The organism is Mycolicibacterium arenosum (genome assembly GCF_024320865.1).
GTDB classification, from domain to species: Bacteria; Actinomycetota; Actinomycetes; order Mycobacteriales; family Mycobacteriaceae; genus Mycobacterium; species Mycobacterium arenosum.
In genome coordinates this window covers 2401-115896 of the sequence record NZ_JANDBD010000018.1, presented here as the reverse complement: position 1 = coordinate 115896, position 113496 = coordinate 2401, and the positions used below count along the sequence as shown (strand labels likewise).

112 protein-coding genes, 3 tRNA genes and 1 pseudogene (1 of these 116 only partly in view) are annotated in these 113496 nt (G+C 68.4%); 66 read left to right on the top strand and 50 right to left on the bottom strand.

What is annotated here, in order from left to right:
• The 5 genes from NM203_RS31385 to NM203_RS31365 all read left to right on the top strand — a co-directional run.
• Positions 1-1400 carry the 3' portion of a non-ribosomal peptide synthetase gene (locus tag NM203_RS31385; protein WP_255064828.1) on the top strand. Its footprint begins 4030 nt before the window's first position, so only the last 1400 of its 5430 coding nucleotides appear in the window; its start codon lies off the left edge, out of view; the stop codon is at positions 1398-1400.
• The gene (locus tag NM203_RS31380; protein WP_255064825.1) at positions 1397-5785 is read left to right on the top strand and encodes a non-ribosomal peptide synthetase; all 4389 of its coding nucleotides are present in this window, start codon (positions 1397-1399) and stop codon (positions 5783-5785) included. Before NM203_RS31385 ends, NM203_RS31380 begins: the two co-directional genes overlap by 4 nt.
• Positions 5786-5805: 20 nt before the next feature.
• On the top strand, positions 5806-7140 hold the full coding sequence (gene mbtG, locus NM203_RS31375; protein ID WP_255064851.1) for an NADPH-dependent L-lysine N(6)-monooxygenase MbtG: 1335 nt from the start codon (positions 5806-5808) through the stop codon (positions 7138-7140).
• Positions 7118-7336 carry an MbtH family protein gene (locus NM203_RS31370; protein WP_255064824.1) on the top strand — a complete coding sequence of 73 codons (219 nt, stop codon included), beginning with the start codon at positions 7118-7120 and terminating at the stop codon, positions 7334-7336. The genes mbtG and NM203_RS31370 overlap by 23 nt, the downstream gene beginning before the upstream one ends.
• An 80-nt stretch (positions 7337-7416) precedes the next feature.
• Complete coding sequence (locus NM203_RS31365; RefSeq protein WP_255064823.1) at positions 7417-7971, top strand: DUF998 domain-containing protein; 555 nt, start codon at positions 7417-7419, stop codon at positions 7969-7971.
• Here the strand turns inward: NM203_RS31365 and NM203_RS31360 are convergent.
• Positions 7968-8297: a type II toxin-antitoxin system VapB family antitoxin gene (locus NM203_RS31360; protein ID WP_255064821.1), complete on the bottom strand. Its 330-nt coding sequence runs from the start codon at positions 8295-8297 to the stop codon at positions 7968-7970. The genes NM203_RS31365 and NM203_RS31360 overlap by 4 nt on opposite strands.
• 185 nt (positions 8298-8482) lie before the next feature.
• Between NM203_RS31360 and hrcA the strand changes: the two genes are divergently transcribed.
• The 8 genes from hrcA to era all read left to right on the top strand — a co-directional run bounded on the left by hrcA (position 8483) and on the right by era (position 15731).
• Positions 8483-9514, top strand: a complete 1032-nt coding sequence (gene hrcA, locus NM203_RS31355) for a heat-inducible transcriptional repressor HrcA (RefSeq protein WP_255064819.1) — start codon at positions 8483-8485, stop codon at positions 9512-9514.
• A 45-nt stretch (positions 9515-9559) separates the two neighbouring features.
• On the top strand, positions 9560-10705 hold the full coding sequence (gene dnaJ, locus NM203_RS31350; protein ID WP_255064817.1) for a molecular chaperone DnaJ: 1146 nt from the start codon (positions 9560-9562) through the stop codon (positions 10703-10705).
• Positions 10706-10715: 10 nt separating this feature from the next.
• Positions 10716-11465 carry a 16S rRNA (uracil(1498)-N(3))-methyltransferase gene (locus tag NM203_RS31345; RefSeq protein ID WP_255064816.1) on the top strand — a complete coding sequence of 250 codons (750 nt, stop codon included), beginning with the start codon at positions 10716-10718 and terminating at the stop codon, positions 11463-11465.
• Between the two features lie 125 nt (positions 11466-11590).
• Entirely contained in the window at positions 11591-12646 is a 1056-nt protein-coding gene (locus NM203_RS31340) for a PhoH family protein (protein ID WP_255064814.1), read from the top strand.
• A gap of 7 nt (positions 12647-12653) precedes the next feature.
• Positions 12654-13190 carry an rRNA maturation RNase YbeY gene (gene ybeY, locus NM203_RS31335; RefSeq protein ID WP_255064813.1) on the top strand — a complete coding sequence of 179 codons (537 nt, stop codon included), beginning with the start codon at positions 12654-12656 and terminating at the stop codon, positions 13188-13190.
• Positions 13187-14470, top strand: a complete 1284-nt coding sequence (locus NM203_RS31330) for a hemolysin family protein (RefSeq protein WP_255064808.1) — start codon at positions 13187-13189, stop codon at positions 14468-14470. Before ybeY ends, NM203_RS31330 begins: the two co-directional genes overlap by 4 nt.
• The gene (locus tag NM203_RS31325; RefSeq protein ID WP_255064806.1) at positions 14467-14826 is read left to right on the top strand and encodes a cytidine deaminase-like protein; all 360 of its coding nucleotides are present in this window, start codon (positions 14467-14469) and stop codon (positions 14824-14826) included. Before NM203_RS31330 ends, NM203_RS31325 begins: the two co-directional genes overlap by 4 nt.
• Positions 14823-15731: a GTPase Era gene (gene era / locus NM203_RS31320; RefSeq protein ID WP_255064804.1), complete on the top strand. Its 909-nt coding sequence runs from the start codon at positions 14823-14825 to the stop codon at positions 15729-15731. Before NM203_RS31325 ends, era begins: the two co-directional genes overlap by 4 nt.
• Here era and NM203_RS31315 read toward each other — a convergent pair.
• The 4 genes from NM203_RS31315 to NM203_RS31300 all read right to left on the bottom strand — a co-directional run bounded on the left by NM203_RS31315 (position 15728) and on the right by NM203_RS31300 (position 19056).
• Positions 15728-16285 carry an MmpS family transport accessory protein gene (locus NM203_RS31315; RefSeq protein WP_255064802.1) on the bottom strand — a complete coding sequence of 186 codons (558 nt, stop codon included), beginning with the start codon at positions 16283-16285 and terminating at the stop codon, positions 15728-15730. The two genes, era and NM203_RS31315, sit on opposite strands and share 4 nt — an antisense overlap.
• A 9-nt stretch (positions 16286-16294) precedes the next feature.
• Positions 16295-16960 (bottom strand): hypothetical protein, encoded by a 666-nt coding sequence (locus tag NM203_RS31310; protein ID WP_255064801.1) that lies wholly within the window; start codon positions 16958-16960, stop codon positions 16295-16297.
• A 121-nt stretch (positions 16961-17081) separates the two neighbouring features.
• Positions 17082-17567, bottom strand: coding sequence for a CAP domain-containing protein (locus tag NM203_RS31305; protein ID WP_255064800.1), 486 nt, complete (start codon positions 17565-17567; stop codon positions 17082-17084).
• Positions 17568-17577: 10 nt separating this feature from the next.
• Positions 17578-19056, bottom strand: coding sequence for an amidase (locus NM203_RS31300; protein WP_255064799.1), 1479 nt, complete (start codon positions 19054-19056; stop codon positions 17578-17580).
• 79 nt (positions 19057-19135) lie between these two features.
• Between NM203_RS31300 and recO the strand changes: the two genes are divergently transcribed.
• The 3 genes from recO to NM203_RS31285 are packed head-to-tail and all read left to right on the top strand — an operon-like array spanning position 19136 to position 21288.
• The gene (gene recO / locus NM203_RS31295) at positions 19136-19987 is read left to right on the top strand and encodes a DNA repair protein RecO (RefSeq protein ID WP_255064797.1); all 852 of its coding nucleotides are present in this window, start codon (positions 19136-19138) and stop codon (positions 19985-19987) included.
• On the top strand, positions 19926-20819 hold the full coding sequence (locus NM203_RS31290; protein WP_255064796.1) for a decaprenyl diphosphate synthase: 894 nt from the start codon (positions 19926-19928) through the stop codon (positions 20817-20819). Before recO ends, NM203_RS31290 begins: the two co-directional genes overlap by 62 nt.
• A 22-nt stretch (positions 20820-20841) precedes the next feature.
• Positions 20842-21288 (top strand): hypothetical protein, encoded by a 447-nt coding sequence (locus NM203_RS31285; RefSeq protein ID WP_255064795.1) that lies wholly within the window; start codon positions 20842-20844, stop codon positions 21286-21288.
• On the opposite strand, the gene NM203_RS31280 is transcribed toward NM203_RS31285, so the two are convergent.
• Together NM203_RS31280 and NM203_RS31275 are read right to left on the bottom strand one after the other, a co-directional pair.
• Positions 21285-21674 carry a Fur family transcriptional regulator gene (locus NM203_RS31280; RefSeq protein WP_255064794.1) on the bottom strand — a complete coding sequence of 130 codons (390 nt, stop codon included), beginning with the start codon at positions 21672-21674 and terminating at the stop codon, positions 21285-21287. The genes NM203_RS31285 and NM203_RS31280 overlap by 4 nt on opposite strands.
• A complete protein-coding gene (locus NM203_RS31275; protein WP_255064793.1) occupies positions 21671-22027 on the bottom strand; it encodes an ArsR/SmtB family transcription factor in 357 nt (118 codons plus the stop codon). The genes NM203_RS31280 and NM203_RS31275 overlap by 4 nt, the downstream gene beginning before the upstream one ends.
• An 88-nt stretch (positions 22028-22115) precedes the next feature.
• On the opposite strand from NM203_RS31275, the gene NM203_RS31270 reads away from it, so the two are divergent.
• Positions 22116-23501: a glycine--tRNA ligase gene (locus tag NM203_RS31270; RefSeq protein ID WP_255064792.1), complete on the top strand. Its 1386-nt coding sequence runs from the start codon at positions 22116-22118 to the stop codon at positions 23499-23501.
• 7 nt (positions 23502-23508) lie between these two features.
• Here the strand turns inward: NM203_RS31270 and NM203_RS31265 are convergent, their stop codons facing one another.
• Positions 23509-25503, bottom strand: a complete 1995-nt coding sequence (locus NM203_RS31265; RefSeq protein ID WP_255064790.1) for a TPM domain-containing protein — start codon at positions 25501-25503, stop codon at positions 23509-23511.
• A gap of 72 nt (positions 25504-25575) precedes the next feature.
• Here NM203_RS31265 and NM203_RS31260 point away from each other — a divergent pair, with 72 nt between their 5' ends.
• From NM203_RS31260 to NM203_RS31250, 3 genes are all read left to right on the top strand, one after another.
• Entirely contained in the window at positions 25576-26844 is a 1269-nt protein-coding gene (locus NM203_RS31260) for a deoxyguanosinetriphosphate triphosphohydrolase (protein ID WP_255064787.1), read from the top strand.
• A 4-nt stretch (positions 26845-26848) separates the two neighbouring features.
• The gene (gene dnaG, locus NM203_RS31255; protein ID WP_255064785.1) at positions 26849-28747 is read left to right on the top strand and encodes a DNA primase; all 1899 of its coding nucleotides are present in this window, start codon (positions 26849-26851) and stop codon (positions 28745-28747) included.
• An 84-nt stretch (positions 28748-28831) separates the two neighbouring features.
• Positions 28832-29137, top strand: a complete 306-nt coding sequence (locus tag NM203_RS31250; RefSeq protein WP_255064784.1) for a DUF7155 family protein — start codon at positions 28832-28834, stop codon at positions 29135-29137.
• Between the two features lie 5 nt (positions 29138-29142).
• Here the strand turns inward: NM203_RS31250 and NM203_RS31245 are convergent, their stop codons facing one another.
• Positions 29143-29391 carry a hypothetical protein gene (locus NM203_RS31245; protein WP_255064782.1) on the bottom strand — a complete coding sequence of 83 codons (249 nt, stop codon included), beginning with the start codon at positions 29389-29391 and terminating at the stop codon, positions 29143-29145.
• 160 nt (positions 29392-29551) lie between these two features.
• On the opposite strand from NM203_RS31245, the gene NM203_RS31240 reads away from it, so the two are divergent.
• Together NM203_RS31240 and NM203_RS31235 are read left to right on the top strand one after the other, a co-directional pair.
• Positions 29552-29627: transfer RNA gene (locus NM203_RS31240), tRNA-Asn, on the top strand.
• A gap of 40 nt (positions 29628-29667) precedes the next feature.
• Positions 29668-30159: an LppP/LprE family lipoprotein gene (locus tag NM203_RS31235; RefSeq protein WP_255064780.1), complete on the top strand. Its 492-nt coding sequence runs from the start codon at positions 29668-29670 to the stop codon at positions 30157-30159.
• 25 nt (positions 30160-30184) lie between these two features.
• Here NM203_RS31235 and NM203_RS31230 read toward each other — a convergent pair whose 3' ends face one another.
• On the bottom strand, positions 30185-32131 hold the full coding sequence (locus NM203_RS31230) for an acyl-CoA dehydrogenase family protein (RefSeq protein WP_255064778.1): 1947 nt from the start codon (positions 32129-32131) through the stop codon (positions 30185-30187).
• 102 nt (positions 32132-32233) lie between these two features.
• On the opposite strand from NM203_RS31230, the gene NM203_RS31225 reads away from it, so the two are divergent.
• Positions 32234-32953, top strand: coding sequence for a VIT1/CCC1 transporter family protein (locus NM203_RS31225; protein ID WP_255064777.1), 720 nt, complete (start codon positions 32234-32236; stop codon positions 32951-32953).
• A gap of 12 nt (positions 32954-32965) precedes the next feature.
• Here NM203_RS31225 and NM203_RS31220 read toward each other — a convergent pair whose 3' ends face one another.
• Positions 32966-34171, bottom strand: a complete 1206-nt coding sequence (locus NM203_RS31220; RefSeq protein ID WP_255064775.1) for an MFS transporter — start codon at positions 34169-34171, stop codon at positions 32966-32968.
• Positions 34172-34215: 44 nt separating this feature from the next.
• Positions 34216-34662: a MarR family winged helix-turn-helix transcriptional regulator gene (locus NM203_RS31215; protein WP_255064767.1), complete on the bottom strand. Its 447-nt coding sequence runs from the start codon at positions 34660-34662 to the stop codon at positions 34216-34218.
• Between the two features lie 103 nt (positions 34663-34765).
• Here NM203_RS31215 and NM203_RS31210 point away from each other — a divergent pair, with 103 nt between their 5' ends.
• Positions 34766-36841, top strand: coding sequence for an ABC transporter ATP-binding protein (locus tag NM203_RS31210; RefSeq protein WP_255064766.1), 2076 nt, complete (start codon positions 34766-34768; stop codon positions 36839-36841).
• Entirely contained in the window at positions 36838-37671 is an 834-nt protein-coding gene (locus NM203_RS31205) for a CbiQ family ECF transporter T component (RefSeq protein WP_255064765.1), read from the top strand. Before NM203_RS31210 ends, NM203_RS31205 begins: the two co-directional genes overlap by 4 nt.
• 18 nt (positions 37672-37689) lie before the next feature.
• Here NM203_RS31205 and NM203_RS31200 read toward each other — a convergent pair whose 3' ends face one another.
• The 4 genes from NM203_RS31200 to NM203_RS31185 are packed head-to-tail and all read right to left on the bottom strand — an operon-like array spanning position 37690 to position 42018.
• Complete coding sequence (locus NM203_RS31200) at positions 37690-38943, bottom strand: HNH endonuclease signature motif containing protein (RefSeq protein ID WP_255064764.1); 1254 nt, start codon at positions 38941-38943, stop codon at positions 37690-37692.
• A gap of 60 nt (positions 38944-39003) precedes the next feature.
• Positions 39004-40338, bottom strand: coding sequence for an ABC transporter substrate-binding protein (locus NM203_RS31195; protein WP_255064763.1), 1335 nt, complete (start codon positions 40336-40338; stop codon positions 39004-39006).
• Positions 40335-41174 (bottom strand): carbohydrate ABC transporter permease, encoded by an 840-nt coding sequence (locus tag NM203_RS31190; RefSeq protein ID WP_255064762.1) that lies wholly within the window; start codon positions 41172-41174, stop codon positions 40335-40337. The genes NM203_RS31195 and NM203_RS31190 overlap by 4 nt, the downstream gene beginning before the upstream one ends.
• On the bottom strand, positions 41161-42018 hold the full coding sequence (locus NM203_RS31185) for a carbohydrate ABC transporter permease (RefSeq protein ID WP_255064761.1): 858 nt from the start codon (positions 42016-42018) through the stop codon (positions 41161-41163). Before NM203_RS31185 ends, NM203_RS31190 begins: the two co-directional genes overlap by 14 nt.
• A 146-nt stretch (positions 42019-42164) precedes the next feature.
• Between NM203_RS31185 and NM203_RS31180 the strand changes: the two genes are divergently transcribed.
• The 5 genes from NM203_RS31180 (at position 42165) to NM203_RS31160 (ending at position 46608) form a co-directional block, all read left to right on the top strand.
• Positions 42165-43685, top strand: a complete 1521-nt coding sequence (locus NM203_RS31180; RefSeq protein WP_255064759.1) for a TldD/PmbA family protein — start codon at positions 42165-42167, stop codon at positions 43683-43685.
• On the top strand, positions 43682-45052 hold the full coding sequence (locus NM203_RS31175; protein WP_255064757.1) for a metallopeptidase TldD-related protein: 1371 nt from the start codon (positions 43682-43684) through the stop codon (positions 45050-45052). Before NM203_RS31180 ends, NM203_RS31175 begins: the two co-directional genes overlap by 4 nt.
• Before the next feature lie 8 nt (positions 45053-45060).
• The gene (locus NM203_RS31170; protein ID WP_255064756.1) at positions 45061-45882 is read left to right on the top strand and encodes a carboxymuconolactone decarboxylase family protein; all 822 of its coding nucleotides are present in this window, start codon (positions 45061-45063) and stop codon (positions 45880-45882) included.
• A 216-nt stretch (positions 45883-46098) separates the two neighbouring features.
• The gene (locus NM203_RS31165; RefSeq protein ID WP_255064849.1) at positions 46099-46488 is read left to right on the top strand and encodes a hypothetical protein; all 390 of its coding nucleotides are present in this window, start codon (positions 46099-46101) and stop codon (positions 46486-46488) included.
• A gap of 46 nt (positions 46489-46534) precedes the next feature.
• A tRNA-Ile gene (locus NM203_RS31160) sits at positions 46535-46608 on the top strand.
• A gap of 1 nt (position 46609) precedes the next feature.
• On the opposite strand, the gene pknB is transcribed toward NM203_RS31160, so the two are convergent.
• A complete protein-coding gene (gene pknB / locus NM203_RS31155) occupies positions 46610-48448 on the bottom strand; it encodes a Stk1 family PASTA domain-containing Ser/Thr kinase (RefSeq protein WP_255064753.1) in 1839 nt (612 codons plus the stop codon).
• Positions 48449-48584: 136 nt separating this feature from the next.
• Between pknB and NM203_RS31150 the strand changes: the two genes are divergently transcribed.
• Both NM203_RS31150 and mbp1 read left to right on the top strand, forming a co-directional pair.
• Positions 48585-48797 carry a hypothetical protein gene (locus tag NM203_RS31150; protein ID WP_255064751.1) on the top strand — a complete coding sequence of 71 codons (213 nt, stop codon included), beginning with the start codon at positions 48585-48587 and terminating at the stop codon, positions 48795-48797.
• 71 nt (positions 48798-48868) lie between these two features.
• Entirely contained in the window at positions 48869-49099 is a 231-nt protein-coding gene (gene mbp1, locus NM203_RS31145) for a microaggregate-binding protein 1 (protein ID WP_255064749.1), read from the top strand.
• Between the two features lie 60 nt (positions 49100-49159).
• Here the strand turns inward: mbp1 and NM203_RS31140 are convergent, their stop codons facing one another.
• The 3 genes from NM203_RS31140 to NM203_RS31130 form a co-directional block, all read right to left on the bottom strand.
• Positions 49160-50383, bottom strand: coding sequence for a fatty acid desaturase family protein (locus NM203_RS31140; RefSeq protein ID WP_255064747.1), 1224 nt, complete (start codon positions 50381-50383; stop codon positions 49160-49162).
• A 10-nt stretch (positions 50384-50393) separates the two neighbouring features.
• Positions 50394-51527: a ferredoxin reductase gene (locus NM203_RS31135; protein WP_255064746.1), complete on the bottom strand. Its 1134-nt coding sequence runs from the start codon at positions 51525-51527 to the stop codon at positions 50394-50396.
• 174 nt (positions 51528-51701) lie between these two features.
• Complete coding sequence (locus NM203_RS31130) at positions 51702-52670, bottom strand: aldo/keto reductase (protein WP_255064745.1); 969 nt, start codon at positions 52668-52670, stop codon at positions 51702-51704.
• 55 nt (positions 52671-52725) lie between these two features.
• Between NM203_RS31130 and NM203_RS31125 the strand changes: the two genes are divergently transcribed.
• From NM203_RS31125 to NM203_RS31095, 7 genes are all read left to right on the top strand, one after another.
• Positions 52726-53373, top strand: coding sequence for a hypothetical protein (locus tag NM203_RS31125; RefSeq protein ID WP_255064743.1), 648 nt, complete (start codon positions 52726-52728; stop codon positions 53371-53373).
• A gap of 26 nt (positions 53374-53399) precedes the next feature.
• The gene (locus NM203_RS31120) at positions 53400-54200 is read left to right on the top strand and encodes an alpha/beta fold hydrolase (RefSeq protein WP_255064741.1); all 801 of its coding nucleotides are present in this window, start codon (positions 53400-53402) and stop codon (positions 54198-54200) included.
• The gene (locus tag NM203_RS31115; protein WP_255064740.1) at positions 54197-55354 is read left to right on the top strand and encodes a PP2C family protein-serine/threonine phosphatase; all 1158 of its coding nucleotides are present in this window, start codon (positions 54197-54199) and stop codon (positions 55352-55354) included. Before NM203_RS31120 ends, NM203_RS31115 begins: the two co-directional genes overlap by 4 nt.
• A gap of 110 nt (positions 55355-55464) precedes the next feature.
• The gene (locus tag NM203_RS31110) at positions 55465-56985 is read left to right on the top strand and encodes an ABC transporter substrate-binding protein (protein WP_255064739.1); all 1521 of its coding nucleotides are present in this window, start codon (positions 55465-55467) and stop codon (positions 56983-56985) included.
• Positions 56982-57935: an ABC transporter permease gene (locus NM203_RS31105; RefSeq protein WP_255064737.1), complete on the top strand. Its 954-nt coding sequence runs from the start codon at positions 56982-56984 to the stop codon at positions 57933-57935. Before NM203_RS31110 ends, NM203_RS31105 begins: the two co-directional genes overlap by 4 nt.
• Positions 57932-58825, top strand: a complete 894-nt coding sequence (locus tag NM203_RS31100; RefSeq protein ID WP_255064735.1) for an ABC transporter permease — start codon at positions 57932-57934, stop codon at positions 58823-58825. The genes NM203_RS31105 and NM203_RS31100 overlap by 4 nt, the downstream gene beginning before the upstream one ends.
• Complete coding sequence (locus NM203_RS31095) at positions 58818-60446, top strand: dipeptide ABC transporter ATP-binding protein (protein WP_255064733.1); 1629 nt, start codon at positions 58818-58820, stop codon at positions 60444-60446. The genes NM203_RS31100 and NM203_RS31095 overlap by 8 nt, the downstream gene beginning before the upstream one ends.
• On the opposite strand, the gene NM203_RS31090 is transcribed toward NM203_RS31095, so the two are convergent.
• On the bottom strand, positions 60424-60906 hold the full coding sequence (locus NM203_RS31090; RefSeq protein WP_408633442.1) for a hypothetical protein: 483 nt from the start codon (positions 60904-60906) through the stop codon (positions 60424-60426). The two genes, NM203_RS31095 and NM203_RS31090, sit on opposite strands and share 23 nt — an antisense overlap.
• 26 nt (positions 60907-60932) lie before the next feature.
• Entirely contained in the window at positions 60933-61874 is a 942-nt protein-coding gene (locus NM203_RS31085; protein WP_255064845.1) for a DUF1254 domain-containing protein, read from the bottom strand.
• Between the two features lie 320 nt (positions 61875-62194).
• On the opposite strand from NM203_RS31085, the gene NM203_RS31080 reads away from it, so the two are divergent.
• Complete coding sequence (locus NM203_RS31080; RefSeq protein WP_255064731.1) at positions 62195-63916, top strand: hypothetical protein; 1722 nt, start codon at positions 62195-62197, stop codon at positions 63914-63916.
• A 69-nt stretch (positions 63917-63985) separates the two neighbouring features.
• Here the strand turns inward: NM203_RS31080 and NM203_RS31075 are convergent, their stop codons facing one another.
• From NM203_RS31075 to NM203_RS31065, 3 genes are read right to left on the bottom strand one after another with little or no spacing between them, the layout of a single operon-like run.
• Complete coding sequence (locus NM203_RS31075; protein ID WP_255064730.1) at positions 63986-64459, bottom strand: DUF5078 domain-containing protein; 474 nt, start codon at positions 64457-64459, stop codon at positions 63986-63988.
• A gap of 11 nt (positions 64460-64470) precedes the next feature.
• Entirely contained in the window at positions 64471-67380 is a 2910-nt protein-coding gene (locus NM203_RS31070; RefSeq protein ID WP_255064729.1) for an MMPL/RND family transporter, read from the bottom strand.
• Complete coding sequence (locus NM203_RS31065; RefSeq protein WP_255064844.1) at positions 67377-67808, bottom strand: MmpS family transport accessory protein; 432 nt, start codon at positions 67806-67808, stop codon at positions 67377-67379. The genes NM203_RS31070 and NM203_RS31065 overlap by 4 nt, the downstream gene beginning before the upstream one ends.
• A 240-nt stretch (positions 67809-68048) precedes the next feature.
• Between NM203_RS31065 and NM203_RS31060 the strand changes: the two genes are divergently transcribed.
• From NM203_RS31060 to NM203_RS31050, 3 genes are all read left to right on the top strand, one after another.
• Positions 68049-68372, top strand: coding sequence for a DUF732 domain-containing protein (locus NM203_RS31060; RefSeq protein WP_255064726.1), 324 nt, complete (start codon positions 68049-68051; stop codon positions 68370-68372).
• Between the two features lie 80 nt (positions 68373-68452).
• On the top strand, positions 68453-69286 hold the full coding sequence (locus tag NM203_RS31055) for a MaoC/PaaZ C-terminal domain-containing protein (protein WP_255064724.1): 834 nt from the start codon (positions 68453-68455) through the stop codon (positions 69284-69286).
• Entirely contained in the window at positions 69283-70215 is a 933-nt protein-coding gene (locus NM203_RS31050; RefSeq protein ID WP_255064723.1) for an LLM class flavin-dependent oxidoreductase, read from the top strand. The genes NM203_RS31055 and NM203_RS31050 overlap by 4 nt, the downstream gene beginning before the upstream one ends.
• Positions 70216-70388: 173 nt before the next feature.
• Here NM203_RS31050 and NM203_RS31045 read toward each other — a convergent pair whose 3' ends face one another.
• Together NM203_RS31045 and NM203_RS31040 are read right to left on the bottom strand one after the other, a co-directional pair.
• Entirely contained in the window at positions 70389-72893 is a 2505-nt protein-coding gene (locus NM203_RS31045; protein WP_255064721.1) for a glycogen/starch/alpha-glucan phosphorylase, read from the bottom strand.
• An 82-nt stretch (positions 72894-72975) separates the two neighbouring features.
• Positions 72976-73716 (bottom strand): SDR family NAD(P)-dependent oxidoreductase, encoded by a 741-nt coding sequence (locus tag NM203_RS31040; protein ID WP_255064720.1) that lies wholly within the window; start codon positions 73714-73716, stop codon positions 72976-72978.
• 78 nt (positions 73717-73794) lie between these two features.
• Between NM203_RS31040 and NM203_RS31035 the strand changes: the two genes are divergently transcribed.
• From NM203_RS31035 to NM203_RS31010, 6 genes are read left to right on the top strand one after another with little or no spacing between them, the layout of a single operon-like run.
• Positions 73795-74331, top strand: coding sequence for a hypothetical protein (locus NM203_RS31035; RefSeq protein WP_255064718.1), 537 nt, complete (start codon positions 73795-73797; stop codon positions 74329-74331).
• Between the two features lie 7 nt (positions 74332-74338).
• A complete protein-coding gene (locus NM203_RS31030; RefSeq protein ID WP_255064717.1) occupies positions 74339-74542 on the top strand; it encodes a hypothetical protein in 204 nt (67 codons plus the stop codon).
• A gap of 28 nt (positions 74543-74570) precedes the next feature.
• On the top strand, positions 74571-75344 hold the full coding sequence (locus tag NM203_RS31025; protein ID WP_255064716.1) for a potassium channel family protein: 774 nt from the start codon (positions 74571-74573) through the stop codon (positions 75342-75344).
• Positions 75341-76411: an NAD(P)H-dependent amine dehydrogenase family protein gene (locus tag NM203_RS31020; protein ID WP_255064715.1), complete on the top strand. Its 1071-nt coding sequence runs from the start codon at positions 75341-75343 to the stop codon at positions 76409-76411. The genes NM203_RS31025 and NM203_RS31020 overlap by 4 nt, the downstream gene beginning before the upstream one ends.
• Before the next feature lies 1 nt (position 76412).
• Positions 76413-78203 carry an Hsp70 family protein gene (locus NM203_RS31015; protein ID WP_255064713.1) on the top strand — a complete coding sequence of 597 codons (1791 nt, stop codon included), beginning with the start codon at positions 76413-76415 and terminating at the stop codon, positions 78201-78203.
• Between the two features lie 11 nt (positions 78204-78214).
• The gene (locus NM203_RS31010; protein ID WP_255064712.1) at positions 78215-79960 is read left to right on the top strand and encodes an acyl-CoA dehydrogenase family protein; all 1746 of its coding nucleotides are present in this window, start codon (positions 78215-78217) and stop codon (positions 79958-79960) included.
• A gap of 17 nt (positions 79961-79977) precedes the next feature.
• Here NM203_RS31010 and NM203_RS31005 read toward each other — a convergent pair whose 3' ends face one another.
• On the bottom strand, positions 79978-81057 hold the full coding sequence (locus NM203_RS31005) for a class I SAM-dependent methyltransferase (RefSeq protein ID WP_255064711.1): 1080 nt from the start codon (positions 81055-81057) through the stop codon (positions 79978-79980).
• A 68-nt stretch (positions 81058-81125) separates the two neighbouring features.
• Between NM203_RS31005 and NM203_RS31000 the strand changes: the two genes are divergently transcribed.
• Complete coding sequence (locus NM203_RS31000) at positions 81126-81860, top strand: SHOCT domain-containing protein (protein WP_408633443.1); 735 nt, start codon at positions 81126-81128, stop codon at positions 81858-81860.
• Positions 81861-81863: 3 nt separating this feature from the next.
• On the opposite strand, the gene NM203_RS30995 is transcribed toward NM203_RS31000, so the two are convergent.
• The gene (locus tag NM203_RS30995) at positions 81864-82496 is read right to left on the bottom strand and encodes an MBL fold metallo-hydrolase (protein ID WP_255064709.1); all 633 of its coding nucleotides are present in this window, start codon (positions 82494-82496) and stop codon (positions 81864-81866) included.
• Positions 82493-83578: an S-(hydroxymethyl)mycothiol dehydrogenase gene (locus NM203_RS30990; protein WP_255064708.1), complete on the bottom strand. Its 1086-nt coding sequence runs from the start codon at positions 83576-83578 to the stop codon at positions 82493-82495. The genes NM203_RS30995 and NM203_RS30990 overlap by 4 nt, the downstream gene beginning before the upstream one ends.
• A gap of 92 nt (positions 83579-83670) precedes the next feature.
• On the opposite strand from NM203_RS30990, the gene NM203_RS30985 reads away from it, so the two are divergent.
• The 4 genes from NM203_RS30985 (at position 83671) to NM203_RS30970 (ending at position 87921) form a co-directional block, all read left to right on the top strand.
• Positions 83671-85296 carry a helix-turn-helix transcriptional regulator gene (locus tag NM203_RS30985; protein ID WP_255064706.1) on the top strand — a complete coding sequence of 542 codons (1626 nt, stop codon included), beginning with the start codon at positions 83671-83673 and terminating at the stop codon, positions 85294-85296.
• 86 nt (positions 85297-85382) lie between these two features.
• Positions 85383-86462, top strand: a complete 1080-nt coding sequence (locus tag NM203_RS30980; RefSeq protein ID WP_255064705.1) for a class I SAM-dependent methyltransferase — start codon at positions 85383-85385, stop codon at positions 86460-86462.
• An 11-nt stretch (positions 86463-86473) separates the two neighbouring features.
• On the top strand, positions 86474-87298 hold the full coding sequence (locus tag NM203_RS30975) for a serine hydrolase domain-containing protein (RefSeq protein ID WP_255064701.1): 825 nt from the start codon (positions 86474-86476) through the stop codon (positions 87296-87298).
• A 110-nt stretch (positions 87299-87408) separates the two neighbouring features.
• Entirely contained in the window at positions 87409-87921 is a 513-nt protein-coding gene (locus tag NM203_RS30970; RefSeq protein WP_255064697.1) for a DUF3145 domain-containing protein, read from the top strand.
• A gap of 16 nt (positions 87922-87937) precedes the next feature.
• Here the strand turns inward: NM203_RS30970 and NM203_RS30965 are convergent, their stop codons facing one another.
• Genes NM203_RS30965 through NM203_RS30955 form a run of 3 tightly spaced genes read right to left on the bottom strand, consistent with a single transcriptional unit; the run spans position 87938 to position 90709 of the window.
• On the bottom strand, positions 87938-88225 hold the full coding sequence (locus NM203_RS30965) for a DUF1905 domain-containing protein (protein ID WP_255064695.1): 288 nt from the start codon (positions 88223-88225) through the stop codon (positions 87938-87940).
• A 10-nt stretch (positions 88226-88235) separates the two neighbouring features.
• Entirely contained in the window at positions 88236-89132 is an 897-nt protein-coding gene (locus tag NM203_RS30960) for a diacylglycerol kinase (RefSeq protein WP_255064694.1), read from the bottom strand.
• The gene (locus tag NM203_RS30955) at positions 89129-90709 is read right to left on the bottom strand and encodes an FAD-binding oxidoreductase (RefSeq protein ID WP_255064842.1); all 1581 of its coding nucleotides are present in this window, start codon (positions 90707-90709) and stop codon (positions 89129-89131) included. The genes NM203_RS30960 and NM203_RS30955 overlap by 4 nt, the downstream gene beginning before the upstream one ends.
• 50 nt (positions 90710-90759) lie before the next feature.
• On the opposite strand from NM203_RS30955, the gene NM203_RS30950 reads away from it, so the two are divergent.
• Together NM203_RS30950 and NM203_RS30945 are read left to right on the top strand one after the other, a co-directional pair.
• A complete protein-coding gene (locus tag NM203_RS30950) occupies positions 90760-91347 on the top strand; it encodes a TetR/AcrR family transcriptional regulator (RefSeq protein ID WP_255064692.1) in 588 nt (195 codons plus the stop codon).
• A complete protein-coding gene (locus tag NM203_RS30945; protein ID WP_255064690.1) occupies positions 91344-92870 on the top strand; it encodes a glycerol-3-phosphate dehydrogenase/oxidase in 1527 nt (508 codons plus the stop codon). The genes NM203_RS30950 and NM203_RS30945 overlap by 4 nt, the downstream gene beginning before the upstream one ends.
• Before the next feature lie 15 nt (positions 92871-92885).
• On the opposite strand, the gene NM203_RS30940 is transcribed toward NM203_RS30945, so the two are convergent.
• From NM203_RS30940 to aceE, 7 genes are all read right to left on the bottom strand, one after another.
• Entirely contained in the window at positions 92886-94316 is a 1431-nt protein-coding gene (locus NM203_RS30940; RefSeq protein WP_255064688.1) for an acyl-CoA carboxylase subunit beta, read from the bottom strand.
• 39 nt (positions 94317-94355) lie between these two features.
• Positions 94356-95630, bottom strand: coding sequence for a 3-oxoacyl-ACP synthase KasB (gene kasB, locus NM203_RS30935; RefSeq protein WP_255064686.1), 1275 nt, complete (start codon positions 95628-95630; stop codon positions 94356-94358).
• A gap of 24 nt (positions 95631-95654) precedes the next feature.
• Positions 95655-96905, bottom strand: a complete 1251-nt coding sequence (kasA, locus tag NM203_RS30930) for a 3-oxoacyl-ACP synthase KasA (protein ID WP_255064684.1) — start codon at positions 96903-96905, stop codon at positions 95655-95657.
• A complete protein-coding gene (gene acpM / locus NM203_RS30925; protein WP_255064682.1) occupies positions 96902-97195 on the bottom strand; it encodes a meromycolate extension acyl carrier protein AcpM in 294 nt (97 codons plus the stop codon). The genes kasA and acpM overlap by 4 nt, the downstream gene beginning before the upstream one ends.
• 81 nt (positions 97196-97276) lie before the next feature.
• Positions 97277-98185 carry an ACP S-malonyltransferase gene (locus NM203_RS30920; RefSeq protein WP_255064681.1) on the bottom strand — a complete coding sequence of 303 codons (909 nt, stop codon included), beginning with the start codon at positions 98183-98185 and terminating at the stop codon, positions 97277-97279.
• A 134-nt stretch (positions 98186-98319) separates the two neighbouring features.
• On the bottom strand, positions 98320-99570 hold the full coding sequence (locus NM203_RS30915; RefSeq protein WP_255064679.1) for a PucR family transcriptional regulator: 1251 nt from the start codon (positions 99568-99570) through the stop codon (positions 98320-98322).
• Positions 99571-99631: 61 nt separating this feature from the next.
• Positions 99632-102421 carry a pyruvate dehydrogenase (acetyl-transferring), homodimeric type gene (aceE, locus tag NM203_RS30910; RefSeq protein WP_255064677.1) on the bottom strand — a complete coding sequence of 930 codons (2790 nt, stop codon included), beginning with the start codon at positions 102419-102421 and terminating at the stop codon, positions 99632-99634.
• A gap of 82 nt (positions 102422-102503) precedes the next feature.
• Here aceE and NM203_RS30905 point away from each other — a divergent pair, with 82 nt between their 5' ends.
• The 5 genes from NM203_RS30905 to NM203_RS30885 all read left to right on the top strand — a co-directional run bounded on the left by NM203_RS30905 (position 102504) and on the right by NM203_RS30885 (position 105248).
• A complete protein-coding gene (locus NM203_RS30905; RefSeq protein WP_255064676.1) occupies positions 102504-103151 on the top strand; it encodes an Rv2240c family protein in 648 nt (215 codons plus the stop codon).
• A 58-nt stretch (positions 103152-103209) separates the two neighbouring features.
• Entirely contained in the window at positions 103210-103659 is a 450-nt protein-coding gene (locus tag NM203_RS30900) for a DUF3052 domain-containing protein (RefSeq protein ID WP_255064674.1), read from the top strand.
• Positions 103655-104125 (top strand): peroxiredoxin, encoded by a 471-nt coding sequence (locus NM203_RS30895; RefSeq protein WP_255064839.1) that lies wholly within the window; start codon positions 103655-103657, stop codon positions 104123-104125. The genes NM203_RS30900 and NM203_RS30895 overlap by 5 nt, the downstream gene beginning before the upstream one ends.
• 49 nt (positions 104126-104174) lie before the next feature.
• Positions 104175-104249, top strand: a tRNA-Val gene (locus tag NM203_RS30890).
• A gap of 156 nt (positions 104250-104405) precedes the next feature.
• The gene (locus NM203_RS30885; RefSeq protein WP_255064672.1) at positions 104406-105248 is read left to right on the top strand and encodes a hypothetical protein; all 843 of its coding nucleotides are present in this window, start codon (positions 104406-104408) and stop codon (positions 105246-105248) included.
• A 9-nt stretch (positions 105249-105257) separates the two neighbouring features.
• Here the strand turns inward: NM203_RS30885 and NM203_RS30880 are convergent, their stop codons facing one another.
• From NM203_RS30880 to NM203_RS30865, 4 genes are all read right to left on the bottom strand, one after another.
• Complete coding sequence (locus tag NM203_RS30880) at positions 105258-106652, bottom strand: site-specific integrase (RefSeq protein WP_255064671.1); 1395 nt, start codon at positions 106650-106652, stop codon at positions 105258-105260.
• Between the two features lie 102 nt (positions 106653-106754).
• A complete protein-coding gene (locus NM203_RS30875; protein ID WP_073677929.1) occupies positions 106755-106940 on the bottom strand; it encodes a helix-turn-helix domain-containing protein in 186 nt (61 codons plus the stop codon).
• Positions 106941-106945: 5 nt separating this feature from the next.
• Positions 106946-107704, bottom strand: a complete 759-nt coding sequence (locus NM203_RS30870) for a helix-turn-helix domain-containing protein (protein ID WP_255064836.1) — start codon at positions 107702-107704, stop codon at positions 106946-106948.
• 399 nt (positions 107705-108103) lie between these two features.
• Entirely contained in the window at positions 108104-108289 is a 186-nt protein-coding gene (locus NM203_RS30865) for a hypothetical protein (RefSeq protein WP_255064668.1), read from the bottom strand.
• A gap of 92 nt (positions 108290-108381) precedes the next feature.
• On the opposite strand from NM203_RS30865, the gene NM203_RS30860 reads away from it, so the two are divergent.
• The 3 genes from NM203_RS30860 (at position 108382) to NM203_RS30850 (ending at position 109509) form a co-directional block, all read left to right on the top strand.
• Positions 108382-108606, top strand: a complete 225-nt coding sequence (locus NM203_RS30860; RefSeq protein WP_255064667.1) for a hypothetical protein — start codon at positions 108382-108384, stop codon at positions 108604-108606.
• A 98-nt stretch (positions 108607-108704) separates the two neighbouring features.
• On the top strand, positions 108705-109094 hold the full coding sequence (locus NM203_RS30855) for a hypothetical protein (RefSeq protein WP_255064666.1): 390 nt from the start codon (positions 108705-108707) through the stop codon (positions 109092-109094).
• A gap of 55 nt (positions 109095-109149) precedes the next feature.
• Entirely contained in the window at positions 109150-109509 is a 360-nt protein-coding gene (locus NM203_RS30850; protein ID WP_255064665.1) for a helix-turn-helix domain-containing protein, read from the top strand.
• 11 nt (positions 109510-109520) lie between these two features.
• On the opposite strand, the gene NM203_RS30845 is transcribed toward NM203_RS30850, so the two are convergent.
• Together NM203_RS30845 and NM203_RS30840 are read right to left on the bottom strand one after the other, a co-directional pair.
• Complete coding sequence (locus NM203_RS30845; RefSeq protein ID WP_255064663.1) at positions 109521-109901, bottom strand: hypothetical protein; 381 nt, start codon at positions 109899-109901, stop codon at positions 109521-109523.
• Entirely contained in the window at positions 109853-110140 is a 288-nt protein-coding gene (locus NM203_RS30840) for a hypothetical protein (protein ID WP_255064662.1), read from the bottom strand. The genes NM203_RS30845 and NM203_RS30840 overlap by 49 nt, the downstream gene beginning before the upstream one ends.
• Positions 110141-110222: 82 nt before the next feature.
• On the opposite strand from NM203_RS30840, the gene NM203_RS30835 reads away from it, so the two are divergent.
• Positions 110223-110450 carry a hypothetical protein gene (locus NM203_RS30835; protein ID WP_255064660.1) on the top strand — a complete coding sequence of 76 codons (228 nt, stop codon included), beginning with the start codon at positions 110223-110225 and terminating at the stop codon, positions 110448-110450.
• Positions 110451-110588: 138 nt separating this feature from the next.
• Here the strand turns inward: NM203_RS30835 and NM203_RS30830 are convergent, their stop codons facing one another.
• A complete protein-coding gene (locus NM203_RS30830; protein WP_255064657.1) occupies positions 110589-110900 on the bottom strand; it encodes a hypothetical protein in 312 nt (103 codons plus the stop codon).
• A gap of 227 nt (positions 110901-111127) precedes the next feature.
• On the opposite strand from NM203_RS30830, the pseudogene NM203_RS30825 reads away from it, so the two are divergent.
• A pseudogene (locus NM203_RS30825) lies at positions 111128-111205 on the top strand (helix-turn-helix domain-containing protein); the annotation flags it as partial.
• Between the two features lie 42 nt (positions 111206-111247).
• Here NM203_RS30825 and NM203_RS30820 read toward each other — a convergent pair.
• The 3 genes from NM203_RS30820 to NM203_RS30810 all read right to left on the bottom strand — a co-directional run.
• On the bottom strand, positions 111248-112087 hold the full coding sequence (locus tag NM203_RS30820) for a hypothetical protein (protein ID WP_255064656.1): 840 nt from the start codon (positions 112085-112087) through the stop codon (positions 111248-111250).
• Complete coding sequence (locus NM203_RS30815; protein WP_255064654.1) at positions 112087-112587, bottom strand: hypothetical protein; 501 nt, start codon at positions 112585-112587, stop codon at positions 112087-112089. Before NM203_RS30815 ends, NM203_RS30820 begins: the two co-directional genes overlap by 1 nt.
• A gap of 116 nt (positions 112588-112703) precedes the next feature.
• The coding region (locus NM203_RS30810) for a hypothetical protein (protein WP_255064653.1) at positions 112704-113496 on the bottom strand (793 nt) is incomplete at its 5' end.

Genomic DNA, 113496 nt, shown 5'->3' with positions numbered 1-113496 from the left:
TCGACGAGCTCATCGGGTTCCTGATCAACATCGTGGTGCTGCGCAACGACCTGTCCGGCAACCCGACGCTGCGCGAGGTGCTGCGCCGGTCCCGCGAGATGGCGCTGGCGGCCTATGCGCACCAGGACATTCCCTTCGACCGCGTTGTCGACGCGGTCAGCCCGGTCCGCTCGCTGTCGCGCAACCCGCTGTTCGGCGTCGTCGTGCACGTGCGCGAGGAACTTCCCGCCGAGCAGGTCTTCGACTCCGGGCCGGACGGCGACACGCGGTTCTCGGCCCTCGAGCCGACGTTCGACGTCGCGCACGCGGACCTGTCGCTGAACTTCTTCGCGGCGGGTGAGGACGGCGGGTACCACGGCTCCGTCGTCTACCGCACCGAGCTCTACGAGCGGGCCACCGCCGAGCGGCTGGTGTCCTGGTTGCACCGCGTGCTCGACGCGTTCGCCACCGATGCCGACCGGACGCTGCGCGACCTCGCGGTCGTCGACCCGGAGGAGCGCACGCTGCTCGTCGACGACTGGAGCCGCCGGGCCGTGCCGCCCGCCGGGTTGCCGCAGACCGCGGGGGCCGATCGCGTCTACGTGCTGAACGAGTGGCTCGAACCCGTCGCGATCGGCGTCGCCGGCGACGTGTACTACGCGGGCGGATCCGTCGACACCGCGGGTGCGGCGGCGGGGCCCGTCGCCGCGTCGCGCTTCGTGCCGAATCCGTTTGCCGAGGAGGGTGATTCGCGGCTGTACCGCACGGGTGACCGCGCCCGCTGGACCACCGACGGCAGGCTCGAGCCGCTCGACACCGGCGATCACCGGGTGCAGGCGGCGCTCGAGGCGGATGACCGGGTCGCCGCCGCGGCCGCACGGACGTGGTCCGGCCGTGGTGGTGCGTCCGTCGCCGCGTACGTCGTGCCCGCAGCTCCGGTCGAGGACGCGAACGCCTTCCTCGACGAGGTGCGCGCCGCGTTGCCCACCGATGTCGCAGCCGCGGCCCTGGTGCTCGTCGACGACCTCGACAAGCGACGCATCACGCGCCCGAAGGCCACTGCCACCGGGCCGTCCGAACCCGCGCGCACCGACACCGAGCGGGCGCTCGCCGCGCTGCTGACCGATCTGCTCGGGGCACCGGAGGTCGGTCGTCACGACGACTTCTTCACCCTCGGCGGCGACAGCATCCTGGCCGTCCAACTCGCCGCCCGAGCCCGCGACTCCGGCATCGCGCTCACCGCGCGAACGGTGTTCGAGCATCCGGTGCTCGCCGAGCTCGCGGAGGCGATCGATCACGCCGCGGAGACCGTGTCGAGCGCGGCCGATGCCCGCCACGCGCCCATGGCGGCGTCCGGGCTGTCAGCCGACGAGCTGGCATCGCTGACGGCCGGCTGGGGTTCGCAAGACGGCGCACCGTGAGCGCGCCACCCGGCATCGAGGACGTCCTGGCGCTCAGCCCCCTGCAACTGGGGCTGTATTCGCTGGCCGGCTTGACCGACGGTGACGACGGCGCCGATCCCTACGTCATCGCGATGGCCGCCGACATCGAAGGCTCGGTCGACGTCGAACTGCTGCGGTCGTGTGCCGAGCGGATGCTGGTGCGTCATCCGAATCTGCGCGCCAGCTTCTTCCAGGGCAACCTCAGTCGGCCGGTGGCGATCGTGCCCACGGCGGTCGACCTGCCGTGGCGGCACGTCACCGCGACGGCGGCCGAGGCCGTCGACATCGAAGCCGAGGAACGGAGGCGGCGATTCGATCTGGACAAGGGCCCGGCCCTTCGGTTCCTGCTCGTCGAGCAGCCGCACTCGCGGTGGCGGCTGGTGGTGACGGCCCATCACATCGCCATCGACGGCTGGTCGCTTCCGGTGTTCGTCGGGGAGCTCATCGCGCTGTACCGCGCGGGTGGTGACGCCGCGGCGCTGCCCGCCGCGCCGCGTCCGTATCGCGACTACATCGGCTGGCTCGCGGGCCGGGACCCGGAGCTCAGCACGGCGCGCTGGAGGGCCCACCTGACGGGGCTGGCGGGGCCGACGTTGCTGTCGCCGGTGCTGTCGGGGCGCGAGCCGCAGCCGGGGTTGCCCACGCGCACCGAGGTCGCGCTGGACGAGGCGGCCACGTCGGAGTTGCTCGACGCGGCGCGACTGCGCGGTGTCACGGTGAACACCCTGTTCCAGATGGCCTGGGCGGCAATCCTGTCCGCGTTGACCGACCGCACCGACGTGGTGTTCGGGGTGACGGTGTCGGGGCGTCCCGACGAGCTCGCCGGTGTCGAGACGATGGTCGGGCTCTTCATCAACACCGTGCCGCTGCGCGTGACGCTCGATCCGTCCGGCCGGGTGGGTCCGCAGTGCCTGGCGCTGCAGCGCGAGGCCGCTGAGCTGCGTGAGCACAGCTACCTGAGCCACACCGAGCTGCGTGCGGTCGGTGGGATCGGCGAACTCTACGACACGCTGCTGGTGTACGAGAACTTCCCGCCGGGTGGCCTCGTCGGCAGCGACGAGTTCCCGCTCGCCGATGCGGTGCTGACACCGGCTGCGCTGGAGAGTCTTTCGCACTTTCCGGTGACGATCGCGGCGCACCCGACGCACGGCAGGCTGACGGTGCTCGTCGAGACCCTCGAGGGCGCGCTGGGCATGCTGAACCCCGCGGAACTCGGCGAGCGCGTGCTCACCGTGGTGCGACGACTGCTGCACGCGTGGGACCGACCGCTGCGCGAGGTCGCCGTGACGCTCGACGGGGAATCGCGGTCGAGCGCACCCGTGGACACCGCGGTTCCGGCGGGCGGATTCCATACGGTTCTGCGCCGGATCGCCGTGCACCGTCCCGAGACCGTCGCATTGACCTGGGACACAGGGCGACTCACGTACTTCGAGCTGGACGCCGCCGCCGATCGGCTGGCCGCGGTGCTGGTGAGTCGCGGGGTGCGCACCGAGACGCCCGTGCCCATCCGGCTGCCGCGCGGTCCGGGTTACGTCGTCGCGATGCTCGCAGTACTCAAGGCGGGCGGGCTGATCGTCCCGCTCGATCCCGCGATGCCGCAGGAGCGCGTCGACGAGATCGTGCGCCAGACCGGCGCGCCGTTCATCGTCGACGACGATCTGACGGCGCTGGCCGACGTCACACCGCCGCCGGGGTACCGGCCGGCAGAGGTACATGCGGATCAGGCGGCGTACGTGGTGTTCACCTCCGGCACCACCGGGAAACCCAAGGGCGTCATCGGTACTCACCGAGCGCTGCTGTCGTACGGCGCCGACCACGTCCGCCGTGTGCTGCGGCCGGCCGCCGACCGCCTCGGCAGGCCGCTGCGGATCGCCCACGCCTGGTCGTTCACGTTCGACGCCGCGTGGCAACCGCTGGCGGGGCTCCTCGACGGTCACGCCGTGCACATCGTCGGGGACGATGTGCAGCGCGATGCCGAGGCGCTCGTCGAGACCATCGGTGCGCACGGCGTCGATCTCATCGACACGACACCGTCGATGTTCGCCCAACTGCTCGGCGCGGGTCTGCTCTCGGACGTGCCGCTGGCGGTGCTCGCGCTGGGCGGCGAGGCCATCGACACGGCGGCGTGGCGGGGGATCCGCGACACTTGCGAGCGGCTGGGCATGACCGCGCACAACTGTTACGGACCCACCGAGACCACGGTCGAAGCGGTCGTCGCGGCGATCGACGAGCACGCCCAGCCGTGCATCGGCACGCCGACGGACGCGACGGCGGCGTACGTTCTGGACGCCTGGCTGCGGCCGGTGCCAGACGGTGTGCCCGGCGAATTGTTCCTCACCGGAGGCCAACTCACGCGCGGCTACCTGGGTCGGTCGGCCGAGACGTCGGTGCGCTACGTCGCGAACCCGTTCACGCCGGGTGCGCGGATGTACCGCACCGGCGACGTCGTCCGACGCAATCCGGAGTCGGGTGCACTCGAGTTCCTCGGCCGCAGTGACGATCAGGTGAAGATCCGCGGATTCCGAGTCGAACCCGGTGAGGTCGCGGCCGCACTGCGCGACCACCGGGGCGTACGCGGCGCACACGTGGCGGTGCGCAGGCACCGCAGCGGTCCGCGCCTGACCGCCTACGTCGCGACCGACGCGGCGGAGGCCGACCTGCGCCGGATGTTGGTCGCGAAGCTGCCCAGATACCTGGTGCCGCATCACATTGTCGTCGTCGACGGCATCCCGCTGACCGTCAACGGCAAGGTCGACGACGCCGCGCTCGCGCACCTCGACGCCGAGCGGCGGGCGGACCCCGCCGAAGGGCCCGCGACGCCCACCGAAGCCGTACTGGCCGAGGTGGTGGCCGAGGTGCTCGACGCCGCGCACGTGGACGTCACGTCGGACTTCCTCGATCTCGGACTGGACAGCATCGTCGCGCTGTCGGTGGTGCAGGCGGTGCGACGGCGCGGGGTGTCGCTGCGGGCCCGGCTGATGCTGGAGTGCACCACGATTCGCGAGCTGGCGTCGGCCATCGACTCGGATGCCGACGTCGGTGGTGACCACCACGACGAGGACCGCTCGGCGCCGATCCCCGTACCGGCAGGCGTGCACTGGCTGTACCGTTACGGCGATCCGCGCCGGCTCGCCCAGACCGAGGCGGTTCGGCTACCCGTCGGGCTCACCCGCGAGCGGTTGGAGGCGTTGCTGCGCAACGTCATCGACGGACACCAGGTGCTGCGCAGCCGACTGGACCGCGAGGCGATGACGTTCGTTCCCCTCGACGGCGACGTCGTCCCCGACGTGCTAAGCGAGGTGACGGTCACGGGGGACTGGACCGCTGCGGTCGCCGAGCAGACCGAGCGCTCGGTCGGCAGGCTGGATCCCGAGCGCGGTGTCATGGTCGACGCCGTCTGGCTGCGCGACGCCGACGGCGGACCGGGGGTGCTGCTCCTCAGCCCGCACGTGCTGGCGATGGACCCGGCGTCCTGGCGCATCGTCCTTGGTGAACTGGAATCGGGGTGGCACGCCGTCGCGGCGGGCCGCCGTCCGGCGCCCGTGCGCGAGCACACGTCGCTGCGCCGGTGGTCGCACCTGTTGGCCGAACGTGCGTTGAAGCTCGAGACGGCCGACTTCTGGTTGGCGCAGATCTCCGGACCCGAACCCGAGATCGGCTCGCGCGCCGTCGATCCCGACACTGATCGGGTGGGCGACGTGGTCGTCGACATGGCCTTCGTCGACTCGTACCTGACGGCACGTCTGCTCGCGAGCGCCGTGCCCGTCACCCAGACGCTGGCGGCGGCGACGGCGCGGACGCTGACGGCGTGGCGCAGGAGCCGAGGGCAGGACACGCCCGCGCCGCGGCTGGCCATCGAGACGCACGGTCGCGCCGACGCCGTGGTGACGGATGGGGTCGGCGCCGGACAGGTCGACACCGGTGACACCGTCGGACTGCTCAGCGCCATCTACCCGCTGCGAATGACGGCCGATGACGCCGAGGGCGCGGCGCGTCTGTTCGCGGCGATCCCCGGCGACGGAATCGACTACGCGCTGCTGCGCTACCTTCGGGCCGACACCGCCGAGACGCTCGGCGCGCATCGCGATCCGCAGGTGCTGCTCAACTACCTGGGCCGCTTCCACCGCAGCGGTGACGGCGATGCGCTGCAACTCGACCGTTCGTTGCTGGCGCAGGCGTCGAAACTGCCGGAGCCCAACCTGGCCGTCCGTCACGAGCTCACGCTGATGGCGGCGGTCGTCGACCAGGGCGGCGCGCCGATGCTCGGCGTTCAATGGCGCGCCCTTCCCGAGATTCTGTCCGCCGCTGACATCGCCGTGTTGCAGGCGATGTGGCTGGACGCACTGCGAGAGGTGATCGAGTGACTTCCCAACCGACATCCCCAATGCCGACGCTCGCCGTCGTCGGTGCCGGTGCCAAGGCGATCGCGGTGGCGGCCAAGGCCGCCGAGTTGCGCGCGATGGGGGTGCGGGCACCGGATGTGGTCGCCGTCGAGAAGGCAGGTGTGGCCGCCAACTGGCAGGCCGGTGGCGGCTGGACCGACGGGGCGCATCAGCTGGGCACCAGCCCGGAGAAGGACGTCGGGTTCCCGTACCGATCGTCGGTGGTGCCGCGCCGCAACGCCGAACTCGACGAGCGGATGACGCGGCACAGCTGGCAGTCGTTTCTGATCGCGACCGGACAGTTCGCGGAGTGGGTGGACCGCGGCAAGCCCGCTCCGACGCACCGGCGGTGGAGCCAGTATCTGCGATGGGTGGCCGACGGCGTCGGAATGACCGTCGTGCAAGGCGAAGTGGAGCGCATCGGCATCGCGGAGCGCAGCGGAGCGCTCGGCGCAGCGGAGCGCAACGGAGCGCTCGGCGCAGCGGAGCACAGCTGGGCACTCGGCACAGCCGAGACGACGGTGTACGCCGACGCCGTCATGATCACCGGGCCGGGGCAGGCGGAGAGGTCGGTGCTTCCCGGCAACCCGCGGGTGATGTCGATCGCGCAGTTCTGGCACCGCGCCCTGGCGCACGAGCGGATCGCCGCCGAACGGGTCGCGGTGATCGGCGGCGGTGAGACGGCGGCGTCGATGCTCAACGAGCTGTTCCGCCATCGGGTTTCGACGATCACGGTGATCTCGCCGTCGGTCACGCTGTTCACTCGCGGTGAGAGCTTCTTCGAGAACACGCTGTTCTCCGACCCGACCGGGTGGACCGGCCTGACGCACACGGAGCGGCGCGATGCGCTGGCCCGGACCGACCGCGGGGTGTTCTCCGCACGGGTGCAGGACGCACTGCTCGCCGACGACCGAATACGTCACCTGCGCGGCCGCGTTGCGCACGCAGTCGCCCGCGACGACCGGATTCGGTTGACGCTCAGCACGACTCAGGGCGGAGAGTGCTCCGAGACGGTGCACGGATTCGATCTCGTCATCGACGGGTCCGGTGCGGATGCGATGTGGTTCGTGCCGCTGTTCACCCAGGACGCGCTTGATCTGCTCGAACTCGGGCTCGGCGGTCCCTTGACCGCCGAGTCGCTGCAGGACTCCATCGGGCACGACCTCGCGGTCAGCGACGTGTACCCGAAGCTGTTCCTGCCCGGCCTGTCCGGGTTGACCCAGGGTCCCGGCTTCCCCAACCTGAGCTGTCTGGGCCTGCTGTCGGACCGCGTGCTCGGCGCCGACCTGTCCCACGACCTGACGAGGAGATTCGATGAGCACCAATCCGTTCGATGACGACAACGGCACGTTCTACGTGCTGCGCAACGCCGAGGAACAGCACAGCCTGTGGCCGACGTTCGCCGACGTTCCCGAGGGGTGGACGGTGGCGTTCGGGGAGAGCACCCGCGCCGACTGCCTCGCCTTCGTCGAGGAGAACTGGACCGATCTGCGCCCCAAGTCCCTGCGCGACGCGATGGCCGCCGACGGGTAGTCCCGTCCCGTTTCCCCGCGACCGTGCGTGTCCCCGAGCGACACGCCGCGCTTAACCTTGGCAGTCTGCGCACACTCGTCGTGGTCCCCACTCGTGTCGGGGCGGTCATCTGGATCGCGTCGGCGGTTTGCTACGTCGTCATCGAGGCCGTAGCGAGCGCGGCGATGGGCGGCGACTACCACTACGCGCGCGACTACATCAGCGACCTCGGCAGGCCGGACCTGTCGCCGCGGGCCGCGCTGATGAACGCCGCGTTCCTCGTCCAGGCCGTCGCGTTCCCGCTGGGCGCACTGCTCGTCGCGCGGTCGCGAAAGCTGCTGCCCTTCAAGACATTGGCGATCGGCAACGGCGTCGGCAACGTACTCGTCGCGGTCGTGCACAGTGGCGCCGGCGCGCCGGCCCACGCGATCGGTGCGGTGCTGGCCGTGGTGGGCGGCAACCTCGCGATCGTCGCCTACGCGGTCGTGGCGCGGTCACGCACGTCGCTCGTCATCGGGATCGTCGGGCTGGTGACGTTCGTCGCGTTCGCGGTCGGAGTGCCACCCGTCGGCGCGTGGGAGCGGGTGAGCGTCTACGCGATCTACCTCTGGCAGGCCGGCACGGGCGTGCTGCTGCTCGCACGGTCGCCGCGCTAGAGCTGAGTGGCGCCGGTCTGCTCGTCGTACGGGCGGTCCATGTCATAGACCCTGGCGTGCAGCACGGTCCGGTTACGCAACGCCGAACGCACGGCGCGGTGCAGGCCGTCCTCGAGGTAGATGACCCCCTGCCAGCGCACCGCGTGCGGAAAGAGGTCGCCGTAGAACGTCGAGTCCTCCGACAGCAGCCGGTCGAGCGCCAACACCGTCGTCGTCGTCACCAACTCGTCGAGACGGATTTGCCGGGGTGGGATCTGCGCCCACTGGCGGTACGACAGCCCGTGATCGGGATACGGTTTGCCATCGCGGACACCCTTGAAGATCACCGGCGCACCTTCGCTGTCGTGTCCCCCCGCAACGTTGCCGAGCGTCGTCGAACCTGCGGACGCCGGGGCATCTACCGAGGCTAATCGCAGGACCGCGCGTTGTCTCCTCCCGTCAGGGACCGCTCGGTCGGTGTCGGCGCAGATCGTCACCGTAAAATGGACGAAAGGCAACCGGGAGGTGAGCGATGAGTAGTGCCGACGATCGACGGTTCGAAGTCCTACGCGCCATCGTCGCGGACTTCGTCACCACTCAGGAACCGATCGGCAGCAAGACCCTCGTCGAGCGGCACAACCTCGGCGTATCCAGCGCCACCGTTCGCAACGACATGGCGGTCCTCGAGGCCGAGGGCTACATCACCCAGCCCCACACCAGTTCGGGCCGGGTGCCCACCGAGAAGGGCTATCGCGAGTTCGTCGATCGAATCGACAACGTCAAGCCACTGTCGTCCAGCGAACGCCGCGCCATTCTGAGCTTCCTGGAAACCGGGGTCGACCTCGACGACGTCTTGCGCCGGGCCGTCCGGTTGCTGGCACAGCTGACCAGGCAGGTCGCGATCATCCAGTACCCGACGCTGTCGACGGCCTCGGTCCGGCACCTCGAAGTCGTCGCGCTGACCCCCGCACGCCTGCTGCTGGTCGTCATCACCGACACCGGCCGGGTCGATCAGCGCATCGTGGAACTCGGCGACGCCATCGACGAACACCAGCTGGGCCAGCTGCGCGACCGTCTCGGACAGGCGCTCGAGGGCAAGCCGATATCGACCGCGTCCATCGCCGTGTCGGATCTCGCGGTGCAACTCAACGGTCAGGGCGGGCTCGGCGACGCCGTCGGACGCGCGGCCACGGTCCTCGTCGAAACCCTCGTCGAACACACCGAGGAGCGGCTGCTGCTGGGCGGCACCGCCAACCTGACCCGCAACACCGCGGACTTCGGCGGCTCTCTCCGCTCGGTCCTGGAGGCCCTCGAGGAGCAGGTGGTGGTCCTCAAGCTGCTGGCCGCCCAACAGGAGGCCGGTAAAGTCACCGTGCGGATCGGGCACGAGACCGATTCCGAGCAGATGGCGGGCACGTCGGTCATTTCCACCGCGTACGGCACCTCGGGCAAGGTCTACGGCGGCATGGGTGTGTTGGGGCCCACTCGAATGGACTATCCGGGAACGATCGCTAACGTCGCCGCAGTTGCTCTTTACATCGGCGAGGTCTTGGGCACCCGCTAAGGGGTGCGGTACTGCCGCGGAAGCGGCTCGAGAAGAGGTTGAGGCGTGGCACGCGATTACTACGGCATGCTCGGGGTGAGCAAGGGCGCGAGTGATTCGGAGATCAAACGCGCCTACCGCAAGCTCGCGCGCGAGTTGCACCCGGACGTCAACCCCGACGAAGAGGCGCAGACGCGCTTCAAGGAGATCAGCGTCGCCTACGAGGTGCTCAGCGACCCGGAGAAGCGGCGGATCGTCGACGCGGGCGGCGACCCGCTCGCCACCGCGGGCGCCGGGGGCGGCGGCGGGTTCTCCGGCTTCGGCGGGCTCGGCGACGTGTTCGAGGCGTTCTTCGGTGGTGGCGGCGGAGCCCGCGGCCCCGTCGGTCGGGTTCGGCCCGGCGCCGACTCGCTGCTGCGCATGCGCCTCGACCTCTCGGAGTGCGCGACGGGCGTCACCAAGCAGGTCACCGTCGACACCGCGATCCTGTGCGATCTGTGCCAGGGCAAGGGCACCCACGGCGACTCCACGCCGGCCACCTGCGACACCTGCCACGGCCAGGGTGAGGTGCAGACCGTGCAGCGGTCGCTGCTCGGCCAGGTGCTGACGTCGCGGCCGTGCCCGGTGTGCCAGGGTGTCGGCGAGGTCATCCCCGACCCGTGCCACCGCTGCGGCGGCGACGGCCGCGTGCGGGCTCGTCGCGAGGTCAGCGTCAAGATCCCGGCGGGTGTCGGCGAGGGCATGCGCGTGCGTCTGGCGGCGCAGGGTGAGGTCGGCCCCGGCGGCGGTCCCGCGGGCGACCTGCACGTCGAGATTCACGAGCGCCAGCACGAGGTGTTCGTCCGCGACGGCGACGACCTGCACTGCACGATCTCCGTGCCGATGGTCGACGCCGCGCTGGGCACCACGGTCAACGTCGACGTCATCCTCGACGGACCCACCGACCTGACGATCCCCGCGGGCACCCAGCCGGGCGCCGTTATCTCGATGCGCGGCCACGGCATGCCCAACGTGCGCACCGGCGTGCGCGGCAACCTGCACCACCACATCGAGGTCGTCGTGCCGTCCCGGCTGGATCACCAGGACATCGACCTGCTGCACAAGCTCAAGGAGCACCGCGCGCGCGACCAGGCCGAGGTCAAGTCCGCTAACGCCGCGCCGTCCGGCGGGGGACTGTTCAGCCGACTGCGCGAGACGTTCACCGGCCGCTGACCCGCGAGCCATGAGTTCCGCGCTCTTCTACGTCGACGCGCTACCCGCGGTCGGCGAATCGGCCGTCGTCGACGGCGACGAGGGATTCCACGCGTCCAACGTCCGGCGGATTCGGCCGGGGGAGCACATCGACCTGTCCGACGGCGCCGGTCTGCTCGCCAACTGCGTCGTCGAGGAGGCGGCCAAGGGCAGGCTGACCGCGCGAGTCGACGCCGTACGCACCGTCGCCGCGCCGGTGCCGAGGGTGACCGTCGTCCAGGCCCTGCCGAAATCCGATCGCTCGGAACTCGCGATCGAACTGGCGACCGAGGCGGGCGCCGACGAGTTCGTGGCGTGGCAGGCCAGCCGGTGCGTGGCCCGATGGGACGGCGCCGCGAAGGTCGACAAGGGACTGCGCCGGTGGCGTGCCGTGGCCCGCGCGGCCGCCCGGCAGTCGCGTCGGCCCTACGTTCCGGACGTCAGCGCCGTGGTGTCGAGCGCCGAACTGGTGCGGCGGGCGGTCGACGTGACCGCTGCCGGCGGCCTGGTGCTGGCGCTGCACGAGGCCGCCAGTGCCGCACTCGTCGACGTCGGCTTCGGTGACTGCGGTTCGCTCCTGCTGGTCGTCGGTCCGGAGGGCGGGATCAGCGACGACGAGATCGCGGATTTGCGGGCGGCGGGTGCGCTGGCCGTCCGGCTCGGCCCCGCCGTGCTGCGCACCTCGACGGCGGCCGCTGTCGCGCTCGGTGCTCTCGGCGCGCTCACCGCGCGCTGGCGATAGGCCCGACCTGCATAAGCATTGGGCGGCTCACAGCGGCGGCGGTAAACTCGGCGAAGTACCCCGACCCGGCGGGCAGGATCGCAGCGACCGGGGGATCGACCCAGAAAGCAGGCCAAGAAGCCCACGTGACACCCCGCGAGACAAGCGCCGCATCGACCCCGGCATCGCCCGACACGGTCCGCAGCAGCAGCCTGAGAATCGAGGTGCCGCCTCCTTTGGTGGTGGGCCTGCTCGGTTCCGCCGACGAGAATCTGCGCGCGCTCGAGAACCTGCTCACGGCCGACGTGCACGTGCGCGGCAATTCCGTCACCCTGTCCGGTGAGCCCGCCGACGTCGCGCTCGCCGAGCGTGCCGTCTCGGAGCTGGTGGCGATCGTCAACTCCGGTCAGGCGCTCACCCCGGACGCCGTCCGACGCAGCGTGTCGATGCTGACTTCGGCGGACGAGGAGTCGCCCGCCGAGGTGTTGACACTCGACATCCTGTCCCGGCGCGGCAAGACGATTCGCCCCAAGACGCTGAACCAGAAGCGCTACGTCGACGCGATCGATCAGAACACGATCGTCTTCGGGATCGGGCCCGCAGGTACCGGCAAGACCTACCTCGCCATGGCCAAGGCCGTCAGCGCGCTGCAGAGCAAGCAGGTGTCCCGGATCATCCTGACCCGCCCCGCGGTGGAAGCCGGTGAGCGCCTTGGCTTTCTGCCGGGCACGCTCAGCGAGAAGATCGACCCGTACCTGCGGCCGCTGTACGACGCGCTGCACGACATGATGGATCCCGAGCTCATCCCGAAGCTGATGAGCGCCGGGGTCATCGAGGTCGCGCCGCTGGCCTACATGCGCGGCCGGTCGCTCTCCGACGCGTTCATCATTCTCGACGAGGCGCAGAACACCACCGGCGAGCAGATGAAGATGTTCCTCACCCGCCTCGGCTTCGGCTCGAAAATGGTGATCACCGGCGACATCACGCAGGTCGACCTGCCGGGCGCGGCGCCGTCGGGGTTGCGCAGCGCGATGCGCGTGCTCGCGGGCGTCGACGACATCCACTTCGCCGAACTCACCAGTGCCGACGTGGTGCGCCACCGGTTGGTGTCCGAGATCGTGGACGCCTACGCGAGATCCGAGGATCCGAACTCGATGAACCGCGCCCAGCGTCGCGCCACCCACGTCCGGCCGCGACGGTGACCACCAGATGACCATCGAGGTATCCAACGAGTCGGGCATCGACGTCTCCGAAACCGAACTCGTCAGCGTGGCGCGGTTCGTCATCGAGCGGATGGACGTGAACCCGGCGGCCGAACTGTCGATGGTGCTGCTCGACACCGCTGCGATGGCCGACCTGCACATGCGGTGGATGGATCTGCCCGGTCCCACCGATGTCATGAGCTTTCCGATGGACGAACTCGAACCCGGTGGTCGCCCGGACGCGCCGGAGCCGGGGCCGTCGATGCTCGGCGACATCGTGCTGTGCCCCGAGTTCGCCGCCAAACAGGCTGAGAAGGTGGGACATTCGCTCGGCCAGGAGCTAGCGCTGCTCACCGTGCACGGTGTCCTGCACCTGCTGGGCTACGACCACGCGGAGCCCGACGAGGAGAAGGAGATGTTCGCCCTGCAACGCCAACTACTGGAGGAGTGGGTGGCCGATCAGGTCGAGGCCTACCACGTCGACCGGCAGACCGAGAAGGACCGACGGCTGCTTGACGGGTCGCGGTACTTCGACGAACTGTGAGCGGCCTGGCTCCGCTCCTGGGTGCGATCGCCCTGGTTCTGTTCGGCGGACTGTTCGCGGCGATCGACGCCGCCATCAGCACGGTGTCGGTGGCCCGTGTCGAGGAGATGATGCGGGACGAACGGCCGGGCGCCGTGCGACTCGCCGGCGTGATGGCGGAACGGCCGCGCTACATCAACCTCATCGTGCTGCTGCGGATCGTGTGCGAGGTGACCGCGACGGTGCTGCTCGTCGCCTATCTCGACGGCAGGCTCGGCGTGGCGTGGGGGCTGACCGCCGCCGCGGCGATCATGACGGTGGTCAGCTTCGTGGCGATCGGTGTCGGGCCGCGCACCCTGGGGCGCCAGCACGCCTACTCCATCGCCCTGGTGACCGCGCTTCCGTTGCAGGCGATCTCGGTGCTGCTCACCCCGATCAGCCGGCTGCTGGTGTTGATCGGTAACGCCCTGACGCCGGGGCGCGGTTTCCGCAACGGCCCGTTCGCGTCCGAGATCGAACTGCGCGAAGTCGTCGACCTCGCACAGCAGAGCGGAGTCGTCGCCGACGACGAGCGACGGATGATCCAGTCGGTGTTCGAACTCGGTGACACCCCGGCGCGCGAGGTGATGGTGCCGCGCACCGAGATGGTGTGGATCGAGGCGGACAAGACCGCTCGGCAGGCGATGTCGCTTGCGGTGCGCAGCGGGCATTCGCGAATCCCGGCGATCGGCGAGAACGTCGACGACGTCCTCGGCGTGGTGTATCTGAAGGACCTCGTCCAGCAGCGGTATTCGACCACGGGCGATCAGGACACCAGGGTCGGCGAGGTGATGCGTCCCGCGGTGTTCGTGCCCGACTCCAAGCCGCTCGACGAACTGCTGCGGGAGATGCAGCGCGACCGCAACCACATGGCGCTGCTGGTCGACGAATACGGAGCGATCGCCGGATTGGTGACCATCGAGGACGTGCTCGAGGAGATCGTCGGCGAGATCGCCGACGAGTACGACACCGATGAGGTCGCGCCGGTGGAGGAGTTGGGGGACAACAGGTTCCGGGTGTCGGCGCGGGTCCCGCTCGAGGACCTCGCCGAGCTCTACGACCTGGATCTCGACGACGACCTCGACGTCGACACCGTGGGCGGGCTGCTGGCGCACGAACTCGGCAGGGTGCCGCTGCCGGGGTCGGAGGTCACCTGGAACACGCTGCACTTCAGGGCCGAAGGCGGTCCCGACCCGCGCGGTCGGGTGCGCGTCGGCACCGTCCTGGTCACACCCGTCGAGCCCGAGGAGGAGAACGAATGAGCGCAAGCGAGGAGCCGAAGGCGGGATCGCGCACGACCGGGGCCGAGCTCGACGCGGAGGACGCCAAGCTGGTCACGCTGGCCCGCGGCGCGATGGCGAGGGCCGAGGCGGCCACCGGCGCCGCGGTGCGAGACCTCGACGGCCGCACCTACGCGGGCGCCCCGGTGACGCTGCACGCGCTGACGTTGACGGCCCTGCAGGCGGCGGTCGCGGCTGCGGTGTCCAGCGGTGCGGCGGGCCTCGAGGCGGCGGTACTGGTCGGCGGCACCGCCGACGACGCCGGGGTGGCCGCCGTGCGCGAACTGTCGGCGGACACCGCGGTGATCGTCACCGACCGGTCCGGAAACCCGACGTGACCGAGTTCCTTTCGGGCTTCGTCTGTTTCGTCGGCAGACCGAACACCGGCAAGTCGACGCTGACCAACGCGCTCGTCGGCGAGAAGGTCGCGATCACGTCGAACCGGCCGCAGACGACCCGCCACACGATCCGCGGCATCGTGCACCGCGAGGACTTCCAGATCGTGCTGGTCGACACGCCCGGCCTGCACCGGCCCAGAACGCTTCTGGGACAACGGCTCAACGAACTCGTCAAGGACACCTACGCGCAAGTCGACGTCATCGGGCTGTGCATCCCCGCCGACGAGGGCATCGGGCCGGGGGACCGGTGGATCTACGAGCAGATCGCGTTCGTCGCCCCGAAAACCACCCTCGTCGTCATCGTCACCAAGACCGACAAGGTGTCCAGGGAGAGGGTTGCCGCGCAGCTGATGTCGGTGAACGAGCTCACCGGCGGGAAGTGCGAGATCGTGCCCGTCTCCGCGACCGAGGGCGAGCAGCTCGACGTGCTCATCGACGTGCTGGTGGCCAAACTGCCACCGGGGCCCGCGTTCTACCCCGACGGCGAGTTGACGGACGAGCCCGAGGAGGTGCTGATGGCCGAGCTGATCCGCGAAGCCGCCCTCGAAGGTGTGCGCGATGAACTCCCGCACTCGCTGGCGGTCGTCATCGACGAGGTGTCGGAAAGGGAAGGGCGCGACGAGGACAACCCGCTGATCGACGTGCGCGCCATCCTCTACGTCGAGCGCGACAGCCAGAAGGGCATCGTCATCGGCAAGGGCGGCGCCCGTCTGCGTGAGGTGGGCACCGCAGCGCGCATACAGATCGAGAAGCTGCTGGGCACCAAGGTGTACCTGGAGCTCCGGGTCAAGATCGCCAAGAACTGGCAGCGCGATCCCAAGCAGCTCGGCAAGCTCGGCTTCTAGGGCTTCCAGTTGCAGATCGCCACCGTGCCGTTCATCACGTTGACGACCTGTTCGCCGTTGACCGTGATGCGGCAACCGATCTTGTCCTGACCGTCGCCGTAGGCGCGCAGCCGCAGGCTGGTCACCGGGGACGGCAGGGACGCCGTCTGCGCGAAGGGCAGCCGGGTCCTTCCGAACGTGCGTCCGAGGGTGTCGATGGCGATCTCGTCGACCTCGACTCCCGAGCGTCCGGCGTAGATCTCGAACGTCACCGTGCTCGGTTCAGTCGGCCTGGACTGCGTGGTCGTCGGCTGAGTGCTCGTCGTCGTCGTCGGCGCCGCCGTCGTCGTCGGGTCCTGCGCCGGAAGTTGGGTCGGCGCGGTGGTCGGATTCGTCGTCGGGGTGGGGCACAGGCCGGTTCTGGCGTCCGGCGGTAGGAAGTCGTCGATGCACGGCAGCGGTTCGGCGTGTGCGATGGGGCGACCGACGACGATCAGCGTCGCGAGCACGGTGGCGAATCCAGCGAGCCGGGCCAGCCGATCGGTCCGGCCCGGACGGGGTTCGGAGACGGGCATCGCGACTCCCTAGATGTTCACGGAGCAGAACGCGTCACCGACCGGCTGCTCGGCGACGACCTCGCCGTCGAGGGTGATGCGGCACCCCTGCTCACCGGTCTTGGTCACGGCGACCACCGTCAGCAGATCCACGTCGGGTCCGATCTTGATCGTGCGCTTGAAGGGCACGGGGGTGTTCTCTCCGACGCCGCTACCCGTCGGATTGGTGTCGATCGAGTAGACGGTGCCCGATCCGGTGATCTCGAACACCACTGTGCGTTCACCGCCCTGCGCCACCGGCGTGGGCTCGGGTGCGTTGGCGGCCTTGCGCGACGCGTCGGCGGCGTTGTCGGCCTTCGTCGCGGCTCGGACGTCCGGGGTCACGCAGATGGTGTCGCCGTCGAACGCCTCGCGCCAGACGAAACCGGACACGCACGTGTCCGGGCCGAAGGCTCCGCCCTCGGGTTCCTTGTTGGCGGACGGGTCGGCGTTCTGCTGCGCCACCTGCGACCGGGTCGCAGGGGTGACGCAGACGGTGTCGCCGTCGAACGCTTCGCGCCAGACGAACCCGTTGATGCAGGTCTCCGGGCCGTACGGCAGCGGGTCCGCGTGGACCGGCGTAACCCCCGACGCCACCGCGAGCGCGGCCATCGTCAATGCGGGCGCGGCTACCGCCGCGGCGAATGTCGTCTTCATGTGGTCTCCCCTTAGTCGATCGTGTTTCCCGACTCAGCTGACGCTAACGCCGGAGCACGCGCGGACATATAGGGAGTTTCCCTATTCTTCCCTGCTCAGGGGGGGTCGGTGAGGCCGGGCCTCAGCCGGGCTGGCCGTACACCGCCACGACGACGGACCTGTCGAGGCTGTTCTCCGACCACACGCCGATCTGCGTGTTCGCGCAGTTCGACATGATCGCCATGTAGTCGGGGCGGTAGTACCACTGGTTCAGGATCTCGACGCCGCTGATCGCGAGCGCGGGGTTGATGGCCACCGTTTCGGACGCGATGCCACCGAAGCCCGCGGCGTTGGCGCGGCTCTGGGCGGTCGAGCCGTCTGAGCCGATGTCGCCGTCGAGCGCGCGGTTGTTGAGCACGTCGTTGGCGTGCCACTGCGCCGCCAGCCGCAGCTGCGGATTGATCTTGATCTCGGTGTCGCAGCCGTGCTGCTTCTGGATGGTGTAGACGTTGGCGGCGACGCTCTCGTTGAGCCGCGAGTTGTCGGCGTGGGCCGCAGGTGACACGACGAGCGCGCCGCCCGCGACGGCGATGGCGGGCAACACCCGCAGAAACCCGCTGACCTTCACGAACGGGACATTACGGCACGGCGTCGGTCTGCGTCGCCGTCTCGCTCGCCTCGCCTGTGATCCACCACGGGGACGGCTGTTTGGTACCCCACCCGTTGATCGCCTCGAGTTCGGCGGCCAACGAGATCAGCATCGGTTCACTGTTGGCCGGCCCCATCAACTGCACGCCGATCGGCAGCCCGTCCGAGGTGAAGCCGGCGGGCACGTTGATCGACGGCCAGCCGACGAGATTCCACGGCCAGGTGACCGGGCATGCGCGGATCATCGCCCGGTCAGTGGACATTCCGCCGCGGCGATCGAAGTCGTGCACGGGTGGTGGCGGCAGTGCCGTGGTGGGCGCGAGGACGACGTCGGCGACGTTGAAGATCCAGCCGATGCGGCGCTGGGTGGCGGCCTCGTGCGCTCGTGCCCTCAGCAGGGTGTGCTGGCCCAGCAATCGGCCCATCCGCATATTGCTCGCGGTGCGTTTATCGAGTTCCACCAGCGGGTTCAGGCGATAGGACCAGTCGACGAGCCCGGACGTCGACCGCGCCAGGAAGTTCCACGACATCCGCAGGTTGTAGTCGGGGTCGGCGCGGGTGAGGCGGTGGCCGAGGTCCTGGAGTTGGGCCGCGACACCGTCGAGCGCCGAGCGGATCTCCGGGTGCAGCTTCGCGCGGAAACCGGTGAAGGGGAACCTGGTCGACACGGCGACGGTCAGGGGTCCGGCGGCCTGGCCGATGAAGTCGGATGCCTTCACGGCCGGTGGTTTGTGGAGATCGCCGTCGGCGTTTCCGGACGCGGCGTCGAGTACCAGGGCCGCGTCGGTGACGGTGCGCGCCAGCACGCCGTTGACCGTGATGCCGTTGAAGGCCTCGGGCAGCGGCCATGTCGAGATGCGGCCGCGCTGCGGCTTGATGCCGACCAGGTGGGTCCACGCCGCGGGGATGCGCACGCTGCCCGCGCCGTCGGACCCGATCGCGGCGGATACCAGTCCCGCGGCGACGGCAGCCGCGCTGCCGCCCGACGAACCGCCGGGGGTGTGCTCGCGTGACCACGGGTTGCGGGTGTGTCCGAAGCCGGGGCCGCTGGTGAACGGCCACTGTCCGAGCTCGCACGTGTTGGTCTTGCCGACGATGACGGCCCCGGCGGCGCGGAGCCGGCGCACCACCTCGGCGTCGGCGGTCGCCGGTGCGACGTCGCCCGCGGTCCCGAACCGCGTCGGGACGCCCGCCACGTCGACGTCGTCCTTGACCGCGATCGGGATCCCGAGCAGCGGTAGGTCCTCGCCGGCGTCGCGTTTGCGGTCGGCGGCCGCAGCATCGGCCAGGGCCTGCGTACGAAGCACCACGCGGAACGCGTTCAGTGTCGGCTGACTGGCCTCGATCGCGTCCAACGCACTGCTGACGAGGTCGACGGACGTGACGCGACCACTCGCGAGCCGGTACCGCTGCTGCGTCAGCGTGGGAAAGTTCACCGAAGTTGCCGGAGGGGACGGGGTTTCGACCATGACGACACCGAGGATATCCGGCCGGTCCGCGTGGGCGGGTCGCCAGGAGTAAGTCGGTCCGCGATGCAAGACTGGGACGATGCGGTTGTATCGGGACCGGGCCGTCGTGCTGCGTCAGCACAAGCTCGGTGAGGCCGATCGGATCGTCACCCTGCTCACTCGCGAGCACGGGTTGGTCCGTGCGGTGGCCAAGGGAGTGCGCAGGACGCGCAGTAAGTTCGGCGCGCGCCTGGAGCCGTTCGCCCACATAGACGTCCAACTCCACCCCGGTCGCAACCTCGACATCGTCACCCAGGTGCAGGCGATCGACGCGTTCGCCAGCGACATCGTCAGTGACTACGGCAGGTACACGTGTGGCTGCGCGATCCTGGAGACCGCCGAGCGGCTGTCCGGCGAGGAACACGCACCGATGCCCGCGTTGCACCGGCTGACCGTCGGAGCGCTGCGCGCGGTGGCCGACGGCAGTCGTCCGCGTGAGTTGGTGCTCGACGCGTATCTGTTGCGCGCCATGGGAATCGCCGGGTGGGCGCCGTCGCTCATCGAGTGCGCACGCTGCGCGGCGCCGGGACCGCACCGGGCGTTCCACGTCGGCGCGGGCGGCAGTGTGTGCGTGCACTGCAGGCCGTCGGGGTCGGCGACGCCGCCGCAGCAGGTGGTCGACCTGATGGCGGCCCTGCACGACGGTGACTGGGAGTACGCGCAGGCGTCGGAACCGGGCCACCGCAGCCAGGCCAGCGGGCTCGTCGCCGCCCATCTGCAGTGGCATCTGGAGCGGCAGCTGCGCACGTTGCCCCTGGTGGAACGCGTCTACCGGATCGATCGGACGGTCGCTGACCGTCGGGCCGCTCTGGTCGGGCAGGATATGGCGCATGGCCAAGGACGGGAGACTGGGGAAGACGCGGAAGTACCCGCAGCTGCCCCCGGCGCCTGAGGACTACCCGTCGTTCCCCGACAAGTCCTCGTGGCCGGTGGTGTTCCCGGAACTTCCGCCGCGCACCAACGGCAGGTTCTCGCGACCGCCGCAGCACACGTCGAAGGAGTCCGCGCCGCTGATCCCCGCCGACCAGGTGCCGACCCACGTCGCCGTCGTCATGGACGGCAACGGCCGGTGGGCCCAGCAACGCGGTCTCAGCCGCACCGAGGGCCACAAGATGGGCGAGGCGGTGCTCATCGACATCACCTGCGGCGCCATCGAGATCGGCGTCAAGCACCTGACGGTGTACGCGTTCTCGACGGAGAACTGGAAGCGCAGCGCCGAGGAGGTCCGCTTCCTGATGGGCTTCAACCGCGAGGTGGTGCGCCGCCGTCGCGAGAACCTCAACGCGATGGGCGTCAACATGCGCTGGGTGGGCTCGCGACCGCGCATGTGGAGCAGCGTCATCAAGGAGTTCGACATCGCCGAGAAGATGACGGTCGGCAACGACGTCATCACCATCAACTACTGCGTGAACTATGGCGGCCGTACCGAAATCGTCGAGGCGGCAAGGGAACTGGCACAGGAAGCCGCTGATGGGAAGATCAAACCCAGCCGGATCAGCGAGGCGTCGTTCGCCAAACACCTGCATCGGGCCGACATCCCGGACGTCGACCTGTTCATCCGCACGTCGGGAGAGCAGCGGGCGAGCAACTTCCTCCTGTGGCAGGCGGCGTACGCGGAGTACGTGTTCCAGGACAAGTTGTGGCCGGACTACGACCGCCGCGACCTGTGGGAGGCCTGCGTGGAGTACGTCAACCGCAATCGCCGCTTCGGCAGAGCCGAATGATGTGGCACAGGGGCAGGGCCTGATGCCGACGCTCGTCCAGCGCCTCGCGGTGGCGCTCGGAGCCGATGTCACGCTCATCGAGGAGGACGAGGACGGGCTGACGATCAGCCACGACGGCACTCCTGCGTCGCTGCGGGTGGTCGCGCTCGCCGACGACCTCGAGATGGTGTCGCTGACGCAGCCCCTCGCGTGGGACCTGCCACTGAACGCGAAGATTCGCGAACGCGTCGCCGCGCACGCGAGCAAGACCATGCTCGGCACGGTCGTGCTGGTGGAGAAGCTGGTGGACTCCGACGTGAACGGGTCCAGCGCGAAGGGGTCGACGCGTCGGGCTTCGGCTAAGAAGGTCGCAGATGTCTTGCTGCGCTACAACTTTCCCGCGGGCGGATTGACCGATGACGCACTGCGGACGTTGATCCTGCTGGTGCTCGCCACGGGTGAGGACGTCAAGAGGGACCTGTCCGCCTAGCCGCAGACGCTGCACATCCCGAAGATCTCGATGGTGTGGCTGACGTCGGAGAAGCCGTGTTCGCGAGCCACGTCGGCGGCCCAGGTCTCGGCGGCGCCGCCCTCGACCTCGACGGTGGCCCCGCATCCGCGGCACACGAGGTGATGGTGGTGGTGCGCCGAGCACCGGCGGTACAGCGACTCGCCGGTGTCGGTGCGCAGCGTGTCGACCAGTCCGGCCCCGGCCATCGCCTGCAGCGTCCGGTACACGGTCGTCAGGCCGATGTTCTCGCCGCGGCGGCGCAACTCGTCGTGCAGTTCCTGGGCCGACCGGAACTCGTCGACGTTCTCGAGCAGTGCGGAGATGGCCGCGCGCTGCCGGGTCGCGCGAACGGCGGTGCCGGTCAACGCGACGCCTCGGTGATCTCTCCCGCGTGTTCGACGGCGGCCAGCACGATCTCGGCGAGGTGGTGGTCGACCAGGGAGTAGCGGACCTCGCGCCCCGCCCGTTCGCCGGCGACGACGCCCGCCGCCTTGAGGATGCGCAGGTGCTGGCTGACGAGGGGTTGGGGGACCTCGAGTGCGTCGACAAGTTCGTGCACACAGCGCGACGCCTCGCGAAGCTGGAGCACGATCGCGATCCGCACCGGGGCGGCCAGCGCGCGCAGCAGTTCTCCGGCGGTGTCGAGGACCGCCGCCTGCGGCTGCGCGTCGTCGGCGGGGGAGTCCGGCGTGAGCGCCAAATTGGAAACCGTTTTCATTAGGGTTCAGATTACATGCACGGTCGCGCATGTCAACGTGTCGCGCCGGGCGACGCCCCGAATGCGCGCACCACTACGCTGTCAACCCGTGGCATCCATCATCGACACCGTTGCGAACCTCGCGAAACGCCGTGGCCTGGTCTATCAGTCGGGCGAGATCTACGGCGGCACCAAGTCGGCGTGGGATTACGGGCCACTCGGTGTGGAGCTCAAGGAGAACATCAAGCGGCAGTGGTGGCGGTCCGTCGTCACCGGCCGCGACGACGTCGTCGGTCTCGACAGCGCGATCATCCTGCCGCGTCAGGTGTGGGTGGCGTCTGGCCACGTCGCGGTGTTCAACGACCCGCTCGTCGAGTGCCTGAACTGCCACAAGCGGCACCGGCAGGACCACCTGCAGGAGGCGTACGCCCTGAAGAAGGGGCTCGACGACCCGGATGCGGTGCCGATGACCGAAATCGTCTGTCCCGACTGCGGAACCAAGGGGCAGTGGACCGAGCCCCGCGACTTCAACATGATGCTCAAGACCTACCTCGGCCCGATCGAGTCCGAGGAGGGGCTGCACTACCTGCGGCCCGAAACCGCGCAGGGCATCTTCGTGAACTTCGCCAACGTCGTGACCACGTCGCGCCGCAAGCCCCCGTTCGGCATCGGCCAGATCGGCAAGAGCTTCCGCAACGAGATCACGCCGGGCAACTTCATCTTCCGGACTCGCGAGTTCGAGCAGATGGAGATGGAGTTCTTCGTCGAGCCGTCGACGGCGGCCGAATGGCACCAGTACTGGATCGACACGCGGCTGCAGTGGTACGTCGACCTCGGTATCAACCGCGACAACCTGCGGCTCTACGAGCATCCGCTGGAGAAGCTGTCGCACTACAGCGCGGGCACCACCGACATCGAGTACAAGTTCGGCTTCGCGGGCAACCCGTGGGGTGAACTGGAGGGCATCGCCAACCGCACCGATCACGACTTGTCCAGCCACGCAAAGGCTTCCGGAGTCGACCTGACCTATTACGACCAGGCGACCGAAACCCGCTACACGCCCTACGTCATCGAGCCGGCGGCCGGCCTGACGCGCTCGCTGATGGCGTTCCTGGTCGATGCGTACACCGAGGACGAGGCGCCCAACGCGAAGGGCGGCGTCGACAAGCGCACGGTGCTCAAGCTCGATCCGCGGCTCGCCCCGGTGAAGGCCGCGGTCCTGCCGCTGTCCCGGCACGCCGACCTGTCGCCGAAGGCGCGCGACCTGGCGGCCGAACTGCGGAAGTCCTGGAACATCGAGTTCGACGACGCCGGTGCCATCGGGCGGCGTTACCGCAGGCAGGACGAGATCGGCACGCCGTTCTGTGTGACGCTCGACTTCGACTCGCTCGAGGATCACTCGGTCACCGTGCGGGAGCGCGACGCGATGACCCAGGAGCGGGTGGCGATCGATGCGGTGAGCGACTACCTGGCCGTCCGGCTCAAGGGTTGCTGACCCCCTCCTAGAACCGGCCGCCGCCGCCGCTCCACCCGCCGCCGCCACCGGAGCCGCCGAACGTCGTCGAGCTCCAGCCGCCGCCGCCGATGCCGCCGCCGAGCCCGCCGCGCAGGGCACCCGACAGGATGTTGCCGATGATGATGCCGCCGATCATCGCGCCGGTGTTGTCGCCGCCGCCGTATCGGCCGGCGTACGCGTGCTGCGCCGCGCTGACGTCGTGGTCGGCCAGCTGCTGCGCCTGCGCCGCGAGCATCGCCGCGCCGTTGGCGTGGGCGATCGCGTCGGGCAGGTTGGTCGATCGCTTCGCGGTGGCGGCGTCGAGCTGACGGACCGCCTCGGCCAGCCGCGTCCTCGCCTCGGGGCCGACGCTGCCGCGCCGGGTGTCGATGTAATCCGACACGCCTCGGACGCGCGACTGCGCCGAGAACAGCGCCTGATCGAAGGCCCGACTCATCCGTTCGGCCGCGGCGCGCTCCTCGGTGACCGTCGCCAGCAGCCGATCCAGCTCGGCATCGGCCTTCGTCAACCGGGTGAACGCCCCCAGCGGGTCGGCGGCGCCGGTGCTCTGCGCCGTGGCGACGGCCTCGGCGGCGGCATCGCGGGCGGAGTCCAACTCGGCCGCCCGCGACACGTTGCCCTGACCCAGCAGCGCGGCCGCGTGGTCGATGCCGGCCTGCGTGTCCGCGATGGCGTTCGGCAGCGCGGTGGCGGCGCGATTGATGTCGGTGGCCGCGTTGTCGACCGCGTCGAGCATCGTCCGGGCCTGGCCCAGTGCGGATTCCGCCGCGCGCACCGCGTCGACGAGTCCCCTCTGGCTCCCCGCCGGGCGCGCGACGAGGGCCCTTGCGGTGGTGATGTTCTGGTCGGCGAACGCCAGCCGCTGCCTGGCCGTGTCGACGTTGCTCGTCACCGACGCCAGCGCGGTGTCGGCGAACTGCTCGCGCAGTGCGGCCATCGTCTGCTGCGCGGGATCGAGGCGCGCGGTGAGGTCCACCATCTGCTGGGTCATCGCGTCCAGGCGCGACGGTGCGTTGATGACGAGGTCGCGCAACGCCGCGAACGCCTCGCGCTGCGCGTCCAGTTCGCGGTCCGCCTTAGCCGCGGCCACCACGACGCGGGTCAGCAGGTCGCGTCGCTGCTGCGCCGTCTCCGGCACCGCGTCGTCGAGCGTCTGGCGAACATTGAATGCTTGCGCCAGCGTGGTTTTCGCGTCTCCCACGGCCTTGGTGAACGGCGCGGTGTCATGGTCGCCGAACTCCTCTACGGCCAGGGCCAGCTCGTTGCCGCTGGTGCGTAGCGCGTTGTCGACGTCGACGACCATCGCCTTCGAGAGGTCGTCGAGGGCGTCGAGGTGGAGCGCCGCCAGCGCGGCCGGATCCTCGGGGTCCACCCGGCGCGCCGCCGCGAACTCAGCCTCCCGCCGCTTGCGCTTGCGTCGTCGGGTCCAGAGCACCAGGCCCAGCACCAGCACCGCGAAGACCGCCAGGACCGCCAGCACCCCCACCCAGCCGACGGTGCCCGGCGTCGTCGGCGTGCTGAGTGCCGTCGCGGCGGCGACCGCCGCACCCGGCCAGTTGTCGGCCCGCAGCGCCGGCTCGATCGAGTCGCGCCGAATCGCGTCGGCGTCGACCCCCTCGCCCGCCGTGGGGGACACCAGGAACGCGTACGCGCGGTCCTCCGTCGCGACGGCCAGGAGCGCGTCGGAATCCTGGAGATCGCTGGTTTCCTGGGTGTTTCGCGCCCACGCCTCGGCCTGCCTGCCGGAGAAGTTCTCGACGTAGACCACCCACAGCCGGATTCGGCGCGCGCCGTACAGCTCGTCGACGGCGCCCTGCACCTCGGCGCGCTCACTCGGCGACAGCACCCCGGCGTTGTCGGTGACGTAGGAGGACAGCCGGAACGGCGGCTGCCCGGAGGCGTTCGGCGCCAGGGCGAGTCCGAGGACGACCATCGCGAGAACCAGGCGTGACAGCCGGCTGATTCCTGGTTTCCTGCGCATGCCCGTCAATCTAGTGCGCGCCGCCGCCCTGGCACCCCGGACCGTGCAACGGCTTTGGCAGACTGTGCCTCAGTGAGCACGACCAGGGATCCCTACGACGACTTCGACCGGCAGCGCCTGGTGGTCGAGGGTCCGAAGGGTGCCGTGCTGCCGGGCACCGACACCGAGTACCGCACGGACTTCGCCCGCGACCGGGCCAGGGTGCTGCACAGTGCCGCCTTTCGCAGGTTGGCGGACAAGACCCAGGTGGTCGGACCGCGGCAGGGCGAGACCCCGCGCACGCGGCTCACCCACTCGCTGGAGGTGGCCCAGATCGGCCGGGGAATGGCGATCGGCCTGGGGTGCGACGCCGACCTCGTCGACCTCGCAGGCCTCGCCCACGACATCGGCCATCCGCCGTACGGCCACAACGGGGAGCGCGCGCTCAACGAGATCGCCAAGTCGTTCGGCGGCTTCGAGGGAAACGCGCAGAACTTCCGGATCCTCACCCGGCTGGAGCCGAAAGTGCTTGACCCGCAGGGCCTGAGCGCCGGACTGAACCTGACCAGGGCGTCGCTCGACGCGGTGGCAAAGTACCCGTGGCAGCGCGGCGATCGCCGGAAGTTCGGGTTCTACGACGACGACGTCGCCGCCGCCGACTGGGTCCGCGCCGGTGCGCCCGCCGAACGGCCGTGCCTGGAAGCGCAGGTGATGGACTGGGCCGACGACGTCGCCTACTCCGTGCACGACGTGGAGGACGGCGTGATCTCCGGCCGCATCGACCTGCGGGTGCTCGCCGACGCCGACGCGGCCGCCTCGCTGGCCCGGCTCGGTGCCGACGCCTTCCCGTCGTTGACCATCGAGGACCTGCTGGCCGCTGCCGAACGGCTCTCGGAGATGCCGGTGGTGGCCGAGGTCGGCAAGTACGACGGCACCCTCATCGCGTCGGTAGCGCTCAAGCGGATGACCAGTGAGCTCGTCGGCCGGTTCGCGAACGCCGCGATCACGCGGACCCGCGAGGCGGCGGGGGCGGGTCCGCTGCACCGCTTCGACACCGACCTCGCGGTGCCCGCGCTGGTGCGCGCCGAGGTCGCCGTGCTGAAGATGCTGGCGCTGCAGTTCATCATGTCCGACCACGGTCACCTGCGGATCCAGTCCGACCAGCGGACCCTCGTCCAGGAGGTGGCGCTGGCGCTGTGGGCTCAGGCCCCGGTCAGCCTCGACCCGCAGTTCGCCCCCGAGTTCGCCGCGGCCGCCGACGACGGGGCGCGGCTGCGCGTCGTGATCGATCAGATCGCCTCCTACACCGAGGGACGGTTGGAGCGAGTGCACGAGGCGCGGTCACCCCGGCCACTAGACTGATCGAATGCCCGGCCGCATTCCCGATCGCGACATCGCGGCCATCCGCGAACGCATCCGCATCGAAGACGTCGTCGGCGATTACGTGCAGTTGCGGCGTGCCGGTGTCGACTCGCTGAAGGGCCTATGCCCGTTCCACGATGAGAAGTCGCCGTCCTTCCACGTCCGGCCCAACCACCGCCAGTTCCACTGCTTCGGATGCGGTGAGGGCGGTGACGTCTACTCGTTCGTGCAGAAGATCGAGCACGTCACGTTCGTCGAGGCGATCGAGCTGCTGGCCGACCGGGTCGGCTACACCGTCACCTACACCGGCGGGTCGACGACGTCGGTGCAGCGCGATCGCGGCAGCCGCAGCCGGCTGCTCGCGGCCAACGCCGCCGCGCAGGAGTTCTACGCCGAGGCGCTGCAGTCGGCGGAGGCGGCACCGGCCCGGCAGTACCTCGTCGAACGCAACTTCGACGCCGAAGCGGCCCGCCAGTTCGGGTGCGGCTTCGCGCCGTCGGGCTGGGACACACTCACGAAGCACCTGATACGCAAGGGATTCGAGTTCAAGGAGTTGGAGGCTGCCGGCTTGTCGCGCGAGGGCAAGCGCGGCCCGATGGACCGGTTCCACCGCCGTCTGCTGTGGCCGATCCGCGCGTCGACCAACGAGGTCATCGGGTTCGGCGCGCGCCGCATCTTCGACGACGACCAGATGCAGGCGAAGTACGTCAACACCCCGGAGACAGTGCTCTACAAGAAGTCCAACGTCCTGTTCGGCCTGGACCTGGCCAAGCGCGATATCGCCAAGGGCCATCAGGCCGTCGTCGTCGAGGGCTACACCGACGTCATGGCGATGCACCTGTCGGGGGTGACGACCGCGGTGGCATCGTGCGGGACGGCGTTCGGCGACGAGCACCTCTCGATGCTGCGGCGACTCATGATGGACGACAACTTCTTTCGCGGCGAACTGATCTACGTCTTCGACGGCGACGCGGCCGGACAGGCGGCGGCCGTGAAGGCGTTCGAGGGGGAGCAGAACCTGTCCGGGCAGTCGTTCGTCGCGGTCGCCGACGACGGTATGGATCCGTGCGACCTTCGGCTGAAGTCCGGCGAGGCGGCGCTACGGGACTTGGTGGCGCGCCGAACTCCGTTGTTCGAGTTCGTGATTCGCCACGCCCTCGCTGAGCACGACCTGGACAGCGCGGAAGGCCGGGTGGCCGGGCTGCGCCGCTGCGTGCCGATGGTCGCCAAGATCAAGGACCCCACGCTGCGCGACGAGTACGCCAGGCAGCTCGCGGGCTGGGTCGGCTGGGAGGAGGTGGCGCAGGTCGTCGGCCGGGTTCGCGAAACCGCGAAGACGGGCGGCCCCGCCAGCCGACGCGACGCGGCCCGCCGGGTCGCCGCCGCGGCACCCGCGGCAGTCAACCGGCCGAACCCCCGCGATCCCACACTGTGGCCGCAGCGCGAAGCACTCAAGGCGGCGCTGCAGTACCCGGCGATCGCAGGGCCGGTGTTCGACACGCTGACCGTCGAGAGCTTCACCCACCCCGGCTACGCGGAGGTGCGCGCGGCCATCACGGCGGCGGGCGGTATGTCGGCGGGGCTCTCGGGCTCGGAGTGGATCGACGCCGTCCGCACCCAGGTGTCGTCGGCCGAGGCGGGCGGCCTGGTCAGCGAACTCGGTGTCGAAGCCATCAGGGTCGACGACGACGAGCGCCTTCCGCGCTACATCGGCGGGGTGCTCGCACGCCTGCAGGAGGTGTGGGTCGGCAGGCAGATCGCCGAGATGAAGTCGAAGCTGCAGCGCATGTCGCCGGTCGAGCAGAGTGACGAATACAACAACCTGTTCGGCAATCTGATCGCGCTGGAAACCTATCGGAAGAGCCTGCTGGTGCAGGCCAGCGGTGACGATCTGACGGTGTGATCGCCGTGTGATCGCCGTGTGATCGCCCTGTGGGTGGGCTATGGTTATCCCGTCGGGAAGCAGCTGAGACCTGGAAGGGCCTTCATGACCATCCGAGTACACCGCCTCGTCGCGGCGGGCGCACTGTCGGTTGCCGCCGTGGCCGCTCCCGTCGCCATCGCCCTGACGAGCGCCGCTTCCGCGAATGCTGCCCCCTGCCTCTCCTGGTTCGGCAACAAGGAGGACGGCGTGTGCCTGAGCTACTCGAACGGCAACGGCGTCAACGTCGGCACGCCCGACCTGGGCATTTACGGCCCGAACTCCGGCAGCTTGCCCGGCGGCGGCATCGGCATCAACACCGGCCCGCTGCTCCCCGGCACCAGCTGGAACTCGCAGATGCCGATCAGCTGAGCGCCTCAGCGCTTGCCTGAGCCCGTTTCGGGCTGAAATACCGACGTCTTGGCGTCGATCGGCGTCACCGTCACCATCGTCGGATCCGGTGAGACCCGGTCCGCCACTTTGCGCCGTCCCGCGTCGATGACCGCCTTCGTCTTAGGGCTCTCGGTGATGGCCCTGTACGTGCCCGCGATCTGCTCGTAGCGCCGGCGACCCGCCTTGGCGCCCAAGACGTAGCCGACAGCCAGGACGGCGGCGATCCGGATCACGAGACTCCTCCTACTGGGCGGTGCATTGCGTCCATCCTGCCTCACGCGGCCCCTGTGGCGCCGCCCGGCGGCGCGCTCGGAACCGAATTCCATGTTGGGCCGTTCGTACGCTAGAGTCATGCCTCGGTTCGCGAGCCCAGGCCCGCAACCGCAACGCCAATCCCCTGTAGCTCAATTGGCAGAGCTTCCGACTGTTAATCGGACGGTTCGTGGTTCGAGTCCACGCGGGGGAGCCACGCACGACATCGATGCCGTCCGCTCGCGTATGAAGGTGGAATGCGCAGTCGCACTCTGATCACCGCCGCCCTCACCGCGCTGCTCGCCGCGGGCTGCGGGTGGAACCCGCCAGCCGGTAACCCGCCGCCCTCGGCGGCCGCCTGCGCGCCCGGCGACGCGCCCGCCGCTGACGTCGTGACCGCCGAGCTCGCCAGGATCCCGGCACCCGCAGGCGGCGGGCAGTGGCACGAGTCCGCCCGTGGGCAGACCGGGGGCTGTCGGCTCAACTGGGTGCAGGTCGCATCCGACAACGCGGCACCCGATAGTCCGGGGCAGCTGCTGTTCTTCGACCGCGCCACACCCATCGGCACGCCCACCCCCGAGCCGCGCCCGTACATCGCCGTGGTGGGATCCACCGCCGACACCGTCACCGTGCAGTACCAGTGGAAGCAGGGCGACGACCAGCCGTGCTGCCCCACCGGTATCGGCACGGCGCGCTTCGGCATCGAGGGCGGCGCGCTCACGGCGCTGGACCCGGTTCCCGGCCCCTGAGTCGGGTCGGTTCGGCGGGCCCGAACTATTCGGCGTTCTGCTCCTCGTGCTCATCGGCGTCCGGAATGTGTTCGGGGTGCAGCATCTCCGCGTAGCGAAGCTGCTCGGGAATGCCGAAGCCCTCGACGAGGAGTTCGGCGTGCGGGCGGAGCTTGCGGCACCGGTCGTTGATGCCGCGGGTGACTGCCTTCGAGCGCTCCACCGAGAGGAACCGGTGCTCGACGAACCAGGACTTGTCGTCCTCGATGACCGACAGCGCGTACAGGTCGCACACCATGCCGAGGATCTCGCGGGCCTTCTCGTCCTCGCACGCGTCGATGCCCGCGACGAACGCCTCGAGGATGATGCGGTCGATGTGCGCGGTCGCGGCGTGCAGCACGTGGTCCTGCACCGAGTTGAACGCGTCGAACGGTGACATCTCCTTCGACTTGCCCTGCAGGCGGCGGGCCACCGAGGCGAGCATGTACTCCTCGCGGTCTTCGAACATCTTGACCTGGGTGCCGCGGTTGAACAGTGAGCCCTCCTCCTCGTTGTCCTGCCGCGTGTCGATGATGGTCTGCATTATCGTCTGCGCCGCAGTCCTTTTCAGCACGCGTTCGCCTGCGAAGTTCGCCGCGAAGCGCACCCACTGGGCCGGGCTCATGCTCTTGACGTCATCGGCGTAGGCGGTCAGCAGTTCCTTGGCCACCAGCTGCGTGAGCACGTGGTTGTCGCCCTCGAACGTGGTGAAGACGTCGGTGTCGGCTTTCAGTGCGATCAACCGGTTCTCCGCGAGATACCCTGCGCCGCCGCACGCTTCGCGGGCCTCCTGGATCGCGCGGGTGGCGTGCCACGTGTTGGCCGCCTTCAGGCCGGCCGCACGGGACTCGAGCTCGCGCTGCTCCTCGGCGTCCGGATCGTCGGAGGTCTGCAGTTCGTGGCACTTGGCGACGAGTTCGTTCTGGGCGAACTGCAGGGCGTAGGACTTCGCGATCAGCGGGAACAGTCGGCGCTGATGCACCAGGTAGTCCATGATCAGCACCTCCTCGTCGGCACCCGGAGCCTCGAACTGCCTGCGCTCCAACGCGTATCGCGTCGCGATGTCCAGCGCCACGCGGGCGGCCGCGCCCGCGCTGCCGCCGACGGTGACGCGACCGCGGATGAGCGTGCCGAGCATGGTGAAGAACCTTCGGCCCTGATTCTCGATCGGCGACGAGTAGGTGCCGTCCTCGGCGACGTCGGCGTACTTGTTCAGCAGGTTGTCGCGCGGGATGCGCACCTGATCGAACTGGATGCGGCCGTTGTCGACGCCCGGCAGTCCGCCCTTGTACTGACAGTCCGACGTCGTGATGCCCGGCAGGTCGTTGCCGTCGTCGTCGCGGATCGGTACGACGAAGCAGTGCACGCCGTGGCCCTCGCCCTTGGTGATCAGCTGCGCGAAGACGGCCGCCACCCTGGCCGTGTTCGCCGCGCCGCCGATGTAGTCCTTCCGGGACGTGGGGGTGGGGGAGTCGATGACGAACTCCTGCGTCTCCGGGTCGTACGTCGCCGTGGTCTCCAACGCCTGGACGTCGCTGCCGTGTCCGGTCTCGGTCATCGCGAAACAGCCGAGCAGATCGAGGTCGATGAGCTTCTTGACGTAGGCCTGGTGGTGACGCTCGGTGCCGAGGTTCTCGATGGCCCCGCCGAACAGGCCCCACTGCACGCCGGCCTTCACCATCAGCGACAGGTCGCTCATCGCGAGCATCTCGATCTGGGTCACCGCGGCGCCGACGTCGCCGTTGCCCCCGTGCTCCTTCTTGAACCCGTCCTCCGCCGCGCCCTTGGACGCCATGATCCGCATCTGCTCGGCGACCTTCGTCCGGGCGATGACGGTGTTCGGCGTGTAGTGCGGCTTGAACACCGGCGTGGAGAGTTCTTGGCGCATGCGGTTCTTCATGTCGCGCCAGCGTCCGTCGAGGGCGTTGCGCAGATAATCGGCGGTGGTCGTCATAACTCGACGGTAGCCCGCACAGCGTCCTAGGAAACTGTGATGTGGCAAACGTAGGTGGACCTCAGTGAAATGCCGGTCGCCTGCGGGCGTTGAATCGACCGCATGACCGAGGCGACGCCGGAACTTCCGCATCAGATCGACCACCGGCACGCGGATGTCAGCGGCGGATGGCTGCGGGCGGCGACGTTCGGAGCGATGGACGGTTTGGTGAGCAACACCGCCCTCATCGCGGGCGTCGGCGCGGGTGCGGGCGGGGCGCACGCCGTGATCCTCTCCGGTGTCGCGGGTCTGCTGTCCGGGGCGTTCTCCATGGCGATGGGGGAGTACACCTCGGTGAAGACCGCCAACGAGCAGGTGGAGTCCGAGGTCCGCGTCGAGCGCCGGTCGTTCCGCAAGTACCCGGAGGAGGAGCGTGCGGAGCTCGTCGCGATGCTGATGGACATGGGGATGACGCAGGCCACCGCCGCGGCGGCGACTGAGGAGATCCACCGCGACGAGGCGCGAGCGCTGAACTTCCATCTCGTGCAGGAGCTCGGCGTCGATCCGAACGATAAGCCGTCGCCGTGGGTCGCCGGGGCCTCGTCGTTCGTGATGTTCGCGATCGGCGCGATCGTGCCGTTGCTCCCCTACCTGCTCGGCTTCGCGTCGCTGTGGGCGGGGCTCGCGTGCGGCGGGGCCGGGCTGCTGTTGGCGGGTGCGGCGGCGGCTCGGTTCACGAAGAAGTCACCTCTGGTCGGCGGCGTCCGGCAGCTGGTGTTCGGGGTGATCGCGATCGCCGCGACCTTCGGGGTGGGCATGCTCATCGGGACGACGGTCTCCTGACCCGCGAACGCCTCAGTTGCCGACGGTGACGGCGGTGGCCTCGTCCTCGAGTTCGTCGGTCTGGGTCTCCGGCGCGTCGACACCGGTGAGGTGCTTGCGCGTCGCGAACAGCACGACAGCGGCGAGCAGCACCGCGCCCGCACCGACCCAGAACGGCAGGTGCACGCTGATGCGCTCGCCGAGGACGCCCGCGAGCCACGGCGCGACGGCGGCGCCGCCGAATCGCATGAAGCTGTAGGCCGCCGAGGCGACGCCGCGCTCGACGGGCGCCGCCTTCATCACGGTCTCGGTGATGAGCGTGTTGTTGACGCCGATGAACAGGCCGGCGACGACGACGCACGTGGCGAGCACCGCCTTGCTGTCCGTGCCGACCGCCATGACCACCAGCGTCGCGGTGAAGAACAGCAGGTTCACGATCAGTACCCGGATCGTGCCGAACCGATGCTGCAGTCGCGGTGCCACCACGACGGAGGTGAACGCCAGTGCCAGGCCCCAGCCGAAGAAGATCAGGCCGATCTGGTGGGCGTTCATGTCGAGGGGGAACGGCGTGAACGCGAGCAGGGTGAAGAAGCCGAAGTTGTAGAGCAGCGCCGTGATCCCGACGCCGAGCAGGCCGCGGTGCTTGAGCGCGCGGAACGGATCGCCCAGCGTCGTGGCGCGTTCCGGCCGCGGTGTCGTGGGGAGGAGGAACACCGTGACGACCAGCGCCAGGGCCATCAGGGCCGAGACGCCGAAGAACGGGCCGCGCCAGGAGATCGACCCGAGCACGCCGCCGACGAGCGGTCCCACGGCGATGCCGAGTCCGAGCGCCGCTTCGTAGAGGATGATCGCCTGCGCCACCGACCCGCGCGCCGAGCTCACGATCGTCGCCAGGGCCGTCGCGATGAAGAGGGCGTTGCCAAGACCCCACAGGGCGCGCCAGCCGACGATGCCCATGACGGTGTCCGACAGCCCGGACAGGCCCGCGCCGACGATGATGATCAGCAGACCGAGCAGCAGCGTGCGCTTGGGTCCGATGCGGCTCGCCACGACTCCGGTGATGAGCATCGCGACACCCATCACCGCCATGTAGCTGGTGAACAGCAGCGATACCTGCGACGGCGTCGCATCGAGGTTGTCCGCGATCGGCTTCAGGATCGGGTCGACGAGACCGATGCCCATGAAGGCGACGACGGAGGCGAATGCGACGGCCCAGACGGCCTTGGGTTGGCGCCACACGGGCGAACAGCTCCTTCTAGTCGGTGGTCAGAGGTCCTGAGTGCTCAGTGCTGCTCGCGCGCGTCGTCCAGCAGTCGGCGCATGACGCGGATCGCGTCGGCGAGCGTGCGGCGGTCGGCGTCGTCGAGCCGCTCGAGGAACGGGTCGATGGCGGCACCGCGGTCGGTGCGAACCTGGGCCAGCGCGGCGATGCCCGCGTCGGTGATGCTGATGAGCACCGCACGGCCGTCGGCCGGGTCGAGGGCGCGGGTGACCAGTCCGGCGTCTTCGAGGCGACGCACCTGGGTGGTCATCGTGGGCTGCGAGCAGTGGTCGAGCGCGGCGAGATCGGAGATCCGGGCGGCGCCCTGATCCTCGATGGTCGACAGGAGGCGCGCCTGGGCGAACGGCAACTGCATCGTCACGCGTTGCGTCGCGAGCCGGTTGATCCGGGCGACGACGGAGAGTAGGTCCGCGGCGAGCCCGGTGTCGGTCGTGGTCGGGGAAGGCATGGGACCAGATTACATAGGAACTCTATGTAGATCAAAGCGGCGGCGTGTCGACCGTCACAGCATGCTGAGAACCATCTCTACCTGCGACTGGCAGAATCGTGAAATGGCACCGAGCGGCTCGAGCGACACCCGCCGCCTCAGTGCCGGTTCTCCGCCCGTCTCGCAGCGCCGTAGCGGGCCCCTCCAGCCCGACGAACTCGCCCACGCCGCCGTCATGGCCGCCCTCTGCGCCGCCACCGCGATCATCGCCGTCGTCGTGCCCTTCGCGGCCGGGTTGTCGCTCCTGGGCACCGTGCCCATGGGCCTGCTCGCGTACCGCCATCGGCTGCGGGTGCTGATCGCCGCCACGGTCGCAGGCGCCGTGATCGCGTTCCTGATCGCCGGCATGGGCGGCTTCATGACCGTCGTCGACTGCGCCTACATCGGCGGCCTGGCCGGCATCGTCAAGCGCAAGGGCAGGGGCACCTTCACGGTGTTCGTCTCCGCGGTCGTCGCAGGCACCGTGTTCGGAGTCATCGGGACGACCGCACTGCTGATCCTGTCCCGCCTGAGGCATCTCATCTTCGAGACCATCACCGCGAACGCGAACGGCACCGCCACGGTGCTCGCCGCGCTGCCGATCCCCGGCTTCGCCGACGCCGCGCAGATGCTGAAGGACACCGTCGCGACCATGCTGCGGTTCTGGCCCGTCCTGATCATCGGCACGTCGATCTGGAGCATCACCTTCGTGACCCTCATCGGCTGGTGGGCACTGTCGCGGGTGCTGCATCGGCTGTCCGGCGTCCCCGACGTCCACAAACTCGACTACTCGGCCGACGACGCACCGGTGGCACCCGTCCCCGCGACGTTCCGCGACGTCCGCTTCCGGTATCCGGGAGCCGATCACGACGCGGTCGGACCGATCACGCTGACCGTGGAACCCGGTGAACACCTCGCCATCACGGGCGCCAACGGTTCCGGCAAGACGACGCTGATGCTGCTGCTGTCCGGGCGTCAGCCCACCTCGGGAACACTCGAACGTCCCGGCGCCGTCGGACTCGGCAAGTTCGGTGGCACTGCCGTCGTCATGCAGCACCCCGAAAGTCAGGTACTGGGCACCAGGGTCGTCGACGACGTCGTATGGGGCCTGCCGCCGGGCACCGCCACCGACGTCGACCGGCTGCTCGACGAGGTCGGACTCACCGGGCTCGGCGAGCGCGACACCGGTGGGCTCTCGGGCGGGGAGCTGCAGCGCCTCGCCGTCGCCGGGGCTCTCGCGCGGGAACCGCAGCTGATGATCGCCGACGAGGTCACCAGCATGGTCGACCAGGCGGGGCGCGAGGGGTTGATCCAGGTGCTCTCGGGACTCACCGAGCGACATCGGATGTCGCTGGTGCACATCACCCACTACAACGACGAGGCCGACGCGGGCGACCGCGTCGTGAACCTCACCGGCAACGCCGACAACGTGCAGATGGTCGAGACCGCGCCCGCGCCCGAGGCGGGGCCTGCACTGCATCACAGCGGAGCCCCGCTGCTGGAGGTCAGGGGAGTGAGCCACGAGTACGGCCGCGGCACGCCGTGGGCGTCAACGGCGTTGCGCGACATCGACTTCGTCGTCGGTGAGGGTGACGGGGTGCTCATCCACGGGCTCAACGGTTCGGGCAAGTCGACCCTGGCCTGGATCATGGCCGGGCTTCTGCAGCCGAGCAAGGGCAGCTGCCTGTTGGACGGTAGGCCGGTCGCCGAACAGGTTGGCGCCGTGGCGATCTCGTTTCAGGCAGCTCGTCTGCAGCTGATGCGCAGCCGGGTCGACCTCGAGATCGCAGCGGCCGCCGGCTTCGACTATCACGATCACCGCCTCGTCGAGCGCGCCCTCGCCGCCGTTGGTCTGGACCCCACGCTGGGGCTGCGACGCATCGATCAGCTGTCGGGCGGGCAGATGCGCCGGGTCGTGCTCGCGGGTCTGCTGGCCCGTTCACCGCGCGCGATCATCCTCGACGAACCGCTGGCCGGGCTCGACGCCGCCAGCCAGCGCGGGCTGCTGCGGTTGCTCGAGGACCTGCGCCGCAACACCGGCCTCACGGTCGTGGTCATCTCGCACGACTTCGCGGGACTCGAGGCGCTGTGCCCGCGCACCATCAACCTGCACGCCGGCGAACTGGCGCCGTCGCCCGCTCCGACGGGGGGTGCGGCGTGACCTCACCCGGAAAGCAGCGCAGGCCCGTGGTCCTGCTGCGCCCGGTGCCCGGCGACACCGTCGTCCACCGGCTGTGGGCGGGGACGAAGCTACTCACCGTCCTGGGCATCGGGATTCTCATGACGTTCTACCCCGGCTGGATTCCCATCGGTCTGGTCGCCGTGCTGGTCGTCGTGACGGCTCGGCTGGCAGGTGTGCCGCGCGGGGCGCTGCCCTCGGTCCCGGTGTTTCTGTGGGTCCTCCTGCTCCTAGGCGGGGTGACCGCGACGTTCGGCGGCGGTGCCCCGCACGTCGACGTCGCCGGGCTGACGGTCGGCCTCGGCGGATTGCTCAGCTTCCTGCGGATCACCGCGCTGTCGATTGTGCTGCTCGGGCTCGGCATGCTGGTGTCCTGGACCACCAGCGTCGCCGAAATCGCTCCTGCAATAGCCAAACTGGGGCGTCCGCTGAAGGTGTTGCGCCTCCCGGTCGACGACTGGGCCGTCACCATCGCGCTCGCGCTGCGGGCGTTCCCGATGCTCATCGACGAGTTCCGCGTGTTGTTCGCGGCGCGCCGCCTGCGTCCGAAGGACCCCGCAATCACCCGGCGCGACAGGCGTAGGCGCTGGGCCGCCGAACTGATCGACCTGCTGGCGGCTGCGGTGACGGTGGCACTGCGCCGCGCCGACGAGATGGGTGACGCGATCACCGCGCGCGGCGGCTCGGGACAGATCTCCGCGCTGGAGTCCCGGCCGAAGCGGCGCGACGCGGCCGCACTGGCGATCGTCATCGCGCTCTGCGCGGTGTCGCTCTACATCGAACTGCTCTCGCCGCTGGCGACCAGCGCGTAGCGCCGACTCTGTGACGACCTAGTTGGTCGTCGGTGGTGGGTTCGGCGTGTACGGGTCGTACCACCACCAGTGGGCGCGTTCGCCGGTCGGCCCCTTGTAGGGGGCGACCGCGGGTGGGGGTGTCGTCGGTGGCCGGGCGAGGGAGGCGTTGGTCAATATTCGGCCGCGGCGGTCGGTGACGGTGAGGTGGTAGGCGTCGCCACCGATGGTGATGACACCCCGGTGGTGCAGGCGGTGGTGGTACGGGCAGACCAGGACCAGATTGTCCAGTTCGGTGGGTCCGCCGTCCTCCCAGTGCACGATGTGGTGGGCGTGCAGTCCGCGGGTGGCTCCGCAGCCGGGCACGACGCAGGTGCCGTGGTCGCGGTGCTCCAGAGCGCGGCGCAGGCGGCGGTTCACGGTGCGGGTGGCCCGCCCGGTGCCGATCACCCGGCCCTGGCGTTCGAACCACACCTCGCAGGTGGCGTCGCAGAGCAGGTAGCGGCGCTCCTCGTCGGACAGCAGCGGCCCCAGATGCAGCGACGCGAGACGCTGGTCGACGTCGAGGTGCGCGACCACGGTGGTGCGCTGGCCGTGCGGGCGGGCCGCGGCGTCGGTGTCCCAGCCGGCGTCGACGAGGCTCAGGAACGCGTCGACGGTGGTGGGCATCGGCGGGGTCTGCCCGGTTTCGCGGTCGTCGTGATCCCGTGTCCAGTCGGCGATCAGCGCGTCGCGGTGCGAGCCCAGCGCGGCGTCGAACCGGGCGGCGTCCAGCTTGGGGAGGGTGATCTTCCAGGTGGTGTGATCCCCGTGCTCGGATTTGGTGATGGAGCGCTTCGGTTCGGGTGCCGGCTTGTCGGGTGTGGATTCCAGGCTGATCGCCGTGCGCAGTTGGGTGACCGTCGCACTCCGGGCGAGGTGGGCGTAGTGGGCGTCGGAACCGTCGCCGGCGTTCTCGGCGATCGCCCCGACCTGATCCAGCGAGAGCCGGCCCTCGCGCAGGGCGTCGGTGCACCGCGGGAACTCGGTCGCGCGTTTGGCGACGGCGACGACGGTCTCGGCGTTGCGCGGCGAGCAGCCGGTCTTCCAGGCGACCAGTGCGGCGATGGAGCGGCAGCCGGTGTTGCCCCAGAGGCCGTAGACGCCGTCGCCGTCGATCTCGGCGACGATGTCGACGATGCGGCCGTCCAGGGCGTTGCGCTGTCCGGTGATCTCGGCGAGTTCGGCGAACAACGCGTCGAGGCGCTCGCCGCGACTGAGGTCGGGCCCGTAAGACGCTGCCGCCGTGGACATGACCCCATACTGGCACGGCAGTACGACAAATTTTCGCCGCGCGTCAAACGGCTCGGACCGCTATCCCGCCGCCGCGGCGTTCGCGGCGCGCTGTGCGTCGGCCAGCGTGGCGGCGACATCGGCTCTGCCGAGGAACATCTCGTCGAAGTAGGGCTTGATGGCCTGGTACCCGGCGGGGAAACCGGGACCGCCGGGCGCGGGGATCCGGGGTCCGTCCAGAACCCGGAAGAACGGCCGCACGTCCACACCCCGTGACGCCCAGTACGCGAAGTAGCCCGGCTGGGCCGTCGTCACCGCGGGGATCGCCGCACCACCCGACCCCAGGAAGCCGTTGCCGATCGGGCTGCCCATCCACTCCAGCACCCGGCGCACCGCGCCGGGGTGTCGGGTGGCCGAATTGCCCGCGGCGGCAATGCCGTTGGTGACCGAGACGCGGCCCGTCGGTCCGGTCGGCAGCATCGCGACACCCCACCGGAACGTGGCCTGGTCGGCCACCGCGGCGAGGTTGTAGGTCCCGGACTGGAACAGCGCCATCCGGCTTGAGAGGAACTGATTGCGGGAGAAGTCGCCGTTGTCGTTGGTGTCCGACGCTGGCGGTGAGACGTGATCGGTGTTGATGAGGTCGACCAGATACCGGAACGCCAGCACGCCCGCGGCGTTGTCGAAGGCGAACCGGTCGCCGTCCTGGAACACCCCGCCCGCCGACCCGACGTAATTCAGGTAGATGCCCTGAAGGTCGTTGGCGGCGTTGTACCCCCACTGGCGCACCCTCGTCGGGTCGAACTCCGGACTGTTCGCGCGGTGACCGTCCTCGTCGACGGTGAGCCGCTTCAGCAGGGCGCGCAACGTGTCGCCCGCACCGGGGGACCACCGCAACCCGATCAGTTCGACGAGGTTGACCCCGGCGGCGTCGAGGAGATCGGCGTTGAAGTAGACCGCGATCCCCGCGTCGGTGAGCTGCGGGACACCCCACAGCACGCCGTTGCGGGTGAACTGGGCGACGACGTTGCGGTCCCAGCCTCGGGCGAGGTCCGGCCGGAGCGTCGCCCCGATGTCCAGCAGATGGCCGCCGTCCGCGTAGCCCGCGAAGTACGCGTTGGACAGCCAGAAGACGTCGTCGGCGCCGCCTCCCGCCACGTCGGTGCGCAGCGTGTCGAAGTACGACGAGTAGGCCACGACGTTGAGGCGGACCTCGATATCCGGGTTCTGCCTGCTGAACTCGTCGAACGACGCGCGATAGGCCGCCGCCACCTGGTCATCCCACAACCGCACGGTCACCACGGTGTGGTCGGACGTGTCCGGCGAGCGACCCAGCAGCAACGCCGCGGCCAACAGCACCGCCATGAGCCCCGCGATGCCTGCGACGAACAACGTCGATGCTCGGGGCGGCGTCACTTCAGCCCCGTCACGATGATCGACCGGACGATGTGGCGGCCCAGCACGACGAACAGTCCGATCAGCGGGACGATTGCGACCGTCGTCGCCGCCATCACCAGCGTCCACTGCGCGTCGTAGCGCGACTGCAGTCCTGCCGTCGCGACAGTCAGCACGCGCCAGGTGTCACCGCTGGTGATGACGAGCGGCCACATGAAGTTGTTCCACTGCGACACCACGGTGATCAACGCCAGCGTCACCAGAATCGGCCTGCTCGCGGGGAGCACGACGTGGAAGATGACGTCCATGGTGTTCGCCCCGTCGATGCGGGCGGCCCGGATCAGATCGTCGGGAATGGTCCGGAAGTACTCGCGGAGAAGGAAGATCGCGTACGGCGACCCGAACACGAACGGCAACACCAGCGCCCAGAAGGTGTTGCGCAGCCCGGCCTCGGCCATCATCAGGTACAGCGGCACGACCATCACCGTCGCGGGCACCATCAGCGTCGCGACGTACAGCCAGAACAGGGTGTCCCGGCCCCGGAACTCAAGGCGCGCAAAGGCGTAACCCGCCAGCACCGAGAAGGTCAGCTGCCCGACCGTGACGACGGCGGTCACCAGTGCCGTCACCACCAGAGCGCGGCCGAACCCGGCTTCGGCCAGTCCGAAGTAGTTGGCCAGGGTCGGGGGAGTGGGTAGCGAGAGCGGGGACTCGGTGTTGAACTGGCGCGCCGAGGTGATCGAGGTCAGCAGTCCGAGCCCGAACGGGACCAGCGTGACGACGGCGCCGACGAGCAGCGCCGGGTAGATGACGACGCCCGAGGCGATGCACCCGATCGCCCGCTTATACGAGGTCATAGCTGATCCGTCGTCGGAAGTAGGCCTGCTGCGCCAGCGTGACGCCGATCAGCAGCACGAACATGACGACCGCCATCACCGCGGCGCGTCCGACGGCCGCCGCCCCGAAGGCCTCGGCGTAGATGCGGTGGGAGACCAGATCGGTGGTGCCGCTGGGGCCGCCGCCGGTCAGCGCGTAGACGGTGTCGAAAACCTGTGCCGCGCTGATGATCCCCGTCACCAACACGAAGAACATCGTCGGTCGCAGCAGCGGCAGCGTGATGCGCCGGAACCGCTGGAACGAGCCCGCCCCGTCGGTGCTGGCGGCCTGGTGCAGTTCCCGCGGCACCGCGAGGATCCCGGCGAGGAAGAACAGCGTGACGTATCCGACGTTCGTCCAGACGGTGACGGCGGACACGACGGGCAGCGCGAGGTGCGGGTCGGTGAGCCACTCGATGCGGTGTCCGAGCACCGTGCTGATCGCGCCGTCGGTGGGCGCCAGGATCCACCGCCACAGCACCGCGATCGCCAGCGGCGAGCAGATCCACGGGAGCACGTACAGGGTGCGGAAGAACGCGGTGCCGGGCAGATCGCGCGCCAGCATCAGGGCCGCGAACAGTCCGAGCACCGTCTGCAGCGGCACGACCATCGCGATGAACAGGACGGTCACCAGCAGCGACTTGGCGAAGGTCACGTCCGTCAGCACCGAGCGCCAGTTGGCGAAACCGACGTACTGCATGGGGCCGAGCAGGTCCCAGCGGTACACGCTGAGCCACAGCACGACGAGCATCGGCAGCAGCAGGAAGACGACGACGCCGAAGAGGCTGGGGGTCAGCAACAGATAGGCGACGGCGGTGCGTCGCATCCGCGGTAGCGCGCGGGCGATGCGACCCGGTCGTCGGGCGAGCGCAGTGACGGGGGATACGTCGCGCGGCTCCCTGCGGCGTAACCTCACCCAGCCATTAAAGGCCATCCCCGTGCCGTGGGGCTGTTGCCGCTACGGTGGTTTCCGTGACAGCGCGCCGACGAGTCGACCCGGACTTCCTTGCGCTGCCGCGGCAGGAGTTGGCCGACGCAGCATTGTCGGCCGCGCTCGCCGCAGGCGCGAGCCACGCCGATCTGCGGGTGCACCGCATCACGACCGAACTCATCCAGTTACGGGACCGTGAGCTGGAGACGTCGGTGGTGAACCGTGAGATCGGGTTGGCGGTGCGCGTCATCGTCAACGGCACGTGGGGGTTCGCGTCGCACGCCGAACTCGACCCGGCCGTCGCCGCGGAGACCGCGCGTCGCGCCGTAAAGGTGGCGACGTCGCTGGCGGTTTTGAACTCCGAGCGCATCGAACTCGCACCGGAGCCGGTGTACACCGACGTCAGCTGGGTGTCCGACTACCGCATCGACCCGTTCGACGTGCCGGCCGCCGACAAGATCGCGGTGCTCGGCGAGTACTCGGGCCGGCTGCTGGCCAGCGACGGCGTGGACCACGTGTCGGCGGCGCTGCACGCCGTCAAGGAGCAGACCTTCTACGCCGACACGCTCGGCTCGTCGATCACGCAACAGCGGGTGCGGGTGCAGCCCACGGTCGACGCCGTCGCGGTCGACGCTGCGGCGGGGTCCTTCGACTCGATGCGCACGCTGGCCCCGCCGATGGCGCGCGGCTGGGAGGCCGTCGCCGGTGACGACGTGTTCGACTGGACGACCGAACTCGCGCAGCTGCCCGCCCTGCTCTCCGAGAAGGTCAAGGCGCCGAGCGTGACCGCGGGTGCAACCGATCTCGTCATCGATCCGACGAACCTGTGGCTGACGATCCACGAATCCATCGGCCACGCCACCGAGTACGACCGTGCCATCGGTTACGAGGCGGCCTACGCCGGTACGTCGTTCGCCACCCCGGACAAGCTGGGCACGATGCGATACGGATCGGAGGTGATGAACGTCACCGCCGACCGGACCGTCGAATTCGGGCTCGCGACAGTCGGTTTCGACGACGAGGGTGTCCGCGCGCAGAGCTGGGACCTCGTCCGCGACGGCATCTTCGTCGGTTACCAGCTGGACCGGGTGTTCGCGCCGAAGCTCGGCGTCCCCAGATCCAACGGCTGCTCCTATGCGGACTCGCCGCACCACGTCCCGATTCAGCGGATGGCCAACGTGTCGCTGCAGCCGGGGCCGGAGGAACTGAGCACCGACGACCTCATCGCCCGCGTCGACGACGGCGTCTACATCGTCGGCGACAAGTCGTGGTCGATCGACATGCAGCGCTACAACTTCCAGTTCACCGGGCAGCGGTTCTTCCGAATCCGCAATGGCCGCTTGGACGGACAGGTGCGCGACGTCGCCTATCAGGCCACCACCACCGATTTCTGGGGCGCGCTCGAGGCCGTCGGCGGCGCGTCGACATGGCGGTTGGGCGGGGCGTTCAACTGCGGCAAGGCGCAACCCGGCCAGGTGGCACCGGTCAGTCACGGGTGCCCGTCGGCGCTGTTTCGGGGCATCAGTGTGCTGAACACGCGTGAAGAGGGAGGGCGGGCATGATCCCGGCACCCGAGGTCGCCGGACTGGCGCTCGCCGAGGCGGCCCGGTTGGGCGCCGCCGACGAGACCGTTGTGCTGGTGATGGACCGCTCGACGGCGTCGCTGCGCTGGGCGGGCAACACCATGACGACCAACGGCGAGACGATCGGCCGGGAGACGGCAGTCGTCTCGATCGTGCGGCGCGGCGACACCGCCCACGTCGGCTCGGTGACCTCCAGTGAGGTGGACCCGCGCGCCATCACCGATCTGGTGGCGGCGTCGGCCAGGGCGGCGAACGCCGCCCCCGAGGCGCGTGACGCGGCGCCCGCGCTGACGGGTGCCGGGCTTCCCGAGGATTGGGAGGACGCCGTCGCGGTCACCGGGTGCGACGTCTTCTCCGACCTGGCGACGAGCCTGGCCCGCGGCTTCCGCGCATCCGACCGGCTGTACGGGTTCGCCCGGCACGAGCTCACGACGACGTTCCTCGCGACGTCGACGGGAGTGCGATTGCGCTACACGCAGCCGACCGGCACCGTCGAGATCAACGCCAAGCGCGGTGACGCCAGTGCCTGGGTCGGAGTCAGTACTCCCGACTTCGTCGGTGTGCCAACGGATTCCATGCTCGACGAGCTGGACGTTCGGCTGGGCTGGGCGGAGCGCACCGTCGAGTTGCCCGCCGGCCGGTACGAGACGCTGATGCCACCGTCAACCGTCGCGGACATGATGATCTACCTCAACTGGACGATGGACGGCCGCGGCGCGCAGGAGGGGCGCACCGCACTGTCGGCGCCGGGCGGCACCAGGGTGGGGGAGCGGCTGACCGATCTGGGCCTGACGCTCTATTCCGACCCGGCGGCCCCCGGTCTGGGCTGCGCGCCCTTCGTCTCGGCGGCCACGTCCTCGGAGCGGGTGTCGGTGTTCGACAACGGCCTGGACATCGGGCGGGTGGACTGGATCCGCGACGGGGTGATCAACGCGCTGGCGTATCCACGCGCCGCCGCCGCCGAGTTCGGCACCCCGGTGGCGGTGCCCGCCGACAACCTCCTGATGACGGGTGGCACGGCGGGCCTCGACGACATGATCGCCCGCACGGAACGCGGATTGCTGCTGACGACGCTCTGGTACATCCGCGAGGTCGATCCCACCGTGCTGCTGCTGACCGGGCTCACCCGCGACGGCGTCTACCTGATCGAGGACGGCGCGGTGACGGGCGCGGTCAACAACTTCCGGTTCAACGAGAGCCCGCTCGACCTGCTGCGCCGTGCGACCGAGGCGGGCGTCAGCGAGGTCAACCTGCCGCGTGAGTGGGGTGACTGGGCGACGCGGGCCGCGATGCCGTCGCTGCGGATTCCCGACTTCCACATGTCATCGGTGAGCCAGGCGCAATAATCGCCGACATGGACGGCGAACTGTACGGGATGTTGACGCGCCTGGTGGCGCTATCCCCGAGCGACGACCCGGGCCTCAACGCGCTGGTGAGGCGGACGTGCGCGGCGGCGTTGAGCCTGCCCGCGCTGCCGTCCGACGGCCCCGCCGTCGACCATCCCGTCGTCGCCGACTTCGCCGAGCAGTTCGCGACCGACGTGTCGGTGCTCAGCGACGCGCAGCGCGGGGCGTTGTCGAAGGCGTTGGGCGCCAGAACGTTCGGTGTGGTGGCCCTCACGTTCGTGGCCGACTACCTGCCGCGGGTGCAGGCCGGACTCGCCGCGCTCGGCCTGCCGCCGGTGCCGGCTCCCGCCGACTGGGATCGCGACACCGAGCCCGTCGATCTGCTGCTGAACGGATTCGCTCCGATGGTGGGCGCCCGTCGTGCTCTGGACCCGGTGCTGACCGAGGTGGTGCGACTGCGCGGAGCCGTGCAGCACAACTGCCGGCTGTGCAGGTCGCTGCGCGAGGGAGCGGCGCTCGATGCGGGCGGCAGCGAGCCGATGTACGTCGATATCGAGCGCTATGAGGAGTCGACCCTGCTGGACGAGCGACAGAAGGCGGCGCTGCGCTATGTCGATGCGCTGATCTGGACGCCGTCGCGGATCGGCACGGACGTGGCCGCGGGCGTCCGCGCGCATTTCACCGACGAGGAGGCGCTCGAGTTGACCCTCGACGTGATGCGCAATGCGACCAACAAGATCGCCGTCGCGCTGGCCGCCGACGCACCCCGCGTGCCGGAGGGAACGGAGCGGTACCTGCTCGGCGCCGACGGTCAACCGGTCTACGGCTGAGTTGGTACGGAGCGGTTGAAACACTCCAGGACAGGCGTTAGGTTCATCACGGTCTCTGTCACGTCCGCGGACGTCGGGACACCCCCTGTTCGATCGACTCGTGTGCACTGCGGTGTGCCGTCCGAAGGTTGAGGTTTCATGGCAAACGGTGCTAACGGCCAGCCAGATGAAGGTGAGGCACAGTTGATTTCGAGTGTCGCCGACGCGGCCATGCACATGTTCGGCGCCTCGATCGACTCGCTGCCCGACCCCGAGGACTCCGAGTACCCGGCGAAGGCCGCGGTCGTGCTCACGGGTCTGCGCAAGCTGGAGGCGGCGCTGGCGCAGGCCGCCAGCCGGAGCCGGGTCACCCCGACGGTGATCGTGTCGCTGGCCGAGGTGCGCAACGCCTACGACGCCCTCATGGTGCAGGCCGCCAACGGACCGGGCGCCACCCTGGGGCAGCAGATGTATCTGGCGCGGCGCAATGCGCGGCTGTCCGTGCAGGAGACGGCCAACGGCGCCGGGTTGCGCGCCGATCTGCTCGAGGCCGTCGAGGCCGAGCAGGAACTCAGCGGCGACGAGGCCTCGAAGGTCAAGGAATTGATAGGCGCGCTCGCTCGCTGATCGGTTTCGCGGGCATGGGAGGATGTTGCCTGCGCACCAGCGCGACGGGGCGGTAGCTCAGTCGGTCAGAGCTGGGGACTCATAATCCCTAGGTCGCGGGTTCGAGCCCCGCCCGCCCCACTTACGACGCGAAACTGAGCGTGATGGTGCCGTTCTTGGCGAACGGCGTACCCGGCGCGGGGTTCTGGATGACGACCGCGTTGGTCCGCTGACCACTGTCGGGTGTGTCGGCGCTCCGAAACATGGTGCCGTTCCACCCGAGCGCCTTCAGTTGAGAGATCGCCGAGCTGGTGCTGTTGTCGTCCCAGAACAGACCGACCAGCGGCGGCATCACGAACTGGTTGCCCATCGAGACCTGAACCTGAACGACACTGTCGAACGGAACCGTCTGTCCCGCAGGGGGATTGGTCGCGACGACCTCTCCGATCGGTGCCGGACTGTCGGCATCCACGCGCACGACCTTAGTGAAGCCGGCGACCTGCAGCACCCGCAGAGCCGAGTCGTACGTCTGTCGGGCGACGTCGGGCACCGCAGCGGCGCCGGGACCGCCGCCCACCACGATCGTCACCGGGTTGGTCACGGCTGACAGCGAGTCGGCCTCGGGCACGGTGCCCGTGACCTTTCCGACGTCCTGCGGCTCGGATACACCTGTGGTCTGCCGGATTTCAGTGAAACCAGCCGCCTTCAGGGCACGCTCGGCGGCGTCCGGCGTGAGGTCGCGAACGACGGGCACGCGCTTCTGTTCGGGGCCGATGGACACCTTGACGGTGACCGTGTCGTCCCGGTCGGCCACGGTGTCGGCCGGCGGGTCGGTGCCGACCACCCTACCGAGGTCGATCTGCGCATCGGTGGCGTCGCTGGTCGTCGTGCGGAAGCCGAGCGCCTGTAGTGATGCGACGGCTTCCTGTTCGGTCTGCGAGCGGAGCTCGGGGATGCGAACGTCACCACCGTTCACTACCCGTACGGCGATGACCGCCGCGACGGCGATTACCGCGATCGTCGCGATGATCGCCAACCACCGTTTACGTGCAGCGGGCGGGGCCTCGCGCGCTCGATGACGCGGCAGGGTGTCTATCAGAGACGCGTGATCGACGTCCGAGTACACCTTCGGCGCCTCGGGCGTCTGCCCGGCGTAGACGCGGAGAAGGTCGTCACGCATCTCGGTCGCCGTGCGATAGCGGTTGTCGGGGTTCTTCGCCAGTGCCTTCAGGACTACGGCATCGACGTCGGCGGACAGCCCGTCGGTTCGACGCGACGGTGGCTGCGGGTCCTTGCGGACGTGTTGGTACGCCACCGACACCGGCGAGTCTCCCGTGAACGGCGGCTCGCCGGTGAGGAGTTCGTATAGCACGCAGCCGAGGGAGTAGATGTCGGAGCGGCCGTCGACGTCCTCACCATGCGCCTGCTCGGGCGACAGGTAGTGGGCCGTGCCGAGAATCGCGGCGGTCTGCGTCAGATTGCCGCTGTCCGTCACGGCCTTCGCGATGCCGAAGTCCATGACCTTCACCGCGCCGTCTGCGGTGAGCATGATGTTGGCCGGTTTGATGTCGCGGTGGACGATGCCGTGCCGATGGCTGAAGGCCAGCGCCTGACAGACGTCGGCGACGATCTCGATCGCCCGACGGACGGCGATCCGACCCTCGGCGTTCACGACGTCGCGCAGCGTCACGCCGTCGATGAACTCCATCACCATGAAGGGCCGCGACCCCTCGGGCTCGCCGGTTTCGCCCGTGTCGTGGACGGCGACGATCGCCGGGTGGTTGAGAGCAGCGGAGTTCTTGGCCTCGCGCCGGAACCTCGCGTGAAACTGCGGGTCGCGCGCGAGATCCGCGCGCAGCAGTTTGACCGCCACGTCACGGTGCAGGCGGACGTCCCGAGCGCGGAACACCTCGGCCATCCCGCCGAACCCGGCGATGTCGCCCAGTTCGTAGCGGTCGGCCAGTCGGCGAGGTGAGCTCACTCCGTCCTCATCTTTCGCGTGATCTACGAGAGCACATCATCGCACCGCGGATCCGGCCGGGTGACGGCGGAGCGTTTCCCGACGACCGCACGCGGGTAACAAGTCACGGCCATCCAACCGTCGAAGGGACGTTGTCATGCTTGCTCTGCTGAGCACACCGATTCGGCGCTGGTTACTAGCCTCCCTGCTCGTCCCCGTGCTGGTGGTGGCACTTCGGAAGTCCGGGCGCTTCGTCGAGCACCGCCACGACGACCAGCCCACGAGGCTGTCGCGTTCCCTGCTCAAGCTGTCCACCGTGCTCGCGCGGTTCAGCAGGCGGCACGGCCGATCCGACGTCGCGGACGCGTAACCGCCGCCGAGGGTTGACTCGCGCCGCAGCGGGTATCGAAGCGGCGTTCGTCCAAAACGAGAGGATCGGTTATGAGCGAGAGTGGACCCGAAAACGCTGTGAAGGGCGTCGTCGAGGATGTCGTCGGCAAGGCGAAGGAGGTCGCCGGCACCGTGACCGGGAACGACGGTCTGAAGGAAGCGGGCGAGGCCCAGCAGGACAAGGCCGAGGCGGAACGCGACGTCGCGAAGAAGGAAGCCGAAGCCGAAGCCGCCCGCGGTGCCGCCAACGCTGCGGAGGCCCGCCAGAAGGCTGCGGAGTAGGGCATCAATGACGTTCGGCCCCACCGGTGATCCTGTGGGGCCGAACGCTTTTAATCCACGTCAGCTCGACGAGACCCGTCGACGGTGTTCGCGCATCGCGGTGCGGAGTCCTCTGCGACCGCCGGCCGGCGAGGCTACCGGGGCGCCGTTGAGATCGCGAAACTTGGCCTCCGAGTTGGTTTCCGGGGCATCGTCACTGCTGGCTTTCAGGTACTTGTCGGGGACCGCGAGCTTGAGGATGGTCCAGAAGGACTGGGAGTACTGCCGCCATAGCGGTCCCGTGGTGTACGGCAAGTCGTACTTCTCGCAGAGCGCCCTGACGCGCACACTGATCTCCGCGTACCGGTTGCTCGGCAGGTCGGGGAACAGATGGTGCTCGATCTGGTAGCAGAGGTTTCCGCTCATGAACGCCATGACGGGGCCCGCGTTGAAGTTCGCCGAACCCAGCATCTGGCGCAGATACCACTCGCCGCGCGTCTCGCGCTCGAACTCATCGACGGTGAACTTCTCCGCTCCGTCGGGGAAGTGTCCGCAGAAGATGACGGCGTACGACCAGTAGTTGCGGATCAGGTTGGCGATGAAATTGGCCTTCAGCGTGTGCTTCCAGTTCGTGCCGGCTAGTGCGGGGAACACGATGTAGTCCTTGCCGACCTGCTTGCCGACCTTCGTGCCGACGGTGCGCAGATCGCGGCGCGCCTCGGCCCACGTCTTCTCGCCGGCGCGGACCTTCCCCACGTCGACGTGGTGCACGGCGACGCCCCACTCGAACAGCGTGCCCAGCAACAGGTTGTACACCGGGTTGCCGAGCATCCACGGCTCCCACGGTTGGTCGCGGGTGACGCGCATGATGTTGTAGCCCACGTCGCTGTCCATCCCGACGACGTTGGTGTACTTGTGGTGCACGAAGTTGTGCGAGTGCTTCCAGTGCGCGCTCGGGCAGGTGGTGTCCCACTCCCATTCGGTCGAGTGGATCTCCGGATCGTTCATCCAGTCCCACTGCCCGTGAATGATGTTGTGCCCCAACTCCATGTTCTCGATGATCTTGCCCGCCGCCAGCATGCCCGTGCCAGCGATGCGGGCGAGCCGGCTGCTGCTGGCGAATAACGCGATCCGGCCGCCCGCGACGAGCGCGCGCTGCAGGCCGATGGCCCGTCGGATGTACCTGGCGTCGAGCTCGCCGCGCGATTCCTCGATGTCCGCGCGGATGGCGTCGAGTTCGACCGTGAGCTGCTCAACGTCGGACTCGCTCAGGTGGGCGTAGGTCTTGATATCGGTGATGGCCATGAGTACTCCCCTAAATGTTGATGGTGCAGTCGCCGGACGCCGTCGACACGCAGGTTTGAATGCGGTCTCCCGCAGCGTGTTCGGCACCGGATCTGACGTCGCGCACGTGGCCGTCGTCCAACGGCAGTACGCAGGTTTGGCAGATGCCCATGCGGCATCCGAAGGGCATCTGGATGCCGACGCTCTCACCGGCCTCCAACAACGAGGTGGCTCCGTCGATCTCGACGGTCTTGTCGGAGATCGCGAAGGTGACGGTGCCTCCTTCGCCGCCCTTGTCCGTGGCGGCGATGTCGAATCTCTCCGTGTGGAGGTTGTCGTCCAGGTCGGCCTCGCTCCAGACGTGTTCGACCGTGTCGAGGAGCGACGTGGGTCCGCAGGCCCACGCCGAGCGGGCCCGCCAATCGGGGACGAGGTCGTCGAGGGCGGCGAAATCGAGCTTCCCGGACTGCTCGGTGAGCTGCAGGTGCAACCGGTAACCGGACGTGTCGTCGTCGTGCATGTCTCGCAGTTCGTCGCGGAAGATGACGGCGTCCTCCGACGGGGCCGAGTGGAGGTGCACGATGTCCGGGCGGTGGCCGCGGGCGCGCAACGCGCGAAGCATCGCCATCAGCGGGGTGATACCGCTGCCGGCACTGACGAACAACAGCTGGCTCGGTGGTGGATCGGGAAGCGCGAAATCACCTTTCGGTGACGCGAGGCGGATGACGGTGCCCGGCGCCACCCCGTTCACCAGGTGAGTCGACAGGAATCCCTCGGGCGTCGCCTTCACCGTGATCGAGATGTCGTGCTGATCGCGGGTGGGCACCGACGTCAACGAATACGACCGCCAGTGCCACCGGCCGTCGACCCGGAGCCCGATGCCGACGTACTGGCCCGGCTGATAGTCGCCGCGGAAGCCCCAGCCGGGCCTGATGGTCACCGTCGCGGAATCCGGCGTCTCCGGCCGAGCCTCCATGATCTCGCCGCGAAGCTCGCGAGCGGACCACAGCGGGTTGAGGTGCTTCAGATAGTCGTCCGGGAGCAGGGGAGTAGTGGCGCGGGCGGCCAGTCCCCGGACGACGTTGGTCCACGGCGACGACGACGACGCGACGTCACTCGCCGGGGCTTTGCTCCACTTCAGCAGCTTTCGAACGGTGTCAGGCAACCGACTACCTCCTGGCGATCTCGGTGAACGTTCGTTCGCGCGGAGTACCCAGGAATTTCGAAATGTAACGCGCGTCACCGAAGTGACGTCGGGTCTTCTCGGCGAGTGCCGCCGTCAGGGTGGAACCCGGTCGATACAGGTGTTCACCGCTGCGCCAGGAGCGCTTCGGCGGCCTTAGACGGGCAGCTTCTCCCGCACCGCGTCGATCAGCGTCCGGCCCACCGAAACCGGTCGGAACGCGCGCGCGGCGGCGGTCAGGGCCGCGACGGCCTCAGCGCTCAGCTCGATGTCCGCGGCGGCGACGTTGAACTCGAGCTGCTCGACGCTGGACGCGCCGGGAATCGCCACCACGCCCGGCAGGCTGATGAGCCACGCCAGCGCCACCTGGGCGGGCTTGGCGTCCACGTCGGCGGCCACCTCCCGAAGCGTCTGCAGCAGCGGTTCGACGCGCTTGAGGTTCTCGGTACCGAACAGCCGGTTCATCGCGCGGACGCCGCCGGGGCGATTGTCCAAGCCGTACTTGCCGCCCAGCAGTCCCTGCGCCAGCGGGCTGTAGGCGATCACGATGCGCTGTTCCCGCTCGGCGAACGGCACCAGATCGTCGAGGGCCTGCGGATGTGCCAGCGAGAAGTGCACCTGGTTGCTGATCACCCGGCGGCCCAGTGCCGCGTCGGCGGCCCGCCAGCGGGCCAGCGAGTAGTTGGACACGCCCACCGCGCCGATGACACCGTCGTCGAGCAGATCGCGCATGCCCGGCATGATCACCGAATCGGGCACCACCGGATTGGGCTGGTGCACCTGGTAGAGCGGTATCCGGGTGAGCTGCAGGCGCTGCGCACTCGCCCGTGCGCGCTGCTTCACGATCTTCGGAAACGGGGCGACGGGGAACACCTTGCTCGCCACGGCCACCTCCGTGCGAGCGTCGCCGAGAGCCTCGCCGAGGATGCGCTCGCTCCTACCCGTCCCGTAGACCTCCGCGGTGTCGAACAGGGTCACCCCGAGTGCCAGCGCGCGCTGCACGATGTCCCTGGCCGGACCCGAGGCGTAGTCGTCGCCGTAGCCCCACTCCCGTGACCCGAACTGCCACGTGCCGAGGCCGATGCGGCTGGTTCTTCCGACGCCGTCCACTTCGAGGTACTTCATGGCTCCACCGTAGTGACGCGCCGACATGTCGGTGGTCGGACCTAGTGTGCCGGCCATGAGCACGACCGGCGAGATGCCGATTGCCGACATGGTTCCCACGGCTGCGGGGGTCACGCGATTGCTGACCGAGCGGCCGGCGTGCTGGCAGTGGGCCGCCTTCGTGTCCGTGGTGTACCAGCGGATGAGGCTCGCCAAGCGGCGGCGCGCGCGGGTCGCTGTGGAACCCGACGCCGTGCGCACCCACTTGCACAGTGACCGTGAGGTGGTTCTGTTCACGCGCCTGCGGATTCGGGAGTGTGACGACCTCATCCGCGACTGTGACCGCTTCATGCGCGCCCCGGAGTTCATGTCGGTTTTCGGCGTTCCCGACGACGAGGACACCGCCGACGCCGAGGGCATCGTGCGGGTCGCGAACCGGCTCATGGACTACTACGAGCGCCACCTCGAGCTCGCCGAGGAGTGCCGTGACTGCGTGATCCCGGAGCGGCACGACGAACTGCTGCGCGACTGCACCGAGCTGATGGTCGTACCGCTGCGGGATTTCGGCGCCTTCATGAAGGGCGTGCTGGCGCGCTTCGACGAGATGCGCCGCCGAGCTGCGGCGGGCGACGACGACATCGTGCTCCCGCCGGTCCTGATGCGCACGACCGTCGACGAACGGCTGGTGTGGTCGGTACTCGACCGACTGAACGACACCCCCTGATCCGACGCGGAACTACTCTTAACCCCGTGGACGCCGTGACGAGGAACAACGTCAACGTGGTCGGCGTCGACGACGGACCGCCGTTGCTGCTGACGCACGGTTTCGGGTGCGACCAGAAGATGTGGCGACGGGTCGTCGACAGACTCGCGGCGACCTTCCGGATCGTGCTCGTCGACCACGTCGGCTCCGGTGCGTCGGATCCGACGGCATGGGACGAGCGGAAGTACTCGTCGCTGCAGGGCTACGCCGACGACCTGATCGAGATCGTGCGGGAGCTCGGTCTGCGCGACATCGTCCTGGTCGGGCATTCCGTCTCGGCGATGATCGGGACACTCGCCGTCATCGCGGATCCCGACCCGTTCGCCAAGCTGGTCATGGTGACGCCGTCGCCGCGCTACCTCGACGACGGCGACTACCGCGGAGGGTTCAGCGCAGCCGACATCGATGAGCTGCTGGAGTCGCTGGAAGCGAACTATCTGGGATGGTCGCACTCGATGGCGCCGGTGATCATGGGCAACCCCGATCGCCCCGAGCTGAGTGACGAGCTCGACGCGTCGTTCTGCCGCACCGATCCGGCGCGTGCCCGAGTCTTCGCGCGGGCCACCTTCCTGTCCGACAATCGCGACGACCTCGCGTACATCTCGGTGCCCACCCTCGTCATCGAATGCACGCACGACGCGATCGCCCCTCGCGAGGTGGGTGCGTACGTGCACAGTCGGGTGCCGAACAGCACTCTGGTCACACTCGAGGCGACCGGGCACTGCCCGCACGTCAGTGACCCAGACGCCACCGCGCAGGCCATCGCCGCGTTCGCCGCCGCGCCGTGACCGATTCAGATCTCGCCGACCTCTGGGAGAACGCGCCGTCCGGCCATCTGGTCGTGGATCCGCTGGGCGTCATCCTGCGCGCGAACACCACGTTGCTCGACTGGCTGCAGTACGAGCGAGATGCGCTGTGCGGCAGGCCGATCAGCGATCTGTTCACCGCCGGTGGGCGCATTCACTTCACCACCCACTTCGCCCCAATGCTCCGCATGAACGGCACGCTCGAAGGCGTCACCCTAGATCTGGTCGCCGCCGACGGCACCCGGCTGCCGATGTTCATGACCGCCAACATCAAGACCGGGTCCGACGGCGAACCCGAACTGGCCAGGATCACCGTGGTCGAAGCCGCCGATCGCCGGGCCTACGAACGGGAACTGCTCGACGAGCGGCGCCGCGCGGAGTCGGAAAGCGGTCGAGCGCGCGCGTTCGCGGACACGCTGCGCCGCTCGCTGCTGCCGCCCGTGCTGGATCCGCCGCCGGGGATGGAGGCGGCCGACCACTACTTCGCCGCATCACCCGACGACGTCGGTGGCGACTTCTACGACCTCTTCCCGCTGTCGAAGGACACCTGGGGCTTCTTCCTGGGCGATGTCGTCGGTAAGGGTGTCGACGCCGCCGTCGTCACCGGGCTGACCCGGTACGTGCTGCGCTCGGCGGCGGTGTCCGACGACGACCCGGTCCGCGTGCTGCGCAACCTCAATTCGGTACTCCTGCAACGTCTCGGAATCCAGCGAAACAGGCTGTGCACCCTCATTTACGGAAACATGCTGCAGCGGGGCGACGGGTTCGACGTCGAACTGGCGAGCGGTGGCCACCCCCCGCCGCTGCTGCTCGGCGGTGACGGCAGTGCGTACTACGCCGACACGGTGGGCGGCATCGCCGTCGGCGTCACCACCACTCCGAAGTTCGTCACGAGTCGCCTGCACCTGTCGCCCGGCGACACGCTGATCCTGTACACCGACGGTCTCACCGAAGCGAGCATCGGCGTCGGGCGCGAACGGTACGACGACGAAGGCGCGCTCCTGCAGTTCGCGAAACAGCATGCGCCGGCATCGGCGTCGACGATCGTCGGCGCGATCCGCGACCTGCTCGACAGTCTGGGAAGCGGTGTTCAGGACGACGCCGCGGTTCTCGCGTTCGGTGTGCCGCCCCGCTGAGTCCGGGACGGCGGGTTGCGTTTCGGGCGCAACGGGTACAGACCCTCAACGCAGCGTCACCGAGGGGTTGACGGTGCGAGTGCAACGTCCACCGCACGGAGAACGGATACATGCGACGAGCAGCGGCAGTCCTTGCCGCGGTGGCGGCGCTGCTGGTGGCTTCGTGCGCGCCCGCCCAGCGGGTCGACCTCGGGGACGGAGCGGGCAACCTGATCGCCGCGATCGGCGGTGAGCCCGACCAACTCGATCCGCAGAAGACCAGTTCCTACTTCTCGTTCGAGGTGTTGGAGAACGTCTTCGACACCCTCGTCGCACCCGACGACAACCTCGAGATGCGTCCGGCACTCGCGCAGCGATGGGAAACCTCACCCGACCAACTGACCTGGACGTTCCATCTGCGCCCCGGCGTCACCTTCCAGGACGGCAGCCCCTTCAGCGCGAGCGACGTCGTCTACTCGTACCGGCGCATCATCGACGAGAAGCTGGCCAACTCCGACAAGTTCAGCGCCGTCACCGACGTCAGCGCGCCGGACCCCGCGACCGTCGTCATCCGAGTCGAGCAGCCGACGCCCAATCTGCTGACCAATCTCGGCGGGTTCAAGGGCATGGCCATCGTGCAGCGCCGCAACGTCGAAAGTGGTGAGATCGCGACGAATCCCGTTGGCACCGGCCCGTTCTCGTTCGCCTCCCAGCGCAGCGGCGATTCGATCGTGCTGAAGGCCAACCCGGACTACTGGGGCGGCGCCCCCAAGGTGCCGGGCGTGACGTTCCGCTTCATCTCGGAGCCGACGACGGCGCTCTCGGCGCTGCAGGCGGGCGAAATCGACTGGACCGACATCGTTCCGGCGCAACGGGTCGAACAACTGCGCAACGACGACTCGATTCGGCTCGCGGTCACGCCGAGCAACGACTACTGGTACCTCGCGCTCAACGAGGCCCGGCCGCCGTGGAACGACGTCCGCGTGCGACGTGCCATCGCGTTCGCCATCGACCGCGCCTCGATCGTGCAGGCGACGAGCTACGGCACCGCCGCCGCCAACCAACTGGCCATCCCCGAGGGCAATCCCTGGTATGCGCCGTACGACGGTTACCGGCTCGACCTCGACAAGGCCAGGAGCCTGCTCGCCGAGGCCGGGGCGGCACCGGATCGGCTGGACATGCTGGTGACCAGCGAGTACCCGCAGACCGTCACGGCCGCCCAGGTGATCGCCGACAATCTGGAGCCGCTCGGCATCACCGTGGACATCCGCACTGTGGACATGGCCACCTGGCTGGACCAGCAGAACACCGGCAACTTCGACATGCTCATGATGGGCTGGCTGGGCAACATCGACCCCGACGACTTCTACTACGCCCAGCACCGCACCGACGGTGCCAACAACGCGCAGAAGTTCTCCAATCCCGAGGTGGATCGGCTGCTCGACGCCGGCAGGCGGGAGACCGACCAGGCGACTCGGCGCGACGACTACGCAAGGGCCGCAACGCTTATCGCCGATGAGGTCAGCTATCTGTACCTCTACAACCCGTCGGTGATTCAAGCCTGGTCGACCGATCTCACCGGTTACGACGCCCGCCGGGACAAGGCCATCCGCTTCGGCACCGCGGCCCTGGGCGGGGGTGAGAACCGATGAGCCCCGTGGCGCGGTTCCTGGCTCGTCGGCTCGCCTACTCGCTGGTGGTGCTCGTCGGTGTGCTGATCGTGGTGTTCGCACTCGTCCACCTGGTGCCCGGCGACCCGGTGCGCATCGCGCTCGGCACCCGCTACACCCCCGAGGCCTACGAGGCGCTGCGCTCGGCGAGCGGCCTGGACCGCGCGCTGCCCGCGCAGTTCGCGAGCTATCTGGGTAACGCGCTGACCGGGAATCTCGGCGTGAGCTTCCGCAACGGCGATCCGGTGGCTCAGATCCTCGTCGAAAGACTGCCCGCCACGATCTCGCTCGCGGTCGTCGGCATCGTCATCGCCCTGCTCATCGCGCTGCCCGCGGGCATCTGGTCGGCGCTGCGCGAGGGCCGGATCAGCGACGCGATCGTCCGCGTGACGAGCCAGTTCGGCGTCTCGGTCCCCGACTTCTGGCTGGGCATCCTGCTCATCGCGCTCTTCGCCACCACCCTCGGCTGGCTGCCGACGTCGGGCTACCGGCCGCTGTTCGGCGACCCAGCCGGTTGGCTCGAGCACATCGTGTTGCCGGGCTTGACCGTCGGTCTGGTGGCCGCCGCGATCATGACCCGGTACGTGCGGTCGGCGGTGCTCGACGTGGCGGGCGCCGGCTACGTTCGCACCGCCAGGTCGAAAGGGCTTGCTCCTCGGGTGATCACGTCGCGCCACGTCGTGCGCAACGCGTTGGTCCCGATCCTGACGATCACCGGAATCCAGCTCGCGACGATCCTCGGCGGGGTGATCGTCGTCGAGGTCGTGTTCGCCTGGCCGGGTCTCGGCAGGCTGGTGTTCAACGCCGTTGCCGCGCGCGACTATCCGGTCATTCAGGGTGCCGTGCTGCTGATCGCCGCGCTGTTCCTGCTCATCAACCTGATCGTCGACGTCCTCTACGCGGTCGTCGACCCGAGGATCCGGCTGTCATGACCGACATCGCGACCGACCGCTTGCACGTGTCGTCCTGGCGGTTGCTGCTCGGCAACCCCGTCACCGTGATCAGTGCGGCGGTGCTGCTCGCCGTCCTCGTCATCGCCGTCGCGGCGCGCTGGATCGCCCCGTACGGCGTCAACGACGTCGACGTGCCCAGCGCACTGCAGGGACCGAGTGGGGCGCACTGGTTCGGCACCGACGAACTGGGCCGCGACGTGTTCTCGCGGGTGTTGCTCGCCGTGCAGGCGTCCATGCAGGTGGCCCTGGTGAGCGTCGGCTTCGCCGCCGTGGTGGGCGTCGCGGTCGGGGTGCTTGCCGGATACCGGGGCGGCTGGCTCGACACGGTTCTCATGCGCGTGGTCGACGTCGTGTTCGCGTTCCCGGTGCTGCTTCTCGCGCTCGCCATCGTCGCGATCCTGGGTCCCGGCGTCACGACGACGATGCTGGCGATCGGTGTCGTGTACACCCCGATCTTCGCGCGAGTGGCACGGGCCAGCACACTGTCGGTGCGCGTCGAACCGTATGTCGCGGTATCCCGGACGATGGGCACCGGCCACGCGTACGTGCTCGCTCGCCACGTGCTGCCGAACATCACCGGCCCGCTGATCGTGCAGACGTCGGTGTCGTTGGCGTTCGCGATCCTGTCCGAGGCCGCACTGTCGTTCCTGGGCTTGGGGATTCAGCCTCCGCAACCGTCGCTCGGGCGGATGATCTTCGACTCGCAGGGGTTCGTCACCATGGCGTGGTGGATGGCGGTGTTCCCCGGCGTCGCGATCTTCGTCATCGTGCTGGCGTTCAACTTGCTGGGCGACGGCCTGCGCGACGTGCTCGATCCCAAGCAGCGCACCGTCGTCGAAGCGCGCAGGGGAGGCGGCCGCGATGCCTGAGCCCATGCTGACCGTCGCCGGTCTGCACGTGCGAATCGGCAAGCGCGACATCGTCCGTGACGTGTCGCTGGCCGTCGAGCCCGAGCAGACGCTCGGCATCGTCGGTGAATCCGGCTCGGGCAAGACGATGACGGTGCTGGCGGCGACCGGCCTGCTCGACGCCCCCGGCGCCGTCGCCACGGGTTCCAGCGTGCTCGCCGCGGCGGGGGACGCCGCGCGCACCGAATTGGTCGGCGCGTCGCCGCGAACCCTGCGCAGCGTGCACGGCGGACGGATCGGGTTCGTGTTCCAGGATCCGGGGACCTCGCTCAACCCGTTGCTCACCGTGGAACGTCAGATCACCGAATCCCTTGAGGCGCATCGCCGTCCCACCCGCCGGGAGGCGCGCGACCGCGCGCTGCACCTGCTCGACGCGGTCGGCCTGCCGAACCCCGAGCAGCGGCTGCACTCCTACCCGCACCAGCTGTCGGGCGGTCAGCGGCAGCGGGCCATGATCGCGATCGCGCTGGCATGCGATCCCGAATTGCTGATCGCCGACGAGCCGACGACGTCGCTCGACGTGACGACGCAGGCGCAGATCGTCGAACTGGTCGCGCAACTGCGGCGCGACGTCGGTGCCGCGGTCGTCTGGATCAGTCACGACCTCGGCGTCATCGGCCAGGTCGCCGACACCGTCACCGTGCTGCGCGCAGGGGAGGTCGTGGAGCAGGCGAGCACGCGCGATTTGTTCGACCACCCCCGGCACGAGTACACCCGCGAACTGCTCGACGCCCGTCCGCTGATCGGCGGCAGGGGGCCGGCGCCCGTCGCGGATGACGCCGCACCCCTGCTCACCGTCACCGGCCTCGACGTGCGCTTCCCGGTGAACACGCCCGCCGGTCGCACGGAAGTGCATGCGGTGCAGGATCTCTCGTTCGGCATCCGGCGCGGCGCCACCCTCGGACTGGTCGGCGAATCCGGCTCGGGGAAGTCCACGGTAGCGGCGGCGCTGACCGGTCAGGTGCAACCCGACGCGGGCAGTGCCGATCTGGACGGCACCGACGTGTTCGCGGTCCGCGGATCGGCGGAGAAGGCGCTGCGTCGACGCATCGGCCTGGTGTTCCAGGATCCGTTCTCGTCTCTGGACCCGAGGGTTCCGGTGGGTAAGACGATCGCCGAGCCGCTGCGGGTACACGGCTTGGCGACGGGCCGCCGTGGCAGGGCGCAGCGCGTCGCGGAACTGCTTGACCTGGTGGGTCTTCCAGCCGCCTTCGACGAGCGATACCCGCACGAACTCTCCGGCGGCCAGCGCCAGCGGGTCAGCATCGCCCGTGCCCTCGCCGGGGAGCCCGACCTCCTGATCCTCGACGAGGCGACGGCGTCGCTGGACGTCTCCGTACAGGCCCGTGTGCTCGACCTGCTGACGGCGCTGCAGCGCGACCTGGGTCTGACCTACCTCTTCATCGGGCACGATCTCGCGGTGATCGAGCAGGTGAGCCACGACGTGCTGGTCATGCGGGCCGGCGAGGCGGTCGAGTACCGACCGGCCGCAGAGCTCTTCGCCGCGCCCGAGCACGACTACACCCGTGATCTGCTCGCCGCCGTGCCACCGGACCGTCCTACCGCCGCGCCGACCCGGTGATCGGCTGGCCGTCGGTGCGCTGCAGCAGGCAGATCACCGTGCTGGGCAGCGGGTTGTTGTCGGTGCGGTCCTGGCGCGAGTCGATCAGGTAGGTCACCGCGAACTCACCCGCCGTCGCGCCGGCATAGGGACCCAGACCCGCCGCGCACTGCTGGTTCGCGACGTCGGTGATCGCCGCGTTGACCTCGATCGGTGCCAGTAGGTAGACCTCGGCCTGATGCGGTGTCGCGCAGTCGGCCATCGTCACGTCGACCTCGCCGAGGTCGACCGCGGGAACGGCGGCCACGCAGTCGCCGACGACGAGATCGACCCACTTCTGCGTCCGCGGGGCGACGACGCTGGGCACCGTGGACCCCGACGGCGTGGAGAGCTGTGCCGTCGAGGTCGAGGTGGTGGGGCCGGGCGGGGGAGTCGTGGCGCCGCAGGCGGTCGAGGCCGCGAGTGCGGTCGCGACGAGCACGCGGAGACGTCGGCGGCGGGACACCGTCAACCCACCGGCTGTGCCGCGGGCAGGGTCCAGGTGCCGTCGAGCACCTCGGGCCGCGGTCGATACAGGCGAACCATGTAGTTCCACCCCGGCGTGATGGGCAGGCAGTTCACGGTGCCGGTGTCGCAGCCGCCGAAGCGGATCTCGACCTCGCCGCCGGGTGCGGCGGTCGCCGTGATGTTGTTCAGTGAGTAGGCGTTCTGCGCGTTCGGCGTGAAGTAGCCCTCGCTGTTGTACACGGTCACCGACCAGAAGCCGTCGACCGGGACGTCGGCGAGCGTGAGCACGTGGGGTGTCTCGCCGTCGTTCCGGGCGGGAACCACACTGAGGTAGAACGCGTCCCGCTCGGGATTGCCGCCCCACGCCGACGCCGACCCGATCAGTCGCCGCACGGGATCGGTGGTGTCACGGGTGCCGAACATGCCCCTGGTGTCCGGCAGAGTGCTCGCCAGCCGGACGAGCGCATCGCGCACGGTCTTCTGACTCACCGGGTCCCACTCGGGAATCTCGAACGTGCCGCTGCCGGCAGGCTGATCGACGGTGAACGCGTCCTGCAGTGCGCGCACCGCCGTGACGTCCGCGGGGTCGTCGGGATCGACGAGGATCCGAACGGCGACGATCACGTAGCGGGTTCCGACGACCTCCTTCGTCAACGTGAGGGGACCCGGCGAGTACACGACCGCGGGCACGTAGTGGTCCTCGCTGATCACCTGAGCCGACAGAAAGCGGTCTCCCGCGTCGGGCACGGTGACCGTGGCGGGCCCCGCGTCGAGGTCGAACACCGCCGCGGAGTAGAGGGTGTCGCGGTTCTGCCGGACGACGATCTGGTGGTCCAGCGGCGTCAGATCGCGGTTGTGCATGAAGTGTCCGAAGCCGCCGTCGCCCGCGACGCGGCTGAAGTACAGATCGGTCTCGGCCCGGATGAAGTTATCCGGGTTCACCGGCTGTGTCGCGTCGGTCATCGTCGAACGATATCGGCCGCGGCGGCCGTCGTCGACGACCTCGCGGGGCGTGTCAAGTTTGTAACCGGTGTGGCGGATGTGGCTGGAGTCACAATTCGGTAACCGGTTATGCCACAAGCGAACAGCGTCCGTCGGCCGATCGGCCGACAGCGCTCGCAAGGCTGTAACGCATCTCGCTGCGCGACGATGAAACCTTTCGAGAAGCAACAACTGCCGACTCGATGGTCGGTGTCGGGGGAGATGGCAACTCATGGGTGGTCGGGTCACCGTCAATCGATGAGAAGAAGGAGCCACGCACGATGAGTGCACGCAATCGCACGCGGCGCGCAGCCGCGAACGGACTCGCCATGGGCGTGGCCGTGTCCCTGACCGCGCTCACCGCCGGTCTCGCTCCAGCCGTCGCCGACCCCGGCGACGGTCGTGGCGGTGGCGGTGGCGCGCCGCCGACGACACCGGTGGTGGTCGTCCCCGAGGCGCCGGTCGAGGAGGCCCCCCAGCAGGAGAGCCCGCGAACGGCGGAAGCACCCGCTCCGGCCCCGGCGCCCGCGCCCGCGCCGGCTCCGGCTCCGGCTCCGGAGCCCGCGCCGGTGCCCGTGCAAGCGCCGGCACCGGCCCCCGCCCCGGTGCAGACACCCGCCCCGAGCTTCGCGCCCCCGCCCAAGACCAGGACCCCGGAGCCGGTTGAGGCCCCCGAGCCCTCGTCGCAGGCGCCGTCGTCGAAGTCGGCTCCTGCTCCGGCTCCTGAGACCAAGGCCGAGGAGCCGACGGCCGTCCGGCCCCCCGTGACGTCGACCACCAGGGCCCCGCAGTCGGCCCCGTCGTCGTCGACACCGAGCGCCGGTGCGGAGGCTCCCGAGTCACCCGCGTCGTCGAAGCCGGCCGAGCCCGGTTTCGCTCCGCCTGCGTCGTCGAAGCCCGCCGACGAGTCGTCGAGCCCATCGGCGTCGCCGTCCGCCGACCCGTCGGAGGAGGCGTCGTCGGACGGGTCGTCGTCGGCCCCCTCGTCGGCCCCGTCGGAAGCGAGCGCGGAGACCACCGAAACGACACCCGACGGCACGGTGACCGTCGAGACCGCGGCACGCGAGATCGTCACGGAGAAGCCTCAGACGCTCGAGGCGCCCGCGGCCGACGTCGAGGTGGCGAAGGTCGCCAAGGTCACCGACGAGAAGCCCGAGCCTGCCGCGATCGAGGATGTCCGGGCGATCGCCGAGGAACTGCAGCTGTCGAGCGCCCGGCGCGACGACCGGGACGAGCCCGGCCCGCTGAACGACGGCGACCGCAGGGGCCGCGACTGGGATGACCGGGTCAGGCAGTGGGATCCCGACTGGGTCGTATACGACGAGTACTACCGACCGGTGATCAGCAACCCGTACCGGCAGCCGGTCAAGATCGTCTACGTGTATCAGAACGCCCCGCGCGTGGTGATCATCAACCCGTTGCAGCGCGTCGTCCTCAATGTCGCCCAGTACGCCGCGTACAGCTTCACGGCCGTCGTACTCACCGCGGCCAACGTGGTCAACACGGCGATCAACACCGCCGCGGCCGTCGCGGTGGGCAGCTTCTTCGGAGGCGGCTACTACCCCGGCTTCGGGGTGCCGCTGCCACCGCCGCCGCCGCCGGTGCTGCGGTACGACAACGTGCCCGTGCAGGTGCGCTACTCGGATGCCGTCTACGAGCCGTTCCGGGTGCAGCGGATCGTCGACGTCGGCGACGACGCCGTCTACGGTGCGCGCAAGGTGCTGCTGGACGGCGTGACGCCGGCCTGGGGTCAGTGGACCCAAACCCCTTCGGGTGAGCGCATGTTCGAGGTCAACAAGACTCAGCAGTTCCCCGGTCTCGAGGAGCCCGCAGAAGCGCCTCTGCCGGGGGACTACCGGATGACGTTGGCCTCCGACGAGTCACCCGCGGGCATGGACGGCAAGACCGTGTACATGATCGTGTCCGCGGTCGTCCTCGCGGCGATGAGCGTCGGTGCGGTGCTGTGGAGCGTCATGCTGGGGCGCAGGCGCGAGCAGCTCTGACCACCCACCGAGCGTGTGCGGCACCGACGGCAGAGGTCGGTGCCGCACACGCCTGAGCGGGTAGCCGTGCTACGGCGTGACGGGCCACGCCCACACGGACATGTCGCCGCGCGGGTAGTTCATGCAGACGTCGGTGGCCTTGGCCACCACGCCCTTGTTGTTGAAGAAGATCTTCGCCCAGTTACCCCAGCGCGTGGCCACGAACTCGTAGTAGACGTTGGTGGCGGTGTTCTCGGAGTACTGCCTGCGGGCGGCCGCGTCGAGTGAGTAGAACCAGTGGATCCGGTCCACGGCCAACTGCTGCACGTCCGGCGGCCGGTTGTTCTTGTCGATGATGTACCGCTCGAAGTACACCGGGCTGGTGTCGCGGGCGGCAGCCAGGTACTGCTCGGCGTCGCACTGGGTTTCGATCTGCCGCTTCGGGATCGGGTAGTCGTCCGTGGAGTCGGCGGCGGCGGGCGCGGCGAGCGTCGACGCGGCGATGCCGATGCCTGCGGCTGCCAGTGCGGTGCGGACTGCGAGTCCGCGCTGCTTGTTCACCATGGTCATTCTCCTTACCCGACGGGGGCGGTCTCGGGGTCCTTGGGCGGGGCCGACGGTGCACTGGGCCACGGCGAGGGCACTGGTCTGGTACGTACCCGCTGAGGCCACCAGAACCACCTGCCCATCAGGGCGGCGATCGCCGGTGTCATGAAGGAGCGTACGACCAGCGTGTCGAACAGCAAGCCCAGTCCGATGGTTGTTCCCACCTGGCCGATCACTGTCAGTTCGCTGACAGCCATCGACATCATCGTGAAGGCGAACACCAGTCCCGCCGAGGTGACGACGGAACCGCTGCCGCCCATCGCTCGGATGATGCCGGTGTTCAGACCCGCGTGGATCTCCTCTTTCAGTCGGGAGACCAGCAGCAGGTTGTAGTCGGCGCCCACGGCCAGCAGCACGATGACGGCCATGGCCATCACCATCCAGTGCAGTTCGACACCGATGATGTGCTGCCACAACAGGATCGACAGCCCGAACGACGCGCCCAGCGACAGCGCCACGGTTCCGACGATGACGGCCGACGCCACCACGCTTCGCGTGATGATCAGCATGATGATGAAGATCAGACACAGCGACGCGATGCCCGCGATCAACAGGTCGTAGGTGTTGCCGTCCGACATGTCCTTGAACACGGCCGCGGTGCCGCCGAGGTACACGGTCGAGCCCTCGAGCGGTGTGCCCTTGACGGCTTCCTTCGCGGCCTGCTTGATCGCGTCGATGCGCTCGATGCCCTCGGGCGACATGGGGTCGCCCTCGTGGCTGATGATGAACCGCACCGACTTGCCGTCCGGCGAGATGAAGTTCTTCATTCCGCGCTTGAAATCCTCGTTGTCGAAGATCTCCGGCGGCAGGTAGAAGGAGTCGTCGTTCATCGAGGCGTCGAACGCCTCGCCCATGGCCTCGGAGTTCTCCTGGCCCTTGGCCATTTGATCCTGCATGCCCTTCTGCGTGGCATACATCGTCAGCATCATGGTGCGCATCGTCTGCATCGTCTTGATCATCTCGGGCATCAAGGCGGTGAGCTGCGGCATGAGGGCGTCGAGCTTCTTCATCTCGGGAAGCAGCGCCTGGATGTCGTCGGTGAGGATGTTGACCCCGTCGAGCGTGTCGAAGACGGAGCGCAGCGCCCAGCACACCGGGATGTCGTAGCAGTGCGGTTCCCAGTAGAAGTAGTTCCGGATCGGCCGGAAGAAGTCGTCGAAGTTCGCGATGGAGTCCCGCAGTTCGGCGGTGTGGACCGCGGTGTCCTCGAACTTGGCCACCATGTTGTGGGTGACCGCCGCCATCTCCTCGGTCAGGCTGGCCATCTTCTGCATGGTGCCGATGGTGTTCTGCAGCTCGTCGGCCTGAACCAGCATGTCCGCCATGCGATCCTGCATGTACTTCTGGTTCATCTTCTGGTTCGTGCCCTGCATGCTGATCTGGAAGGGGATCGAGGTGTGCTCGATCGGCTTGCCCTCCGGACGCGTAATCGTCTGCACGCGTGCGATTCCCGGCACGCGGAAGACCGCCTTGGAGATCTTGTCGATCACCAGGAAGTCGGCGGAGTTGCGCAGGTCGTGATCGCTCTCGATCATCAGCAACTCGGGGTTCATCCGGGCCTGCGAGAAGTGCCGGTCGGCCGCGGCGTACCCCTCGTTGGCGGGCAGATCCGCGGGCAGGTAGTTGCGGTCGTTGTAGTTCGTCCGGTAACCCGGCAGGGCCAGCAGGCCGACTAGTGCCAGCGCGATGGCGCCGACGAGAATCGGGCCGGGCCAGCGCACCACGGCGGCGCCGACCTTACGCCAGCCGCGAACTCGCATGGCGCGCTTGGGTTCCAGGATCTTGCCGAAGCGGGAGGCGAAGGAGATGATCGCCGCGCCCAGCGTGAGCGCCGACACGACGCCTGCCGCCATGCCGATCGCCAGCGGAACACCGAGGGTCTGGAAGTACGGCAGCCGGGTGAAGGACAGGCAGTACGTCGCGCCCGCGATGGTCAACCCCGAGCCGAGCACCACGTGCGCCGTCCCGTGGTACATCGTGTAGTACGCCGTCTCCTTGTCCTCGCCCGCGCCGCGGGCCTCCTGATAGCGGCCGATCAGGAAGATGGCGTAGTCGGTGGACGCGGCGATCGCGAGCGTGACGAGCAGGTTGGTGGCGAACACCGAGAGCCCGATGATCTGGTGGAAGCCGAGGAAGGCCACGACCCCGCGGGTCGCGGCCAACGACAGCACCACCATCAGGAGCGTCAGGCCCACCGTCACGATCGAGCGGTACACCAGCAGCAGCATCGTGATGATGACGATGAACGTGACGATCTCGATCAGCTGCACGCTGCGGTCGCTGGCGATGTGCTGGTCGGCGGCCAGTGCCGCGGGACCGGTGACGAAGGCCTTCACGCCTTGCGGCGCCTGCACGCTCTCGACGATCGCCTGGACCGCTTCGACCGACTCGTTGGCGAGCGTCTCACCCTGGTTGCCCGCCAACTTGACCTGAACGTAGGCGGCCAAGCCGTCGTTGCTCTGCGAGCCGGCGGCGGTCAGCGGGTCGCTCCAGAAGTCCTGCAGCGACTGGACGTGCTTCTTGTCCTCGAGGAGCTTGGCGACGATCTTGTCGTAGTACTCGTGTGCCTCGTCGCCGAGCGGCTTGTCGCCCTCGAGGACGATCATCACCGAACTGTCCGAGTCGCCCTCGTTGAAGTTCTTGCCGACCTGCTTCATCGCGATCATCGACGGCGCCTCGGCGGGGCTCATCGAGACGGCGTTCGCCTTGCCGACTTCCTCGAGCTGCGGAACCGACACGTTGAGGAAGGCGATGATCACGACCCAGCCGATGATGACCGGCAGCGCGAACGTGCGGATCATCCGCGGAATGAAGGGCTTGTGGACGGGCTTTACGTGAGAGAGGGCATCGGTGGGTGCGTCGTTGGTGGGGGCACTCATGCGGATTTGACCAGGCAGAAGGTTTGAGCGTTGACGCCGTTCGACGTGCGCTCGTCCTTGACCTCGTCATCGACCGTGACGCGGCACGTGATGGAGCTGCCGTCGCCCTGCGCGACGATGTTCGGCGACGCGGCGGGATTGGTGGTCTCCAGTACCAGCGACCACGGCAGCATGGCGCCGTCGATCCGTTGGGGCTTCGCGTCGAGATCCAGGTAGTTGATGTCGGCGTAGGCACCGGGGTCGCCGAAGATCTCGTACTTGACGACCTTCGGGTTGAACGGCTCGGGATCGTCGGCGAAGTTCTTCGGGGTGACGAGGACGCCCTCGGAGGCGAAGAACCCGCGAATGCGGTGGACGGTGAACCCGGCAACGGCGACGACCGCCACGATGAGGATCGGAATCCACACTCGCTTAAGCAGGCCGGTCACCTTGGTCTCCTCGTTGCTCGGTCCACCGACGGCCGGGGACAGCTTAGTCAATATAACTGATAGATTAGCTGGGTTAAGTTTGTAACGGTGACCCTACCGTGACGGCGCCGCGGAGCGGAACTCGACGAGTCCACGCCGGATCGCTCCCGCGGGCTTGCCAAACGGGTTGCCGCACAAGTCAATCACAGGGAACACGCGACGAGGGTGAGTGAACTTATGGGCAGGCATAGAATCCGCTGGGTGAAGACCGTGATCCTGGCGACGTTCAGCGCGCTCGCACTGCTCCTGGCGGCACCGGCGCACGCCGATACCGACACCGATTTCACCAATGAGCTGCACACTTACGGCATCTACGGGCAGAAGGACTACAACGCCTGGATCGGCAAAATCGTCTGCAAACGCATGCGTACCGGCCTGGACGCCAACGCCGGAGAGGCTGCGACGTTCCTCAAGCTGAATCTGGACAAGGACAGCGACGAGCAGCAGGTTTACCAGTTCCTCGGCGGTGCCATCCGGTTCTACTGCCCCGACCAGCAACCGGTTCTCGACGCGCTCGTTCGATAGTGCGCAACGTCACGAACCCCGTGCGCTGGTGGGTTGCGTCACGTCTCGGCGGGTAGCTCGGTCGCTGAGAGAACGCTGAGATGACGGTGCGCTTTCAGCCGCGGCGGCACGGTCCCTACGCCGGCGTGGTCAGCCCCGACCTCATCGCCGCGTACGCCGACGCGACCGCTGACGACACCCACGCCGTCCGCTCCGGCGCCGCCGTGCCCGTCGTGTTCCCGATCGTGCTCGCGTTCCACGCGGGCGACGACGCCCGCGCCGATCTGCCCGCTCGGATCTGGGAGCGGGTACGCGGCGGCGTCCACGGCGAACACGACGTCGTGGTGCACCCGCCGCTTCGGCCCGGCGACCGGATCGACACCTGGACGTCGATCTCCGCGGTCCGCACCGTCCGGCCGGGCACACAGGTGGTCGTGCACTTCGAGCACATCGCGCCGGACGGCGTGGTGGCGGTCGAACAGTGGTGGACGATGATCCTGCTCGGCCTCGACGGAATGGCCGACCTGGGGGAGTTGCCCGCCGCACACCCGTTCCCACCGGCTGCGCTCGCGCACCCGCTCGGTACCGCCGTCCAGCAGGTCCCCTCGGATACCGCCCGCCGCTATGCCGCGGTGTCCGGCGACTGGTCTGCACACCACTTCGACATCGCCGTCGCGCGCGCCGAGGGCTTCGACGTCCTGTTCAACCACGGGCTGTGCACCATGGCGATGTGCGTGCACCGACTGCTGCGCATCGCCGGAATCGACGATCCCGCGCGGGTGCGTCGCGTCGCCGTTCGCTTCGCGTCGCCGACCCCGCTCGGCGGCGACGTCGAGGTGCGGGCGTATCGAGCGGACCCCGACGTGCTCGTGTTCGAGGCGTCATGCGGCGACCAGACCGTCGTCACCAACGGGAGATTGGAGCTACGGCCATGACCGAACTCGACATCGGGGTCTACGTGCCGCAGATGGGCTTCGGATACGCCGACGTGCTGCACCGCGCGCTGCGCTGCGAGGAGCTGGGCATCCGGTCGCTCTGGCTCTACGACCACCTGTACGGGCCGGGCATGCCGACCATCCCGTCGCTGGAGGCGTGGACGCTGGCGACGGCGCTGCTGAGCCGCACCGAACGGCTGCGTGTCGGACACATGGTGCTGTGCAACCAGTTCCGTCATCCCGCCGTACTCGCGAAGATGGCCACCACGCTCGACCAGATCTCCAACGGCAGGCTGGAACTCGGTATCGGCAGCGGGTCGATCGAGGACGAGCACGCGCGGCTGGGTCTGCCGTGGGGCACGTTCCGGGAGCGGTCGGAACGGCTGGGCGAGACGCTGGAGATCCTGACGATGGCCTTCGCCGAGGAGAGGATCGACTACGCCGGTGCGCATTACACCGTGCGGGACATGCCGATCGTGCCCGGCACCGTGCAGCGCCCGCGGCCGCCGATCATCGTCGGCGGCGTGGGGGAGAAGTACACGCTGCCCCTGGTGGCGCGCTACGCCGACGTCTGGAACGTGCCGACCTACGCGCTCGGTGACCTCGAGCGCAAACTCGACGTGCTGCGGGCGTGCTGCGCCGAGATCGGCCGCGACCCCGACAGCATCACGCTGTCGGTGGAGGCGGTGATGGCGCTGGCCCCCGACGACGCGGCGCTGCCCGCCGTGACCGCGCTCGCCGAGAAGCGGTTCGGCGGAACGGGATTCGGGCTGCGCGAAGGTGGCCTGGTCGGCACCCCCGGTGCGATCGTCGAGCGCATCCGCCGGTACGAGGCCCTCGGCTTCCGGCAGATCGTGCTGTTCACCCACGACCGGGCGTCCGATGCGACGCTCGACCTGCTCGCCGCGGAGGTCCTCCCGGCTTTGTAGGGAGGGTTGCCCCCTTCCGCGAGCGTGCGTGTCTGCGCGCGACACGCCGGGCTCTCATGGCAGTCGGCGCACGCTCGTCGTGGAACGGTTCACCGCGAAAGTGCGTCAAGGTCCGTTGAATTCGGCGTGTCGGCGTACAGACACGCACGCTCGCGGGAGGGGTCGGGGACGCTCTAGTGCTGGACCTTGACCGTGACGGGCCCGACGTTCCAGATGTCGTCGCAGTACTCCGCGATCGACCGGTCCGACGAGAACTTGCCGCTGCGTGCGGTGTTCAGGATCGACATCCGCGACCACGCGTCCCGGTCCTCCCACGCCGCAGCCACTGTGTCCTGGCACGCCACGTACGACGCGTAGTCTGCGACCACCAGGAACGGGTCGTCGTACCGCAGGTTGTCGACCAGTGGCCGGAACACCTCGGTATCGCCGTGGGAGAACTGGCCGTTCGCGATGAGGTCCAACACGGCCGCCAGCTCGGCGTTGCCGTCGATGTAGTCACCGGGGCGGTACCCGTCGCGCTTGACCTGCTCGACCTCGGATTCGGTCAGCCCGAAGAGGAAGAAGTTCTCCGCACCGGCCTCCTCGCGGATCTCCACGTTGGCGCCGTCGAGGGTGCCGATGGTCAACGCGCCGTTCATCATGAACTTCATGTTGCCGGTGCCCGACGCCTCCTTGCCCGCGGTGGAGATCTGCTCGGACAGGTTCGCCGCCGGGTAGATGAGGTGCGCGCTCTGCACGTTGAAGTTCGGCACGAACACGATCTTCATGAACTGGCTGACGTGCGGATCGTTGTTGACCGTCTCGCCAACGGCGTTGATCAGCTTGATGATCCGCTTCGCCATGAAGTATCCGGGCGCGGCCTTGCCGCCGAAGACGTAGACCCTCGGCGCCACCTTGAGGTTCGGATCCTTCTTCAACCGGAGGTACTGCCGGATGATGTGCAGAACCGAGAGATGCTGGCGCTTGTACTCGTGGATGCGCTTGACCTGGATGTCGAACATCCAGGTCGGATCGAGTTCCACCCCCATCAGCGGATTGAGATAGGCGGCCAACCGAGCCTTGTTGGCGCGCTTGACGTCTCGCCACTGGGCCCGGAACTCGGGGTCGTCGACGTAGGCCTCGAGCCCGCGCAACCGGTCGAGGTGGGTCAGCCAGCCGTCACCGATCGTGCGGTCGAGCAGGCCGCGCAGCCCCGGATTCGACAGCGCCAGGAAACGCCGCGGGGTGACGCCGTTGGTCTTGTTCGAGAAGCGCTCCGGCCACAGTTCGTAGAAGTCCTTGAGCACGCTGGCCTTCAGCAGATCCGAGTGCAGGGCCGCGACGCCGTTGATCGCGTGGCTGCCGACCGTGGCGAGGTGGGCCATCCGGACGGTCTGACCGCCCTCCTCGCCGATGAGCGACATGCGCCGCACCCGGTCGACGTCACCGGGAAAGGCCGCCCGAACCTCGTCGAGGAAGCGGCTGTTGATCTCGTAGATGATCTCGAGGTGCCGTGGTAGCGACTCCCGGAACAGGCCCAGTGACCACTTCTCCAGGGCCTCGGGGAGCAGGGTGTGGTTGGTGTAGCCGAACGTCGCCACGGTGATCCGCCAGGCGTCGTCCCAGTCCATGCGCCGCTCGTCGACCAGGATGCGCATCAGTTCGGCGACACCGATCGACGGGTGGGTGTCGTTGAGCTGCAACGCGAATCGCTCGGGCAGGTCGTGCAGCGAGGCGTCGGCGAGATCATCCATGATGTGAACGACGTGCTGCAGCGAGCAGGACACGAAGAAGTACTGCTGCAGCAGGCGCAGCCGCTTGCCCGCTTCGGGTTCGTCGTTCGGATAGAGCACCTTGGTGACGGTCTCGGAGGTCACCTCCTCCTCCACGGCCTTGTAGTAGTCACCGGTGTTGAAGGCGTCCAGCGCGAACGACTCGACGGCCCGCGCGCTCCACAGCGTGAGCACGTTGCAGGTGTGCACGCCGTACCCCTGGATCGGGGTGTCGTAGGCGACGCCCTTGATGACCTGCTTCGGGTGCCAGCGCACCCTGGTGGCGCCGTGATCGTCGAGGTACTGCTCGGTGTGACCGCCCCAGTTGACGAGGTAGTTCACATCGGGTTTGGCGATCTCCCAGGGGTTTCCGTTGGCGAGCCAGTTGTCGGTCAGCTCGATCTGCCACCCGTCGGAGAACTCCTGCTTGAAGATGCCGAACTCGTAGCGGATGCCGTAGCCGATCGCCGGCCGCTCCAGGGTGGCCAGCGAGTCGAGGTAGCACGCGGCCAGCCTGCCGAGGCCGCCGTTGCCCAGACCCGGCTCGGGTTCGCAGGCCAGCACCTCGTCGAGGTCCTGGCCCAGGTTGTCGAGCGCCGTGCGTGCGGCCGCCTCGATCTGCAGGTTCAACAGGTTGTTGCCGAGCTGCGGGCCCATCAGGAACTCGGCCGACAGGTAGCAGGTGACCTTGCGACCGAGGTCCAGCGACGTCTGCGTCGACGCGACGCGGTTGTCCTGCATCCGATCGCGGACGGCGAGGGCCAGTGCCCGGTAGTAGTGCTCGGGCTTGAGTGCGGCGGCGGGCCGTCCGATCGAGTACCGCAGATGGTCGGTGATCGCCTCCTGCAGATCGGCCGCGTCCAGTCCGGTGCGGACGTGGTCGTGCAGGGCCTCGGTGGTGCTGGAGTTCGGGATGACGTCGGTCACCGCGCGATTCTCGCAGCGCTGAGTGCAGAGCGCACCCGCTACCGGCGACGATCAGGTGAACTCTGCGGCGGCCGGGTGGCGATCAGCCCGCGCCCTTGCCGTTGTCGACGCGGTACACGGCGCCGTGGATCGCGGCCGCGTCGTCGCTCGCCAGGAACGCGATGGCCTTCGCCACGTCCTCGGTAGCCATGAACCCGCGCGGCGACGCGATGCGCATGATGAGGTCCCAGTCGGCGCCGTCGGGCGCGCTGAACTCGGTCGTCTGCGCGGTGGGCATGCCGCCGGGGCACACCGCGTTGACCCGCAGTCGCTCCTTCGTGAACTCGACGGCGAGGGCCTTGGTCAGGCCGACGATCCCGTGCTTGGCCGCGCAGTAGCCCGCGGAGTAGACCTCGCCCTCGACGCCGGCGATCGACGACACGTTGACGATGTTGCCGCCGACCTCGAGCAGGTGCGGCAGCGCGGCGCGGCACAGGAAGAAGGGGCCGTTGAGGTTGACGGCCAGGTCGCGTTCCCACTCGGCATCGGTGACGGTCGCCGTGTGGCGCATCTGGTGGAAGCCTGCGACGTTCACCAGGACGTCGAGCCGGCCGAAAGCCGCGACGCAGTCGGCCACCGCCTGGTTGCAGGCCTGCGGGGACGTGACGTCCACCGACGAGAACCGCCCGCCCGGCACGTCGGCGAACACCTCCGCCATCCGCTCGGCGTCCCGAGCGACGCCGAACACCGACGCCCCCCGCTGCGCGAACAGCCGCGCGGTGGCGGCACCGAGACCCGCCGACGCTCCGGTGACGAGGGTGACCTTGCCGTCGAGGGTTGTCATGGTCTGCACCTTCTCACGACACCTCTCGGGACGGGCAAATCGCAGACGTTCCGGGGCATCGCTGCGATACTGCGAGGCATGAGGATCACGTGTGTGCTGGCCGCAACCGCCGCCGTCGTCATGGCCGCGGCCGGCGTGGCGTTCGCCGGGCAGGCGCAGGCCGACCACGTGCCCCAGGGGATCTACACCTACACGCAGGGCGACGTCGTCGCCGAGTGGACGATCTACCCGAGCTGCGTGCCGACCGTCGGCGACCTGCGCGACAACCTGGAACTGCCCGTGGCATGCCGCCTGCACATCGCGCCGAGCTCCATCAACCTGGTCAACGGCGGAGATGCGCGCCTGACCGGGGGCCGGTGGGCGTTCTCCACCGTGCGGGCGGACGCCATCGAGTGCTCCGACGGCGGCACGGCGCCGATCATGGAGAACTACTCGTTCGACCCGGTCACACTGACCGGCACTCGTCAGGTCGCCAACAACGACGTGTGCAACAACCAACTTCCGGCCAACATCGCCACCTTCCCGTTCACGCTGGCGTTCAACCGGCCGTTGCCGATACCGGTCCAGGAGTACCCGCTGTACTGCGAGCCCGGCGGCCTGAAGAGGTGCTTCTGAGTCTCGGATGAGCCCCGAACGTCCGGCATGTCAGCACTGCGGCGGGCCCACCGCGTTCCGCCGCTGGGGTGACGTCGTCGCCTACTCGGATGACGACATTCTGGTGACGTACCGTGCCGTCTGCGTGGGGCACTGCCCCCGCTTCCAGGAGACCGCCGAGGCCGTGGTCGGTCCCGAGGGTGAGCATTCGGCGTGGGAGTCGAGGTACTGACCGGGGCTCGCGCACTATCGTCGGCGCCGTGACGTCCGCAGTCGCCGAACCCACCAGGCTCGCGCGCTACCAGCAGAGGACCGAGTGGTGGCTCGCGTTGATCGCACTCGCGTTCCTCGCGCTGTACTCGGTCGACGTCCTCGCCCGCCCGAGCCCCGCGCTCGACACGTGGCTCGACTCGGCGATGGTCGTCATCTGGGTGTGCTTCGGCGTGGACTTCCTCATCCGGCTGTCGCTCGCGTCGCCCCGGCTCAGGTGGCTGCTCTGGCACCTGCCCGAAGCCGTCATCCTGATGCTCCCCGTGCTGAGGCCGTTGCGCCTGCTGAGTCTGGCCGTCGTGATCGGCGTCCTGCAGCGCGCCATCGGACACACCATCCGCGGTCGCGTCATCGTGTTCACCGCCTGCGGCACAGTGCTTCTCGTGTACTCGGCGGCGCTGGTAATGCTCGATGCCGAGCGAGACCACAACGAGAACATCAACAACTTCGGCGACGCCCTGTGGTGGTCGTTCACGACCGTGACGACCGTCGGCTACGGCGACACCGTGCCGGTCACGGTGGTGGGCCGGCTGATCGCGGTGGCGCTCATGGTGGCGGGCGTGAGCCTGCTGGCGGTCGTCACCGCGACCCTGGCGTCCTGGATCGTCGAGCGGGTGGCCGCTGAGGACACCGCGAGCCAAGTCGCCACCGCCGCGCAGATCGAGGAACTGCGCGCCGAGGTGCGCAAACTCGGGGAGACGCTGAACGCGCCCGCCTATGGTGAACCGACTGGCCGTGGCGTTGACGCGAAAGAGGTGACATGACCAAGCGTGTAGTGGTCTGGGGAACGGGTTTCGTCGGGCGCATGGTGATCGCCGAGATCGCCAGGCACCCGGTGTTCGAGCTGGTCGGCGTCGGCGTGAGCAATCCCGACAAGGTCGGCCGCGACGCCGGGGAGCTGTGCGGGCTCGATCCGCTGGGCGTCATCGCCACCGACGACGTCGACGCGCTCATCGCGACCACGCCCGACGCGCTCGTCCACTACGGGCCGACAGCGGCGCACGCCGACGACAACATCAGGCTCATCAGCCGTTTCCTGCGTGCGGGCATCGACGTGGTGTCGACGGCGATGACGCCGTGGGTGTGGCCTGCGATGAAGCTCAACCCGCCGAACTGGATCGAGCCGATCAGCGAGGCGTGCGAGGCCGGTCAGTCGTCGTGTTTCACCACCGGTATCGATCCGGGCTTCGCGAACGATCTATTCCCCATGACGCTGATGGGCTTGTGCGGCGAGGTCCGCACGGTGCGCGCCTCGGAGTTGCTCGACTACACCAACTACGAGGGCGACTACGAGTACGAGATGGGCATCGGCAAGCCGCCCGAGCACCGACCGCTGCTGGAGAATCCCGACATCCTCGTCTTCGCCTGGGGTGCAACGGTTCCGATGATCGCCCACGCCGCGGGCATCGAGCTCGACGAGATCACCACCACCTGGGAGAAGTGGGTCACCGACCACGAGATCACGACGGCCAAGGGCGTCATCGCACCCGGCAACGTCGCAGCGGTGCGGTTCACCATCAACGGCGTGTACAACGGCGAGACCCGCATCCAACTCGAGCATGTGAACCGCGTCGGTGAGGGCTCGGCCCCGGACTGGCCGACCGGCAACTCGAACGACGTCTACCGCGTCGACATCGACGGTAGCCCGAGCATCTCCCAGGAGACCGCGTTCCGGTTCACCGACGGCTCCGGACGCGACGCCGCCGCCGCGGGTTGCCTGGCCACCGGTCTGCGCGCACTCAACGCCGTGCCCGCTGTGAACGACCTGCCGCCCGGCTGGGTCACGGCACTCGATTTGCCCCTGATCGCGGGAGCGGGAACGATCCGGTGACGTGGCCGACGGTATAGGGCTCTCGATCGGGAGCGCGCACCTGACGGCGGTGCACGTCGGACGTGCCGCCGTGAGGCGCTCAGCCGTGCTGACGCGCTACCCGCACCGCCCACCCGAGGTGGGCGTGCCCAGCGAGAACCCGAATCTCGCCGAGCGCGGGCTCATTCTCACCGACTTCGTCGATCGCGTCGGCGACCCCGTGCCGATGATCGCCCCGGACGGGTCGTCGCACCGCGCCGAGGTCGTGCTGGTGGATGCGCTGCGGGCGGTGTTGCTGACACTGTTCGGTGGCAGGCCGGTGACGGGACCTGTCGGCGTCGCGTACCCGGCCCACTGGCGACCCGCGGCCGTCGACGCCCTGCGGGGTGCGCTGGCGGCGGTGCCGGAGTTCCGCACTCCGCTGCCCGCGCTTCTGGTGTCCGATGCCACCGCGGCGCTGACGGCCCTGCAACAGGATCCCGGCGTCCCCGCGCGCGGCGTCGTCGCCCTGTGCGATTTCGGGGCCAGTGGAACCAGCGTCACACTCACCGACGCCGCCAACGGGTTCCAGCCGATCGGGCCGACGGTGCGGAACGACGACCTCTCGGGTGAGCTGATCGATCAGGCGCTGCTGACCGGGGTCGTCAGCGGGCTGGCGGCCGGCGGCTCGGTGGATGTGAGCGGCACGTCGGCGATCGGGTCGCTGGGCCGGTTGCGCGCCGAGTGCCGCGCGGCCAAGGAGCGGCTGTCGACGACGACCGTGACGTCGTTGCCCGTCGACGTTCCCGGAGCCGGGGGCGAGGTCCGGCTGACTCGCAACGAGCTGGACGACGCGATTCGCGCCCCGCTCGACGACTTCGTTGCCGAACTTCAGGAAGCCCTGCAGCGCAGCGGTATTCGCGCCGGCGATCTGGTGGCTGTCGCCTCGGTCGGCGGTGGTGCGCGCATCCCGATCGTCACGACGACGCTCTCCGAACATCTCCGGGTGCCCGTGATCAGCGCTCCGGCGCCCGAACTCGCGCCCGCCATCGGCAGTGGGCTGCGGGCCGTCCGCAGCACGGTGCAGGAGAGCGCGACGTCGATGGCCCCGGTGGTGCCCGTGCCACCCGTCGCCGCGGACGTGCCCGTCGCCGCCGCAGCGCCGCTGTCGAGCACGGTGCAGGCGCTCGCATGGTCCGACGCCGAGAACGTGCCGGACGTGGCGCCACCGTCCGAGGACCACGCCGCCGCGTACGACGACGTCCGGAGCCCCGTTGAGGCGGCCCGGCCCAGCATCGCGTTCGACGACCCGGAACCCGACGAGCCCGAGCGAGTCGCCGTCGTGCCCTGGTACCGCCGCCCGGTGGCGATCGTCGTCGGCGCCGTCGTCCTGGTGCTGGCGATCCTCGGCGCCGCCGCCGCCTTCGTCCTGACCGGTGACGAGGAGAGCACGGAGCCCGTCCCGACCACGACGGCGTCGGTCCCGCCGCCCCCCGGCGAGACCACGGCACCGCCGGTGGAAGACGCGCCACCGGTGGATCAGGCCCCGGCGCCCGAGCAGGCCCCGGTGCCCGAGACGCAGACGGTCACCGAACAGGCGCCGCCGCCCCCGCCGCCGGAATCCGCGCCGCCGCCCGCCACCGAACCGCCGCCCGCGGAGCCGGCCCCGTCGCCGGAGGCCCCGCCGCCGAGCACCGAGGCGCCGCCCCCCGCGTCCCAGTCACCGAACCCGCCGCCACCGGTCATCACGCCGCCGTACACGACGGTGCCCGGCCTGCCGTTCGTCCCCGCACCACCGGCCATTCCCGGCCTGCTGCAACCCGCCACCCCTTAGGGTCTTCAGCCATGACGACGACTGACGGCCTGCTGTTCAACCCCAACACGTACGACCCGCAGGAGTTCGATTCCGAAACCCGCAGGTTGCTACGGGCGACCATCGACTGGTTCGAGGGGCAGGGCAAGAAGCGCATCCTCGACGCGGACCTCGCCGCCGCGTGGCCCGCGGACTTCGTCGAGTTCGTCAAGCGGGAGAAGCTGTTCGCGACGTTCCTGACGCCGTCGGAGTTCGCCGACGGCAACTCCGACAAACGCTGGGACGCGGCCCGCAACGCGGCGCTCTCGGAGATCCTCGGCTTCTACGGGCTCACCTACTGGTACACCGAGCAGGTCACCATCCTGGGTCTCGGGCCGGTCTGGCAGAGCGAGAACAAGGACGCGAAGCTGAAGGCGGCCGATGATCTGGAGGCGGGCGAGGTGATGGCCTTCGGGCTGTCCGAACGCGACCACGGCGCCGACGTCTACAACACCGACATGGTGCTCGAACCCGCGAGCGAGGAGGACCGCGAGAACGGCATCCTCTATCGGGCCACGGGGGAGAAGTACTACATCGGCAACGGCAACGTCGCCAGCATGGTGTCGGTGTTCGGCAGGCGCGGTGACGTCGAGGGGTCGGATGCGTACGTGTTCTTCGCCGCCGACAGCCGACACGAGAACTACCACCTGATCGACAACGTCGTGCACATGCAGATCTATGTGAGCACCTTCCGGCTGGAGAACTACCCGGTCCGCGCCGAGGACATCCTGCACGAGGGTGTGGAAGCCTTCGCCGCCGCGCTGAACACGGTCAACATCGGGAAGTTCAACCTGTGCACCTGTTCGATCGGGATGGTCGAGCACGCCTTCTACGAGGCCATCACGCACGCGCAGAACCGGATCCTCTACGGCAATCCCGTCACCGACTTCGCGCACGTGCGGACGAGTTTCGTCGACTCCTACTCGCGGTTGGTCGCGATGAAGCTGTTCAGCCAGCGCTCGGTGGACTACCTGCGCAACGCCAGCCTCGAGGACCGGCGCTACCTGCTGTTCAACCCGGTGACCAAGGCCAAGGTCACGATGGAGGGCGAGAACATCGTGCGCACTCTGCACGACGTCGTCGCGGCGAAGGGCTACGAGAAGAACACCATGTTCCGCGAAGTGGCTCAACTCATCGGCGCGCTGCCCCGGCTCGAGGGCACGGTGCACGTCAACGTCGGCCTGGTGCTCAAGTTCATGCCGCAGTACATGCTGAATCCGCGCGCCTACGAAGCGATTCCGACGAGTACCGACGCAGCCGACGACGTGTTCTTCTGGAATCAGGGGCCGACCCGCGGTGCGGCCAAGGTGCAGTTCGCGGACTGGGCGCCGGCGTACGAGGCGGCCGTCGACATCCCGAACGTGGCGGTGTTCTACGAGCAGGCCAAGGCGTTCCGCGACCTGTTGCTCACCGCCGCACCGGATGCCGAGCAGCAGAAGGACCTCGACTTCCTGCTCAACGTCGGCCACCTGTTCACGCTGATCGTGTACGGCCAGCTGATCCTGGAGCAAGCCGGCCTGACCGGACTCGACGCCGACATCGTCGACCAGATCTTCGACTTCCAGGTCCGCGACTTCAACACCTATGCCGTTGCGCTGCATGGCAAGCCGACCGCGACGACCGCCCAGCAGGACTGGGCGCTGGCGGCGATCCGCAAGCCGGTTCCGGACGCCGAGCGCTTCTTGCGGGTGTGGGAGCGGGTGCGCGCCCACGACGGCGCCTACGAGATGGCGCCCTGACACCTGGCCGGCTGAGGTCAGTCGGCGCGCTTTTCGATCACCAATTGCGCCAACGGGATCCGGATCTGCACCGGGTCCGCTTCGATACGCGCGGCGATGCCCTTCTGCAGTTCGTCGAAGAACACCGACACCGGCTGTTCGCGGTTCGGATCGAGGGCCCACGACAACGTCGGGAACAGGGCCGAGCGGGTGAACGCCGCCCACTGCGCGCCGAGCACGCGCGCCTTGCCGTCGCTGCGGTACTGCTTCCAGAACCGGTCCTCGGCCTCGAAGAGCTCCATCCGGGCGATCGACAGCTTCTCGAACGTGCCGGACGGGGCGAACGGCGACTCGAAGTCCTTTGCGCTGCGACCGACGATCGGAATCGACATCGCCTGTCGCTCTTCGTCGGTCAAAACACCGGCGGCGACGAGATCGGCCAGCGTGTCGACGAGTGCGGTGACCAACGGCTGGAAGCCGAGCTCGCCGTCGCCGTCGACGCCCATGGCCATGACGACGAGCCGACCACCGGGGCTCAGTTCGCGGCCGCGGAACGCGACGAACTCGTGCCAGTCGTGAGCGGCCTGCTTCGCGTAGGCCGTGCGGACGGCGGCGTCGCCGCTGTAGGCCGCGAGGAGGTGGTCGCCCACGGGCATCGGGACCCGGCTCAACCAGTGCAGCGCCCACGACGACCACGCCAGGTTGACGCTGTTCGACGGCAGAATCTGCGAGTAGTACGACCTGCCCACGGCGGAACCGAACGAGGCGGGATCGCGTTTGAGGTAGCTGTCGGGGTCCTCGGACAGCGTGCGGAACAGCGCGGTGAAGTCGTTCTCCGGCACGTCGGTGTGCGTCACCAGCACCGAGTGCTCGGGCCGGGTGCGCTTGCGCAGCACGGAGATCGCCGCACAGATCGGCAGCACCGAGTTGTGGCCGGTGCCCGCGCCGTAATCGACGATGACGATCGGGCGCGGCGAACGGGGGATGGGCACCACCTCTGCGGCCTGCTCGAAGAGCGTGATCGCCTCGTGCAGTCCGGCGGCCTGCAGCCGGGACGCGGCGCTGTACCAGCCGCTGTCCTTGGCCTCGGGCCGCACCACCACGCTCGATTCGCGCATGAATGAACGGTACTGCGCCCGATGAGCGCGTGCGCGAAGAGCGCGATGCCCGACGTGACACACTTCCGATCATGAGTCGTTCCGCGCCCCGCGCGCTGACGCTGGTCGGTGCGCTGACGGCGGTCGTGGCGGCGGTCGGATTCGTGGTGTCGCTCATTCTCAACGCGTTCGTCTTCGACGAGTTCGACGCGTACGGCGAGGTGTCGATCCCCGGCTCCGGCAGCGTTGCGCTGCCCGCCGGCGAGGTGCTCATCAGCTTCCACACCATCGTCATCGGCGGTTCCGGCAGCGGTTTACCGGTGCCGCGACTGTCGATCGACATCGTGCCGCCGGAGGGCGTCGCCGCTCCGGTGCTCACCGAGGACATCGGAGCGTCCACGTTCGTCAACAACGACGCCCACGTGCGCGTGTGGATCGCACAGGTGTCCGCCGAGGGTACCTACGAGATCACCACCGACGGCAACGTCGGGGCGTTCCTCGATCCGAGCCTGGCGTTCGGTCACGGCAGTCGGTACGGCTTCCTGCCCTGGGTGTTCGCGGCGGTCTTCGGGCTCGGGCTCGTCGCCCTCGTCATCGCCGGGGTGTGGGCGGCGCGGGCGCGGCGCGGCGCAGCGCAGCCGTTCGGCTCACCGGCCTACGGCGCGCCGTATCAACCGCCGCAGCAGACCTACGGCTCGTACTCGCCCAGCGAGCAGGGCATCCGGCTCGAACAGCTCAACAACCTTGTCCGGCTGCGTGATTCGGGCGCGCTGACGCAGGACGAGTTCGAGGCGGAGAAGAAGCGCATCCTCGACGGCGGCTAGCGCTCAGCTGCCGCGGGCGACCCATTCGTCGTAGTGCACGAGTTCGTCGCCCACGGTGGTGGTGTCGCCGTGACCGGTGTAGACGACCGTCTCACCGGGCAGCATGCCGAGGCGTCCGGAGATGGAGTCCAGGATGGTCGGGAAGTCCGAGAACGAGCGACCGGTGGCGCCGGGGCCGCCCTGGAACAGGGTGTCACCGGAGAACACCGCGCCGAGGTCGGGGGCGTACCAGCACACCGAGCCCGGGGAGTGGCCGGGGGTGTGCAGGGCGCGCAGTTCCACCGAGCCGGCCTGCAGCGACAGCCCGTCCTCGAAGCCGCGGAACTCCTTGTCCGGGTGGGTCATCCGCCACAGCATGTCGTCTCCCGCATGGAGGAACACCGGCGCGTCGAGGGCCTCGCCGAGCTCGGGTGCGACGGTGATGTGGTCGTTGTGACCGTGCGTGCAGACGACGGCCACGACGTTGCGGCCCGCGACGGCGTCGATGATCGGTGCCGCGGTGTGTGCGGCGTCGAACACCACGACGTCGTTCTCGTCTCCGACGACCCAGACGTTGTTGTCGACGTCCCAGCTGCCGCCGTCGAGTTCGAACACCCCGCTGGTGACCACGCGGGTGATGTGGTCGCTCGCGCTCACAGGATCACCACGGAGCGCAGGACCTCGCCGGCGTGCATCTTGTGGAACGCGTCCTCGATGCCGTCGAGTCCGATGCGTTCGGAGACGAAGCGCTCCAAGGGAAGTCGGCCCTGCCGGTACAGGCTGATCAGCGTCGGGAAGTCGCGTTCGGGCAGGCAGTCGCCGTACCACGACGACTTCAGCGACCCGCCGCGGGAGAAGAAGTCGACCAGCGGCATCTCCAGCGTCATGTCCGGGGTGGGCACGCCCACCAGCACGACGGTGCCCGCGAGATCGCGCGCGTAGAACGCCTGCTTCCAGGTCTCGGGCCGCCCGACCGCGTCGATGACCACGTCGGCGCCGTTGCCGCCGGTCAGATCCTGAATGGTCTCGACGACGTCGAACTCCTTGGCGTTGACGGTGTGGGTGGCGCCGAAGTCGCGTGCCCAGTTCAGCTTCTTGTCGTCCATGTCGACGGCGATGATCGTCTTCGCCCCGACCAGCGCCGCGCCCGCGATGGCCGCGTCGCCGACCCCGCCGCAGCCGATCACCGCGACGGTGTCGTCACGCGTGACGGCGCCGGTGTTGATCGCCGCGCCCAACCCGGCCATCACGCCGCAGCCGATCAGGCCCGCGACCGCGGGGTCGGCCTCGGGATCGACCTTGGTGCACTGACCCGCGGCCACCAGGGTCTTCTCGGCGAACGCGCCGATGCCCAGTGCCGGGGACAGTTCGGTGCCGTCGGTCAGCGTCATCTTCTGCTCGGCGTTGAACGTGTCGAAGCACAGGTGCGGGCGGCCGCGCTTGCACGCTCGGCACTGCCCGCACACCGCGCGCCAGTTCAGCACCACGAAGTCGCCCGGCTCGACGTGGGTCACGCCCTCGCCGACGGATTCGACGGTGCCCGCGGCCTCGTGGCCGAGCAGGAACGGGTACTCGTCGTTGATGCCGCCCTCGCGGTAGGTCAGATCGGTATGGCAGACACCGCAGGCCATCACCTTCACCACGGCCTCGCCCGGACCGGGATCGGGAATCACGATGTCCACTACCTCGACGGGCTGCTTCCTACTCCGGGAGATCACCCCGCGCACTGTCTGACTCATGCCACCAACCTAATGGGTCGGGGTGCGCTCGATGAGGCGGCTTCGGCGAAGAGTCTGGCGAAGAGGTCGAGTCAACTGGTGTGATGGGTGTCGTGGATCTGTTGGTACGTCGCCTGAGTGACGAGCTCGCCGAGGCGCGTGCCGCCCACGCGCGGGGCGACTGGGCGGCGAGTTACGCGGCGTTCGTTCGCGCCGACGGCATCGGCTCCATGTCCCCGGCCGATCTCGACGCGTACGCGGCCGCGGCGTGGCGGCTGGGTCACGGTCGCGAAGCGGCGCGGCTCGCCGAACGTCTGTACAACCTGCACCTGCGCACCGACCCCGCGGCCGCCGCGATGAAGGCGGTCGAGATCGGGCTGGAGTGGCTGACGCGCGGGGATCTCAACATCGCCACCGGGTGGACGAGCCGCGCCCGCCGCCTGCTCGCCGACGCGCCCGACGGCGTGATCCACGGATATCTGGCCTATCTGGACACCGTGCTCGCGGTCGTCGCGCAGGACGTCGAGGTCGCCGCCGAGCACGCCGAGCGCGCCGCGGCGATCAGTGTGCGGTCGGATGACCCGTCGCTGACGGCGCTGGTGCCGGTCGCGCAGGCCATGGTCGCGTTCGCCGACGCCCGTGCTGAAGACGGTCGCGCGCTGATCGACGAGGCACTGCTCCTGCTGCTCGCCGGTGATGTCGCGGTCGAGTGGGCGGGGGACATCTACTGCGTCGTGCTCAATCAGTGTCACCGGCTCAGCGACCTGCCGCGCATGCGAACGTGGACCGAAGCGCTGGAGCGCTGGTGTGACGTCAACAAGCCCGCGACCTACTACCGGGTGTGCGACGTGCACCGGCTGCAGCTGTCGGTGACCCACACCGATTACCGCCTGCTGGAGAACGAGTTGTTCACCGCGAGTGCGGCTCTGGAGGGTGTGAACGGCTGGGTGGGGGCCGAGGGCTTCTATCAGCTCGGCGAGGTGCGACGCCTGCGCGGCGACACCGACGGCGCCTTCGCGGCATTCGCCAAAGCGCGGCTGCTCGGCGTCGAGCCGCAGCCGGGCGAGGCGTTGCTCAAGTGCCGGCTCGGCGACCCGCACTCCGCTGCAACGGATCTGCGCGTCGCGATGGCCGGTCGCGATCGGGTGGGCCGGGTCCGGTTGCTGCGCGCCGCCGTGGAGATCGCGCTCGCGTGCGACGCCGTCGACGACGCCGAGGCGCACTGCCGCGAACTCGAGGCGGCTGCCGAGGTGTATTCGACGCCGGGTTTCCGCGGCTGGGCCGCACACGCTCGAGGGGCCGTCGCGGTGCGGCGCGGTGCGTTCCACGACGCTCTCACCGCCTTCGACGCCGCGCTCGGGCACTACCGCGTGCAACAGTCTCGCTACGAGACCGCCGAGGTCTACGAGTGGATGGCGCTGGCGCACAGCGGGCTCGGCGACGACGCGGCCGCAGCCGCCGACGTGGCCACCGCCGAGGCCGTCTACGAGCAGCTGGCCGTCCAGCCCAGCGGTGCGTGTGCCAGGAAGTCGCCGGGCGGCCTGACGCGGCGCGAAGTCGAGGTGCTTCGCGCGATCGCGAGCGGTGCGACCAACCGGCAGGTGGCCCAGCAGATCCGCATCAGCGAGAACACCGTCGGCAGGCACCTCGCCAACGTCTACGCCAAACTCGGCGTCTCCTCTCGCACGGCGGCGGTGAACTGGGCGTACCAGAACAACGTGATCGTGCAGGCGGACTGACTACATCGTCCGCACCACGAGCGGCGGCGGCGTCTACATGATTCGTGCGATACCGCCCGCGAGCCGGTCGGCCTAGCGTTCCGATCATGACGACACTCGATGACGAGGCCATCGGCCTCGAGGCGACCTCGCGGTTCGCCGAACGGATGCAGGACACCATCGACTCCGCCTGCATCGCGATCCTGCTCAGCATCGGACACCAGACCGGATTGCTCGACACGATGGCGGTCCTGCCGCCCGCCACCAGCACGCAGATCGCGGATGCCGCCGGACTCAACGAGCGCTACGTCCGTGAATGGCTCGGCGGGTTGACGGCGGCGGAGATCGTCGACTACGACCCCGCGACCGGTTCGTACGTCCTGCCGCGCGAACGCGCCGCGGTGCTGACCCGCGCGGCCGGCCCGCAGAACGTGGCTCGCGAAGCGCAGTTCATCGCGCTGCTCGCCGAGGTCGAGCAGAAGGTGATCGGGTGCTTTCACGCGGGCGGCGGACCGTCGTACGCCGACTACCCGCGCTTCCACGGGCTGATGGCCGAGGTCAGCGGGGAGGTGTTCGACGCAGCGCTCGTCGACGTCGTGCTCCCGCTCGTCGAGGGCCTGCCCGAACGGCTGCGCGACGGAATCGACGTCGCCGATATCGGTTGCGGCAGTGGACGTGCCGTCAATCTGATGGCCACGTCCTTCCCCGCCAGCCGGTTCACCGGGTTCGACTTCTCCGACGAAGGGGTCGCGACGGCCTCCGCGGAGGCGCGCCGGGTCGGTGCCGCCAACGCGTCGTTCCTCGCACGCGACGTCGCCCGGTTGGAGGAGGTGGGCGCCTTCGATCTGATCACGGCCTTCGACTCGATCCACGATCAGGCGCACCCCGCTCGCGTGCTGGAGAACATCCACCGGGCGCTGCGGCCGGGCGGGACGCTGTTGATGGTCGACATCAAGGGGTCCAGCAATCTCGAGGACAACGTGGGTGTGCCGATGGCGCCGTACAAGTACACGGTGTCGACGATGCACTGCATGAGCGTCTCGCTCGGGCTCGACGGATCGGGGTTGGGCACCGTGTGGGGTCGCCAGCTGGCGACGTCGATGCTCGCCGATGCCGGGTTCGACGAGGTCGAGGTTCGGGAGATCGAGACCGATCCGTTCAACTTCTACTACGTCGCCCGCAAGTAGCATCTGCACGCGTGACCGCACTCGAGGATCTCGCCGACTGGCCCGTCCCCGCCGCCGCCGCCGCGGTGGTCGGGCCGTCCGGGATCCTGGATCGGCACGGTGACGTCGACCGGCCGTTCGCGCTCGCGTCGGTGACCAAACCCCTCGTTGCGCGGGCGGCGCACGTCGCCATCGAGGAGGGGATGGTCGATCTGGACACCCCCGCCGGCCCGCCCGGCTCGACGGTCCGGCACCTGCTCGCGCACACGTCGGGGTTGGCGATGCGCTCGGACGACCTGATCGCGACGCCGGGAGCGCGGCGGGTCTACTCGAACGAGGGCTTCCGCGTGCTCGCCGAGGTCATCGAGCGGGAGTTCGGCGAGTCCTTCACCGAGTACCTGCGCGAGGCCGTGTTCGAGCCGCTCGAGATGGGGTCGTCGACGCTCGTCGGCGGCGCCGCCGCGGCCGGATACGGCGGAGAGTCGTCGGTGTCCGACCTGTCCGCTTTCGCGCTCGAACTGCTGCGTCCCCGGCTGGTGTCGGCCGAGATGGCCGCCGAGGCGACGACGGTGCAGTTCCCCGGACTCGACGGCGTGCTGCCGGGATTCGGCACGCAGCGGCCGAACGACTGGGGACTGGGCTTCGAGATCCGCGACGGCAAATCGCCGCACTGGACGGGATCGGCGAACTCCGGCGCGACCTACGGCCACTTCGGTCAATCGGGCACGTTCCTGTGGGTCGATCCGGCCGCTGACCTGGCCCTCGTGGTCCTCACCGACCGCGACTTCGGGGACTGGACGCGCGAGCTGTGGCCGGCGCTCTCTGATGGGGTCCTGAGAGAATTCGCAGCACACTAGCGCAACAAGCGCCCCACAGGGCACAATGGACACGCACGATTAACTGCATCTCTTTGGTAACACCAGGTCGTTGGGGAAGACGTCCCTCAGTGGAGCCGAAGGAGCAGATGATGCGCGCGTTGAACCAGTTCGCCGACGCGGCGACCGGCGTGGTGTACGTCCATGCCTCACCCGCGGCGGTGTGCCCTCATGTCGAGTGGGCGCTGTCGTCGACCCTGTCGGCCCGAGCGAACCTCAAGTGGACCCCGCAACCCGCCATGCCGGGACAGCTGCGTGCGGTCACCAACTGGCGTGGCCCGGTCGGTACCGGCGCCCAGCTGGCGAATGCGCTGCGGTCGTGGTCGGTGCTGCGCTTCGAGGTCACCGAGGACCCGAGCGAGGGGGTCGACGGACACCGCTGGTGCCACACTCCGCAGCTCGGGCTGTGGAACGGCCCGATGAGCGCCAACGGCGACGTCATGGTCTCCGAACTCCGGCTCCGAGCACTGATGGCGCAGGGTGCCGATGCGCTCGCCGCCGACCTCGACACCGTGCTGGGCACCGCATGGGACGAGTCGCTGGAGCCGCTCCGCGACGGCGGCGACGCCGGCGAGGTGACCTGGCTGAACAGGGGAGTGGGCTGAGGCTCTCCTCGCCGCCCTACCCGCCGACCGACAACCGGACGCGCACGACGTCGCCGTCGTCGATGCCCTCCGGTCGACGCACCGCCACCTTCAACGGGACCAGGTAGACGTCCTCGCGCGGGATGAGCGAGGTCGTCACCTCGGTGTCGCCGATGTGCACCCGCGCCGGGATGACGCCCCAGCCGTAGGTCAGTTCGGCGGCGTGGTCGTGCAGGAACGCGTCGACCTCGGCGGGTGTTTCGACGAAGAAGTACGGCGCGGGCCCGCGCCACTGGAACACCTCGGCGTCGAACGTCCAGACCATGCCTGAAACCCTAGGGTCGCAGGATGTTCAACGCGCCGGGAACAGCCGCCACCTCGACGGGCAGCGGGCAGACGTACTCACCGTCCGCGTAGGCGTTGATGCCGGGCGAGTCGACGGTGATGCTCCTGGCACGCCTCGTCTGCACCTCGTCTAGATCGACGTGCGTGCCCTTGAAGACGGTGGGGAACAGTCGGATCAGCTTGGTGCGCGACGCCGACGCCACCATCGTGGCGTCGAGGAGGCCGTCACGGGGATCCGCCTCGGGACAGATCCTCATGCCGCCGCCGTAGGTCTTCGTGTTCCCGAACGCGGCGAGGGTCAGGTCGGTGGCGACCTCGTCGCCGTCGAAGGTCAGCCGGAACGGCAGCAGGCGCAGCTTCGACAGTTCGGCCAGCATCGCGACGTTGTACCGCATCCTGCCGTGCGGCCAGCGCATCCGGTTCGTGCGGTCGGTCACCAGCGAGTCGAAGCCGGCGGCCATCACGGTGCCGAACCAGCGGTCGGTCCCGTCGGCGCCCCGGATCCGCCCGAGGTCGACGGTGTCGACGCGACCGTCGACCACGACGTCCGCCGCGGCCTCGGGGTCCTTCGTCGGGATGCCGAACTCGCGCGCATGGTCGTTGCCGGTGCCCGCGGGGATGATCGCGAGCGGCACGTCGGTCTGGGCGAGCACCTGGAGCGCGAGCGAGATGATGCCGTCACCACCGACCACGACGAGGGCGTCCATTCCGCGTTCGAGCGCGCCGTCCACCAGCCTGCGCGCGTGTGCGGAGTCGGTGCCCGCGATCGCCACGACGTCGACACCGCGTTTGTGGAGTTGCGCCACCGCCCGCTCGGCGGCGTGCGGTGCGCTGCCGTGTCCCGACGCCGGGTTGGTCAGCATCGTGATGCGACCGGTGGCGGTCACGGGATCAGCTTGCCGGGGTTGAGGATTCCCGTCGGGTCGAGTACCTGCTTGACCGCGCGAAGCACCTCCACGCCGAGGTCGCCGACTTCGGCCGCCATCCACGGCCGGTGGTCCGCGCCGACGGCGTGGTGGTGGGTGATGGTGGCCCCGCATCGGACCATCGCATCCGACGCCGCGATCTTGGCCGTGCGCCACTGCTCGATCGGGTTGCCGCGCTGACCGGCCACCACCGTGAAGTACAGCGAGGCGCCGGTGGGATACACGTGCGAGATGTGGCACAGCACCAGCGCCGGAGTGCCCGTCGCTCCGAGGCTACTCGTGAGTGCTTCGGTCACAGCGGCTTTCAGCACCGGCAGGTTCGACCAGCTGGTCGCCGTCTCGAGCGTCTCGCAGAGGGCGCCCGCGGAGAGCAGCGAGTCGCGCAGGTACGGCGCGCCGAAGCGGCCGTGTTCCCACGCCTTGGCCGACGCTTCTCCGAGCGACGTGCCGCCGTGCGCCTCGATCAGGGCTCGGGTCTCGGCGTGCCTGCTCGCGGTGTGTTCCTCGGTGCCCTCGAACGCCGTGATCGCGAGACACCCACCGGTGATCGTCTGCTCGCCGATGCTCTCGGTCGTCGCGAGGTTCACCCCGGTCTCGGCCTCGTCCGACAGCCGGATCACGGTCGGTCCGGTGCCGGTTTGCACGACCGCGCGCAACGCGTCGGCGCCCGTGGTGAAGTCGGGGAAGGACCACGCCTCGTAGCGCGTGGATTCCGGTGCGGGGTGCACGCGGACGCGGACGCGGGTGATGACGCCGAAGACCCCCTCGGACCCGACGATGAGCTGACGCAGATCGGGGCCAGCCGCGGACGCCGGCGCGCGGCCGAGGTCGAGGACGCCGGCCGGGGTCACCGCGCGCACGCCGCGAACCATGTCGTCGAACCGGCCGTACCCCGCCGAGTCCTGACCGGACGACCGAGTGGCGGCGAACCCGCCGATGGTGGCGAACTGGAAGCTCTGCGGGAAGTGGCCCAGCGAGAACCCACGCGCGCCAAGCAGTTTCTCGGCGTCCGGCCCGGTGACGCCGGCTCCGAGCACGGCCTCGCCGGACACCTCGTCGAGGTCGTGCAGGTCGTCGAGTCGCCGCAGATCGAGCGAGACGACGGCCTTGAAGTCGCCGCGGATGGGGTCCAGACCGCCGACGACGCTGGTGCCACCGCCGAACGGGACCACGGCGATGCTCTGCCGCACGCAGTACTCGAGGACGGCGGCGACGTCGTCCTCGGAGCCGGGCAGCAGCACCGCGTCGGGCGCGTCCTGAACGCCGCGGTCCCTGCGGCGCAGCAGATCGAGTGTCGACTTCCCACCGGCCCGCAACAGGCGGCCGATGTCGTCGGCGATCACGTTCTCGGCGCCGACCATCGCGGTGAAGGCGGCCCGGTCGGCGTCGGACAGGGCCGACGGGCGGAGGCGGACCTCGTCGGCGGATAGCTCGGGGCCGGCCTCGCCGTCCACTCCGAGCGCCTGCTTGAGCAGGGTGCGGATGCCGTCGGACAGCGGCTTGGCCGCTGCCGGGTCACCCCAGGCGTTCCACTTCATCGGGGGCAGCGTCTGGTCGTCCGGTCGAGTCATGCGTTACAGTATTACACATGCTGTCAATCAGTAACGAGGACTCGGATGCCGAATCCGTGGTCGACCGGATCCTCGACGCCGCCGCGAGTTGTGTGCTGGCCTTCGGCGTCGGGCGGGTGACCCTCGCCGAGATCGCCCGTCGCGCGGGCGTCAGCCGTCCCACGGTGTACCGGCGGTTCCCCGACACCCCGTCGATCCTGTCCGCGCTGCTCACGGTGCGGATCACCCGGACGCTCGACGCCGCTCCCAGCGGTGGGGTCGGACGTGAGCACGTGGTCGCGCGCATCGTCGCCGTCGCCGAACGACTGCGCCGCGACGACGTCATCATGGCGGTGCTGCACGAAGCGCCCGACTTGGCCATGCTCTACCTCTCGGAGCGTCTGGGCACCAGCCAGCAGATCCTGCTCGACACCGTCGCGGGCGAACTGAAGGCCGCCCAGGACGAGGGCAGCGTCCGCGCGGGCGACGCGCGGCAGTTCGCCGCCATGTGCCTGCTGATCACCCAGTCGACGATCCTGTCGGCTCAGGTGATCGAGCCGATCCTCGACGCCCCCGCGCTGGCGACCGAACTCGCCCACTCGCTGAACGGATACCTGAGGCCATGACCGCAACCGCTCTGAACGCCGCCCGCCGCACCGCCGACCTGACCGCACTGGCCGACGGCGGCACCCTCGACGTCGTCGTCATCGGCGGCGGTGTGACGGGTGCGGGCATCGCCTTGGACGCGGCGAGCCGCGGGTTGTCGGTCGCCCTCGTCGAGAAGCACGACCTCGCGTTCGGCACCAGCCGGTGGAGCAGCAAGCTCGTCCACGGCGGGCTGCGGTATCTCGCCACCGGAAACGTCGGCATTGCCAGGCGCAGTGCAATCGAGCGTGGAATCCTGATGTCGCGCAACGCTCCTCATCTCGTCTCGGCGATGCCGCAGCTGGTTCCGCTGCTACCCGAGATGTCGCCCGCGGCCCGCGCGCTGGTGCGGGTCGGCTTCGTCGCGGGCGACGGACTGCGCAAGCTGGCGGGCACGTCGGCGTCGGTGCTGCCGCGGTCGCGACGCGTCGACGCACGGCGTGCGGTGGAACTGGCTCCGACGGTGCGGCGCGACGGCCTCGACGGCGCCTTCCTGGCCTACGACGGTCAGTTGATCGACGACGCGCGGCTGGTCACCGCCATCGCCCGCACGGCGGCCCAGCACGGCGCGCGCATCCTGACCCGTGTCGCCGCCGACGAGGCCACCGGTACGTCGGTGCGGCTGACCGATCAGCTGACGGGCGAGTCGTTCGAGGTGACGGCGCATGCGGTCGTCAACGCCGCCGGCGTGTGGGCCGGGGAGGTCGACGCATCCATCCGGCTGCGGCCGAGCCGCGGCACGCACCTGGTGTTCGACGCGGCGGCCTTCGGCAATCCGACTGCAGCCCTGACGATTCCGATTCCCGGCGAGCTCAACCGGTTCGTGTTCGCGATGCCGGAGCAGCTGGGCCGCGTCTATCTCGGCCTGACCGACGAGGACGCCCCTGGGCCCATTCCCGATGTGCCGGAGCCGACGCCGGAGGAGATCGCGTTCCTGTTGGACACCGTCAACACCGCGTTGGCGACACCGCTGACGACCGCCGACGTCGTCGGCTCCTACGCGGGCCTGCGGCCGCTCATCGAGTCCGAGGGGCACACCGCGGACGTCTCACGCGAGCACGCGGTCACCGAGTCACCCAACGGCGTCGTCAGCGTCATCGGCGGGAAGCTCACCGAGTACCGGTACATGGCCGAGGACGTCCTGGACCGCGCCATCGCGTTGCGCGGCCTGACCGCGGGGCCCTGTCGCACACGGAATCTGCCGCTCGTCGGTGCGCCGGCGAACTCCGTCTCGACCACGCGTTCGGACGTCGAACCACCCTCCTCCCTGCTAGCGCGTTTCGGTGCCGAGGCGCCCAACGTCATCGCCCGTGCCACCTGTGACCGCCCGACCGAACCGGTGGCCGACGGAATCGACGTCACCCGAGCGGAATTCGAGTACGCCTACACCCACGAGGGTGCGCTCACCGTCGACGACGTGCTCGACCGGCGGACCCGAATCGGGCTCGTCGACGCCGACCGAATTCGGGCGGCGCAGGCGGCCGAGGAGGTCTTCCCCCGCTGAGCAGGGTAGGCGAGATTACAGCGGGATGTTCTTGTGGCGGCCGCGGCGGGCGGGCGCCTCGGCGAGCGCCTGAGCGACCCGGCTGCGGGTGTGCGAGGGGTCGATCTTCTCGTCGACGACGCCGATCTCGATGGCGCTGTCGACGCCGCCCGCGATCCGCTCGTGCTCGGCGGCCAGCGACTCGTGCAGGGCGTCGCGCTCGTGGTCGGGAGCCGCGGCGAGCTTGCGCTTGTGCAGGATGCCGACGGCGGCCTTGGCGCCCATGACGGCGACCTCGGCGTCCGGCCACGCGAACACCTTCGTCGCGCCGAGCGAACGGGAGTTCATCGCGATGTAGGCGCCGCCGTAGATCTTCCGGGTCACCAGCGTGACGCGGGGAACGGTGGCCTCACCGAACGCGTGCAGCAGCTTCGCGCCGCGGCGCACGACGCCACCCCACTCCTGGTCGACTCCGGGCAGGTAGCCGGGCACGTCGACCACGACGACGAGGGGAATGCCGAAGGCGTCGCACAGTCGAACGAAACGCGCTGACTTCTCGGCACTTTCGGAGTTCAGGCAGCCACCGAGCCGCAGCGGGTTGTTGGCGATGACGCCGACGGTGCGGCCGGCCAGCCGGCCGAGACCCACCACGATCGACGGCGCCCACTTGCCCTGGAACTCCTCGAACGGGGTGTCCGCGTCGAGCAGCGCGTTGACCAGCGGGTGCACGTCGTACGCGCGGCGGGCCGACTCGGGCAGCAGCGCCATCAGGTCGGTGTCGCCCGACTCGGCCTTGCTGCGGTCGAAATGACCCTGCTGGCAGAACAATCCGACCAGCCGGCGACCGCGCTCATAGGCGTCGAGCTCGTCGTCGGCCACGATGTGGCAGACGCCGGACTTCTTGTGGTGCGCCTCGGGGCCACCGAGCGACACCATGTCGACGTCCTCGCCGGTCACGCTGCGCACGACGTCGGGGCCGGTCACGAAGACCTTGCTGTCGGGCGCCATGACGATGACGTCGGTGAGCGCCGGGCCGTAGGCGGCACCGCCCGCGGCGAATCCGACGACGACCGAGATCTGCGGGATGTAGCCGGACGCCCGGATCATCGCCTCGAAGACCAGGCCGACCGCGTGCAGCGCCTTGACGCCCTCGGCCAACCGCGCGCCGCCCGAGTGCCAGATGCCGACGATCGGGCTCTGCTCCTCGATCGCGGTGTCGTACGCGTCGACGATGTGCTTGCAGCCGTCGATACCCATCGCGCCGCCCATGACGGTGCCGTCGGTGCAGAACGCGATGGTCCGCACGCCGTTGACGGTGCCGCCGGCCGCGAGCACGCCGGACTTGTCCCGTTCGTGCAGCAGTTCGACGGTGCCGTCGTCGAAGAACGTGGCGAGGCGAAGCAGGGGGTCGCGGGGGTCGAGTGACTCGTTGACGTTCTCGGGAGCTTCGGGATGCACAGTGGTCATCTCAGTCCTTTACATATTTGTCGAAGTACTCAGGGTGTCTCAGTACTTACCGAAGGCGAGAGCGACGTTGTGCCCGCCGAATCCAAACGAATTGTTGATTGCGTACTCGTAGTCGCCGGGTCGCGGCGATCCGGCGACGACGTCGAGGTCGATCTCCGGATCCAGGTTCTTGAGGTTGCGCGTCGGCGGGATCATGCCGTCGCGCAGCGCCAGCAACGTGAGGATCGACTCGACCGCACCCACCGCGCCCACGGAGTGTCCCAGTGCGCCCTTCGGCGCGAACACCGCGGGCTTGTGACCGGCCATCGCGTTGTTGATGGCCTTGCCCTCCGCGACGTCGCCCACCGACGTGCCGGTGGCGTGCGCGTTGACGTGATCGATGTCGGTCGGCTGCAGACCCGCCAGTTGGATGGCGCGCGTCATCGCGTGCCCGGCCTGCTCGCCGTTGGGGTCGGGCGCGACGATGTGGTAGCCGTCGGAGGTGACGGAAGCCCCCATCAGTCGCGCGTGAATGGTGGCACCGCGGGCTTTCGCGTGCTCCTCGGTCTCGATGATGAGGAGCGCGCCGCCTTCGCCGAACACGAACCCGTTGCGGTCCTTGTCGAACGGCTTGCAGGCGCCGGGCGGGTCGTCGTTGGTCGTCGACAGCACGATGCGCATCTGGGCGAACCCGGCGATGGGCACCGCCTCGATCTTCGTCTCGACCCCGCCGCAGATCGCGACGTCCGCATCGCCGAGCACGATGTTGCGCCAGGCGTGGGCGACCCCCTCGGACCCGGAGGCGCAGGCCGAGACCGGGGTGACGACCCCGGCCCTGGCCTTGCGCTCCAGTCCCACTGCGGCCGCGGCCGCGTTGGGCATGTACATCTGGACGGCGAGGGGGGAGACGCCCTTGAGGCCCCTGGCCCGCATGCCGTCGTAGGCGTACAGCAGTTCCTCGCTGGAACCCATACCGGTGCCGATCGACACCATCAGCCGACGCGGGTCGACCTCCGGGTTGCCGGCGTGGTCCCACGCACGCCTGCCGAGCACGGTGGCCATCCGCTGGAGGTAGGACAAGCGGCGCAGTTCCAGCGGCGCCAACTCGCCGTCGAAATCCTCCAGCAGATGTCCGCCGATGCGAACGGGGAGGTCGTACTCCTCCACGAACGGATCGTCGAGCAGACGAATCCCGCTCTCTCCGGCGAGGAGTCGCTTCCAGGTCGAGTCGGCGTCGGTCCCCAACGCGGTCGTCATCGTGAATCCGGTGACGACGACATTGGGGAAACCGCTCCCCGTGGACAACCGGGTATGCCCTGCCGAACTCTGGACCATTACGACCTCGAAGGTTCCCTTCGCTTAGTAGCGCCCGAAGGCCAGGGCGACATTGTGTCCACCGAAGCCGAACGAGTTGTTGATGGCGTACTGGTAGTCGCCGTACCGAGGCTCACCCGCAACGACATCGAGATCGATCTCGGGGTCGGGCGTCTCGTAGTTGAGCGTCGGGGGGATGACCCCGTCCCGAAGCGACATCACGGTGAGGATCGACTCCAGCGCACCGACGGCACCGATGGAGTGGCCCAGCGCCGACTTCGGCGCGTACACCGCGGCGTGCTCCACACCGGCGACGCGGATGGCGTTCGCCTCGGCGACGTCGCCGATGGAGGTGGACGTCGCGTGAGCGTTCACGTGGTTGACGTCCTTGGGATCCAGCCCGGCCGTCTCCATGGCGCGCTTCATCGCGTGGCCGGCCCGCAGACCGTCCGCCGCCGGCGCCACCATGTGGAACGCGTCCGACGAGATGCCGGCACCCATCAGCCTCGCCAGCGGCTTGGCACCGCGGGCCAGGGCGTGCTCCTCGGTTTCGATGATCATCATCGCTCCGGCCTCGCCGAACACGAAGCCGTCGCGATTCTTGTCGAACGGCCGCGACGCACCGGCGGGGTCGTCGTTGCGGGTCGACATCGCGCGCATCATCGAGAACGCCGCGATCGGCAGCGCTTCGATCATGCCTTCGACGCCGCCGCAGACCGCGAAATCGGCATCACCCATGACGATCTGACGCCACGCGTGAGCGATGGCCTCCGAGCCCGACGAGCAGGCCGAGACCGGGGTGATGACCCCGGCCCTGGCACCGAGCTCGAGCCCGACGACCGCGGCCGCACCGTTCGGCATGATCATCTGAACGGCGAGCGGGGACACCTTGCGGGGCCCGCCCTCGTTCATCGCGTCGTAGGTTTCGACGATCTTCTCGCCGCCGCCGAGCCCGGTGCCGATCACGACCGAGAACCGGTCGGGATCGACCTCGGGCTTGCCAGCGGATTCCCACAGGCGGTTGCCGACGTACTTCGACATCCGCTGGACGTAGGACATCCGACGCAGCTCGAGCCGTGACATCTGCGGGTCGAGGGCCTCCTTGAGATGGCCGCCGATCTTGACCTGTAGGTCCCACTTGTCGACGAAGGGGTCATCGAGAACGCGAATGCCGCTCTCGCCGGCCAACAAACCCTTCCACGTGCTCTCGATGTCCGGCGCGATGGAAGTAGTCGCCTCGATGGCGGTCACCACCACGCTGGGGAAACCGCCGTTAGCAGTGGAAGGGCGTGTCACGAGGTGAACTTCTCGCGCAGTGCTGCGGCGGCCTCGGGGTTCTCTTCCTCGAGCTTCTGGATGTAGGCGACGACGTCACCGACGGTGCGCAGGCCCGCGAGGTCCTCGTCGGGGATCTTCACGCCGTACTTGTCCTCGGTCTGCACGGCGATCTCGACCATCGACAGCGAGTCGATGTCCAGGTCGTCGACGAACGACTTCTCCGGGGTGACCTCCGACGGCTCGATGCCGGTGACCTCTTCGATGATCTCGGCGAGACCCGAGATGATTTCTTCCTGGCTGGCGCCCATGGTGGCTCCTTCTATCTTTTCGTGAATCCGGCTCGCCGGAATTGGCGAGCCTTCGTTACGCGCGTTGTGTGCGGTTGTCTGTCAGAGCTCGGCGAGCCCATCCAGGTCTGCGGGGGTTTTGACGGCGTACGTCGGTACCCCCCGAAGTTCTCTCTTGGCGATCCCGACAAGCGTTCCGGCAGGCGGGAATTCGATGATCGCGGTGACTTGCTCATCGCGCATGGTCGCGGTGCACAGATCCCAGCGCACCGGCTTGGTCAGCTGCGCGACGAGCTTCGTCATCGCGTCGGCGGCCGACTCGACGGGCTGCCCGTCGGCATTGGACAGCAGCGTCCTCGTCGGTTCCGAGGTGGCCACGTTCTGCGCGGCGGCGGCGTACCCGTCGAGCGCGGAGCCCATGTAGTGGGTGTGGAACGCGCCGGCGGTCGCGAGCTTGCGCACGCGGGCCTTCTCCGGCGGGTCCTCGGCGAGCTTGTCCAGGGCGGAGACCGCGCCGGCGGCCACGATCTGCCCCGCGGCGTTGCGGTTGGCGGGGACCAGGTCGAATCGAGCGAGGGCTTCGAGTACAGCGGCTTCGTCGCCGCCGAGCACCGCCGCCATCCCGGTGGCCTCGGCCGCGCAGGCCTTGGCCATCTCGGAACCGCGGGTGGCGGCGAGGGTGACCGCGTCGTCGGCGGAGATGACCCCTGCGATGGCGTACGCGGCGATCTCACCGACCGAGTGGCCCGTGGTGAGAGCGGCCTTGTCCGCGATGAGACCGCGCCTGGTCAGCTCCTCGAAGGCCAGCAGCGTGGCTGCGACGACGAGCGGCTGGGTCACCGCGGTGTCGGTGATCTCCTCCGCGGTCGCCGTGGTCCCGAGCGTCGCGAGATCCAGTCCGATTGCGTCCGACCAGGCGGCGAGGCGCTCGCTCACACCCGGCAGCTCGAGCCACGGGGCGAGCATGCCGGGAGTTTGAGAGCCCTGTCCGGGCGCAAGCAGTGCGAGCACTCCTTAAGAGAACACTGTGAAGACGGTTTTACGCGGTGTAAGAGATTATGAACCTCGTCTTATGTTTTTGGAGGGTCTCCACAAAACGGCATGTGTTGCGACGTCCCCGATACCTCGCCGCAACCTGCGCCTGGTCACGCGCCGGCGTCGGACCGGGTCTTCACGGGTGTTAGCTGAGTCACTCCCTCGTTGATCGTGATCGGACGGCCCAGCCGACCCACGGTGGTGGCCACTCTCAGCACGTACGCGTCGCGTGGCAGGGTCGGATCCCGCCCGGTGAAATCGGCGATCCGTTTGAGGCGATACCGCACTGTATTTGGATGAACGAACAATTGCCGTGCGCAGGCCTCGATCGCGCCACCGGAATCGAGGTACGCGTCGAGGGTCTCGGTCAGTGCCGGGCCGGCGTCGGCCAGTGGACGCATGACGTCGGTTTCCAGCGCGGCGACCGCCGTCGCGTCGCCCAGCAGGGCGCGTTCGGGCAGCAGTTCCCGCGCGGCCACGGGGCGCGGCGCACCCGTCCAGCCCGAGACGGCGTTCATGCCGGCGATCGCCTCGGCGGCGCTGTAGTGCGCGGCGGACAACGAGGTCGCCAGGGGGCCGATCACCACGGGTCCGTCGTCGAACACCTCGAGCAGTTCGGCCAGGAACCGGTCGGTCGGCGTGAGGTGTCCGGATACGACGGCGACCAGCCAGGTGCCGTGCACATCGGAGAGGGCGGCCCTGCCGTTGCGGCTCACGACCGCGTGCACGTCCTCACTGGCGTACTCGACGCGGGAGGGCCTCGGGTAGCCGACGAGCACGGTGGCCGGTGCGGTCGCCTCCCAGTTGAGGGCGGCGGCCTGCGACTGAAGTTCGGGCCCGACGTCGCCGCGCACAACGGCGTCGACGACGTTCGCCTCCATCCGGGTGTCCCACGCACCGCGCGCCTCGGCGGCGTCGGCGTAGCCGGACGCCGCGGCGAACGCCAGGTTGCGGCTGTACCGCAGGATCCCGACCGTGAGGGCCTTCATCTGCTCCTCGTTGCGGGCGAGCAGCGGTACGACGTCTTCGAAGTGCTCCATCGTCACCCGCACCATGTCGACGGTCTGGCGCAGCGCGATGTGCCGCGTCAGTTCCTGGGGGACGAGGGCGAACGCCTCGGCGGTGTAGCCGACATCACCGCGGGGGTCGCGCAACCACTCGGCGAAGTTCACCAGCGCGGTCTGCACCACCAACTGCACGCTGGCGCGCTGCGATGCCTCCAGGTCGGCGAAGAACGGCAACCGCTCGGCCATGACGCCGACGGCCTCGGTGGCCAGCTTCCCCGAGTACTGCTTGACCCGTCGCAGCAGCGACTCGGGCACCGCTTCCAGCAGTTCGAGAGAGGGGGCTTTGTCACTCACCCCTAAAAGCTACCCCTGCCTTTATGGATTTCCCACAAAATCGTCGTGCGCGAGCGGGAGGTTAGGCGCTCCCGGTGTCGGCGAAGGACACCTGCGCGGACAGCACGTCGTCGATGCGGTACTCCTTGGCCGCGGCGACCGCCACGGACGGGTCGATCTCGCCGTCGCGGGCCAGCGCCTCGAGTACCGCGACCACGACCGACTCGGCGTCGGTGTTGAAGTAGCGGCGTGCCGCCGGCCTGGTGTCGGAGAACCCGAAGCCGTCGGTGCCCAGGGTGACGTAGGAGTTGGGCACGTAGGCGCGGATCTGTTCGGGCACCGCGCGCATCCAGTCCGACACCGCCACCGCGGGGCCCGCCGTGTCGGCGAGCACCTTGGTGACGTACGGCGTCGCCGCCGTCTGGTCGGGGTGACGCAGGGCCTCCCGATCGCAGGCCACCCCGTCGCGGTTGAGCTCACCCCAGCTGGTGACCGACCAGACGTCGGCGGCGACGTCCCAGTCGGCGGCCAGCATGTCGGCCGCGCGCAGGGCCTCGGGAATGGCGACGCCGGAGGCCAGGATCTGCGCGACATTCGATCGTTTTTCCGCTGCGCTTCGATACCGGTACATACCGCGCAGCAGGCCCTCGGGGTCGAAGTTCTCCGGCTCCGGCGGCTGCGGGTACGGCTCGTTGTAGATGGTGATGTAGAAGAAGATGTTCTCCGGGTCGTCCCCGAACATCCGCGACATGCCGCTCTCGATGATGTAGGCCACCTCGAACGCGAACGCCGGGTCGTAGGTCACGGCCGCGGGATTGGTCGCCGCCAGCAGCAGCGAGTGCCCGTCGGCGTGCTGCAGCCCCTCGCCGGTCAGCGTGGTGCGGCCGGCCGTGGCGCCGAGCACGAAGCCGCGGGCCATCTGGTCGGCCGCCGCCCACAGGCCGTCGCCGGTGCGTTGGAAGCCGAACATCGAGTAGAAGATGTAGATCGGGATCATCGGCTCGTTGTGCGTGGCGTACGACGTGCCGACCGCGGTGAACGACGACGTCGAGCCCGCCTCGTTGATGCCCTCGTGCAGGATCTGGCCGATCTCGCTCTCCTTGTAGGCCAGCATCAGTTCGGAGTCGACCGCGGTGTACAGCTGCCCGTTGCGGTTGTAGATCTTCAGGCTCGGGAACCACGAGTCCATGCCGAACGTGCGGGCCTCGTCCGGAATGATCGGCACGATGCGCGACCCGATGTTCTTGTCGCGCAACAACTCCTTGAACGTGCGCACGGTCGCCATGGTGGTCGCCACCGGTTGCTTGCCCGACCCCTTCTTCAACGCCTTGTAGGCGTCGCGGCCCGGCAGGGTCAGCGTCTTGGTCTTGGTGCGGCGCTCCGGCAGGAAGCCGCCGAGCGTGCGCCGCCGGTCGAGCAGGTAGCGGATCTCCGGGGCGTTCGGGCCGGGGTGGTAGTACGGCGGCAGGTAGGGGTTCTCCTCAAGCGCCTCGTCGGACACCGGGACCCTGGTGACGTCGCGGAAGGCCTTGAGGTCTTCCAGCGCAAGCTTTTTCATCTGGTGCGTGGCGTTGCGGCCCTCGAAGTGGTGGCCCAGCGTGTAGCCCTTGATGGTCTTGGCCAGGATGATCGTCGGCTGACCCTTGTGCTCCATCGCGGCGCGGTACGCGGCGTAGACCTTGCGGTAGTCGTGGCCACCGCGCTTGAGATTCCAGATCTCGGTGTCGGACATCGGCTCGACGAGGGCCTTGGTCCGCGGGTCGCGGCCGAAGAAGTGGTCACGCACGTAGGCGCCGTCGTTGGCCTTGTAGGTCTGGTAGTCGCCGTCGGGCGTGGTGTTCATCAGATTCACCAGGGCGCCGTCGCGGTCGGCGTGCAGCAGGGCGTCCCACTCGCGGCCCCAGACGACCTTGATGACGTTCCAGCCGGCGCCGCGGAAGAACGACTCGAGTTCCTGGATGATCTTGCCGTTGCCGCGCACCGGGCCGTCGAGGCGCTGCAGGTTGCAGTTCACGACGAACGTCAGGTTGTCCAGGGCCTCGTTGGCGGCGACCTGGATCAGGCCGCGACTCTCCGGTTCGTCCATCTCGCCGTCGCCGAGGAACGCCCAGACGTGCTGGTCGGAGGTGTCCTTGAGCCCGCGGTCCGCCAGGTAGTGGTTGAACCGCGCCTGGTAGATGGCGTTCATCGGACCGAGGCCCATCGACACCGTCGGGAACTCCCAGAAGTCGGGCATCAGCCGCGGGTGCGGGTAGGAGGGCAGCCCGCCGCCGGGGTGACTGTGCTCCTGACGGAACCCGTCCAACTGGTCGGCAGTTAGCCGGCCCTCGAGGAACGCGCGCGCGTAGACACCGGGGGAGGCGTGGCCCTGGATGAACACCTGGTCGCCGCCGCCGGGATGGCTCTTGCCGCGGAAGAAGTGGTTGAAGCCGACCTCGTAGAGTGCGGCCGACGAGGCGTACGTCGAGATGTGCCCGCCCACACCGACTCCGGGGCGCTGCGCACGGTGCACCATGATCGCGGCGTTCCACCGGATCCACGCTCGGTAGCGGCGTTCGACGTCCTCGTCGCCGGGGAACCAGGGTTCCAACTCGGTCGGTATCGAGTTCACGTAATCGGTCGACGTCAGCGCGGGAATGGCGACGCGTTGTTCGCCAGAACGCTCCAGCAGGCGCAGCATCAGGTACCGCGCACGGGCCGGGCCGGACCGCTCGAGCATCTCGTCGAACGACTCGAGCCACTCGCTGGTCTCGTCGGGATCGATGTCGGGAAGGTAGGAGGCGACGCCCTCGCGAATCACTCGGACTCGGTCGGGTTCGCCTGCGGTGCTTGAGTTTTGGGCCAGGTCCTGGCGCGCGAACTCGGTGGTCAACTGCCGCTCCTTGTTAGGCGGAAAAATTCGGGCTCGTGGCCCTGTGACGTGCACGGGTAGTGCGTGTCCATCCTGCTCCATCGTGCCGCAGAAGTTCCGTTCGGGTTGGGCTAAGCGGATGATCCACACGGTCGTCTGCCGGTACGGTCTGCAGACCGTGACCCGCAGGCGCCCCCGAGGCCGGCTCCGGACTGCCGGCCGGTATCTGGGCGGGCTGGCCGGCCTCACCATGATCGTCGTCGGCTGTCAGTCGCTGACGGACGGCAGCGCGACGCTCGACCCGCAGAACGCGTCGATGTACCGCGCATCCGTGTCGAGCTCGCGTGCGGAGTCGTCGGCCCGGTCGGCGGCGCAGGAGTCCACGCGTCAGGCGTCCATCACCACGCAGGCCGTGCACACCGCCTGCGAGGCGCTCAGCATCACCAGCGTCGACGCGGTCGACGCCGTCAACGCCTTCGTGAACGCGTTCAACGAGAACGGGCCGGGGCAGCAGGAGAAGTCGGTTGCGGCGGTCGACGCCCTCACGGTCAGTGCTGACAGCGTGGCCGCCAGCCTGTCCGAACCGCTGTCCGACGAGCTCGAAGGGTTGATGACGTCGTGGATCGACTCGGCCAGGAACGTCGCGGACGTCATGGCGCGGGGTTTTCAGCTTGATCAGTTCAACGCGGCGGTGGACCGGTTGAACGACGTGAAGGTCAGAGCGCTGGCACTTTGTGACGCCTCGTACTGACGAACCTGCGTGCCAGGCATCCGAAGCCGCACCCGGCGTGCGACGATAGGCGGCAATCATGGCATCGGTCGATAAGGAGGGCACGGTGGTTGCGGCGGATTCGCCGAACTACGCCCACAAGCTGGGCATCGAGAAGAGTCAGGTCGTCCAGGAGCTGGGGTGGGACGACGACACTGATGACGACATTCGGTTCGACATCGAGGACGCGTGCGGAAGCGAGCTGCTCGACGAGGACGCCGACGAGGTCGTGGACGTCGTCCTGCTGTGGTGGCGGGACGACGACGGCGACCTGGTCGATCGACTCATGGACGCCATCACTCCGCTGGCCGACGACGGTGTCGTGTGGGTGGTGACGCCGAAGACCGGCAAGCCCGGTCACGTCCAGCCGTCCGAGATCGCCGAGTCTGCGCCCACGGCGGGCCTGATGCAGACCTCGTCGGCCAACCTGGGCGACTGGATCGCGAGTCGGTTGGTACAGCCGAGGTCCAAGGCGGCGGGTCGGCATTAGCCCGCTCGAACCGGGCGCTGTCGCACCGGATTTCGCGCTGAAGGACCAGCACGGCCAACTGGTGGCCCTCGAGTCGTTTCGCGGTGCCAAGAACGTGCTGCTGGTGTTCTTCCCGCTGGCGTTCACCGGCCTGTGCCAGGGCGAGCTCGACGAGATCCGCGATAACCTCGCCCGCTACCAGAACGACGACGTGCAGGTGCTGGCGATCTCGGTGGGTCCGCCGCCGACCCACAAGATCTGGGCGACGCAGAGCGGCTTCACGTTCCCCGTCCTGTCCGACTTCTGGCCGCATGGCGAGGTCAGCGCGGCATACGGCGTCTTCAACGCGGACTCGGGATTTCCGAATCGGGGGACGTTCGTCATCGACCGAGCCGGAGTGATTCGGTTCGCCGAGATGAAGTCGCCGGGGGAGGCCCGCGATCAGGGGATCTGGGTGACGGCTCTGGAGGCCGTGCAGCCGGCCTGAGCGGATTTCCGCATCGGTGCGCCAGGCAGGTAGCCTGCCCTGGCACGAAGGGCGTGTAGCTCAGTGGTAGAGCTCTGGTTTTACACACCAGCGGTCGGCGGTTCGAAACCGTCCGCGCCCACCAGCATTAATGCAGGTGAAGCCCTGTATGCCGGTTTGGTCTCGCACACCGACATAACCCCCACTGTGCCAAGAGCGTGCCAACTGCGCCGCCGCGCCCGCGCCGGCGCGGCGCGTGTGCCTACTCCGCTTGCTGGACCTGAGACCTACCGTCGTAGACATGACCGCCCCAGGGCAGCGAGATAAGGACACAGCGGTGGTGGCCGACTTCGTCCGCCGACTTCGGCGCGTGGCCTTGCACCCGCTCGCTCTAGATGACGTGGTCGGTGAGGAACAGCCAATGCCAGGCGACCTCCTTCGAAAGCTGATGCGAGTGCCGGTCGAGGCCGAGGTGCGTAGCGACGGCACCGCCACGTTGCGCACCCGGTTGCCGGATGAGGTGCAATTTGAATCGCTGGCCACCCGCGTGCGTGCGTTCACCCTCACGTCCGACCGCCTCCACTGGGTCAAAGCTCTTGATGCCCTCGATCGTTTGACGAATATGAAGGACATGACCATGCGTGCCTCTTCACGAGACCTTCGGAAAGAGTGGACTGAGGCGACCGACCGCACTTCGCGCACGCGCGCGTTTTGGAGTAGCTATGTCGCTGGCGAGAACGGTGAGGCCGGGCAGGGCCGGTTCACGGACATCGACCTTGCCTATGCGTGGCTCTATCAGGACGTCGCCCACGGTGACGAAGTCACCACGGGCTACTTCGATGTCACCGAGCGTTACCGGGCCGCAGTGGGCGTGTTTTCGCACATGGCGGTAATCGCAATCGAGACGTTGCACTACATCAACGCGCTCGTAGAGCTTGAGGAGATTGCCCTGCCGATAGGGACTTTCAGCGACCCTGTGGCAGTTCGCATCACGGAGTTGGTTGTAGAAGGCGCGCTCTACGAGGGCGAAATGGGAGCGGACATCGGCGATGTGGCTGCTGGGGGACCGGTGCCGCCACACTTCCGTCCGGCCTACGACCTCATTCACGAATTACGCCAGCGAACCGACCCCGAGACGAAATAACCCTTGGTCCTACGTGACTCGCGACCGGCCGAGGAGGGCATCGCCCGCTGCCGCCAGCGCGTCGTCGTAAACGTGTCCGTAGACCCGCAGCGTGATGGCCGGATCATGGCCCAGCCACTTGGCGGTTGCTGACGGGGTGGTCCCACCGTCTAGCAGCATGGTAGCCGCGGTGTGCCGCATGTCGTGTAGGCGGATCGCCGGTACTCCAGCGGCGTTCGCCTGCCGAGTGAACTCGGCCGAGTAGGTTTCCGGCCGGATGGGGGAGCCATCGGCTTTGATTGCGACCAGGCCGGTATCGGGGTGCCCCGCACCGAGCGCCAGCCGTTCCTCGGCCTGCTGAACCCTCAGCGCTTTCAGCGCAACCATAACGTCGCTCGGCATGGGTAATGCGCGTCGGGACCGCTTCGACTTCGGGTCACCGGTCACGGTTCCTGCACCAGCAACGACCACTCGGCCTTGGGCCACCGACACGGTGCCCGCGGCGAAATCGCAATCGGACCAACGCAACCCCAGTACTTCCGACCGGCGTAGTCCTGCCAGCGTCAGCAGCCAGCAGGCCAATAGTCGGTCGTCGCGCACATGCTCACGGAACTTCGCCGCCTGTTCGGGCGTCCAGGTAGCCATCTCGTGGTGCTCAACTGCCGGGCGCTTGACCAACCGTGCGACATTGCGGGCCACGAGGCCTTGCTTCATTGCATCGTCCACCGCCGACGACAAGAGCACCAACATGGTGACCACAGTCCGGGCACTGACTCCGCCCGACACCTTGGGGCGTTCCGGGTCTGCTGGGCTGAAAGCTTGGTAGCGCCCACGGCCGAGCCGCAATACCTCCCCGGCGGCGACAAGCCGGTCCAGTGCCTTGATGCCGCGATTGCCCAGCGCGGAATCAATTTCGGCGTATCGCACACCGTCAGCGTGCTGCCGCAGGAGCGTCAAGACCTCCGCGGCGCGGCGCCCGCGCTTGTCCCGCTGGGCCACCGGTGCACCATTAAGCCGCAGCGTCACCAGGGCGTCTATGTCAGCCGTCCGCAGGTGTTGCAGGGGGATGGCGCCGAGGTGGTCGATCACCGGTTTGAGCGAATGTCGGTATCCGGCGAGGGTGTTAGGTCGAACGTCGCGGCGGCCGTCGAGCCATTCGGTCAAGTATTCCGCCGTCGTGACCTGATGACGTTTGACGAATGTGCCTGCGGCAGCCTCCGTGCTGATGCGTCGATACTCGCGTCTCGCTTCGGCCAGGGTGGGGTAGGTGAAGCGCTGCCGATCGCGGCTGCCGTCGGGGCGGGTGCCGACGTCGGTCTGAAATGTGTAGGCCACCCTGCCATTACGGGCAACCTTCCGGGAGATGGGCTCGGCTCGGCGTGTGCGTCGTTGCGGCTCTTCATTGTTGGCGTCGCTGCTGCTCATCGCTTGATCCTTTGGAATGGCGGTGGACAGGGTCGGTCTTGCACCGCATACCTTGCGGGGCGATCCGCGAGGTGCGTCCCACCCTCACATGCGCACTGAGGGTTACGCAGCGACGAAGTCACGCAGTTCCGAGGTTACGACATAGACGCGGCCGCCAAGTCGCCGAGACGGGAGCTCGCCGGTGGCCGCAAGCCGGTAGGCCAATGCGCGACTTATTCCCAGGATTTCTGCAGCATGCGGGACCGCGATTAGTAGCGGTAGTTCGTCGAAAACGCTCTTCTTCTCCATTTTTACTACTCCTCAGTTGGTTGAAAATACGGGACGTGCGGTTTGGTCGACTGAGACTGCGATTGGGGACTGCAGCGAGGACAGAATCGTGCTGCGTCCGTGCCGTCGGGGAGGGTGATGCTGATGGTTCGTGACCTATCGTCTCCACATTCCCCGCACCACTGCGCGCGGCTCCGATTTGACCCCGTGGGTGGCTGGGGGAGTTCGGCAAGTCGACGGGTCAGTACCGCGGCGGCATTCCGAACACCGCCTGGGTTCTGCGATAGATGGGCCTGCAGACTCGGCACGGTCCATCCCGACGCCAAGGCACGCTCGACTTCTGGTGAAAGTCGCGCTACATCCCTACGGCTGAGCCGCCACGGATTCGGGAGCTGTCGCAACAGTTCTGACGGTTCGGATGGGGGCTCTACTGGGGGATTAAAGGCGTCTTGTTGCTGGACCCTCGGGGGGTCCGAATGCTGGACCCCCCCGGTCTTGCGCCGAGACTGCCCCCGTCCGGGATCTGGACCCGGGTGATCAGGACCTTGACCGGCCAACACATGTGGCGCCTGCGGATGATTGAGGAAGTATCGGCTAGAACGCCGTGCCCCGGACTCGTGATACTGGGCGACTCGCGTGATGAGCCCTGCCTGCTCGAGCATGTTGAGCGCGTGAAGGACAGTGCTCCTTCCCGCTCCCGATTCCGCCGCGAGCGTCTTGACCGAGGGGAAGCACGAGAATCGCTCGTCGGCCTTATTGGCAAGGAGGATGAGGATGAGCTTCATCGTCGGTGTGCCGATGTCACTATCAGTCGCCCAGTCAAGGGCTTTCCAGCTCATCGGTCGTTAGGGGTCGGAGCCGAGGCGCACGTAAGACTGGGTTGTCCTGCAGGGCGGCGACGAGCACGAGGCGTTGATCGGATCGACTCATTCCGATGATCGAGCTGCGTCTCTCGCAGGTGGCCTTGCATGAGGCGTAACGTATGTCGACGCTTGAGACGTAGTCCAACACCTGAGCCACATTGGGCTCATATTCGCCGTCTGTCTTCAGTCGTCTTCAATTCTGCGACGATTTTCAACAGGTGATCCGTTGGGAGTGTTGCGTTTTGGCTAGCTGCCAGCTGCCAGCTGCGGCGTGGGGCCCTCGACTCCGTGTGCAACGGAGGCCCTGCTGGGTGTCAGCAGCTATTCGTCGTGACGACTTTCGCGAGCGACTTGGGTCTGGGGTTGCCCGGCAGGCGCTTCCCAAGCTTCGATCTCGTCCAGCGGCAAGGGTTCATCGAAGTCAGCCGGGACAACGATGTCGATCCGCTGACTGAAGTGGCGCGGCGAGGTGGTTCGACTTTCGATGCCACTGTTCTCTTCGGCCATAGTGCAAGGATAAGCGCTTGGTTCCTGACAGGACTGTCGATCAAATCGGCAACAGCATGCGAGCCTGATTAAAGAGCGGGCAAAATTTGCAGATGCCTCAGAAGAGACCTAGCGGTGAATCCGCCGACATCTTGTTGTCTTTGCCTATCGAGCTGAAAGATCGAATGGTCAATGCAATCGCGTGGACGCTGCCCTACACCGGCATAGGTCACCAGCAGCGGTTCATTCGAAAGGCGATCGCTGACCTATGCGACCGCCTCGAAGATGAGTTTAACGCCGGCAAGGAATTCGACCCTGTAGCCACCGCTGCTGAATGACATCCGCCGGGCCTTGGTCCGCGAACATGCGACCTTCCGGACTCACCGGGGAGGAGTCACACATCCCGTCCCTGCATTCACACGGTTACCGTGGGGTTGTGGTCGATCCGGTGGAGCTGGAGACGGCTATCGCGGCGGTGTACGCGAAGCAGTTGCCGATCCCGGCGTGGTGGCCGGCCGAGGCGCGGGCCGTGTTCATTGAGGAGTACGCCAGCGAGGCGGCGATCATGGTGCTCTCCGAGTTCGATGCGATTGGTGACCGTGTGACTGATTGGGCGGCGCGGTCACAGATCAGCGGTGCGGACACGTCCGCGATGGTCGCCTCGGCGCGGCGAGTTCTGCTCGATGAAGCCTGCAGCGAAGTGCAGTACGACTTGTCCGATCTGATCGCGAGCAAGAGCGCAGAGCTTCGGGCCGAAGCGGTGTTCGGCCACGGTCGGCCTCGCGGGCCACAGCACGTGGTCTGGCCGATCCAGCACCGGGTTTGATGCAAGCTCGGAGCCATACCGGACTTCCTGTCTTGTCGAGGAAGAGGTGGCACGTATGGGTCCATCGCAACGAGGTCAAGTCGAGCGGTTAGCCGGCAACCTGCTCAAGCTGGCTCGCCTCGAAGGTGACGTGTCGCAGCGTGAGCTCGCCGAAGCCGCCAACGTTGCAGAGTCTGCTATTGCCGAGATCGAATCGGGTGCTCGGCAACTATCGCTGCCCGAGTTGGCGCACCTACTTGACTCAATAGACCGAGAGCTTCGACAACAGTTGGCTCCGTATGATTCTCACGACGACATACTCGACGCGACCGAACTGCGGCTCTCGGCCGACGAGCAGGCCCACCGCCGGGCTGTCCAAGACCAGTTCGCCGCGCAGCTACGTCAAGGCGCGACTCTGGAAACCCCGGTGACGTAGCTCAGGTTCGTCTATGGCTCGAAGGGTGAGCGGAAGCCTTCGAGCCAGTCTGCTCGGGCGTAGCGGTTCAGATCGCCGGGAACCCACGTCTCGGCGTCTTCGGGGCCGTCTGCGTCGCCGCTGGTTACCCGTTCGTGGGCTTCGAGGTAGCCGGCGGTGTGTATGTCATCGGCTTGGGAGAAGACGGACTGCATGGTGGCCAGGATCGTCGTGAAGTCCTGGTAGGCGGCGTGGCGCTCGGCGTCGGTGGTGTAGTCACCGGCGTATCGCTGTGGCCGTGCGTGCCAGTGCTCGGTGGAGCCTGGCTTCGGCGGTGTCGCGGGCGCAGTAATCAGGGCCGACTTTAGGCCGCTGCACAGACGACGGGCGTGGCCTTGGGAGTACAGCAGCACTGCGCGATGGCGCGAAGGATGTGTGTGCCGCTGGATGCAGGCTTGCAAATCACCGTGCGCAGAACCCGAGCCAGGGCGAGGTCGGCCGCGGCCGCGTCATCGATGAGGACATCGAGCAGCTCCTCGGCGGCGGGGGTGTTGAACGGGTTGTCCACTAGCTGTGCACACAACGTGCGGACCTGGATCGCAAAGTCGCACAGCGTATTCACGTCGTCTTGAGCTGTCATTTCCGGTCTCATGGAACCACCGTAAAGCCGTGCACGCAAATTTGCAAGCAAACTGCGTGCATACTGGCAAGGGTGTTGCATGTAAGCTGCGTGCATGAGTGGTTCGGCCCGAGATGTGGGGCGTGACGGCGCTACCGCGGCTGGCTCCGGTGCGCTGCCGCTGCGCAAGAAGCAGCAGAAGGTGCCGTTGAACACCTATGTGCGGCCAGGCACCCAGCAGCGCATCGAGGTGTTGAAGGACCGCGGGTACGCGGTCACCGACATCGTGGATGCGGCGCTCAACGAGTTCCTGGACCGGGCCGGGGTGCCCCAAGCCGACTAACCCGGAGTGCTCCCCGGCGGCCTGACCAGCTCTGGCCGCCGCCGCCCTACGGTTTCGCCACAATCGAGGGGTGCGCGCGTAGAGCGTAAGAATTGACTCCGTATTGACCTTCTCGTTGCGGTTGAGGCTAGGGAGGGGTCAGCCGTCGCCGGCTTCCCCGTCGCGCGGAATCACGCGGCCGTGGCGCTCCCAGTCGATGGCTTCCGGGTGCTCTGCGTGAAACGCCAGCCACTCGCGGGTGGCGTGCACAATCGGCTTGCCCGATACCACCAGGCGGACGTCTGTGGCGTCGCCCTGCAGAATGGCCTGACCCTTCTCGGTGAAGGTGTCGAGGGCAGCCGCCGCGGTCTCAAGATCCGTCCCGCCCTGCTCTGCCACCACGCGGATCGCCAGCATGTTGAGCAAGCTGCGTTCCTCGTCGGTCAACGGTCGATTGATCGGAGTGGCCACTTTTCGTCTCCTTATCGCATGGCCCGCACAGAAGCGTCGGCGACATTGACGGTACCGCTGCGCCCGACCGCTTATGGCATCCCATCCCGGACCGGCGTCGGCTGCCCGGTCTCGGTTCGAATCGGAGGGTTGGCAGGAGTCTTCTGTCTCGTTTCTAAAAAACGAGACATCACCGAGAGCGGCACTTCTCAGCTACGTAACCCCAGGTGGCGGCGTCTCATATCTTGCGGCTCGCAGAGACCGGGGAGCCCGTGAGTGAACTCGCTGCCGCGTTCGGCATTAGCCGAGCGACCGCCTACCGATAACTTGCACAGGAGCTTGTATAGGAGAACAGCAGCTCCGCACACTCAGGCGGTCTTCTGAGTGTCCTTCACGTGTGCGGAGAGGACGTATCCGACGGCTTCCACGACGTCGGGTCCGATCTCATTCATCGCGTCACCGACGACCAACCAGTGCTCCGCTTTGTCCTGATCGACGTAGCGAAAGACCTGTTCGAATGCGAACACCGGCACGAGCGTGATCGACGTCTTGCCCGCGAGTTCTGGCCTGGCGAATTCGACCCGAGCCAGTGTCGAGCCTTTCGCTACGACCCCCTGATTAACCGAAGAGACCACACCGCCAAGCGGCTCGGGAACCACGCTCACCCCGCCCATGTCGACCTGGCTGTTGGCCACGATATTGAGGAGCTGATGCTTGTCGGTGTTCGACAGAAACTGCAGGATGTGCAGCGGATGCAGCTTGCCGGTGCCTACGGCGTTGAAAGGCTGGCTGCTCTTGAGCACCTCGAACACCGTCGGTCCGTACCAATCGCGGCGGCTCTTCGCCCACGCGGTGTAGCTCTTCTCTGTCGACCGCAGCGGAAACGCCACCTCGGTAGGTTTCGTCTCTTGGATGTGCTTCGGGGTAATCGCCCAGACGGCGTGGTCCATTGCCGCACGCAGGTTGTGGATAAAGTCCCCCATGAGCAGCGCAGCTTCGGTGTAATCGAGATCCGATTCCAGCACCCACTCAGCCCACGCCGTGCGTGAGGCGTATTCATCGCTGTTATCGCGCCGGCTGTACTCCCGCTCAATTGCCTGCTCATGCGCAAGCACGTCACGCAGGCGGTCACGAATCACAAAACCGTGTTCGAGCTTGAGAAAAGCCGATCGCCCCAGCACTGCTGTATCGCTGCTGTCGTCCGTCATCAGTTTTGGCCCTCGATGTCGTGCTCCTGGGCCAGCAGTACGTCTACGTGAGTTTGCAGCCACTGCAACCCAACTTGCGAATTCAGCTCGGGCAGCGCGGCTTCGAATGTATCCATGATTTGTCGAAGTGTCTCTGTGGCGCGTATTTCCCTGGAGGCGGCGTGCATCTCGGTGTCGATTCCAGCCATGTCGTCGCTCATATAGCTGTTGATTATTCGTGCAGCGCGACGGATATCGATCCCCGGTGGTTTGGTGACGTCCAGGCGAGACATATTTTCGATGTAGTCCCCGAGTAACTCGATACCCTCTGAGGTGCGAAGCCGTCCGATGAATGAACGGTTCAGTTCGAGAAGCGCTTTCAGCAGCTGCGGCGACCGCTCAAGTTCGTTGGTCTCCGCGATGATTGCTGCGATTCCAGCTGTCTCCCCGAGCCGCCCGTAGCGGATTAGAAGGGCAGCCCGCCGGTAATCCCCAAAACCTGCCCCGTCCACCGCGGCCATCCTGTCCTCCATTTACGTTGAGCGTTATGACGTAGTGGGTCGTTGCGCCAGCACGGTCTGGACCTTGCTTCGTTGGCCCGATACGGGAAATGCTGCTAGTCAGCAGGTTTCAGGTTTTACCTGCGATCGCGCAGAATCAAGGCCAGGAGAAGCGCGGCGACGAACTCCACAGCGGGGAGCGCCCAATCGAGCCCCTGCATGTGGAACAGCACCACCATCGGCATGAAGATCACCGACACCAGGACGGCCACGGAATCCCGTGTATCCCATGACCATGTCATCTCATGGAGATTGGAACCGTCGTAAACAACTGTAGGAGGGTCCATCTCGACCACGCCGACGGAGAGCTCGGCGACGTCAACCGTCTCCAGGACGAGGGGAACCTCCTCCTCGAGGAAACTCGTCGGTGACAGAACATCGTCGAGAAGGGAACCATGAGCGCAGCCTCCCCCCAGGTGCTTGATCCACGGCCTACCGATGCGGTCCTCGATAGTATGCAGTGCCGCGGCATCGACGAAGGAGCTGATGCTGCCGCCGTAGCTGTCGAGGCCGAGCGCCTTGGCCCAGTAGGTAGAGCGGGGGCCGTCGTAGGTGTTGAGGCCGAGCGCTTTGGTCCACGGGGTATCGCCGAGCTTCGGTGACACGGCGTCGATGAGGGCCGTCACGCCGGGCCCGAGGGTGCCGCGGCCCATGTCAGCCAGGGAGCTCATGCCAGGACCCTCGTAGGTGTCGAGGCCGAGCGCCTTGGTCCACGCGGTAGAGCGGGGGCCGTTGTAGGTGTTGAGCCCGAGCGCTTTGGTCCACGGGGTATCGCCGAGCTTCGGTGACACGGCGTCGATGAGGGCCGTCACGCCGGGCCCGAGGGTGCCGCGGCCCATGTCAGCCAGGGAGCTCATGCCAGGACCCTCG

Excerpts from the sequence above, each read along its gene's own strand:
- mbtG (WP_255064851.1), top strand. The coding sequence starts at position 5,806 with ATGCCGACGCTCGCCGTCGTCGGTGCCGGTGCCAAGGCGATCGCGGTG.
- NM203_RS31370 (WP_255064824.1), top strand. The coding sequence starts at position 7,118 with ATGAGCACCAATCCGTTCGATGACGACAACGGCACGTTCTACGTGCTG.
- hrcA (WP_255064819.1), top strand. The coding sequence starts at position 8,483 with ATGAGTAGTGCCGACGATCGACGGTTCGAAGTCCTACGCGCCATCGTC.
- NM203_RS31345 (WP_255064816.1), top strand. The coding sequence starts at position 10,716 with ATGAGTTCCGCGCTCTTCTACGTCGACGCGCTACCCGCGGTCGGCGAA.
- ybeY (WP_255064813.1), top strand. The coding sequence starts at position 12,654 with ATGACCATCGAGGTATCCAACGAGTCGGGCATCGACGTCTCCGAAACC.
- NM203_RS31325 (WP_255064806.1), top strand. The coding sequence starts at position 14,467 with ATGAGCGCAAGCGAGGAGCCGAAGGCGGGATCGCGCACGACCGGGGCC.
- NM203_RS31315 (WP_255064802.1), bottom strand. The coding sequence starts at position 16,285 with ATGCCCGTCTCCGAACCCCGTCCGGGCCGGACCGATCGGCTGGCCCGG.
- NM203_RS31310 (WP_255064801.1), bottom strand. The coding sequence starts at position 16,960 with ATGAAGACGACATTCGCCGCGGCGGTAGCCGCGCCCGCATTGACGATG.
- NM203_RS31300 (WP_255064799.1), bottom strand. The coding sequence starts at position 19,056 with ATGGTCGAAACCCCGTCCCCTCCGGCAACTTCGGTGAACTTTCCCACG.
- recO (WP_255064797.1), top strand. The coding sequence starts at position 19,136 with ATGCGGTTGTATCGGGACCGGGCCGTCGTGCTGCGTCAGCACAAGCTC.
- NM203_RS31290 (WP_255064796.1), top strand. The coding sequence starts at position 19,926 with ATGGCCAAGGACGGGAGACTGGGGAAGACGCGGAAGTACCCGCAGCTG.
- NM203_RS31285 (WP_255064795.1), top strand. The coding sequence starts at position 20,842 with ATGCCGACGCTCGTCCAGCGCCTCGCGGTGGCGCTCGGAGCCGATGTC.
- NM203_RS31275 (WP_255064793.1), bottom strand. The coding sequence starts at position 22,027 with ATGAAAACGGTTTCCAATTTGGCGCTCACGCCGGACTCCCCCGCCGAC.
- NM203_RS31265 (WP_255064790.1), bottom strand. The coding sequence starts at position 25,503 with ATGCGCAGGAAACCAGGAATCAGCCGGCTGTCACGCCTGGTTCTCGCG.
- dnaG (WP_255064785.1), top strand. The coding sequence starts at position 26,849 with ATGCCCGGCCGCATTCCCGATCGCGACATCGCGGCCATCCGCGAACGC.
- NM203_RS31250 (WP_255064784.1), top strand. The coding sequence starts at position 28,832 with ATGACCATCCGAGTACACCGCCTCGTCGCGGCGGGCGCACTGTCGGTT.
- NM203_RS31235 (WP_255064780.1), top strand. The coding sequence starts at position 29,668 with ATGCGCAGTCGCACTCTGATCACCGCCGCCCTCACCGCGCTGCTCGCC.
- NM203_RS31230 (WP_255064778.1), bottom strand. The coding sequence starts at position 32,131 with ATGACGACCACCGCCGATTATCTGCGCAACGCCCTCGACGGACGCTGG.
- NM203_RS31225 (WP_255064777.1), top strand. The coding sequence starts at position 32,234 with ATGACCGAGGCGACGCCGGAACTTCCGCATCAGATCGACCACCGGCAC.
- NM203_RS31215 (WP_255064767.1), bottom strand. The coding sequence starts at position 34,662 with ATGCCTTCCCCGACCACGACCGACACCGGGCTCGCCGCGGACCTACTC.
- NM203_RS31210 (WP_255064766.1), top strand. The coding sequence starts at position 34,766 with ATGGCACCGAGCGGCTCGAGCGACACCCGCCGCCTCAGTGCCGGTTCT.
- NM203_RS31200 (WP_255064764.1), bottom strand. The coding sequence starts at position 38,943 with ATGTCCACGGCGGCAGCGTCTTACGGGCCCGACCTCAGTCGCGGCGAG.
- NM203_RS31190 (WP_255064762.1), bottom strand. The coding sequence starts at position 41,174 with ATGACCTCGTATAAGCGGGCGATCGGGTGCATCGCCTCGGGCGTCGTC.
- NM203_RS31185 (WP_255064761.1), bottom strand. The coding sequence starts at position 42,018 with ATGCGACGCACCGCCGTCGCCTATCTGTTGCTGACCCCCAGCCTCTTC.
- NM203_RS31175 (WP_255064757.1), top strand. The coding sequence starts at position 43,682 with ATGATCCCGGCACCCGAGGTCGCCGGACTGGCGCTCGCCGAGGCGGCC.
- NM203_RS31170 (WP_255064756.1), top strand. The coding sequence starts at position 45,061 with ATGGACGGCGAACTGTACGGGATGTTGACGCGCCTGGTGGCGCTATCC.
- NM203_RS31165 (WP_255064849.1), top strand. The coding sequence starts at position 46,099 with ATGTTCGGCGCCTCGATCGACTCGCTGCCCGACCCCGAGGACTCCGAG.
- NM203_RS31150 (WP_255064751.1), top strand. The coding sequence starts at position 48,585 with ATGCTTGCTCTGCTGAGCACACCGATTCGGCGCTGGTTACTAGCCTCC.
- mbp1 (WP_255064749.1), top strand. The coding sequence starts at position 48,869 with ATGAGCGAGAGTGGACCCGAAAACGCTGTGAAGGGCGTCGTCGAGGAT.
- NM203_RS31140 (WP_255064747.1), bottom strand. The coding sequence starts at position 50,383 with ATGGCCATCACCGATATCAAGACCTACGCCCACCTGAGCGAGTCCGAC.
- NM203_RS31130 (WP_255064745.1), bottom strand. The coding sequence starts at position 52,670 with ATGAAGTACCTCGAAGTGGACGGCGTCGGAAGAACCAGCCGCATCGGC.
- NM203_RS31125 (WP_255064743.1), top strand. The coding sequence starts at position 52,726 with ATGAGCACGACCGGCGAGATGCCGATTGCCGACATGGTTCCCACGGCT.
- NM203_RS31110 (WP_255064739.1), top strand. The coding sequence starts at position 55,465 with ATGCGACGAGCAGCGGCAGTCCTTGCCGCGGTGGCGGCGCTGCTGGTG.
- NM203_RS31105 (WP_255064737.1), top strand. The coding sequence starts at position 56,982 with ATGAGCCCCGTGGCGCGGTTCCTGGCTCGTCGGCTCGCCTACTCGCTG.
- NM203_RS31100 (WP_255064735.1), top strand. The coding sequence starts at position 57,932 with ATGACCGACATCGCGACCGACCGCTTGCACGTGTCGTCCTGGCGGTTG.
- NM203_RS31095 (WP_255064733.1), top strand. The coding sequence starts at position 58,818 with ATGCCTGAGCCCATGCTGACCGTCGCCGGTCTGCACGTGCGAATCGGC.
- NM203_RS31080 (WP_255064731.1), top strand. The coding sequence starts at position 62,195 with ATGAGTGCACGCAATCGCACGCGGCGCGCAGCCGCGAACGGACTCGCC.
- NM203_RS31075 (WP_255064730.1), bottom strand. The coding sequence starts at position 64,459 with ATGGTGAACAAGCAGCGCGGACTCGCAGTCCGCACCGCACTGGCAGCC.
- NM203_RS31070 (WP_255064729.1), bottom strand. The coding sequence starts at position 67,380 with ATGAGTGCCCCCACCAACGACGCACCCACCGATGCCCTCTCTCACGTA.
- NM203_RS31055 (WP_255064724.1), top strand. The coding sequence starts at position 68,453 with ATGACGGTGCGCTTTCAGCCGCGGCGGCACGGTCCCTACGCCGGCGTG.
- NM203_RS31050 (WP_255064723.1), top strand. The coding sequence starts at position 69,283 with ATGACCGAACTCGACATCGGGGTCTACGTGCCGCAGATGGGCTTCGGA.
- NM203_RS31040 (WP_255064720.1), bottom strand. The coding sequence starts at position 73,716 with ATGACAACCCTCGACGGCAAGGTCACCCTCGTCACCGGAGCGTCGGCG.
- NM203_RS31035 (WP_255064718.1), top strand. The coding sequence starts at position 73,795 with ATGAGGATCACGTGTGTGCTGGCCGCAACCGCCGCCGTCGTCATGGCC.
- NM203_RS31030 (WP_255064717.1), top strand. The coding sequence starts at position 74,339 with ATGAGCCCCGAACGTCCGGCATGTCAGCACTGCGGCGGGCCCACCGCG.
- NM203_RS31020 (WP_255064715.1), top strand. The coding sequence starts at position 75,341 with ATGACCAAGCGTGTAGTGGTCTGGGGAACGGGTTTCGTCGGGCGCATG.
- NM203_RS31010 (WP_255064712.1), top strand. The coding sequence starts at position 78,215 with ATGACGACGACTGACGGCCTGCTGTTCAACCCCAACACGTACGACCCG.
- NM203_RS31005 (WP_255064711.1), bottom strand. The coding sequence starts at position 81,057 with ATGCGCGAATCGAGCGTGGTGGTGCGGCCCGAGGCCAAGGACAGCGGC.
- NM203_RS30990 (WP_255064708.1), bottom strand. The coding sequence starts at position 83,578 with ATGAGTCAGACAGTGCGCGGGGTGATCTCCCGGAGTAGGAAGCAGCCC.
- NM203_RS30980 (WP_255064705.1), top strand. The coding sequence starts at position 85,383 with ATGACGACACTCGATGACGAGGCCATCGGCCTCGAGGCGACCTCGCGG.
- NM203_RS30970 (WP_255064697.1), top strand. The coding sequence starts at position 87,409 with ATGCGCGCGTTGAACCAGTTCGCCGACGCGGCGACCGGCGTGGTGTAC.
- NM203_RS30965 (WP_255064695.1), bottom strand. The coding sequence starts at position 88,225 with ATGGTCTGGACGTTCGACGCCGAGGTGTTCCAGTGGCGCGGGCCCGCG.
- NM203_RS30955 (WP_255064842.1), bottom strand. The coding sequence starts at position 90,709 with ATGAAGTGGAACGCCTGGGGTGACCCGGCAGCGGCCAAGCCGCTGTCC.
- NM203_RS30950 (WP_255064692.1), top strand. The coding sequence starts at position 90,760 with ATGCTGTCAATCAGTAACGAGGACTCGGATGCCGAATCCGTGGTCGAC.
- NM203_RS30945 (WP_255064690.1), top strand. The coding sequence starts at position 91,344 with ATGACCGCAACCGCTCTGAACGCCGCCCGCCGCACCGCCGACCTGACC.
- NM203_RS30940 (WP_255064688.1), bottom strand. The coding sequence starts at position 94,316 with ATGACCACTGTGCATCCCGAAGCTCCCGAGAACGTCAACGAGTCACTC.
- kasB (WP_255064686.1), bottom strand. The coding sequence starts at position 95,630 with ATGGTCCAGAGTTCGGCAGGGCATACCCGGTTGTCCACGGGGAGCGGT.
- acpM (WP_255064682.1), bottom strand. The coding sequence starts at position 97,195 with ATGGGCGCCAGCCAGGAAGAAATCATCTCGGGTCTCGCCGAGATCATC.
- NM203_RS30900 (WP_255064674.1), top strand. The coding sequence starts at position 103,210 with ATGGCATCGGTCGATAAGGAGGGCACGGTGGTTGCGGCGGATTCGCCG.
- NM203_RS30885 (WP_255064672.1), top strand. The coding sequence starts at position 104,406 with ATGACCGCCCCAGGGCAGCGAGATAAGGACACAGCGGTGGTGGCCGAC.
- NM203_RS30880 (WP_255064671.1), bottom strand. The coding sequence starts at position 106,652 with ATGAGCAGCAGCGACGCCAACAATGAAGAGCCGCAACGACGCACACGC.
- NM203_RS30875 (WP_073677929.1), bottom strand. The coding sequence starts at position 106,940 with ATGGAGAAGAAGAGCGTTTTCGACGAACTACCGCTACTAATCGCGGTC.
- NM203_RS30870 (WP_255064836.1), bottom strand. The coding sequence starts at position 107,704 with ATGAAGCTCATCCTCATCCTCCTTGCCAATAAGGCCGACGAGCGATTC.
- NM203_RS30865 (WP_255064668.1), bottom strand. The coding sequence starts at position 108,289 with ATGGCCGAAGAGAACAGTGGCATCGAAAGTCGAACCACCTCGCCGCGC.
- NM203_RS30860 (WP_255064667.1), top strand. The coding sequence starts at position 108,382 with ATGCCTCAGAAGAGACCTAGCGGTGAATCCGCCGACATCTTGTTGTCT.
- NM203_RS30850 (WP_255064665.1), top strand. The coding sequence starts at position 109,150 with ATGGGTCCATCGCAACGAGGTCAAGTCGAGCGGTTAGCCGGCAACCTG.
- NM203_RS30840 (WP_255064662.1), bottom strand. The coding sequence starts at position 110,140 with ATGAGACCGGAAATGACAGCTCAAGACGACGTGAATACGCTGTGCGAC.
- NM203_RS30835 (WP_255064660.1), top strand. The coding sequence starts at position 110,223 with ATGAGTGGTTCGGCCCGAGATGTGGGGCGTGACGGCGCTACCGCGGCT.
- NM203_RS30820 (WP_255064656.1), bottom strand. The coding sequence starts at position 112,087 with ATGACGGACGACAGCAGCGATACAGCAGTGCTGGGGCGATCGGCTTTT.
- NM203_RS30815 (WP_255064654.1), bottom strand. The coding sequence starts at position 112,587 with ATGGCCGCGGTGGACGGGGCAGGTTTTGGGGATTACCGGCGGGCTGCC.